Below are 112,266 nucleotides of genomic sequence, written 5' to 3' on the forward strand. Positions count from 1 at the left end.
CGTCGATGGTCGCTTACATGCGAAACAGCGGTCGCTCAGATATTGAACTATCACCGAGGTGGTCTGTGCCTGGATCCGGTCAAGGTGCAGTCCCTGGAGGAGAGCAATGACATGAGCGTGGAGGCTGGTCGCTTCGGGTTGCTGGAACGCCTTCGCTGCCGTGACGTCGAAGGGATCTCTATCGCCCTCGAACACGACGTGCGGTACACCGGACCGCCTGGCCTCGTCAGCATTCCGGCGGTGGACGTACCAGAAGCACTCGACGCCGTCGGCAACATATCGCTCCTGGCGGTGCCGGAACTCTTCAGCGTCCTGGCGTGACCACTGCACCTCCAGAGCTATTCGCCGGCCGTCGAGCTCTGCTAGGACATCGGCTGTCCAGGCTCCTCCTTCAGGGCTCCATTCGACGCTAACCTGCCAGCCGGCGTCTCTGGCGGCCTGGGCGGTGAGGGTCTTGGCTGCGCGATGCTCTGGAGTTTCAGCCCAGCATTCGACGAGACCACACAGATCTCCGGCCTTATGAGCGAAGTGCTTGAGGCCTCGCTTGGATTTGCGCGGTATCCCAGGTAGGCCACATTTCATGGTAAGCACCCGGTTCTTGTACTCGCCTTTCAGCTGATCCCAGTCCTCATCTGTGGATAAGTACGACTCGATTCGATGTCCATCAAAAAACGCCACCAGTGGCATTGGCTCCCCCTTATTACCTGCGCAAAGTGTTGCCTCACCCTAACCACGGGCACCGACGAAATGACGATTGCTTAGTGGGTAGCCCGGTTAGTTGTTGGTTATCCAAAGCGCGGAGCAGTAATCGAGCGTGGGCGCGGCGGAGCCTGTTGATGTGTGCTGTTTCAACCAAACTGTTGTGGGGACAGAACAGTCCTGGGACCAAGTACACGGCGGCGGTGTCTTCACTGAAGGGTGGGTGGAGGCGACAGCCAACGGTTGGGGTGCGCTTGTGTCCTGGGTCGCTGGGCCGGCTAACCCCTGTCGAAGGCCCGCTGCTGCGCATGACCGGCATACCGAGGTGCTCGTGATGACCAACGGTGCCAACGTCCGACAGCCGAGCATGCTCAGGGACGCCGACCTTGCGTCCATCGACGATGACATCGACGCCTACCTCGCCGTTGCGGGTGTTCCCCCGGTACCGCGGGGCTAAACCTGGTTCATTCGGCGACTCACAACGTGCACGTCACACGAAGCGCTCTGGGCCGCCATCAATCGCGGCGTAGCTGAAGCAGAGCCGGAATCGCGCGAACCGCTAGATCACCGGGCGGCGCTGAACAGCGTTCTGCAGGACCTGTTCTGCCGCTAAGCGCCGTCGAGCTTATTACCGTCGGTATGGCACCTCAGATGAGGGCCCCTCAGTCACGCTCCACGAGCCGTTGGGCCGAGGCGTCGTAGACGTAGTCGATGATCTCGCCGGACATGATCATCTTGATGGCCTGGTTGATAACCTTCAGCGGCACAACGAACCACTCCGACGGATCGTACTCGCGGCCCTTCGTGTCGATCTGGGTGATGTCGAGTCGCACCTCGGCAAAGACGCGGTGCAGGAGATGTTCCAGCGCGGAGGGCTTGAGGTTGTACGTGCGGTAGGTCTCGACGATGGTCACAGGAGCCATGAGGTAGGTCGGCGACTTCTCTGCGTTTGCGATTCGCTTCTCGACGCTGTTGCGGGAGAACCCGATCTTGTGCAGATCCTTGAGTCCGGCAAGCTGCGGGTGGGTGCTCAGGGACCGGAGCACGTAGATGTGCCCGCTCTCTTTGTCTGCGTCGTCGAGTTCGCCTACGTCGTGACCGGTGCGCGCGAGAGCCTGCCCCTCTTGCTCATGTAGACGGATCGAAAGAGACTGTCGGTACATGGACGACTCAGTGCCGTTCTCGAAGATCACCCGCAGTCGCTGCTTCTGCTCCTGCTTCCCGCCGATCGACTTGTAGGTCGTGTCTCCTACGTCGGCGATGAGCAGCATGATCCCGTTGAGCACGAAGAAGTTACCTTCCTCGATTGTTTGAACGCCCGGGAACGGGATTAGCCGGAAGAGACCAGCAGCCAACTCAGCATGCTTGGCCTTAAACAGTGGCTCGAACGCTTCGAATCCGGTTGCCTTCATGCGCTTCGCGACCGAGTCGGGTGTGTCGGGTGTCTTCCGCGGGGGTAGCGCTGAGAGATCCAGGAGTCCTGACTCGTCTCCTAGTAGGTCGAGTTCATCGCCGTCGAGTAGCTCATCGATCGTCGCCGGCGGTTCAGCTGTCCGGAGTAGCTTAAGCTCATCGAGGTGTTCCAACGCCGCGATCTTCTCGTCATTGGCGAGGATTCCGTCGAGTCGAGCCCCGAGCTTACGTTCAGCAATTTGCCGAGTCGTTGAACTAGGGACCCTGTCGTGTGTGCGACGAAACTCCACGATCTCGAGGAAGGCTCGCTCCAGCCGATCGGCAGCGGTCACCTTCTTCGACTTCTCCGGAAGATCCAGCAAACCACCGGAATCAGAGTCAATCAGCGATTGCATATCGGCCTGCGGATCCGGGAGGTCAGCTACATCCGCTTCGTCCTCAAAGGTGCTCATGACTCTTCAGCCATCTGGGTTGCTCGTTGCTCCGCGAGGTGTTGCTGCTTTTTCTTCTGAAGAAATAGCAGCGCTTCGGCGTAGCGTTTTTCGGTTGGGTCGTCCGACCGGGTGTCTGGCTTGCGTCCGTTGACCTTCGCCCAGTTCTGGATCTTCGGGAACAGCGCGAATGCTTCCTCGGCCGTGATCTCAACTCGAGTGGCGGTGATTGCATCAGAGATGATTTTGAGCACGGTTGGGGTCACCGACTTGGACATGACCTCGAACGCTCGTTGGAAAGGGTTTACGGAGTCGATGAGGTTGATGCTGATGTCATCGATGTTGACGAACTTCTCTGCCATCCTGATGAAGCGCTTGTCGCCGACGTCGCGAACCTGACTGTTCTTGATGACCGAGTCCACGACGACCTGTTGGCGCACCTCCTCGACCTGGGAGTCGTCGAGGTCTGGGTACCGTTCGCGGATGATCTTCGGTATCAGGACCTTGTTCGTGACCTCGGGGTCGACGCTTCCCGCTGCAGCTTTGGCGAACGTATCATCCTGCAGGATGGTGGCCTTCAGGTCGTTGAGGTCGGTTTCCACGATCTGCTTCACCCGAACAGTTGATGGCTCCTTGAAGCCTTTGATCTTGATCGTTCCAGGCTCAGTCGCATCATCATCGTTTCGCTTGGTCTTAAAGGTGAAGTTTTGGGCCAGCACTTGCTCCATGAGCAGCGACGCGGTGATTGCCTTCAGCATGTTGTTGACCGATACCTTCACTTCGCCCTGAGATGCATCGGGCTCGGCAATGAGGTTGGTGAACTGGGCGTGTTCCTTGCCCGGGCTGTCACGGGTGACTCGACCGATGATTTGAATCACCTCGGTGAGAGACGCCCGATAGCCCACAGTCAGGGCATGCTCGGCGAAGGGCCAGTCGAACCCTTCCTTCGCCATTCCCAGCGCGACGATGATGTCGACGCCGCCGGGGTCTTTGGAGGCGACCGTCGAGAGGTAGTGAAGGGTCTGAGCTCGCTTCACCTGGTCCGCATCGTCGACCAGGTCCGCAACCCGCAGGACCTTGTCTGTGTCGGTCCGTCGGATCAGGATGATGCCGGTGTCTTCGGTCCCGACGACTTCGCCGATCGAATCGATGATGAAGCCGACCTCTTCGATCTTGTCCTTCGTTGACTCGCCCGAGTTCACGTTCGGGATGTGGACGATCGTCTTCTTGTCGAGGTCCAGGACTTCGCCGATCGCGTCGGTGTAGCGCCCCTGGTAGAAGTGATGGCCGATGCCGAGTGATTTAAGGTGTTCGTACCCATTCAGCTGGTCGTAGTAGTTGAACGTGACCGGAGTGAACTTCGCTTCGTCCTCTGTGGAGAGCACAGGGACGGAGTCGCCGCGGAAGTAGGAGCCGGTCATCGCGACGATGTGCACATTGGAGCCATTCATCACATCACGCAGCAACGCCCCAAGCCGATTAGCTTCCGTGTCCGCTGAGACGTGGTGGAACTCATCGATCGCCAAAACAGTACCGTTGAACGACTCGGGCGCAATCTTCTCGAACGCGAACCGCAACGTGGCGTGTGTGCATACCAGAGTTGCATCCGTGCCCTCAAGGAACTCGATGAATGCGTCAACCTTGCCCTGCGACGAACCAGGGTTGCAGAGGTTGTGTTCGTCTTTGATTTCCCAGTCAGCGAAGAACCCGTGGGCAGTGAGCTTCGTGGGGGAGAACGACGCTCCGATCGATCGTTCCGGAACCGCGACGATGACCTTCTTGCGGCCCTGGTTGTACAGCTTGTCCAGCGCCACGAACATCAGCGCCCGCGATTTACCGGAAGCGGGCGGCGCCTTGACCAGCAGGTGCTGCGCGTCTCGCTTAGCGAAGACGCGTTGCTGCATCTCCCGCATCCCCATCGCGTCAGTGTTCACCGACGCGCTTGTCCGGGCATAGGTCAGGTCAACAACGTTGAGCGACCTGTTCATCTCTTCCTGCTCCCCTTCTCGGCTTCTGCTTCCGTCATCGCCTCATACATTGCAAAGAGGTCAGACAATCTTTGCTCATCCAACTCATAGCGACGCTTGGAGTAGATCGAATCGACCAACGCGTCTATGTCGGCATGAGCAGCGAGCAGGTCGGGTGGCATGACATCAGGGTCATATAGCTCGGCCAGATTTTTCTCGCAGTGGTACTGGCGCACGTCGAGCACCCGCAGCGCTGCAGCGGTGAGATCCTCCTTTGTGACATCAGTCAACGGTGGGACCGGAAAATTGTTGTAGACGATTGTGTTCGAGTAGCGGAAGTCCGTCTTCATCCGCCCGGCAACAGCCCCCGTCCATGCCATATGCATTCGCGACGTCAATAACGCGAAGAGCCAGGGCTCCGCATCGTAAACAGCAAACGCGGCATCCGAGATGACCGTGTCTGGGCCCAGATATTCGATCGGGATGTACACGCGACGCGCGGATGAGACACGCGGCATGATGATTGAGTCTGTCGGCTTATAACTGATCTGTACGAATCTATGTGGTTGGGCTGCATACGAGGCAGTACTGCCCGCCTTGCTATGACTTCGCTCAGTCGCAACACGGGCAAGGCGTGACTCGATTGCGGCGATTGATCGGGCGGCGGCGGCCGATCCATCTGGGATCCACAAGCAGTATCGTTCGCCGTCGTTGATCGCTTCCGATGAGCCCATGTAGCGCTTGATGAACTGCTGACTTCCCGGATCGTCAGCAATCATTTGTTCCCGTTCTTCTGGCGACAGGATAAGACCACCACCATCGCGCGGCATCGACCCAAAAGCCATGGTGGGAAGGGGGACACCAAGCGGCTTCTTGCGCCGCTCTATGACGACATCGGTCCCTTCAGCGAGGTAGCCATTAATGTTCTTCGCCGCGATTTGAATGTCATCCGTATACACATACTTAGGACGAGAGTTTCTATTACGCATTCCAATGACAGCAACAGTAACACCTGCATTGCGCTTAGCGTTGTTCTCCCATTTGAAGGAGGTGTATGCAAATCCGATCTCTATCCCTTTAGCGAATATTATAGGAAACATGAGACCGACATGCTCACCTTGAGCAACTGAGTTCGTCGTCACAAAAGCAAGTTCGGCGCGGGTGCCTTCAATGTAGTCAGCACCCTTGACAAACCAAAGGGCGATGTAGTCTAAATTCCTCGAGAACGGGCGCCGGCCGAAAACAAAGTTATAATCCGCCTTCTGCTCATTTGTTTGTGTCTTTGCACCCGCATAGGGTGGGTTTCCAATGAGGTAGATTTCTTTGTCGCCGTAATTCGGACAGACTGCCTGCCAGTCGACTCGGGCGGCATTGCCGTGCTGAATCTGACCTGTCTCTTTGAGTGGGATCAGCGGGATAGAGATGTTGAATTTTTCTTTGAACTCAGAGTTCATCTGATGCTTTGCGATCCATAACGAAAGGATTGCAACCTCGACGGCGAAGTCGTCAATCTCGATGCCGTAAAATTGCTCGATGTGGATCTTCGACTCGGCATACAGCGTCTGGTGCTTCGGATCGATGTCGAACAGGCGTTCTAAGATCGCGTGCTCCAGGCGGCGCAACTCCTTGTAGGCAATGACGAGGAAGTTGCCGGACCCGCAAGCAGGGTCGAAAACTCTAATTGCGCTAATGCGCTCCAACAACGCTGCAAGCCTCTTTGGCAAGTCGTAGGCAGCATCAAACTCCCCCTTCAACGCATCAAGGAAAAGCGGCTCGATTGTCTTGAGGATGTTCGGTACTGACGTGTAGTGCTGACCCAGATCGGAGCGCTTGCCCGGCGTAACGATCGCTTGAAACATCGACCCAAAAATGTCGGGGTTAATCTCTCTCCAAATTAGAGTGCCGGACTCGATGAGCAGGTCTCGAGCCCTTTTCGTGAACGTCGGGATCACCTGACCCGGTGCCCCAGTAAACAGGCGTCCGTTGACGTACGGGAAGCCGGACAGGTGGTTTGGTCTTTCGCTCGCGTGCTCAGTGTCGAGGGCATTGAAAACTGCAGTGAGGAACTCGGCGACGTCGGAGCCGTCCGGCTGGGTGTGGGAGCCGACGGCGTTGGTGAACTGACCCTCACCGAAGATACCCGTGTCTTCAGCAAAGAAGCAGAACAACAGCCGGGTGAAGAAAACGTTGAGTGCATGGCGCCCAGTCGGCGCGTCGAGCAGATGTGGGTTCGCCGCTAGCAGCTCATCGAAGAGCCTCCCCATCCGCTCGGCAGCTTTCACGTCTGCGTGAGCTTCGGCAACGTACTGTGCCTTCTCCATGCCTGCCCAGGGAAGGAAGAACGTGAAGTGCCTGTCTATGTCCCGGATCGGAACGATGAGGTTTTCGCCGGTCTTCGTATCGACCGCGGCCAATTCGGTGTAGTCAGTGACGATGACGAAGCGGGTGTTATAGCGCACCACGGCCGGCGCGGTCCGCAACTCCTCAATCACCGCGAGAGGGTCGCCAGCTGTCTCGTGGAAGTAGAGGACGTTCTTCTGAGCAACCTCACAAGACTTGTCATCGGCGATGTTCAAAGAACCGTTACGAAGGCGAGTGATGTTCCCTTGAGAACGGCCGTAAGCAAGCAGCAGCTCAAAGATGATCTCGCGATCGTATGACGCGCGCCCGCCTAGCGGGGTGACGCGCTCCTGAATAGCCTTGAGGTTGAGCTTCACCATGCCGTTCCTTCTTCTGTTTCATCCGTCGCACAAGTGGCTACCGCCGAGCTGCGGTTGCTGGCAGCCAGTTGCAATCGGGCATTGCCGTGCAACTGCTGCGCACATCGTCGTCGTAACTCAGAGACCGCGATTTCGTCAGCTGACGGTTCTGCTTCCGCATCTGGAACTCGACGCACTCTCGATCGTAACGGTCCGAATTCAGTACACCCTGTTCAGGCCGCCAGACACGGCGGTAGATGAGATCCTCAAGGAGGACCAGCTCGGCGAGAGACGAGTCCCCAGGGGCGATCTCAAGGAGCCTCGCCATCCCGCCCTCGCGCAACCGCTCTGAGACGAAAGGTATCCCCTACAGTAGAGCCTCGTTTCACGACGGCTTCACCTCTTCCTGGAACGCCTCGTCTCCACTGAAAGCGTCCCAGATAGCGGCCTTCAAAATTGTAATAACAAAGCACCCACACGTGCCCGCCATAGGCCCTCGGGGGCGCACGTGAGCGGGACACTTGAGGTCGAGGGCGCTACGCATCCTGCTCGCACGTACCGTGCATGACCTATCCTTGCAGCGAGATGAAAGTACCGGGCGGTGTACTAATCAAGAATTACCTTCTCACTCAAGTGCTCTCTCCGTTGGAGAGCCCGGGCAGCTAAGATTCGCAACTTCAAAGACTGCTGCCGTGGTTTGACGTTGAAGAGCATTGTCAGCGTGGATTCTCGCCATACCCCCACTAAGTAGTGGGGAACTATGGTGTACGAACCTTGAAGCGGTGCGGCCGGTTCTTTCATCACTGCTGTCATGGGCGGCGTGGTGACCTTGCTCGTGGTGCGTCTAACAAATGAACAGCATGAACGGGAGTCCCTAGAAACTCGCCCGATTGCAGCGACCGTTGACCTCGTAGGAGCGCTCGATGAGACGGTGCGAATGCCATCTGGGCTTAGCACGCGGAACCTGGAAGACAGCGTGAGCACCCTATAGGGGCTGCCGCTTTCGCTCAATGCAATGCATCTAGTACCCATCTACAGCAGCGCTGGTACGGTACAACCGAGAATCTTCGAGGCAACGACGTCGGCGCGAAAACGGGTCGCGACTGCACCGAAGATAACCACCGTTTGCGCAAGCTCAAGAGAAGGAACCACCAGTGACCTACGAAGTGTCCGTTCATGCGCAAGATCCGAGCGTTGGCAGAGTCAGTGTAGTTCTTGAGGCCCTCGCGGACGCCTCCGAACGAGCAAGCTATGAGTACGTCGACGTCGCCGTCGCATATGCTTCAGGTGAAGGTGTTCGTTTGCTGGACAACAGGTTGTCCGGCGAGGCCTGGAATGCGGCACGCAAACGGTTCCTCGTCAGCATTGATTTTGGCTTCACTCAACCCAAGGCGCTCGTCCGGCTTAGCGAACTCAATAATGCAGAAGTCCGAGTTCCGAATGGACAGGCGGTGCTGGCATCACCCACCTTGCAGCCTCCATCCGCATTCCACGCAAAGGCGTTCGCCTTTCGCGGAGAGGAGTGGCTCAATTTGAGCGGTTTGATCGTGGGATCAGCGAACCTCACCGTCAGCGCATTATCGACTGGGGCCGAAGTCGTTACTAAGCAGGTTTGGACTGATGCTCCATCGACTGCAGGATATTGGCACCTGAAGCGAGCGAAGCCAGTTTTGGACTGGTTCGAAGACACATGGAAAACCGCAGACCTATTATCAGACGTGCTCGATGATTATCGCTTACGTCATCGCAGCTTGCCTAAGCCCCGGCAATTACGAGAAGAGAAGACACGGGCAACTCGGCGCTACCTTGCCTCTACCGCCACACACGAGATTGACGGCGACCTTCCTGTGCAGCTCGCTGCCGCCAAAGCTTTGTGGGTAAACGCATCTTCGATCATTAGAAACCGTGGTCAGGGAAGCCCAGGAAGCCAACTGAACACACCCCGCGGAACGAGAGTCTTCTTCGGCCTCGACTCTAAAAAGTTTGCTAAGAATACTACATTGGGTGCCGTCTACATTCGAATCGAGGGTTATCCGTTCGTCGAACGTACTATTCGTTTTAGCGATAACAGCATGGACATAATAAATCTGCCAATCGCTGAACAGCACGGTTTAGAAACCTACCAGGGCACATTCCTCTTGTTTACGCGCGATCCGTGCGCAACGGACGGACGAGGACAGTTCACCCTAACAGTTACCGACGCGGCAGGAGTCGAAAGTCAAAAGGCATCCGCCACGAACAGCGTCTCGCTGTCCATGAACTCCGGTAGACAATACGGACTGCTCTTTTAGGCGACGACTACAGGTGTGCGACCCTAAGTTAGAACACCTAATTTTTCTATGTGCGGCACCTAAGTGATATGCGATAGAGTCAGTGGCTGAGGTTTACTGATCCATATCGATATTCTAGGAGTAGAAATTGGCGCAGCGTGTACAAGTCCAACTGGTAGACGATCTCAACGGTGAGGAAGCACAGGAGACGGTTCGCTTTGGCCTAGATGGTACTGAGTATGAGATTGATCTGATCGCAGACAATGCCTCCGAACTGCGCTTCACGCTCTCGCAGTACGTTGATGTGGCCCGTAAGGCGTCTGGTGGCCGTAGGGGTCAGGGTGGGCAGCGTGGGACCTCCACGAGTCGCGTGAAGCGCGACGAGGTGCAGAAGATTCGTCTGTGGGCGCAGGACAACGGCCGCAACCCGAACTCTCGCGGCCGGGTTTCGCAGTCGATCGTGGATGCCTACAACCAGGCCAATAAGTAGCTGAGTCTGTAAGGATGGATGTAGCTGGTTATGAGTCGAGCACTTCTATCGTGAGCACATGATCGAATTGAAGCACGTGCGAGACGTGAAGCGACTCCTTGAGCCCATTTTCGAGTCGATGCTCAGCCCCAGAGAGCTGCAATCGTTGACGTTTTCGCTGGAGAGGGTCGCCGACCGCGCGAATGGCAGAGAGCTTCCCGCCGACACCGTTATCAAGACGAACGACACTTGGGTCAGGGGGCAGATACTTGGCGAAGAGGGCGGATCTGGCAGTCTCCGTCTTGACGGTGGCGTAGACGCGCTCGTTCGTTCCGTGCAAAGCGAGCTTCAAGACTTAATCGCCGAAAGTCATTTCGGGTGGGGAGAACTTCGTAACCCCCGCGACCTGCCCTAGCCAGCAACGTTCTGGCCGCAAGCCGACTTCAAACAGTCATCAACCGTCTCAGACAATCGAGTTCACGGGTGGGGCCAGAGATAACCGTCCTGCCGGGGCCACATTGGCTTGACACACTCAATTTGCGTCGAACACATTCGCATCAAGTATGATAACGCGCTTAAACTAATCGAACCTCTCGTGATGCTTCCGCTGGATGGTCCTGCGAAGTTCCTGTGTAGACATCTCGATACCCTACTTGCCACTTCCTACGGTATTAAAGATGCCGGCGCGTATCAACGCCTCCTGTACACATGGGCACGGCACAAGCTCCCCACGCTCCGCTGCTTGTCCCGCACCCATGTGCACAGCAGGAACCAAGGGCTCGCCTGCACAAAACCACCACGTCACCGACACGGAGAAAGCTCACCTCAAGCGAGCGGTGGCCATGCACAGCCTCCATTCATGCGGGCTGGGACGAGAGCAGGAAAAACGATCAAGGGCTGATTGTCGGCACTACCTCGTACTGTCCGTGCGTGGGCCAGAACAAAATTTACGCGGCCAACCACAAAGAGTTCGTAGCAGAAGAACTGCTGGTTCTTTCACGCGCAGGATCGACCGCCGTGTGAGTTCACTCTCGTGTCTTCGATCCCATGGGATACAAGCCCGTGCCGGCTTGCTACCGCTCGTCCCTCAGCTTCATTGCTCCCTCATACTAAGGAGCTCACGGTACCGCCAAGAACTGTCATATGCGCTGTTATCGGCGACAACACGAGGAGGACCGGATGCCGCGATGCGGACGCATTTCCTGGCGGCGCGGAATGCAGCAGGGTTGAACCCCTCGACGCGGTAGTCGGTCCCGGACGAAGCACCTTCGCCTGCGAGATCAGGAGCCGACGGGTGCGCTTAGAGTGTCGGCCATCTCCCACCAGAGCCGGTTCACCTCGACGTACCGGTCGGCGGGGTCGAGCGGCTTCGCCCATGGCTTGTCGATGATGTAGTGGATGTTCTTTACCGACGCCGGATCCCAGACCGACGGGTGCTGGTGCGGCAGGGTCTTCAGCGCGTTGTAGACGTAGGGCAGCGGCTGCCAGCGGTCGCGGTAGTACTCGTTGAGGAAGTCCTGCTCGGCGAACGGGTAGTGCGAGAGGTCCTCGACGGCCGCCAGCCGGGCCACCATATCGGCGAGGACGGCCTCGTCGGGCGACAGCACGAGGAAGCCGCCGTTCAGGTAGTTGTCCGTTGCGTCCGGTTCGGTGACGTGGTCCCCGCCCCGGCAGTGCGTGTAGAAGCAGGTTTCTGGTGTCCAGCTCGGCGGATAGCTCGCGATTCGGTTGGGGTTGCACCGGCAGGCGTGGCAGGCGGCGATGGCGCCGTCGGCCAGGTCCAGCGAGAACAGCTCGTCCATGTTCCGGGTCACCAGCATGTCGGCGTCCAGGAAGACGACGCGCTCGAACTCCGTGAGGCCCCAGACAGCCAGCTTGGTCCACACCTCCGCGAACCGGGAGTTCGCGTAGCTGTCCGCCGATCCCCCGGCCGGACGCAACGGTGCCACGTCGCGCAGGAGGCACCCGTCGTCCTGCAGGAGGCGCCGGGCCTGCTCGTCGATCCCCTCGGTCACCATGACCACGAGAGGGCTGGTGCTGCCGGAGGCCGCGAGCGACGCCCGCAGCGTCCGGACCCCGATCAGGTAGTCGGGTTGAGTCAGCAAGGTCACCCAGGCATTCATCGGTGGTGCTCCTGTTCAGGAAATCGAAGGTGGCGGGGTCGGGTCAGTCGAGTAGAGCAACGGTGAATGCATTCGCGAACCTGTGCTCCGGGTCCAGCGCCTCGCGCACCTGGCGGAAGGCTTCCCACTGGGGGTAGAGCGCCGGCCAGTCGTAGAGGGACTCGTCGAAGTACTTGCCCCAGTGGGGCCTGCCACCCTCCTCGGCCAGGGCCCGTTCCACTGCCCGAAGGAAGCTGTTCCCCTCCTCGGACAGCGAACCGTCCGCCGCGTAGTAGACCACGAAGCCGAAGTAGCAGGTGTCCTGGCCATTGGACGGGCTCAGCCATCCCTCGGACGCGCCGGTACAGCGCAGGATCACCGGGTAGTGCATCCGCGGGCGCGTCTCCGCGTGCCAGTCCTTGATCTTCCTGATCACCGCTCCGGCCTGCGCGAGCGGGATGCCGATCTCCACGTTGATCTGGGGGGTCGCGATCCCCTTGCAGAACACCTGGTAAATGTCACCCGTGACGTCGGTGAAGTCCCGGAAGCGCGACACCGTGCGGAGCGACTTGCCGTTGTCGGCGACGCCCTTGCTGTCATCGCGGAGGTGCTGCAGCGTTGACTCCACGGTGCTGTTCATGGACGTATCGGTCGTCGCGTACTCCACGAGCTGGCTGCCGCCGGCCCGGTAGCGGGAGACCTCGTCGTCGGACGCCTCATTGGCGGTCCACACCTGGACCTGGTTCTCCTGGGGGAACCACCACGCCTTGACCAGGATGTTCTCTCGGTTCCAGGTCTCCAGGTCCGTTTCCAGGGTGCCGGCGTCGACGGCCTTCTTGACGCAGGTGTAGATCATCGACTCCCGTGCACGCAACGTCACGGCGGTGATCACGCCCAGTGAGCCGAGGCCGAGCTGAACGGCGGGGAAGTCCGGGTGGTCATGGTCGAACTCCGCGACCGTGCCGTCGGCCAAAACCATCCGGATGGCCAGCGCGGCGCCGGCGATCGAGCTCTGCTGCAGGCCCTGCCCGTGGGTTCCGGTGGACAGGGCGCCGGCCAACGTCTGCTCGGCGATCACCCCGGGTGAGGCGTCCAGCATCTGCCCTCGCGCGGTGAGGAACGCGTACACCTCGGCCAAGGAGGTCGAGCCACCGAAGGTCGCGGTGTCATCGGTGCTGGAGATCAAGCCGCTCAGCCTGCTCAGGTCCAGGAGCGTGCCGGCTCCGTCCGCGACCTCGATCATCCTGCCGGGCGACATCCGGCTCCCGATCATCCGGACCCGGCCGTCACTGGTGTACAGGAAGTCGCACAGTTCTGCCTCGGTGGCCGGCGCGACGACCGAGCCGGGCAGGCCCAGCCGGGAGTTCCTGGCCCAGTTGCGGAGCCGGGTGTCCTCGCCGGTGAGCTCCGGCTCCTGGTGAGGGTAGGTGAGCTGGGTGATGGTCATGACGCGTCTCCTGTAGAAGTTCGGTTTTGCCTTCGAAGCCGCACTGACGTGCACGGCTGATCACCGGCACGGGTGTCTTCCGCCGCCGTGAACGAATTTCTCAGTGCTGTAGAAGTCCTGCCGACACCGGAGCGCTGCCTCGTCTGGGGGATGTTTACACTGACGAAATGACTGTCGTATGTGTACCCGATTCGAATGCCCATGATCTCCTCGGCGCCCTTCCCGACGAGGTCGAGGTGATCGTCTGGAACGGCGAGGACGAGAAGCCCGAGCGCCTGGCGGAGACCGTCTTCTGGGTGCCGCAGGTCGAGGACTCCACCAACCTCGCCGAGAAGTTCGCCGCCATGCCGAAGCTCGAGGTCACCCAGTTGACGAGTGCCGGCGTCGAGGACATCCTCGAGCACGTCCCGGACGGGGTGACCCTGTGCAGCGCACGTGGCGTGCACGGCCCGGCTGTCGCCGAACTGGTCCTGGCCGTAGTCCTGGCCACGCTGCGTCGGCTGCCCCACTTCGGTGAGGCGCAGCGACAGGGCCGGTGGAACCCGATGGAGGCCGACGACCTGCGCGACAAGCGCGTCCTGATCATCGGCGCCGGTGACCTCGGAGAGCAGACCGCGCGCCGCCTGCGGAGCTTCGACGCCGTTCCCGTGCTCGTGGCGCACACGGCACGGGACGGCATCCACGCCACCTCGGAGCTGCCGGGCCTGCTGCCCGAGGCCGACGTGGTGGTGCTGACCGTTCCGCTCACGGCGTCCACGACAGGTCTCGTGGACGCCGAGTTCCTGTCCCGGATGCCCGACGGCGCCCTGCTGGTCAACGTGGCGCGCGGCAAGGTCGTCGACACCTCGGCACTGCTCGCAGAACTGACGTCTGGGCGGCTGCGCGCCGCCCTGGACGTGATGGAGCCGGAGCCCCTGCCTGCTGACCACCCGCTGTGGAACGCGCCGAACCTGATCATCACCCCGCACGCCGCCGGCTCGATTGCGCAGTCCGGCCCACGAGCCTTCGCGCTGGTCAACGCGCAGGTGCGCCGCTACGTGGCCGGCGAGGACCTCGTCAACGTCGTGAAGGCCGCCGGCTGAGTTCTCAGGCATAGGCCGTGAAGTGCGGGCCGAGGGTGTCGAGCCAGGCGACCGGATGCACGGCCACGGCGTCGGAGCCGGGCCGGGCCCACGCGGCCGCGACCGCCTCCTGCAGCGCCGTGCCGGTCCGGGCGAACGGATAGCGGTCGAGCACCCAGCGGCGGTTCGCCGCGCGGACCGACGCCAGGGCGTCGAGGTCCTGAATCAGGGACGCCACCTGGTCGCGGATCAGCAGCGGTCGCTGGTCCGGGACCCGCCATGCGCCGGGTGCCTCGAACAGCTCGTGCCCGCCGCCGCCGTCGTAGCCCACCACGAGGCAGCCCGAGGCCAGCGCCTCGGCGACCGGCAGACCGAAGCTCTCGGTGTGCCCGAGGGCGATGAAGACCGCCGAGCTCCCCAGGGTGGCGGCCACCTCCGCCCGCGGGGCCTGGATCAGTTCCACCAGCTCCACCCCCGCGAGCCGTGGCTCGTCGGCCAGCAGCCGCTTCAGCAGCGAGCCCTCCCGCGGCCGCTTCTTGGGGAACCAGCTCACCCGGAGCTGCTCGGCGGTGCCGGGGGCGAACAGCTCGCCGTCGATCGGGTTGGGCACCACGCTCACCTGCAGGCCGGGCAGCGCGGCGGACAGCACGTCGCGGCTCTCCGCGGACACCACCCAGATGGCGGGCGCCGGCGTCCACCCGGGGAAGTCGTCGCCGGGTGCGCCGGCGGCAAAGGTGTAGAAGTGGTTCTGGTTGAAGATGACCTTGCGAGCTCCGGGTGCCGGATCGCTGCCGTGGACGGTCGGTGTCTCCGGCAGCACCAGGAGGTCGTCGGCGCCGATCGGAGTGCTGGCGCCGAACACCATCGGCACGTCGTCGGCGATCCAGTCGGTGCGGTCGTCCGGGTCGGGCAGCCACAACCAGGCCTCGTGGCCGCGCTCACGCAGCAGCCGGACGTGCTGGGTCATCACGTGCACGCCGCCGCTGTGGTGGCGCGTGGCGAAACCCGCGTAGACGATCCGCCCCGGAGACCGTCCGTGAGTGCTCACCATGCCGGAGCCGTCAGGTACCAGGACGCGCCGCTCCCGGTGTTGTGGGCGGGGAACGAGTCCGGGCCGAGCCCGACGTCCGCCCGCCACTCGTCGCCCCACTTGGCGTCCAGTCCGTTGAGGATCTCCGCCCGGTTGCCCTCGGAGGACTGACCGGTCCGGTTCATCGTCTGCCGCCGAAGGTGCGAGACGTAGGCACCTTCCGTGACCACGCACCGCAGGCCGGCCGCCCGCACGCGGATCGCCAGGTCGATGTCCGCGCCGTAACCGTGCCGGGGGAAGGTGACCTCGTCCAGACCCCCCAGCTCGACGACGGGAAGCACCGCGAACGCGATCGCGGTGCCGTCACAGAAGTCGACGTCGCGCAGCACATCGCGCGGGACGTACTCCGCGGCGGTGCCCGGAACCGCGTGGGCCCGCTGGTGGAGCCAGAAATCGTCGTAGCAGGCCGCCGCGAGCGCGATGTCGTCCGCTGTCGAGAAGGGCGCGAGCAATCCGTCGAGGAACCCCGGCGAGAGGCGGATGTCGTTGTTCAGCACCACGCAGACCGCAAGTCCATCGCTCGACGCCGTCTGCAGGGCCCAGTTGGCGGCGCCGATCCACCGCAGGTTGCGCCCCGGGCGGTGGACCGAGATGTTCCCCTCGGGGAGGACGTAATCACCGGCGTTGTCGACCACCACGATGCGCAGGGCCGGGTCGAGGTCGCTCCCGTCGCGGCACAGGTCGCGCACGACCGCATCGGTCAGCTCCGGCGATCCGAACGCGGGGATGACCACCAGTGCCGACGAAGCGGTCCTCGAGGGAGTCACTGCTCGGCACGGGCGGCGCGGACCCCGCGGTCGCCGTTCAAGGTGATGACGAACATCGGTTCCCGTCAGGTCAGGTGGACGTGTGCCACGGCAGTGACACAAGGTCTTCTGCCACGCCCAGCGAAAGGATGGGTCCTCGCAACCGTTTCTTGTGTGACGTGCCCCACGCGGCCTGGGGTTGCTGCTCGGCCAACCGGACCGGTTCGCGCTATGGGCCGCAGGAACTCGAGCTCCCGGAATCCCAGCAGCGCGTAGTCGTCAGCGCATTCACTAAGGCGCTCGGCAACCCGGACGAGCCGACCGGCCTCGCTGGGCTCAACCCGCTCGCGGGAGAGAACCGCCTGTTCAGGAACGATGACGCTGACATCCTCGCCCCCGCCGTCGCCGCCGCCCGCGAGAACGTCATCAACGTCCACGGGCCCATCTCCCGCAGACGCGCTCATCCCCGCTGCGGTCAAGGGCAAGTGGAACATGGTCATCGCCTGCTACCACGATCAGGGCACGCACCCTTCGAGGCGGTTTACGGCGACGACGGCGTGAACATCACCGTCGGTCTGCCTGTCGTCCGCGTCTCGGTGGACCATGGCACGGCGTTCGACATCGCGGGGCAGGGTATTGCCCGGGAGACGAGCCTCGTGCTGTCAATGCGTCGAGCCGCTGCGCTGGCTCCGGGCTGGGACCACGTCTGGCGGACCGCGCAGAAGAAGTAGGGAGGCGAACGAGTAGCTGGGCGTGGCTGCGAAAAGGGAGGCCTCTATTCCTGATGATCGGCACCTAGGATCGAGATTATGACAAGCGATGAAGACCTCGACCCTCCCGTGCCCAGCTACCTCGAGGGCATCGAGCTCAAGCGCGTCCACGACGGGAAGGTCATCGAGGAGCACGACGACGACGCGGCATCAGCGGACGACCCAGGCGAGTAAATCATTGCTGCGTGGAGGTTTCTCTACCTGGCACCACCCGGATCACGTGGTGTTCGATATCGACATCCAGCGCGAACCGGCCGTGCCTGCCCCGGCCAGCAGCCCGGCGTCGCCTGCTGCCGACGCCCCGGACGCGGTGGCGGGTCGGGCCCGCCGGCTCGGCGCAGACCTGCTCAGCTTCGCTGACCGGATCTCGCAACCAGGTCATTGATTCAGGCGGGATACAACACCAGCCGTGCCTGCACCGAGCGATGAGGAGTAGTCTCAGCCCACCACTGCACGTCGAAATTTTGATGGAGGAGTTCCCCATGGCAGACAAATCGCCTAAGAAGAGCGGCGCTAAAACGGCCGCTGCAAAGTCTCTCAAGGAGAAGCGCGCCGACAAGAAGGCCAAGTCATCGCCGAAGAACACGAGCGCCTGAGCCAGTTCGCCGCGTCTTGAGGAGCCGGACCTACGGGCCCGGCTCCTCTCGTCGATCCGGCTGATGTACTTTCGCACCCTCCACCAGCTCACCCATGTGGTTCGAGGCGTACAACACCGTCGTCGCGTCATGTCCGGCGGACAAGTGTCCTACGAGGGGCGGCGATCGCCGCCCCTCGTCGACGTTGAGGTCGGGTCGCGGCCGGCACAACGAAGCACCGCGAACGCTCGGCGCGGGTTGGGTATTGGCTGCTCCCGGTCCGACCGGTATGCCGACCCGCCGCCGTCATCCCTAGAACACGATGACGCTACGGGCCCGCTCACCCCGACGCATCGCGTCGAAGGCCTCGTTGACCTCACCGAGGCCGATGCGGTGCGAGATGAGCCGGTCTACCGGCAATCGGCCCGCGAGATACAGCTCGGCCAGTCGCGGGAAGTCCCGCCCGGGCACGGTCGACCCGTAGTTCGAGCCGATGAGCGACTTGCCGCTCTCCGCGAGCGCCAGCGCGTCGATGGACACGGGACTGTTCTCCGGCGGCAACCCGACGATGACGGCCTTGCCACCCGGCGCGATAAGCGATGGCAGGGACTCGATCGTCTGGACGCGCCCGATGGCCTCGAAGGCGTAGGCCGCCCCTCCCCCTGTGAGCTCCCGAATCTCTTCCACAAGCCCCGCTGACGGCACGAGCGTGTGGGTAGCCCCGAAGTCCCTGGCCACTGCGAGCTTGTCCTCGCTGAGGTCGACGGCGATGATCGGATGCGCTCCCACCAGCCGCAGCGCCAGGATGATGGAGAGCCCCACGCCACCGGTCCCGACGACGACGGCGGACGTGCCCGCTTCCACGCCGGCGTCGTTCACCACGGCCCCGAAGCCCGTCGCGACGGAGCACCCGATGAGGCTCGCGACGTCGAACGGGACCTCCTTCGGAATGCGGATGGCACCAGCCTCGGGCACGACGGCGTACTCGCTCATGGATCCGACGGTCAGGTAGGGGAACACGCGGTCGCCGTCGAGCGTGAGCGGGGTGCTGCCGTCGGGCAGGAGGCACTCCTCCGACCGGCTGCCCGTGCACACGTAGGACTTCCCCGAGAGGCACGCGGTGCAGCGCCGGCACGGGTAGAACCAGGAGAGGATGACGTGGTCGCCGACCTCCACGTCGATGACGCCGTCGCCGATCGCCTCGACCGTGCCCGCGCCCTCATGCCCCATCACCGTGGGCGAGGGCAGCGTCCAGTCGCCGTCGAGCACGTGGCGGTCCGACCCGCACACGCCGGACGCACCCATACGGACGAGGACGGTTCCCGGCCCGGGATCGGCCACCTCAACGGTCGTCAGCTCGAGGCTTCGCGAACCGATCCGGTGGATGGCAGCCCGCGAGGGGCGGCTCATGCGCGCCGCTCGACCTTCTCGGCGGGACCGTAGCCGCCGACACCGCGACGGACGTAGAGCACGCGCGCGAGGACGTAGTAGACCACCGCGCCGACGATCGCCGAGGGGAAGGACGCCGTGATGTAGCCGAAGATCGGCTGCGCCGTGAGGGTGACCGGGTTGTAGATCACCAGGTAGAAGATGGCTCCGGCGGCGACGGCACCGAGCCCGGCCAGGTTGACGCCGCCGTGGAAGTGGTACGCGCTCTCGGTGCGGTGGCGATACAGGTCCTCGAGGGCGACCCGCTGACGGCGGAGCACGAAGTAGTCGGCGATGATCGCTCCGCACATCGGAGCCAGGAAGGCGCCGCTGAGGGTCACGAAGGTCATGAACCGCGTGTACATGAAGCCGGGGAAGAACGCGAGGATGGAGGGCAGGACGAAGAACGCCGCGCACAGCCACGCCCACCGGACCCGCGAGAGCAGGTTGCCGCTCGCCTGCCGGATAGCGAGCACCGTGGAGTAGACGATCGAGGACGTGCTGGTGATGTTCGCGAACGCGATGAACAGCAGGATGAAGGCGCCGAGGATCGGCCCGCCGAAGGGCAGCATCCAGACGGTCGGGTCCGAATCGCCCAACGTCAGGGCGGCGGCCATCCCGACGATCTGCGCGATCAGCGTGGCTCCGAGCAGCCCGCCGTAGGAGGGCCACAGCGCGGCCCTGGGTGTCTTGGTCAGCCGGGCGAGGGACCCCATGACCGGATACCAGGACACACCGACGCCGACATTGAACTCGACGGCGAGGGCGAAGTTGAGGCGGTCGTCCTCGAAGGGGGCGAGCGGTGCGGCGGTGAGCAGGGTGTTCCAGGACGTGTTGAGGACGAGGAAGACCATGAGGAAGACGGTCACCACGATCAGGCCCGGCGCGATGAACTTGTTGAACCGGCCGATGGTCACGGGCCCGCGGGAGAGGATCCACCAGGAGACGGCGATCGCGACGAGGGCGAAGAACGTCACCATGAGGCTTTCCGGGCCGAAGTCGGTGCCGACGGCGGAGTTCGAGACCTGCGTGACGGCCCTGCCCACCATGATGGCCAGCAGGGAGGACCAGCCCATCTCGGTGATCAGGATGACGGTGAAGACCAGGATGCCCACGCCGACCAGCCCGAACACCGGTCGGAGGATGGTGTACTGCTCGACGCCGTAGCGCTGGCTGGCGACGACGCTGGCCAGGATCATGAACCCGAGGCCGATCGCGTTGCCGATGACCATCGCGGCGACGCCCTGCTGGAATCCGACGAGCAGCGCCGTGGACCCGCCCACGAGGAACGCCCAGGTGGCGATGGCGAGGCTGATGTTGACGCCGGTGAAGTCGGATCCGTTCCAGATCCGTTCGCCACGGAGCAGGGGCAGCGAACCGAGCGCTCCGACGCTCTCGCCATCGGCCTTCGCGTCGGCCCTGTCACCGGCCTTCGCGCTGTTCCGACGCTTCCCCTCCGTGCTCATAGCACAAGCACCAGGAACCCGAGCAGGGTGATCCCCAGGGTCACAAGGGTGAACAGCGTGAGGTCCCGGGCCGAGAGCGGAGCCCGGGACGGATCGCCGTGCTCGTGAGCGGAAATCTCCTCCAGCCTCCGGTGCAGATCGGAGGCCGTTGTTGCGTCAGCTGAATCCATGGTGCGTTCTCCGATTCTCGAATTCCGCTCGGCTTGGATACATGGTTGTGTCTATCATGTGGGCTGTCGATGCATTGGCGCACATGGAAACTGCGCCGGAAATTGAGCGTTCACGACCGCGCTGATGGGAGTAGAAGTGCCCGGTTTGGCTGTATTGCAGGCCCTCGGCGTGGTCGACGACGTGGACGGGAACCTGCGCCGCCTCGACGCCTATGCCGCGCGCGTGGCGGACCACGGTGCGGAGATCCTCGTGACGCCCGAACTCTTCGCCATGGGCTATGCTCCTGCGCTGGTAGCCGGGTCCGACGGGCCCGGAATCCGAACCGAACTCTCGGACATCGCGCGACGGCACGGTATCGCGCTGGTCGGATCGACGGTCGACGACGCCGCGGACGGCCGGTACATCAGCGCCTCGCTGTTCGATCGGCAGGGAACGGAACTGACCCGATACCGGAAGGCGCACCTCTTCGGGGCGGAGGAACAGGCAGCCTTCTCCCCGGGGAACGACCTCCCGGAACTTGTTCCCCTCCTGGGCCTGACCGTCGCGCTCGCCATCTGCTACGACATCGAGTTCCCGGAATTCGCGCGGAGCGCGGCGCAGCGTGGCGCGGACGTACTCCTCATTCCGACGGCTGTACCTGCAACGGGCGACGTCGGGGGGCGGGCACCCGAGCACACCTACAACGCTGAGCGCATCTCGACGATCCTGGTGCCGGCCCGGGCCCTCGAGAACGGCGTCTACATCGCGTACGCGAACCACACGGCCCCGGACTTCACGGGGATGAGCACCATCACCAGCCCCTACGGGACGTTCCTCGGGCTGGCGGGTCACGGCGAGGAACTCCTGTTCGCCGACGTGGACCAGGCGGAGGTCGTGCGCGCCCGGGAGCTCAACACCTATCTGACCTGCCGTCGCCCGGGCCTTTTCGCCTAGCCTTCCAGCCCCGCTCCCCTTGCGGAATTCATGCGCGTCCCCTCAGTGCCCTCCTGCCTGGAGTCGCTCCTCCTATGCTTGGCGTGACCACTACAGCCCTCCGACCACACGGGAGCCCTTCATGACCTACGAACTCCGCACCTACACCGCCACCCCCGGCAAGATGGACGCGCTCATGGCACGGTTCCGCGACCACACCATCAACCTGTTCATCGAGCACAACATGAAGAGCCTCGGCTACTGGACGCCGGTCGGCAGCCCCGAGGTCCTCATCTACCTCCTCGAGCACGACGGCGACCCGAAGGCGAACTGGAAGGCCTTCGGTACCGATCAGCGCTGGATCGATACGAAGGCGGCGTCCGAGACGGAGGGCTCCCTGACGGCGAAGATCGAGGCCGTGCTGCTCGAGGCAACCGACCTCTATCCGCTCGCCGAGGCGAAGTAGCGCCCGCGCGATAGGGCACATAGTTGCGCAACGCAACTTATTCTTTCATCCGCGACTGTTGCTCCACAGGCTCCTGCCACGCCATACGGTCGGCAGACCAGCACCTACAGAGTCTCAGGAGTATTCAATGAAGAAGTCCTCGATCGCCCTAGCCACCGCAGCCGTAGCCGGCATGTCCATCCTGTCCGCATCACCCGCACTCGCCGTCGGACTCCCGTTCAACAACTGCACGGAGGCAGCCAACGTCGGCGTCTTCAACATCCCGATCGGTACCCCCGGTTACCAGCCGGGTCTCGACGCCGACAAGGACGGCTTCGGGTGCGACGCAGCGGGGACACCCGCGTACGACGCGAGCATCGTCGATCGCATCGTTGCCGAGAACATGCCGCCCGTCGCGCCCCAGCCCCCGGTCGCGCCCCAGCCCCCGCAGATGGGCCAGATGCCTGTTGGTGGCGCCGACACCGGTGTCGCGCAGACTCCTCAGGGAGACGACTCCGGTGCCCTCGCACTCGGTGGCGGCCTGGTCCTCGCGGTACTCGGCGGAGCGTACGTCGTGCGGCGTCGGGTAGCGACCACCAGCTGATCCCGATGAACAGCAGGAGGGCCCGGCATCTGGGATGCCGGGCCCTCCTGCTGTTCGACGGTGGTAGCGCTGCGGAGTCCTGTCGGAACCTCCGGCAGTTTTGATCAACCCGCGTTGGGCAGCGAGACCTCGACCGTGCCTGCCACGACGCGCGTGATGAAGGAGTGCTGCGGCGACGTCGCCGGCCCCTGCACCACCTCACCGGTCTTCAGCGAGAAGCCGCTCTGGTGCCAGGGGCACACAACGCACGGATTGCCGTCCTTGTAGGTGATCTCGCCTTCATTCAGCGGACCGGACAGGTGGCTGCAGGTATTCGATAGCACGGAGACCTCGCTGCCCTGCCGGAAGACGACGAGCGGCACCTCACCCAGCACCCTCTTCTCGAGCTTGCCGTCGGGCAGATCGGCGAGCGCACCGATCGAGTGCCAGCCCGCCGCCACCCGGTGCGGGACGTCCTCGTTGTGGTTCGCGCCGAGCGCCTGCCTGTAGGACATGTGGCCACCGAGGAAACCACCAGCGGAGACGACGACGAGTCCCGTATAGGAGAGCAGTTTGCCGGACTTGCCGCGCAGGCGCTGAATGAGCGACAGCGAGTACAGGACGACGGCGATGACGTTCGCGGAGGCGTGGACGATCCCGACGCGCAACTGCTGCTGCTGACCCTCGGACCAGTCGGTCCAGCCGGCCAGGGCCGTGGGGGCGGCACTCGCCACACCGGTGCCGATGAGGATCGCCGACGCCTTCTTCGAGCCGGGAATCGCGTCGAGGATCGCCGCGGAGAACCAGGTGCCCGTCGGGACGAGGATCATCAGGGGATGCAGCGGGTGTCCGATGGGTACGCCGTGCAGGATGTCCCGGAGGGCTCCAGGCCTGATGACGGCCTGGACGATATCACGGGCCTTGTTGGCGATCGGGTCGAGCGCGGCAGCATTCTCGAGCTTCTCGATGGTCTGCAGTGGACGCAAGGTCTTCATGGGTTCTCCCGAAGTCGCAGATGAGGCGGCAGGCGCCACCGGCTGTTGTCCGAAGCATACTGACGAATTCGTGCTGGTGGTCGGTCTCCTGCGCGGAACTCAGCCCTCTTGCTCTAGCTCCGCAGCGCCGTCCGATCCCGCAGCGCCGTCCGGTCCCGCCATGCGCCTGTCGACCACAGCGCCCACACGACCAGGACCGGCTGGAAGAAGAGACGGGTGAGGCGGGCGCCGTCGGTATCGAGTCCGAAGGCGCTGACGCCGTCGACGTACTGGGCGATGTTGCCCGGGAAGATCGCGACGAAGAACGCGGCGACCACCCAGCCCACCATCACGCGGTGCTGGCCGAGGAAGACCAGCGCTGCGCCGAGCACCAGCTCGACGACGCCGGAGGCCACCACAACGCCGTCGCTGTCCAGTGGCAGCCAGCCAGGAACCTGCGCGGCGAATTCGGCTCGCGCAACCGTCAGGTGGGCGGTGCCGGCGAAGAGGAGGAAGGCTCCGAGCACCACGCGCGCGACGCTGCGGGGCAGGGAGGTGCGCGCAGGAGACGTCATCCGGCGGAGCCTAGCACCGTGTCCGTGGTGTCCTGCCATGCACGAACAGGTGGCACGATCAGGTAGTCCCCCCGAAAACTCGGGTATTCGATCGGGGGGACAGAACTCCAGTGTTCTCCTACTGTTGCACCAGCTGACTGGACTGCGGTCAGCTGGTACGCGGCGCCACCGGGGCCGTCGTTCCAGGGGGAATGCACCATGCCACGATCGACCACTGCTGCCACCGCACCGTTCCGCGTCCATCTTTTTAGGCGCCAGGTTGCGTCATGCGGGGAAGTCTGGCGGTATCGGGCCGAACCCTTCGATAAAATCAGAATGCCGCCGTTCCAGCCTGTGCACCCGTAGCCCTACGAGGGTAGGACCCGCCCCGGGGAGTGATCCACCAGGCGTACGCCCGCTCGAGCATGCTGGACGGCGGAGCGCCGTATGAAGCCCACGAAGGAGACCGTTATCACCGCCCGCAACCGCACCAATGTCCGCCTCCGCACCACCCTCGCACTGCTCGCCGATCACCAGGAGTCCGGCACCGCCGTCGCACCCGGTGAACTGATGTCCCAGGCCGTGGCGGAAGTTCCCTTCGACGACAAGGAAGCCGAGCTCCTCGCCGGCGGTGTTCCCCGCGGGTACAAGGCCCTCACCACTGCGACGTCGAAACTCGTCAAGGCAGGCTGGCTCCTGAAGAGCCGCAACGGCTGGGCAGCCACGGAAGAGGGAGTGCGCGCCGTCCGCGCCTTCACCGATCCCGACCAGTTCGTCAACGCCATGATCAGCGGCGCACCCGTGCCCGACCAGCCGGTCGAGGCCCCCGCACACGCACCGCTGGCACCCGAGCAGCTCGGCGAGGAGGCCCAGGCCATCCCGGCGGAGGACCCGACTCCCCCGGATGTCACGCCGACCCTCGAGGTCACGTCCGAAACGGATGCGGCGTCGGACGAAACATCCGACGAGATGTCCTTCGGCACGACCGACGGACCATCCGAAGCTTCATCCGATGAGACGACTGATGTTGCCGCGAGCGCCGACGCGTGGCACGACCAGCCGCAGTCGGTCGCCCTGTCCGGCGACTTCGATCCGCTGTTCGGTGAGGCCGGGCACTGGTCCACCGACCTCCGCGAACTCCAGCTCTCCTACGACGCCGGTGACAACAGCTGGAAGCAGACCCTGCAGATGCCTGCGGGGACCTACCAGTTCAAGATCCTGGTCAACAACTCCTGGGACGAGAACTACGGCCGCTACGGCGTGCGCGACGGCGCCAACCACGAGCTGCAACTGCTCCTGGACACGGCCGTCACCGTCCGGTTCGACTTCGCAACGAAGGACATCACGACCTCCTAGGTCCCGATCCCCGGCCCCGCCCCCTGTCCTGACCGGCAGCCGGCGGGGCCGTCGTCGCTCCCTGCCACCTGCCGGCGTCGAATCGCGGGCTCGACGACGGTCGGTCCCACTATCAACTGCGACTGAGTGGGCATGTTCGAACATGCCCACTCAGTCGCACTCCAAAGTGGGCTGGTCCAGATCACCGGGCTTCGGCCGCACGCGGACCGCCGACAGGTGCGGCCATCAAAGCCGGCGCGACAGCTCCGGGGTCCACAGGCCCGCGAACGAGTCCTCGAACAAGGCCCGCCTCACAGGGCCGGCGAAGCCTGCGAGCGCAGGATCTGCAGCGCCATGAGGCAGGTCGCCTGCCCCTCGAGGGATGTGAGCGAGAGCTGCAGGAGCCCCTCCAGCTTCGCCAGCCGTTGGGCCAGCGTGTTGCGGTGGATGAAGAGGGATGCGGCGGTCCGGCCCGGCTGGGCATCGTTGCCGAGGAAGGCCTCCAGCGTCCGGACCAGGTCGATGGAGTGCACCTCGTCGTAGGCGATGACCGGCGCCAGCAGCTTGTGCGCGGCGACCCGGGCGCCCGACGACGCGGTAGAGGCGATCAGGGCGCGTATCCCCAGGTCGGGGGCCCGCTGGGGCTTCCGGACGGTGCCGACCATGGTGCCCGCCTGGTGGATGCCGAGCCGCAGCTCGTCGATGGTGTGGCAGGGTCCCTTGACCACGAGGGCCTGATCCGGAAGGTCCCGCACGCACGCCGTGAGGAACCGCTCCGCCGCGCGGTCCGGGCCGACGCCGTCGAGCGGCCCCTGGGCGAAGGCATAGAGGATTCCGGAGCGCAGCTGGACCCGGACATCCCCGAACCGGGCCTGCAGCAGCAGGCGGATGCGCCACGCGTTGGCGAGGTTCCTGCGGCCCGTGGTGGCGGCGAGCACGAGCGTGGGCCCGTGTACGTCAAGCCCCGTCGCCCGGAAGGATGCGGTGAATTCCTCGAGGGCCACCCCCGCCCAATCGGGGACCTGGTCCAGCAGCACCTCGAGTTCGCGTTCCTTGTGCGTGGTGGTGTGCAGGGCCGTCTGGAGCTGCACCGCGATGATGGATGCCGCTGGAGCGAGCAGGGTCGACGCCGGGTGGTCGGATACCGCGTTCCGCACGATCAGCTGGAACGAATCACCCGTTCCCATCGGCAAGGGGATGCTGCCGTGACCGGCTTCCACGGGTACGTCGGCGAGGTCTGATTCCGACCAGGTCGCTGCAGCCGGCGATCGTGCGATGACCGATCCTGCCGCGTCGACGATCGCGAGGTCGCCCTCGACCGCCTGGGAGGCGGCGTCGAGGATGACCTGCAGGTGGGACCCTGATGCGGCGAGCTGGGCGCACTCCTGGGCCAGCTCCCAGGAGCGGTTGACCGCCGTATAGCGCTCCACCTGCAGGACGTTGGTCACGTGCCTGTGGACCTGCAGGAACGGCACCGACCGCGGTATCTCGAGCAGCGGCACGTCGAGGGCCGAGGCAGCCTGCACCAGTCCGGGCGGGATGAGCCGGTGCGCCGTCCCGGTTCCGAAGGCGATGGCGGCCACCCGCACCCGGACGAGCCGCTCGACGTACGCGGTCCACGTCCTCTGGTCCTCGATGTTCAGCCCGATCCCGTTGGTCAGGAGCAGGACGTTGTCGCTGAGGAAGGGGGTCGGATCGATGGTCTCGGCAGGCGCGCACCAGCTGATGTCCCAGCCGAGCCGGTCGGCCGACGACGGCGTGTGGAGGCGCAGCTGCAGGGTGTCGGCTGCCAGCAGATCGGCGACGATCATGGGATTCTCCTATGTGCGGATGCCCTGTCGAGGCCAGGAAGCAAGGGCAGGGGCCCACTATATAGGTCACGGATCGCTCATTATTGTTGACGCATGACGCACGTCACAGAGCGGCGCGGGACGCCGACCATCAACTCGGACATGGGCGAGTCCCTCGGGCTCCACTCCTTCGGCAACGACCTCGCGCTCCTGGACACCGTGGATGCCATCAACGTGGCCTGCGGCTTCCACTCGGGCGACCCTGACACGATGGCCGACACCGTCGCTGCCGCCCACGAGAAGGGCGTGCTGATCGGCGCCCACCCCGGACTCCCCGACCTCGTGGGCTTCGGACGACGCGAGATGAAGCTGACGCCGCAGGAGGTCGAGCACCTGATCCTCTACCAGGTCGGAGCACTGACCGCCTTCCTGAAGTGGGCCGGAGCCGACCTCAATCACATCAAGCCCCATGGATCCCTGTACGGGATGCTGGCCCGTGATGCCGAGCTGATGAGGAGTGCGGCCAGGGTGGCGCTGCTGTTCGGCGTCCCCGTCTACGGCATCGCCGGTACGGCGCACCAGACCGTGTGCGAGGAGCTGGGCGTGCCCTTCGTCGCCGAACTCTACGTGGACCTCAACTACGGTCCGGCGGGGGAACTCCTCATCCAGCGCCGCCCCGAACCGACCGATCCGGCAGCAGCAGGACGGCGGGTGGCCCGTGCCCTGGCGGACGGACACGTCGAAGCCTCCGACGGAACGCTCCTCGCCATCCCGTTCGACAGCGTCTGCGTCCACTCGGACGCCCCCAACTCACCCGAGGTGGCGGCAGCAGTACGCTCCGCCCTCGGTGCACCCTGATCCACGCCCATCCTCCTCACCGCCCTCCCGAAAGGACCCCCGTGGCCGACATCGTCTCCCCACTGCCAGGCATCTTCTACCGCAAGCCCGGTCCGGACAAGGACCCGTACGCCAACGAGGGTGATCCCATCGAGGCCGGCCAGACCATCGGCGTCGTGGAGATCATGAAGCAGTTCTCCGAGATCCGCAGCGACGTCTCCGGCACGCTGGCGAGCTTCGCCGTCGAGGACTCCGGAACGGTGAATCCTGGCGACGTGATCGCCACGGTCACGGAGGGCTGACCATGGAACGGTTGCTGATCGCCAACCGCGGCGAGATCGCGGTGCGGATCATTCGCGCGGCACGGGAACTGGGAATGGAGACGGTCCTTGTCGCGAGTGAGCCCGACGCCGGATCCTACGCGGCCTCACTCGCCGACGAGGTACGCGTCGTGGGCCCGGCCCCGGCCGCGAAGAGCTATCTCGATGGGGCCGCGGTGCTCGCAGCCGCAGACGCGTCCGGATGCGACGCGCTCCATCCCGGCTACGGCTTCCTCTCGGAGAATGCCCGCTTCGCCCGCTCGGTCGTCGACGCGGGCATCACCTGGGTGGGCCCCTCCCCCGACGCCATCGAGCTGATGGGCAACAAGTCCAGGGCCCGGCAGGCTGCGCAGGATGCAGGCGTCCCCACGCTCCCGGGAAGCGACGGCGCGCTGGACCCGGAGGCCGACGCCCTTCCGCTGGCCCGAGCCATCGGGTACCCGTTGGTGGTCAAGGCTTCTGCAGGCGGTGGAGGGCGGGGCATCCGCCTGGTGACCGATGAGTCGGACCTCCTCCAGACCATCGACGTCGCCCGGGCGGAAGCCCAGGCCGCCTTCGGCGATCCCGCCGTCTACCTCGAGCAGTTCGTGCACCGCGCGCGGCACGTGGAGGTACAGATCCTCGGGGACGGCGAACGGGTGATCCACCTCGGCGACCGGGACTGCTCGCTCCAGCGCCGCCAGCAGAAGATCATTGAGGAAGCTCCCGCTCCGCAGCTGCCCGATGCGGTCCGGCAGACGATCTGGGCCTCCTCCATGGAGCTCGGGCGTCAGTGCAGCTACTCCGGACTCGGCACCATCGAGTTCCTCTACGACCCGGAGCGGGAACAGGCCGCGTTCATCGAGATGAATACCCGGCTCCAGGTGGAGCATCCCGTGACGGAGATGGTCACGGGCCTCGACCTGGTGCGCGAGCAACTGCTCGTGGCCGCCACCGGGAAGCTCCGGCTGCAGCAGGAGGACATCGGGTTCCGCGGCCATGCCTTCGAATTCCGCATCAACGCCGAGGACCCGTCGCAGGGCTTCATGCCCAGCCCCGGCACCCTGGCACGCCTCGACTGGCCCGGAGGCCCCGGCATCCGGGTCGATTCCGGCGTGGTCGCAGGATCCGCCGTCGCCCCGTTCTACGACTCGCTGCTCGCCAAGCTGGTGGTGTGGGACCAAAGCCGTCCGGAGGCTATCGAGCGCTCGGCACGTGCACTGGACGAGGTAAGGATCGAGGGTGTGAAGACCACCCTCGCGCTGCTCTCGACAGTCCTCCGCCGGCCGGAGGTGCGGGACGTGACGCACCACTCCAAGTTCATCGAATCCACCCCCGATCTCCTCGGAGCTGACGCATGAGCCAGTCGACCCATACACCAGCCCCCGCCCGCTATACCTGGGGCGGCGACGAATTCCTCTTCGTCGAGATCGCCGAGAGCATGAGCCTCACCGCCAACTTCACCGCGAACGCCATGGCCACCAGGCTCTCGGCGCAGGCCATCGACGGCGTCACCGACATCTGCCCCGCGAACGCATCCCTCCTGGTGCGCTTCGATCCCGATGTCGTTCCGCCGGATCAGCTGGAGGCCCTCGTGCGGAAAGCCGAGGAGGAGGTGGCCCGGCTGAGCGAGCAGACACTGGAAACCCGCATCATCGAGATCCCCGTCTGGTACGACGACCCCTACACCCGCGAGACCGGTGCCCGCTTCCGCAAGGGCCACCAGCGCCCGGAGGGGACCGACCTGGATTTCGCGGCCCAGGAGAACGGGCTGGCATCGCCCCAGGAGTTCATCCGCCGGCATCACGAATCCCCCTGGCTGGTGTCCATGGTCGGCTTCGTCGCAGGGCTGCCCTTCATGTTCCAGATCGTTCCGCAGGAGGAGCAGCTCGAGGTGCCGAAGTACCTGAGCCCGCGGACGGACACACCACCGCTGACCGTCGGGCACGGAGGATGCTTCGCCTGCATCTACTCCGTCCGGGGCGCCGGCGGGTACCAGATGTTCGGCATCGCCGCCGCGCCGATCTTCGATCCGGCCCAGAAACTCGCCGACTTCTCGGACTTCATGATCTTCTTCAAACCCGGGGACATCGTGAAGTTCAAGCCCATCGACGAGGACGAGTACAAGGCCATCCAGGCCGAGGTCGACGCCGGTACGTTCACCTATCGCCAGGCTCCGGTCACCTTCGATCTGCAGAAGGCCCTGGCCGACCCGACCGCCCACAACCGGGACATCATGGAGACGCTCAATGGCCTTTAGCATCCTCGAACCCGGCCTCGCCACCTCGGTCCAGGACCAGGGACGGCTCGGCTACTACAACGTAGGCATCCCGCAGGGCGGTGCGATGGACCAGCTCTCCGCCTCCATGGCGAACGCCCTCACCGGCAACGCGGCCACGGACGCGGTGCTGGAGTGCGCGTACCTCGGGCCGAAGTTCACGACCGACGCCGACGCCGTCATCGCCGTCACCGGCGCGCCCGTGGAGGTGCGTGTCAACGGCACGACGGCGGACCAGTGGACGCGGCTGTCCCTCGCGGCCGGGGACGAGGTGTCCTTCGGCATGCTGTCCGGCGGGACGCGCTACTACATCGCGGTCCAGGGCGGCATCGACGTGCCGCTCGTCCTGGGAAGCCGCAGCACCTATGCACTCGGCGCACTCGGGGGATTCCAGGGCCGGACGCTCAAGGCCGGCGACGTCGTCCCCGTGGGTCCAGCGCCGACGTCGGCCTCCCGCAGGCTGGACTCGATCCCGGACGAGCTGCGACCCGCCTATGCGCGGGAGGTGTCGGTGCGCATCATGCCGGGGTTGTACGACCATCGCCTCACGGCGGAGGGCATGGAGACGCTGGTGACCGCCTCGTGGAAACTGACCCCCGTGGCCGACCGGACCGGCCTGCGCTACTCCGGACCCGACATCGAGTGGAAGCCGCGCACGCAGCCCTTCGGCGCCGGGTCCGATCCGTCGAACATCGTGGACGCCGGGTACGCGATCGGGTCCATCCAGGTTCCCGGCGGCAAGGAGCCCATCGTGCTGCACCGCGACGCGGTCTCCGGCGGCGGGTACGCCATGGTCGCGACGGTCATCAGCGCGGACATGGACGTCGTCGCCCGCAGCGCACCGGGTACCGTGACCCATTTCGAGCCGGTGACCATGGACCAGGCGCTCACCGCACGCGCCGACGCGGCGAGAATCCGGCGGTCGGTATGGGAATGAGGTCGGCGCTCAGCCGGCGTGGGCAGTGCGGGCCGCCGTGACACCGACGCCCTCACTGCTCTCGCGCACGATCAACTCGGGCGGATGACGCACCGACTCCACGTCCTCGCCGTTCATCACGCGCCGGAGCATCGCGACCGCTGTGCGCCCGATCTCGACCATGGGCGAGCGCACCGACGTCAGGGGGATGGGGAGTTGCGCGGCCAGCGACGTGTCGTTGAAGCCGACGACGGCGACGTCCTGTCCGACCACGAGGCCGGCTGCCCGGAAGGCACCCATGGCTCCGATGGCCGCGAAGTCGTTGACGGCGAACACGGCGGTCGGGACGCCGCCTATGCCGCGAACGAGTTCCTCGCCTGCCTGCCGACCACCCTCGGTGTCGAAGCGCGACGGCAGGATGCGGTGCGCCGGAACCTCTCCCCCAAGCGCACGCCAGCGCTCGATGAAGCCTGCCGTCCGGTCCACTCCCGTGCTCGCGTAGAGCTCACCCGCGATGATGGCGACGGACCGGTGTCCCGCGGCCCACAGGTGGTCGGCCACCAGGCGCCCCCCGGCCGTGTCATCGCACGTGGAGGAGGGGAATCCGGAGTAGCGGCGGTTCATGAGGACGAAGGGCACATGGCGGGCCGTCAGGTCGTCGACGAGGCTGCTGCCCGCGTGCACGTCCCCGAGGATCAGGCCGTCGACCCGGCGGGCGAGCATGATCTCGGCCTTGCGCCGCTGCTCGTCGAGGTCATCGTGGGAGTTCATCACGAAGGTGGAGTGGTTGCTCTCCGCGGCAGCCTCCTCCACACCCTCGTACATGGTAGCCAAAACGATGTCGGAGAGCCTGGGCACGATGACGCCGATGGCCCGCGTACGGCGTGTCCGGAGACTCGTCGCGTGGGGATCAGGAGAGTAGCCGCGGAATTCCGCCAGTTCGCGCACACGGCGTGCGGTCTCCTTCGACGCGGCTCCCCGTGCCACGTCCGTGTCGGAATGCAGCACCCGGGAGACGGTGGAGACATGGATTCCCAACTCCGCGGCGAGGTCCTTCAGCGTGACTGCCGGGCGCCTTTTGCCAGGTGCTTTCATGCTGTCCCCTCCCCCTGTCCGCAGCGAAATTGTTTCAGCCGCATGAAATCTCGCAGGATCCATTGACGAGACCCAAGTCACATCCTATGGTTTTTCTCACGCAACCCAAACGATTGGGTTGCGTAAGGCACTCTCTTGGTTCGCCTTGCAGAAACCCGGTTACCTTCCCTTCGCGGGATGGGGTCCCCACGGCAACCCAAACGATTGGGTAGGAGGCAACGCGCATGGGGACGACGACAACCGGACAGGTCACACTGCTCGCCACCGGCGGCACGATCGCCTCCCGCACGGACTCCACGGCGGGTGCCACCGTAGCCGCCGACGCGGGAAGTGCCGTGCTCGCATCGGCAGGGCTGAGCGACATCGCCGTGGAGGTCGTGGACCTGATGCAGAAGGGCTCGTACCTGCTCACCTTCGACGACATGCTGACCGTACGCCGGGCCATCCAGGCGGCCCTTGCATCGACAACCACGCTCGGCGTCGTCGTCACGCACGGGACGGACACGATGGAGGAGACGGCCTACCTCGTGGATCTCCTCCACGACGACCCACGACCGGTCGTGTTCACCGGAGCGCAGAACGCAGCCGACAGCACCGACCCGGACGGCCCCTCGAACCTTCGTGCCGCGATCGCGCTCGCGGTGTCACCCGATGCCAGGGGCAGGGGTGCGCTCATCGTGTTCGACGGAGAGGTGCATACCGTCCCCGGCACCAGGAAGACCCAGACGACCAGGTTGCGCGCGTTCGGTAATCCTGATCGTGGAGCGGTCGGATCGGTGTCGACCGCCGGCGTCACAGCACTGGAGCCGGCCCCCGCACGCCTGGCCCCGCTCGGGACGCCTCCGAGCGGAGCATCCACCCGCGTGGACATCGTCGCCTGCTACCCCGGTGCTGATGCAGCCCTCTTCTCGGCGGCGCTGGCCGCCGGAGCCCGGGGCATCGTCCTCGAAGCCACCGGGCTGGGCAACGCGAACGCCGAACTGTGCGAGGCAGTACGCGGGGCGGTGCGCGACGGCGTCGTCGTCATCACGAGCACCCGCGTCCACGCTGGACCCGTGCGTGGCGTGTACGGAGCGGGCGGCGGCAGGACGCTCGAGGACGCCGGCGCGATCCCGTCCGGACTGCTCCGCCCGTCCCAGGCGCGGACCCTGCTCCACGCGCTGCTCGCCCTCGAACTCCCACCGGAAGACATAGCCCACCACGTGCTGCGACGTGGTCGCCTCACCGGTGACCCGTCCGGGCCACCATGACCTGCCCCGAACCCTCCCCACCCCACTATGGAAAGGCTGACCCATGACGAAGGACATCCAGATCGCCTTCGGCGTCGACGTCGACGCAGTTGCCGGAATGCTCGGCTCGTACGGCGGAGAGGATTCCCCGTGTGACATCTCCCGAGGGCTTTTCAGCGGGGACGTGGGAGGTCCACGGATCCTGCGCCTGTTCGAGAAGTACTCACTGCCGTCGACCTGGTTCGTCCCGGGGCACTCGCTCGAGACCTTCCCCGATCTCACGAGGATGATCGTCGACGCCGGTCATGAGATCGGCGTCCATGGCTATTCCCACGAGAACCCGATCGCCATGACCCGCGAGCAGGAGACGGCGATCCTCGACAGGTCGATCGAGCTCATCGAGAAGGTGTCCGGCCGCCGGCCCACGGGCTATGTGGCCCCGTGGTGGGAGTTCTCGCCCATCACCAACGAGATCCTCCTCGAGCGAGGCATCAAGTACGACCACTCACTCATGCACAACGACTTCGAGCCCTACTACGTGAGGGTCGGGGACAGCTGGACGAAGATCGACTACACCAAGCCCGCCGAGGCCTGGATGAAGCCCCTCGTACGCGGCCAGGAGACGGATCTCGTGGAGATCCCCGCGAACTGGTACCTCGACGACCTGCCTCCCATGATGTTCATCAAGGCCTCCCCGAACTCGCACGGTTTCGTCAATCCGCGGGACATCGAGCAGATGTGGCGGGACCAGTTCGACTGGGTCTACGCCGAGATGGACTCCGCCGTCTTCACCATGACCATCCACCCGGACGTCTCGGGCAGACCACAGGTACTGCTCATGCTCGAGCGCCTGATCCAGCACTTCAACTCACACGAAGGTGTCACCTGGCACACCTTCGACCAGATCGCCGACTCGTTCCTGGCGCGTAGTCCCCGAAAGGAAACCAACTGATGTCCATCAAAGAGGCGGGTGTCGACCTGTCGACACCGACGAGTAACGAGCAACGCAACTTCCCGGTGTTCTCGAAGAAGAAGACCAGCACGGCGACCGTCCTCGCCCTGCTCGCCTGGACCGTGGCGGTCTTCGACTACGGACTGTTCGGCACCCTGCTGCCGGCCATGCAGGAGGAATTCGGCTGGACCGCCCCGGAGGCCTACGCGGTCAACACCTGGATCGCCGTCGGTACCGCAATCGTCTGCTTCGGTATCGGACCGGTGATCGACCGCCTCGGCCGCAAGAAGGGGATGATGCTCACCGTCGGCGGCACCGCCGTCGTCTCGGGCGTCACCGCCTTCATTCCCGCCGGGCTCGGCGTCATCAGCAACTCGCTTCTCGTCTTCGTGCGGTCCTTCGGCGGGCTGGGCTTCTCCGAGCAGGCCGTCAACGCGACCTACATGAACGAGGTCTACCAGGTCACGGAGGACGAACGGAAGCGCAAGCGCCCGGGCTTCCACTACTCCTTCATCCAGGGCGGCTGGCCGCTGGGCTTCCTCCTGGCGAGCGCCCTCGCCCTCGTGTTCCTGCCGCTCCTCGGCTGGCGCGCCCTGTACCTCATGGCCACCATCCCGGCCATCATCATCGTGCTGCTCATCAGCAAGAAGCTGAAGGAGACCCCGCAGTTCGAGCTGCACCAGCGCCTCACCCAACTGGAGAAGGGCGGCAAGAGCGACGAAGCCCACGCGCTCGCAGCCGCCTACGGCGTCGAGCACTCCTCGACGTCGCCGCTCAAGCGCATCTGGGAAGGCGAGTTCCGCCGCAACACGATCGTCTTCTCCCTCGCCTGGATCCTCAACTTCTTCGGCATCGCGATCTTCAGCGTCCTCGGCACCTCGGTCCTCGCGAACGCCAAGGGCGTCCAGCTGTCCGATGCGTTCTGGATGCTGATCGTCATCAACCTCCTCGCCTACTTCGGCTACGTCTTCCACGGGTGGATCGGCGACAAGGTGGGACGCAAGAGGACCATTATCGTCGGGTGGATCATCTCGGGCCTGTCCTTCGCCGTGATGCTGAGCCCCCTCGTCTCGAGCCCGTTCCTGATCATCCTCACCTACGGCACCGGCCTGTTCTTCCTGGTCGGCCCGTACGCGGCCATCCAGTACTTCATGGCCGAGTGCTACCCGGTGAGCTGCCGGGCCACGGGCCTCGCCTTCATCGGAGCCATGAGCCAGCCGGGCACCATCATCGGCGGCGCGCTGTTCACGATCATCGCCGCTGCCGCTGGTACCGGTGCAGCCGCACTGTGGGTGGGCGCCCTGGGCACCCTGCTCTCGGGAGTCCTGATGATCGCCGCACGCCCCGTCGCGGCGGTGGCTCTCGAGGAACCCCATGCCGCAGTCTGAGGTCGCGATCGTGACAGGAGCGGCCAGCGGAATCGGCCGCGCGCTCGCCGTCCACTATGCCGGCAGGAACGTGAAGACCGTCATCGGGACCTTCCCCGGCGACCCGCACGATCCGGAGGAGACTCTGTCCGGCGTGCGGGCCGCGGGAGGCGAGGCAGTCATCCAGGAAGTCGACGTCCGCTCCTCGTCCTCCGTCGATGCCTTCGCGCAGCGCGCACTGGATGAGTACGGCCGGCTCGACTACGCGATCGCCAATGCGGGAATCCTCCGCAACGCGCCGCTGAACGAGCTGACGGACGACCTCTGGACGGCAATGCTCGACGTCGACCTGACGGGAGTCCTGCGCACGCTCCGCTCCGCCTCGCAACGGATGGACGGTCCCGGCGCTCTGGTAGCCGTCTCCTCGATAGCCGGCGGCGTCTACGGCTGGGAGGAGCACGCGCACTATGCGGCGGCGAAGTCCGGTGTCCTCGGACTCGTCCGCAGCGTTGCCTCCGAACTCGGGCCGCGACAGATCCGGGCCAACGCGGTAATTCCCGGCCTCATCGAGACACCGCAGTCGCTGGACCCCGTCAACTCGCTGGGGCCCGAGGGGCTCGAGCGGGCGGGGAAGGACATCCCGTGGGGGCGAGTGGGCCGGCCGGAGGAGGTCGCCGACGTGATCGGGTTCCTGACCTCGGATGCCTCCCGGTACGTCACGGGGCAGTCCCTCATCGTGGACGGCGGCCTGACCATCAAGATGCGCGCATGACTCCGGGCGGCGCGCGCGGCGTCGGTGGCCCTCGCACCGTCGTCGTCACGGGGGGCGCCAGCGGAATCGGTGCGGCCATCGCCGAGGGGTTCTCCGCCCAGGGTGACACCGTGGTGGTGCTGGACCGGACGCCCGGGTCCGGCATCATCGAGGTCGACGTCGCCAGCGAGGAAAGCGTCCGGGCCGCCTTCGCAGCGGTCCGGGAGCGCACCGGAACCATCGACGTCCTGGTCAACAGCGCCGGCCTGCTCACGGAATCGCGGCTCGAGGACATGTCCCTCGCGCTGTGGAGCGAGACCATCGCCGTCGACCTCACGGGAATCTTCCTCTGCTGCAGGGAGGTGATCGGCCCGATGCGGGACCAGCGCTGGGGGCGGATCATCAACATCTCCTCCCAGCTGGGCATCAAGGGCGGCGTGGGCCTCGCCCACTACACCGCCGCGAAGGCCGGTGTGATCGGGATGACCAAGGCGCTTGCGCTCGAAGTCTCGGCCGACAACGTGCTGGCCAACTGCATCGCACCCGGTCCCATCGAGACGCCGCTCGTCGACGGCATCTCCGAGGACTGGAAGGTCGCGAAGCGTGCGGAGTTGCCGCTGCGTCGTTTCGGCGTGCCCGCGGAGGTTGCGCCCACGGCGCTCCTCCTGGCGAGCGATCCCGGGGGCAACCTGTTCGTGGGGCAGACCCTCGGGCCCAACTCGGGCGATGTGATGCAGTGACGGGCGCCTCCGGGAACGGACGGCGCTGATGTGCGGCGCATGCGGCCGGACCGTCGTCGCAGATCCGACGCTCGGTCCCGTGCGCCGCACCCGGGACCTCCTCGTCGTGGCGCAGATCGTCAATGCCGTCACGAGCGGGTTGCCCGGCGCTCCGACCGCCCGTGTCAGCGGAGACGGATTCGTCCTCGCAGGGCGTACGGGCAGGAGTACCCCGTGCGACACGATCGAGGACCTCTGGCGCGTGCTGCACGACGTCGTTGCTCCCGGGGCGTTATCGGATCTTGCCCGGCGGATCGCCCGTGGGCTGCCGGCCGCAACTCCGCTCGCTGATCGAGTGCTGCGCGCAGGACTTTCGGCCCGCGCCCGTTGACGGTCACCGGGGGTCCCGAACCCTGCGACCCCCGGGTCCTGCCGGATCACCGGCCCCTACGACCCCTCGGTTCCTGCCCGGCCCCGGCCCCTGCGATCCCTCGGGTCCTGCCCGGCCCCGGCCCCTGCGACCCCTCGGGTCCTGCCCGGCTCCTCGGGTCCTGCCCGATGCCCGGCCCCGACAACTGCCTCGCCCGGCTGCGATGCCTACGGGTCGGGGCGCCGTCGCTCCCTGGTTTCGGGGCCGCAGGCTGCTTGCCTGCGGGTCGGGGCGCCGTCGTTCCCTCGTTTTAGGGTCCGAAGTGCGTGTCGCGGCGGGACGCGCTGGGCCTCGAGCCCCGAGCCCGCAAGAACCGGGAACGACGGCGGGATCCGGGGCATGTGTCGGAGGCATGTGTCCGAGGCATGTGTCGGTTGTCGCCCGCTGTGCCCACATACTTACCGGACAGGGCCCATGTCCACAGGACGTGCGGGAGGATAGGCCCGACTAATCGACATGGGAAGTATTGGGCAATGGGTTCGATGGATCGCGAGTGGTACCACGAGGACCGGGATGCGCGGACGAATGCCGTCCGCCGGTCCTCGTCGGGCAGGGTCCCACAGTGGTCGGTGGATGACGCCCTCCGCCAGTCGTCCGCTCCCCCGCCTTCGCGTGTCACGCGCGGGCACAAGAGGAGGAGACGGCCCGGCGCCCGGTTTCGGCTGCGGCTCGGGACCGCCGCGGTGCTCGCGCTCGTCGCCTTCCTCTACCTGACGCCGACGCTGTTCGACCGCTACGTGCTACCCGTTGCGCTGCCGTACCTGCCCGGAGCCGACGTACCGCCACGCGGCGTCGAGGCCGGCGACGTCCCGCTCGGTACGCCCCCACCCGCTCCCGCGTCGGCCTCCTTCCTGTTGATGGAGCCACCTGTCGAGTCGCAGGAATTCGTGGCGTACGATCCCTGCCGGCCGGTGCACTACGTGGTTCGCCCGGAGTACGCGCCCGCTGGATCCGAGGGACTCGTCCAGGCGGCTGTCGCCGAAGTCTCGGCGGCGACCGGGCTCCAGTTCGTCGACGACGGCACAACGACGGAGGCGCCCAGCGAGGATCGCGACCTGTACCAGCCGGAGTTGTACGGAAAGAGGTGGGCCCCGGTGCTCATCACGTGGACCACTCCCTCCGAAATTCCCGGTCTGGCGGGTGACGTCGCCGGGCTCGGAGGCAGCAGCTACGCCCGGACGCCGGGACAGCCCCTCGTGCTCACGGGCGGGCAGGTGCAACTCGACGCGCCTGACGCCGTCAACACCCTGCTGTACCCGGATGGTCAGGCATATCTGAAGGCGATCATCATGCACGAACTGGCGCACGTCGTCGGGCTCGACCACGTCGAGGACCCCGACCAGCTCATGTACCCGGCCGGGAGCGCGGTCTCGTTCGGGGAGGGTGACCGCGCCGGGCTCGCCCTGCTCGGTACCGGTCCCTGCGTACCCGAGCTCTGAGTTCTTGACCTGTGGCGGGATGCGTCCCTAGCGTGAGGCTATGGCCTCCTCCGACATCAGGTTCTACTTCGACCCCGTCTGCCCCTTCGCCTGGATGACCAGCCGGTGGGTGCGCATGGTCGCCGGGCAGCGCGACTACACCGTGGAATGGCGCTTCATCTCACTGCGCCTGCTCAACAGCCACATCGACTACAAAGCGCACTTCCCCGTCGGGTACGAAGCGGGCCACACCGCGGGCCTGCGCCTGCTTCGCGTCGCCGCGCGCACCCGGAACGAGCACGGGCCCGACACCGTCGCCCGCCTCTATGAGCAGCTCGGCACGCACATCTTCGACCTGCGCGAGGACGACTCCGACGGAGGCCACCGCGGCACGGTGGAGTTCCTCGCACCGATCCTCACGGAGATCGGGCTGCCCGCAGAGTTGGCCGGGGCCCTGGAGGATGCCTCGCTCGACACCGTCATACAGGCGGAGACCGACGAGGCGCTGTCCCTGACGGGCAAGGACGTCGGTACGCCGATCATCCACTTCGATCCGCCGGAGGGTGTGGCGTTCTTCGGCCCCGTGATCAGCCGCCTGCCCGAGGCCGAAGATGCCGGCGAGCTGTGGGACCACGTGGTGGGACTTGCCCGCTTTCCCGGGTTCGCCGAACTCAAGCGCAGCCTGCGGGAACGCCCGCAGCTGCGCAGCTTCGGGGTCGACGTCGGAGAAGCCGGACGTCAGGAGGACTGGCACGGCGGTAGCCGACGCACCAAGAAATAGGCAGTGGGGAAGGAATGCGACAACCGTCTTCGGCGTGGCAGGGTCCTCATGTCAGCATCGAGGGATGCCCTTACGCGGCCATGCGCATGGTGCCCCGAGGCTGCCTGTCAAGGTTGCGTCAATTCATACGGAAACCCGATCCCACCGAACCTCCTCGACCCCGTAAATTGATGCAATGAGCAATGATGCCGCCTCGACAGTCCTCCGTCCGTTCGATCCCGACGGGGGCAACGACCAGCCTGCCGAAGCACTCGAGGCAATGATCGCGAAGATCGAGGGCGAAGTTGCCGATCTCCAGTTCACCCGCTTCACCAACGACGACGCCGTGGCCCTCGGGCAGCTCCTCGTACAGCTGGGGGTGGGGCGCAACCTTCCCATCGCGATCGGCATCAGCAAGCCGAACCACATCCTCTTCCGGGCCGCGCTCGACGGCGCCACCCCCGACAATGACTTCTGGCTCGAGGCGAAGTCCCGCGTCGCAGCCCGCTACCTGTCGCCGTCGCTCCTCATCGGCCTTCAGGCCCGGCGCAACGGCGGACGCTACGAGGACAACCCCATGGCCGACCCGTCGACGCACGCGGCGCACGGCGGCTCCTTCCCGCTCTACATCAGGGGGGTAGGACCGGTTGCCACCGTCACGGTGTCCGGACTGCCGCAGCTCGAGGACCACCGGCTTGTCGTCGAGGCGCTCCGCACGTTCCACGCCGCGGAAGGCCTGTAGGACTGACGGCGGCGCCGCGACAGGTCCGTGGGGACGGCGCCGAGGCAGGCCCGGGGCGCCGCCGCATAGGCGATGTCCCTGGGGTGCGGAAGTTGTGCGAGGGCCCGGGGGCGGAGCCGCGTCGGCCGGCTCCCGGAGCAGTGGCGTCGTTCGAGGATGCGAAAGAGGCGGCGCCCCGGTGGGGACGCCGCCTCCTGCACTGCCGAACGGACCTACAGGGAGGCTTCGACGGCCTCCGCGATCGGGGTCTCACCGCTGTTGAACCGGATGGTCCTGTCCACGGTGCCGAGATTTCCAAGGACGACGGCGGCCACGTGGGCCACGTCCTCACGGGACACGGAATCCTGCTGCGGCTTGTCCGAGACCTCGATCTTCCCCGTACCGGGGTCCGTGGTCAGGGCGCCGGGACCCAGGATGGTCCAGGCGAGCTGCGAGTTCCGCAGGTGCTCGTCCGCCGCAGTCTTGGCCTCGGCGTAGTGGAAGAAGCCGTTCTCCTCGGGTACCCCGTGGTCCTTGCCGGCGCCGAGGTAGGACACCATGAGGTACCGGCCCACCGACGCCTGTTCGGCTGCGTCTATGGACCGGATTGCGGCATCGCGATCGACGGCGTAGGTCGCCTCGGGGCTGCTGCCGCCCGCACCGGCAGACCACACCACGGCGTCGTGACCGCGGAACACGTCGGCCATCCGGTCGACGGACAGGTCCGCGACGTCGGCTACGACCGGGGTGGCGCCCGCCTGCTCGACGTCGGCGGCGTGGTCCTGGTTACGGAAGATCGAGCTGACCTGATGGCCCTGGCTCGTGAGGATCTTCGTGAGGTGCAGCGCTACTTTTCCGTGCCCACCGATGATGGCTACGCGTGACATGGGGAACTCCTGACAGATATCGGATGACGTACTTCCGACGCTAGTCCCCGCCCCACGCACTGGCCACCGATGGTCGGGTGTTCTGCCGGTAGCGCATCCCTATTCCCGCCCTACTCGGGAAAGACTCGGGAAGGACTCAGGGCGCCTCGATGGGCAGCAGCAGGTCCTTGACCAGGGGGTCCGTCTCCAGGAACTCCTGGACGGCCGGGTCCGCGAACGCCTCCGTGAGCTTCCTGATGTTGTCGGTGTCGAGGTAATCGGTGCCGACAGTCAGCTGGGAGGCGAACTCGTCCGGTGCGGCCGGGGCGAAGATCTGCTTCTCGAGCGGCACCTTGGCGGCGACGTAGTACTCGGTGTAGCCGACGGCGGCGTCGAGGTCCGGCAGGGCACGGGACTGGGCGCCGAAATCCAGGAGCGTGAAGGTCAGGTTCTTCGGATTCGTCGCGATGTCATCCTGCGTCGCCTCCCACTTGTTGATGCCCTCCTTGAGGGTGATCAACCCGGCGCGTTCCAGGAGCCAGAGGCCCTGCGCCTCGTTGGCGGGGTCCGAGTAGAGCGAGACGGTCCCGCCGTCGGGGATCTGGTCCACGCTGGTGTACTTGTCGGACCAGATGCCGAAGCCCCAGCGGAAGACGGGCGTCACAGCGGTCTCGCGGAAGTCCGGGTTGGCCTCGAGCACCTGCCCGAGCCAGAGTTCGTGCTGGTAGACGGTCGCGGCCACCTCGCCCTCGCTGACGGCGCGGTTGATGGTGTTGCTGTCACTGAGTCCCTTGAACTCGATGTCGATCCCGTGCTTCGGGGCGACCTCGCGGTCGATGAATTCGATGAGCGCCTGCTCTGCGTGGTTCCCCTCGGCGGTGGCGACGAGGAGGGTGGCCCCATCCGTCTCGGCGGCGGACTCGGCGGGGTTGAGGAGCGGTACGGCGATGAAGGCACCGGCAGCGAGTACGACGACGGCGCCTCCCGCGATCCAGGGTGCCTTGCTCCGCTTCCGGAGGGTGAACCCGTGGTCGGACGCGGGGGTCCCGGGTGTAGGAGTGGTGGCAGGTGTGCTGTTCTCGGACATGGTGAAGCCTTTCTGGGCGCGCTGGAGGTAGCGCTGACGGGACGGAATGGAAGGGTGGGTGAAGAGAGGGTCAGGCGTGCTGCAGGCGTTTCTGCGGCGTCATGAAACGGACCAGGCGGTCGCCGGCGATCTGCACGACCGCCACGGTGACCACGAGGATCACGATGGTCGCGAGCATGACGGTGTTGTCGAAGCGCTGGTACCCGTAGGTGACGGCGACGTAGCCGATACCGCCGGCGCCGATGGTGCCCGCGATGGCCGAGTACTCGATCATCGCGATCACCTGGATGGTGAGGCCGCCGATCACCGCCGGGATGGCCTCGCTGAACTGCGCGGACCGCATGATCTGGAGGTTCGACCCGCCTGCCGCCCGTGCCACCTGCACGATGGAGGGAGGCACGGATCGCAGCGCGTTCTCGACGATCCTCGTGAAGAACGCGATGCCCGCGAGGGACATCGGCACGACGGCCGCTGCGATGCCGATGTTCGTGCCGGTGATGAACCGGGTGAACGGGACGATGGCCGCCATGAGGATGAGGAACGGCAGGGAGCGGCCGATGCTGATGATCCAGCTCAGCACCGCGTGCAGGGCCGGGCGTTCGTAGAGGCCCCCTGGGGCGACGTTGTGGAGGAGGACTCCGAGCGGCGTGCCCACCACGAGGACCACGACCATGACGATCCCGACCATGGTGACGGTCTCGCCGTAGGCGGGCAGCAGCAGGGCGGGAAGGTCGGCGAGGGGTACGTCGGCCCGGGGCAGGATGACGGCGCTCATGCCACGTCCTCTAGTGTCCCGGTGAGGACGCGGCCCGCGCCGGCCAGGAAGCCGCCGGACACGGCGTCGGCCGATCCGAGGGACGCGCGCGGACCGAGGGGCGGGCCGTCGTCGGGCGTTCCGCTCAGTCCGCAACGGGCCAGTGCAGCTGCGACGCGAGCGTCGTCGTCCGTCCCGATGCCGAGGGTCGCGCTGCCGGTGTTGACGCCGTGCACCGTCTCGACGGAGGCGCCGAGCAGGTGCACGGCCGTGCCGAGGTCCGCCGTGACACGCTGGATCCAGTCGCCCGGCACCACGGTGGAGTCATAGGTGACGAACCAGGTGCGCGTCCCGGCTTCGGGGCCGGCATGACCGCGGCGGGGCTGCAGCGAGCGCCCCAGCTGGGACTCGTGCGAGGTCAGGAGCTCCACGAGGGTGCCCTGCTCCACGATCCGGCCGTGGTCGAGGCGGGCCACGGTGTCGGCGACCTGCCGGACGGTGTCCATCTCGTGGGTGATGAAGACGACGGTGAGGTCGAGGTCGTCCCGCAACTGCCGGATGAGGCCGACGACGGACCGTGTGGTGTCCGGATCGAGTCCGGACGTCGCCTCGTCCGCCAGCAGGATGGAGGGCCGCAGTGCCAGCGCCCGTGCTATGCCGACGCGCTGCGCCTGCCCGCCGGAGAGCTGGAACGGATAATGCCCTGCCTTGTCCGCCAGGCCCACGCGGTCCAGCAGTTCGGCCACCCGCGCCCTGGCTTCGTTCGGCGTGACCCCCAGGTATTCGAGGGGCAATGCGATGTTCTCGGCGGCGGTCCGGCGGCTCAGGAGGCTCGAGGACTGGAAGACGGTGCCGATGCGCCGCCGCGCCTCGCGGAGCCGTTTCTCCGGCAGGCCCGAGAGCTCCTCGCCGTTCACGACGACGGACCCGGACGTGGGCCGTTCGAGCAGGTTGATGCACTGGGCGAGGGTGCTCTTGCCCGCGCCGCTCGGGCCGACGACCGCGGCAATGCGGCCCGTCGGTACCTCGAAGTCGAGGCGGTCGAGCACGGTGACGGCGGTGTCTCCGCGGCCGTACGTCTTGGTGAGTTGTCTCAGGGTGATCATGGGGTTCCTTGCACGTATCAGGGGTGACAGGGGCGCGTCAGGGGCGGACGGTCTGGAGGCGGTAGCGCGCGCCGCGGTGCTCCTCGGGCAGGCGGTCGCCCTTGCCGAAGAGCTTCTGGCGCAGCGTCCCCTCGGCGTACTCCGTGGGATAGGCTCCGCGCTTCTGCAGCTCCGGGATGACGTGGGTGATGACATCCTCGAAGGAGCCGGGTGTGATGGCGTACGCCAGGTTGAACCCGTCCACGTCGGTTTCCTCGACCCAGGACTGCAGCTCGTCGGCCACCTGCGCGCCGGAGCCCACGATCCGCGGCCCCAGGCCGCCGATGCCCGCCCACTCCGCGATGTCACGCACGGTCCAGGGGGCGCCGTCGTCGTTGACCTTCTGGAAGTTGGCGACGGCCGACTGGATGGCGTTGGACTTCACGTTGCCGATGGGCTCGTCGGGGTCGTAGGCGCTCAGGTCGATGCCGAGCCACCCGGAGAGCAGCACGAGGGCGCCCTCGTAGCTGACGTACTGCTGGTAGTCGGCGTGCTTTGCCTGCGCCTTCTCCTCGGTCTCGTCGGTGATGACGGTCAGCATCGTGTAGATGCGGACGGAGTACCGGTCGCGGCCCTCGGCCTCGACGGCGTCGCGGATCTTCGTGACGGCGTCCTTCAGGATGGGCTTGGTGGGCGCGCCGACGAAGACCGCTTCGGCGTTGCCCGCGGCGAAGGCGATGCCCCGCGGCGAGGCTCCCGCCTGGTAGATGACGGGCGTCCGCTGGGGTGAGGGTTCGCTGAGGTGGATGCCGGGAACGGTGAAGAAGGTGCCCTGGTGGTTGATGTCGTGCACCTTGGCGGGGTCGGTGAAGATTCCGGTCTCGCGGTCGCGGACGACGGCGTCGTCCTCCCAGGAACCCTCGAGCAGCTTGTAGAGCACCTCGAGGTACTCGTCCGCGTGGTTGTAGCGCTCGTCGTGTTCCAGCTGGTCCTCGTTACCCATGTTCCGCGCTGCGGAGGGGAGGTACCCGGTGACGACGTTCCAGCCGACCCTGCCGTTGGTCAGGTGGTCGAGCGTGGAGAGGCGGCGGGCAAAGGGGTAGGGGTGTTCGTAGGCGGTGCCGGCGGTGACGCCGAAGCCGAGGTGCTCGGTGACCAGGGCCATCGCGGAGACCAGCAGGAAGGGATCGTTGACCGGCGTCTGGGTGCCCTGCCGCAGGGTCGCCTCGTTGGATCCGCCGTAGACGTCGTAGGTGCCGAGGACGTCGGCGATGAAGATGCCGTCGAACAGGCCCTTCTCGAGCGTCCGGGCGAGGTCGGCCCAGTAGCGCAGGTCCTTGTAACGCCAGGACTGGTCCTCCGGGTGGCGCCAGAGGCCGGGCGACTGGTGGCCTACGCAGTTCATGTCGAACGCGTTGAAGCGGATGTGGCGGGGTGCAGCGGGCATGGGGATCCTCATGTCAGGGCACTGCCGTAGGGAAGCGCCATACTTGTCCGCACGGTGCATGCCGGACCGAATCCTCACCTGGGGCACCCCGCTACAGCGAGAGGGTTGCCGTCCAACAAACCAGGGTTTTGCGTTGGAACTCTTGATTCTGGTGACGAGCCTAGGTCGGCGGTGACAGCGGCGTCCAGAGCCGATCGTCACGCGGCGTCATGAATGACCGGCTACCGGAGGTAGGACGCCCCGTTGACGTCGATCACGGTGCCGCTTACCCAGAGCGGCGCCTCGGTGGCCAGCCAGGCCACGGATTCGGCTACGTCCCCGGGCGTCGCCACCCGCCCGAAGGGGCTCTGCGCCCGCACCGCATCCCCGCCCGGGCCGTCGAGCACGCTCCTGCCCATGTCGGTCTCCACGAAACCCGGAGCCACCGCGGCCGTGAGGATGCCGTGGGGCGCGAGGGCGACGGCGAGCGACTGCGTCATCGCGTGGAGGCCGGCTTTGCTCGCACCGTACGCCGGCGTTATCGGCTCGCCTCGGTAGGCACCGCGCGATCCGACGCTGATCAGGCGTCCACCCGACGGACCCGAGGGACGCTCGAGGAGGTGGCGCGCCACCAGCCAGGACAGGTTTGCAGGGCCCAGCAGGTTGACGTCGATGGTCCGGCGCCAGGCCTGCTGCCAGTCGCCGAAGGAGGTGGTGTCGATGGGATGAGCCTCGAAGATCCCTGCGTTGTTGACGAGGACGTCGACGCCGCCGAGGCCTGCGACGGCGTCGTCGACAATCTGCCGGCACGCGTCGGGATCACCTGCATCGCCCACCACGACCACGTGGCCCGAGCCGGGCAATCCGCTCCGGACAGCCTCCGCTGCCGCCACGTCCCGCCCCGCGTGCACCGCGACCCGATGTCCACGGGAGGCCACTTCGTGGGCGATCGACGCGCCGATGCCTCGACTCGCCCCGGTCACCAGGATGTTCGATGTCATGGATCAGACGCTACAACGTGCACGGGCCGGACGCCCGAGGCGTGCAGCCATGGACACCCGGCCCGAACCCGCTGTGAGCCTTGCTACGCTGAAAGGCCATGCCCGAAAACTCCGCCGAAGGAGCCCGATGGACCCGTTCGACGCCCGTATCGACAGCGGGATGCTGATTCTGCGCTGGCGGCGTGGGGTCGAGATCACCCACTCACGCGCTGTGGCTGCAGCCCGGGCGCTCGCGGAATTCCACGGTCCAACAGCCCTGCCGCTCCTTGTCCACATGCACGGAATCAGCGGCGTGACACCCGAGGCGCGCATAGGGATGATGGGCTACCGCGGCTTCTCGCGGGTCGCGCTGGTCGGCGAGGACGTCATCGACGAGGTGATGTCCGGCTTCTCGCACCGCTCCCCCACGACCACGCGCTACTTCACCTCGGAGCCCGACGCCGTGGCGTGGCTCATGGACAGCAGCGCAGCCCCGGTGCAGGCACCCGGGCTCGACTGACCTGCTCCTGGTTCGACCAGGGCAACACCTGCGCAACCCCGCCGGCGTCGTTGACCGCCCTGTGCGGCGAATGCCAGAGTGACTGCATGAGCACCGATCATCCCGGAGTCGAGGTCAGCACCGACGAGGCGAAGAGCCGTTACGTCGCCACGCTCGACGGCGATCCCGTCGGCTTCGCCGCATACGAGCGGTCCGGCGACACGATCGTCTTCACGCACACCGTCGTCGACGAGGAACTCGAGGGCCAGGGCGTCGGAAGCACGCTCATCCGGCACGCCCTCGACGACTCCCGTCTCCGGCGCCTCACCGTCGTGCCGGAGTGCGAATTCGTGGTGGCGTTCATCGAGGACCACCCCGAGTACCGGGACCTAATCGCTTAGGCCCACCCGACTAGCCGCTCGCGGTAGCTAGAACTGGATGCCGCGGCTGAGCCCGCCGTCGATCAGCAGATTGGCGCCGGTGGTTCGGCTGGAGCGCGGGCTCGCCAGGAAGACGACGGCGTCCGCCACCTCCTGCGGCGTGCCCATGCGGCCCGTCGGGTTCAGGCCCATCGCGGTCGCGAAGAACTCGGGGTTGCCGGCCTCGATGCCCTGCCACACTCCGCCCTCGTGGTACGTGTTGCCGGGCGAGACGGTGTTGGCGCGGATGCCCTGTGCGGCGAGCTGGAAGGCGAGGCCGGCCATGTAGGCGATCAGGGCGGATTTCACTGTCCCGTAGGGGCCGGAGGCGAAGTCCACCTCGCGGCCGGAAACGCTCGAGATGGCGGTGATCGACGGCGTCGAGCTCTTCCCGAGATAGGGCAGCGAAGCCTTCACGAGACGCACCGTACCGAGGAGGTCCACCCGCAGGCTCTCCTCCCAGTTCGCCTCGGTGTCCTCGATCGCCAGTGCGCTGACATTGCTCACCACAGCATCGATGCCACCGAAGTCCGCCGCCACGGTGTCGACCCAGGCCGGCACCGCCAGGCTGTCGCCGACGTCGAGCACGTAACCGCTGACACGACCCGCCAACGACGCAAGGGCCTCCTCCGTCGCCGCCACCTCCCCGGCGTCGCGGGCACAGAACGCAACGTTCACGCCCTCCTGCGCGAAGGATTGCACGATCGCGCGGCCGATGCCCTTGGTCCCGCCGGTGACGAGGGCGGTGGTGCCGGTCAGATGCAGATCCATGGTTGTCCTTCAGTCGGGTTGCGGTGTTTCGCTGGAACAGGGACGCCGGTCAGCGCAGCCCGGCGCCCTGCCGTCGCAGGTGCGCATGGAGCCCGCCGTAGGCATCAGCGGCTGGGAAGAGTGCCTTCGGGGCCTTCACCACCACGCTGTAGTTGACGTCCACGGCGTTGGCGATCGGCGCGAGCGCCGTCTGGGTCAGGAGCTGGTAGGCGTCCAGCTGGTGCAGCCCGAAGAGGTCGCCGAACCACCGCACCATCTCCACCTGCCCGATGCGCCATGAATCCTCCATCGGTCGCGATGACCCGACGGCGCCCCAGTGGTAGTCCGTCTCGAAGCGTGGCCAAGCGGGAGCACCACCCTTGACGAGTTCCACGATGATCGTCGAGTGCATGGCGCCCTCGACGGCGGTGCCGCAGGCCTCGCCCTCGCCCTGGCGGTAGTGCCCGTCCCCGATGGAGAACAGGGCCCCCTCGACGTTCACGCCGAGGTAGACCGTGGTGCCGGCCTTCACGTCCGGGGCGTCCATGTTGCCGCCGAACCGCTCGGGCACCAGGCTCGAGCGCACCTCGCCGCCGGGGGGCGCGACACCGACGGTCCCGAGCATCGGTTCGAGCGGCAGCGCGACCTCGAAATCACCCAGACGTGACTGGAAGCCGACCGTCCGCCGCTCCGTGTCCACGTGGTAGATCCACGTGATGTCGGCCAACGGTTCCTGCAGGGTGGCCGTTCGGTCGGTGCTCGTGAGGCCGCCAAAGAACGGGATGGTAGCCGAGGCGCCGTAGGACCGGGCCGGCGTGAGGTCTACGATGTGGAGCGCCAGCGTATCCCCTGGTTCCGCGCCCTCGACATAGAAGGGACCGGTCTGCGGGTTGACGAAATTCAGGTCCACCTTCTCCCCCGACACGTCGTCCACCGAGGTGAGGGCGTTGTTGAAAGCATCCTCGGACCAGAGCCTGAGCGCAGTGCCGGGCTGGACCGTCAGAACCGGGGCACTACCGCCGAAGGTGTACACCAGCTGGTCCCGGCGCGGATGGTACTCGATGATCTCCATGACCGGATGCTACGGGTAGGCTCCGGTCGCGACAAGGGTCGTAGCAGGCCGCTTCTGCTACCCACCCGGCCCGGGCCGCGCATCGTCGCCCGGCGGAACGGGTGGCCTGCCCAGGTAGCGTCGGTTCTGGACCGGGAAGTCGGTGGTGACTGCATCGACACCGAGATCCACGACGGCCTGCACGTCCTCGGGCGAGTTCACCGTGTAGACGCTCACGGCAAGCCCTGCCCCATGCACCCTCGCGACATCCCGGGCGGTGAGGCGCCGGTAGTTCGTGCCGATCGAGCGGGCGTAGGTGGCCAGGTCCGCCAGCACCCCGGCACCCGGCACCGCTCCGATGAGCTGCTGTAGCGGAACCTCGGGGGCCAATGCGGAGAACGCGCGGTTCGAGGCCGCGTCGAAGCCGATCACCTGTACCTTGCCGTCGGACACCAGCGCCCGCCAGGCAGGATGGTTGAGCAACCTGTCCGCCACGACATCCTCGATGCCGGGTGAGTTCCGTGGCGTCTTGATCTCGATGTAGACGCCTGTTGCGCCGGCCTCGGCACCAACGGCGTCGTCGAGGTGCGGGATGCGCTCGCCCTTGAACCGCTCGTCGAAGGAGGAACCGGCGTCGAGCTGCTGGAGCTCGGCCCAGGTGAAGGTCGTGATGGGATCGGACGCGCGTCCGGGAAAGATGTTCTCCACGTCGGTGGTGCGGGCGGGTGTGTCGTCGTGGAAGAGGAAGGGGACGCCGTCGGCGCTGAGCTGGACATCGACCTCAATGAAGTCAGCCCCCGATGAGCGACCCTCGATGAAGGCAGCGACAGTGTTCTCGGGCGCTGTTCCCCCGGCGCCCCGGTGACCGACAAGGACCGGTCCGTTCACCGACCGCTTCGCTGCGCGGCGACCACCCCTGGCGCCGATGGGCCTGGCCTGCGCAGGCCCTGCAAGGCGCGAGAACCCGACGGCCATCGCGGAGCGGATGGAGCGGGCAGTACGGGACAGCATGGGTGGATCCCTTCGGTCACGGCGGTGACAGGAAGCGCCGAGCGCACTCCCACTGGTTCGACAGCGTCGGACAGACCTGCGGTCGTCCCGGGTGCGGGCACCTGTGGAAGTGTCACACGGAGTCCTGCAGGCAGGAGCTGAGGCGCCTGATGCCGTCACGGATGCGGGTCTTGGCGGTGGGCACCGGAACGCCCAAGTGGTCGGCTACCTGCACGTAGGTCATGCCGGCGTAGTAGGCGAGCTCGATCGCCTCACGCTGCACAGGGGTAAGTGCCTTCAGACAGGACCTGACGGAATCGGTTTCAGCTCGTTGAAGAACGGTGTCAGCTACCTGGTCGTAGTCGACGTCACGATTCTTGATTCCCCACCGCAGGTCCCTGGCACGGTGCGCCTGCTCGGCACGGACTTTATCCACCGCGCGGCGGTGCGCGAGAGTCATCATCCACGACATGCCCGAGCCCTGGACAGGATCGAAGCGGGCTGCGTCACCGACCCATAGGGCAAGGAACACATCCTGCGTGGTCTCGGCGCTCAGCTCCACATCCACGAGGACCTTGCGCACCAGCCCGTACACGCGGTGCGCGGTGCGTTCATACAGGTCGTCGAACGCCCGCACGTCGCCGTCGGCGACACGCATCAGCAGGGTCCCCACGTCACAGACCTGCGCACCGGCACCGGCACGCGGTCCCGCTGCGTCAGGCGCAGCGCGCGCACCTGTCGAAGACGCGCGTGTAGGCGGGGCGAGGATGGGCAGCTGAGCAGTGAGCATATGACTGAGACCTTCTGGGAACCACTGCGTTCAACCAGGTGTTCACGACGCGGTGCGCCGCGATCCACCTGATGCGAAGCAACCTTAGTACATTCCGGCAAGCCACGACCGGTTCTTTCTCATGGGCCACAGACTCCGAGTCCTCGTCAGGGTCGGCACCTCAAGCGGTCCGGCCGTCGACATCACCCGAGCCGGACACGTGGACCCCGACGCGCTCGTCCTGCCCCAGACTGCCTGGTCCGCTGTTCACCTCCTTCACATCTTCATCCCATAACCTGCAGCCACCGCCACGTCGGGCGCCACATCCTGAGGAGACATCATGAACAGCAGACTCACTCCCGCAGAACAGTTTCCCGCCGACCTCCTTGTCCTGGACGACACCGAGATCCAGGTCCTCCACAGCCGCATCCAACGACAGCTCGACCACGAATACGCCTGTGCGTTGGAGGCCGACCCCGAAACCGAATTCCGCCGTGCCGAACTCATGGAGGAATTCGACCGTCGCGATGCCCGACCCTCCACCCGGCGCCCTGCCCTCCACCTCATGGCGGAACTCTGACCGTCCACGACGAGCACTCTCCTGGAGCTGGGCCATGATGCCTGCCCCTGATGCAGCCGCCTACGGTGGATGCAACCGCCCACCTCGTCAGGCGCACTCTCTTCGCCGCGTAACCGGCGGATGCGGTGGGAGTGCGGGGTTGGCCTGATGCAGGTTCAGGGCTCCTTGTCGACGCCAGGTTCCGGACAGTGGGTTACATGCCCCACAGGCCTGCCGAACTCTAGGGTTAATAGGGTGAAAGCGGCACTCCCCGGGTTCTGGTGCAGGGGTTGCGCACAGGGACTGACGGAGGTTCGAAACATGTTGGACGACTATGTGCAGCAGTGGAGCGCGATCCAGTCGGTGCGGGCAGCCGACATGGCCTTCGACGACGTCTTCATGACCTACTTCAGCCTTACCGGGGAAGCAGACGAACTCGACGTCGAAGGATACCTCGCAGGCCTGGTGGTACTCCCGACGGTGGAACGCAACCTGATAGCCCACGCCATCAACGAGCTGCTGGACCACACCGGATCCACGGCGGACGGCGCGCACTACAGCGATGAGGACACAACCTGCGCCTCCGGGTACCGGGACTATCTCCGTACCCTCACCCTTTCTCCTGACGGGTACGACTTCAGGGCCCCGCCCGTCGGGGACCATAGCACCAGCACGCCCGCAGGGACCGGACCTGATACCTCTTTTGATTCCGCACGAGGGGACGAGGAGAACGCCGACCTGGATGAGGCCGAGTTCCGCCGATGCGAAGCTCTCCACGAAACGGGCCTTCTTGAGACGGGCGCCGAAGAACGCTTCGACCGGATCACCCGGCAGGCCCGCGAGCACTTCGGTGTCAGCTCGGCGTCGATCGCCCTCATTACCAGGGACCGGCAGGTCATCAAGTCCGTCGTCGGGCCGATCGGTCAGGACCTGCCACGGGAGGTCGCCCTGTGCGCGCGGACCATCGAGAAGAACCGCACCCTGGTCATCCCCGATGCGAGCGCAGACCCCGGTTGGCGGGATCATCCGCTGGTTGCAGCGGGGCCTAGAATCCGCTTCTACGCCGGCCATCCCCTCTGCACTGCGGGCGGATGGCGCATCGGCACACTGTGCCTCATCGATGACCGGCCGCGAATCTTCACGGAGGACGACGAGCGCATGCTCAGGCGTTTCACTGCGCAGGTGCAACTCGAACTGTGGGTCTGAGGACCCGGGTCGAAGGACTCAGGGCGCCGAGCGAACGCTACGAAAAGCAACATCGATGAACACCGGGCCCGGGTTAGGGTCAGACGCCGACGTCCACCCCGAAGGGAGCACGCGGCAGGGGTGGTATCTCGTCGATGAGCTCGTTCACGGCGACCGCGATGAGGTCGCATTCAAGCGGGGGCAGGACGATCAGCCCGTTCAGGTAGGCGTCCAGCTCGTACTCGTCGACGGATCCGGTCACTCCGAAGTAGCGGACCCAGATGCTCTGTACGTCGAGATCGGCAGCACGGATCGCAAGGCAGGTCATCTGCCGCTGCCGGTCCAGGCCCGAGGTGTCCATCAGCGCGTCTCGCTGGTGTCGGTGCCGTTCCTTCGCTGCGCAATGAAGGCTGCGGTCTCCCTCATGGGCGCCCGTGCTGCACCCGAGAGCCGCGTGATCCGTGTCAGGGCTTCGTCGCGGTCCAGGTCGTGGCGTTCCATCAGAACTCCTCGGGCTATGCCGATGATGTCCCGGGACGCGAGGGAGTCCTTGACCTCATCGCTGATACGTTGCGGGGTGTCGCTGGCCTGCACATGCCCCAGTAGGGCCGCCGCCGACTTTGCCAGCTTCGTCAGGAGGCGCTGATCATCGACGTCGAAGGCATCGAGCGAGCCCGAATACACTTTCATGGCCCCGATACTGTCGCTTCCTCGGATCAGGGGAACACTGAGGCAGGAACGAACTCCCGCCTCGGTCGCAGCGCTTGCCCAGTCCTTCCACCGGGTGTCGGTGGCGGTATCGGCGATGATGACCGGCTGGCCTTGCGCCCAGGCGGTGAGGCAGGGCCCTTCGCCCAGGCTGTACTGCAGAGTGTCTGCTTGAAGGACTTTCGCGTCGGTCGCACCGACGCTGGTCCGATTGCCGTCCTGGATGAGGCTGACGCCGGCACCCTCGGCTCCGCCGATGACATCCCGTGCGACGTCCGCCAGGGCGTCGACGGCATCCTGGGCAGTGCCGTCCGAAAGAAGATACCGCTTCGTCCTGCCGATGATCACACCGATCTCATCGACCTGGGGTGTGGCGTTCATGCCGAACCTCATCTGGTTCCTGCGGAGGTATCACCCCGCGACGGATGGCTGTCTGCTCAACCCAGGACAACCGTGAAGTGGTCACCCCGATACGCACACTGTAGCCGCAGCCGACGTGGACCGCGCAGGGCTCGAAAGGGAACATCGTGCCCCCACGGAGAGGTTCAGCATGCATCCCCTCGGGCCATCAACGTCATGACCAGCGGTGGGCGTGTTCCTCAGGCTCGACCACGCAGGATCAGGTTCCAGTAAACCTTGGGAAGCACCACGCGCTCAGCGATGAAGGTCAGTCTCCGCTCGCGGGCCAGGTTGTTCCAGCCCGGCACGGTCGGCATCGGTGCATACTTGTCGTCGAACTCGGAGAACACCACGGTGTTCCGGCTGACGACGAAGGGGCAGGCCGAGTAGTGGTTGTATTTCGACGTGGGCTTCTTGCCCTTCAGCACGGCCTTCAGGTTCTTCGCGAGGACCTTCGTCTGCATGCGCAGCGCGGCCCCGGACTTCGAGTTCAGGGTGGAGGCGGCATCACCGAGAGACCAGATGGTGGGGAAGCGTGTGTGCCTCAGGATCACGGGATCCACCTCCACGAATCCGCCGCGGTTACCGGGTGCAGGGAGGTCCGTGCTCTTCAGCCAATTGGGGGCGGACTGCGGCGGAACGGCATGGAGGACGTCGTAGCCGAGGGTCTCCGACGTACCGGCGATCGTGTTCGTGAGGTCGACGGTCCGGGCGTCGGGATCGACGGACGTGAGCTCGGTGCTGTAGCGCACCTCGATCCCGTACTCCGCGATCTTTCGGTTGAGCTCGTCGTCGATCAGGTCCATGCCGAAGATGGTCGGCGTCGAGACGGCCAGGACCACCCGGATGTCGTCCAGTACGCCCTGGCGCCGCCAATGGTCGCACGCAAGGTACATGGGCTTCTGCGCCGCCCCGTCACATGAGGCCGGACCAGGCGGCTGGGTGAACACCACGGTGCCGTGCGTCAGGTCCTTGAGGAGCTTCCAGGCCTTCGGTGCCAGCTCGTACTCGTAGTTCGAGGCGCCGAACGGGCCCTCCATCGCCTCCTTGAGGCCAGGGATGGAGGACCAGTCGTTCTGGATGCCGGGGCAGACCACCAGGTGGTCGTAGGTGACGGCGGACCCGGACTCGAGCAGCACCGTGTTGGCACCGGTACTGACGTCCGTGGCCTTGTCCTGGATCCAGGTGACCCCCCGCGGCATCACCGAGGACTGCAGGCGCACGGCCTCGAACGCGTCCGCCGTCCCGCCGGCGATATGGGAGAAGAGCGGTTGATAGAAGTGGCGACTGCGCGGCTCGATCACCGCGATGTCCTTCAGCCGATACCGGCGCAGGCGCGCGGCGAGCGATACGCCCGCATTGCCGCCACCGATGATGAGCACCTGGTGGTGGCGTTTCTCCCCTGGGCCGGGGATGACGGGGACGGTTCGGCCTGCGGGTGCGGACTTCGTGCTGGATCCGATGACAGCTACCTCTTCTGTGTCGCCCTGCATGGCCTGTCCATCCGACAGTACCGCCCGTCACCGACGGGCGACAGGGTGCGTCGCGTCACCCCCGGGCGTACCTCGTGACGAATGCCCGCAGGATCGCCTCGGGCTGGTCCACCATCGTGGCCCGGGCCCGCTCCATGTACTCGTCGGCCTGCTCGGGCGGGAAGTACCCGGCATGCCGGTAGGTGCTGATCCGACCCACGAGCGCATCGACGTCGAGCTCGGGGTGGAACTGGGTGGCGTACACGTTCTTCCCGACGCGGAACATCTGTACGGGGCACGTGGCCGACGACGCCAGCAGCACCGCCGATGCCGGTAGCGTCGCACACGCCTCCTTGTGCCCAACATAGGCGGCGAACGAAGCCGGCAGCCCGGCCAGCAGCGGGTCGGCCGCGCCGTCGTCGGTCAGCGTGACCTCGACGGCGCTGATCGGCTCGGCGTACGTGGTGTCGATGACCGCGCCCTGGTGCCTCCCGAGGGTGCCGACACCGTAGCAGGCACCGAGGAACGGGTAATCCTCGGGCACCACCCGGTCCAGCAGCAGGCCGAGCTCGCGCTCGACGCGCACCTGCACCTCGGTCTTCGACTCCTCCGGATCCGAGGAGTTGAAGGGGCTACCGCCGAGGAGGATTCCCGAATAGTCCGCGAGGTCCAGCGTGGGCAGGGGCTCCGCCTCGAGCCGGATACGCCGGAGCTCACCCTCGGCGAGGCCGCAGTAGCGCAGGAAGCTCTGGTACTCGGCGTCGGCAGCGTAGTCCTCGGCGCGGGTGGCCAGCAGCAGGAACGGTTTCACCCTCCGATGCTACTGGGCAGCGCGTCCGGGCATGCGAGCCGGACCGACCACGAGAACAGGCCACCGGGTTGCCCCGATGGCCTGGTCACTGGAGGTAGGACCTAGCGATTGCCGCCCGCGTGCTCGAACAGGTCGACGTTCAACTCCGACAGCTCCTGCGCCACCCGATCGACGTCGGACTTCAGGATGGCGACCGGACCTGCGCTGTGCCGCCCGTGGGAGGGAAGGACGGCGACGACGTCGGAGTGTGCACGAGCCCGCTCGCCGGCAGCAGGCCGCATGTCCGCATGTCCCTGTGCTCCGACGACGGCGGGCGTGGTGCCCGTGGCCGCCGGCGACATCGACGCGGCGGGACCGGCCGGTACGGCCTGGACGAAATCGACCGTGCGGCGGAGCGGGGTCTCCTTCATGAACAGGACGCAGACCAGGCCGACGACCGCGATGACAGCCGTGATCAGGAAGATCATGGCCGTGCTGTCGCCGTAGGCGGCGCGCACGATGTCGGCGATCGGAGCAGGAAGGTCGACGAGGTCGAGCGAACCTCCCGCTGCACCGCCGGTGGTGGGGATTCCAGCTGCGGCAAGTCCCTCGGTGGTCCTGTCCTCCACCTGCGTACCGAGGATGGCGCCCAGGACGGCGACGCCGGCGGCACCACCCAGCGAGCGGAAGAACGCCACGGACGCACTGGCCGAGCCGATGTCCCGGACCGCCACGGTGTTCTGCACCGCGAGGACGAGGTTCTGCAGCATCAGGCCGAGGCCCAGGCCGAAGATGAAGGTGTAGATGCCGACCAGCCACAGTTCGGTCAGGTGATCGATGGTTCCGGCGAACCCGAGACCCGCGATGAGGAACAGCGCACCCGCGACAAGGTACCTCTTCCACTTGCCGTACTTCGTCACGAGCTGACCGGCGCCGATGGATCCGATCAGGTTGCCGGCGATCATGGGGAGGGTCAGCAGGCCGGCCTCGGTCGGCGTCGCACCGCGGGCGACCTGGTAGTACTGGCCGAGGTAGCTCGAGCTGGCGAACAGTGCGATGCCGACGGCGATCGAGGCGATGATGGCCAGCGCCGTGGTGCGCTCGGAGATGATCGCGAGCGGGATGATGGGCTCGGCGACCTTCGACTCGACGACCAGGAGGAGTGCCAGCAGGATCACGCTGCCCCCGACCATGAGGGCGCTCTCGCGGGAGAACCACTCGTAGTAGCCCTCCTTGCCGGCGAAGGAGATCCAGATGAGCAGGAGGCTCACGCCCGAGGTCACGAGGATGGATCCTAGCCAGTCGATCCGCGCCTTGCGACGCGTGTCGGGAAGCTTCAGGGTGACCTGGAGCAGGATCAGGGCGATGATCGCGAGCGGCACGCAGACGAAGAACGTCCAGCGCCAGCCGAGGGGCGAGTCGACGATGAACCCGCCGAGGAGCGGTCCGCCGGCGGTGGCGACGGCCATGACGCCGCCCATGTAGCCCGAGTACCGGCCGCGCTCACGCGGAGCGATGATGGTCCCGATGATGGCCTGTGCCAGAGCGGTGAGACCGCCCATCGCGACGCCCTGGATGACGCGTGCCGTGAGCAGCAGGGGGATGGTCTCCGCGAATCCCGCGAGGACGGAGCCCGCCACGAAGATGACGATGCTGACCTGCACCAGCACCTTCTTGTCGAACAGGTCGGAGAACTTTCCCCAGATCGGGGTGGTTGCGGCGTTCGCGAGCAGCGCCGCGGTGATGACCCAGGCGAAATCCGTCTGCGAACCATTGAGGTCGCTCATGATCGTCGGGAGGGCGTTCGCCACGATGGTGCTGCTCAGGATCGCCGTGAACAGGGCGGCGAGCAGGCCCGTGAGTGCCTGCAGGATCTGCCTGTGGCCCATGGGTTCGGCGGTCCGGGGCTGGTGGGAGGTGCCGGTCGGTTGCGGCAGGGCAACCTCCGCGGCCTTCTCCCGGGTGGAATGGGTAGCCGTCATCGTTCTTCCTTGGTGATCTTGGACGAGGGGTCCGGAGTGTGACGGCCGTCGTTGCCCGTGCTGTGGGTGGTGCGTGGGGTTCTGAGGGCGTCCGTACGCCCTCCCCCTGGCTGCTGCGAGGCGGAGCGGAAGGCTGCGGTCAGATGCTGGACGGACGACGACGCCGCTTCGGCCTCATCCTCGGTCCACTCGGAGAGGATGTTCCGCAGTGTCTCGGCCCGCCGCTCGTAGGTCTCGGCGAGATATGCCTGCCCCTCCGCGGAGAGCGAGAGCTGGCAGGCGCGGCCGTCGAGCGGGTCCGGCGAGCGGACCACGAAGCCGTAGTGCTCGAGATCGGCGAGTTGGCGGCTCAGGGCCGACGGTCCGATCCCGAGCCTGGCGGCCAGTGCGGACGCTCGCAGCGGTTCGCCCTCCCCGATGAAGAAGAGGACACCCGTGTGCGCGGGACCGAGATCCGAGTACTTCATGCCGGCTGCGGTGATGCCCCGCAGGGCACGCTGCAGATCGAAGATGTTGTGCACCAGCTCTGCAGCTGTGTGCTGGTTGACCGACATGACATACTCCCGAACTCGTTTACTTCGTTGCTCTAAGTAACTGTACTCGCGCCGTTTCGTTAGGTCAACTAAGTAAGCTGCCCTGCAGGCCCTCTAGCGAGCGCGTCAAGCAACCGACGACGACGCACGGAGTGGTTGCGGTCGCGCCCGGCGCCCTGTTAGGCCTGTTGTACAAGGGCAGTTGGATCACCTGTCGAAGAGTGCCCACCCGGGCCGCGAAAGAGGACGTTCGCCATGACGCGCAAGGAACCCCGCGTAGAGGAAGTCGACGAGAAGGACCTCAAGGTCGAGAAGCGGCCGAAGGAGTGGGCAGCAGGCCTGCCTGGCGTCTATTACTCGATGAAGCCCGCCATCGAGCACATGGGTATAGAGCGGACACTCAAGACCGTCCTCAAGATGAACCACAAGGACGGCTTCGACTGTCCGAGCTGTGCCTGGCCGGATCCCGACAAGCGCAAGACCTTCGAGTTCTGCGAGAACGGTGCGAAGGCCGTCACCTGGGAGGCGGCCCCCGTCATCATCTCCAACGACTTCTGGGCCGAGCACTCGATCAGCGACCTCCGCGAGCGCTCCGAGTACTGGCTCGGCATGCAGGGGCGCATCGTCGAACCCGTCTACAAGCCGGCCGGCGAGGACCACTACCGGCCCGTGAGCTGGGATGAGGCCTTCGAGATCGTCGGGAAGAAGCTGAAGAGCCTCGATTCACCGGACGAGGCAGCCTTCTACACCAGTGGCCGCACCTCGAACGAGGCTGCCTTCCTGTACCAGCTGTTCGCGCGCGGCTTCGGCACCAACAACCTGCCCGACTGCTCCAACATGTGCCACGAGTCCTCCGGCTGGGGCATGGGACAGACCATCGGTATCGGCAAGGCGACCGTCACGTTCGACGACTACGCTCACGCAGACCTGATCATCGTCATGGGCCAGAATCCGGGCACGAACCATCCGCGCATGCTGACCGAGCTGGAGGGCTGCAAGCGGAACGGAGGGCAGATCGTCGCGGTCAATCCCCTCCCCGAAGCCGCCCTGAAGCGCTACAAGAACCCGCAGCTGGTGCGGGGCGTCATCGGCAAGGGCACCGAGATCGCGGACCAGTTCCTCCAGATCCGGCTCGGCGGGGACATGGCGCTCCTGCAGGCCGTGTCCAAGCGCGTCTTCGAGGCCGAGACCAGGAATCCCGGCACCGTGCTGGACCACGCCTTCCTCGAGGAGCACTGTGAGGGCCTGGACGAGCTGCGCGAGTACCTGCTGAAACTGGACGAGGCCACCGTCCTCGAAGCCACGGGACTGCGTACCGAGGAGATCGACGAGCTCGCCGCCCGCTACCTCGCCGCCGACAAGGTCATCATCACCTGGGCGATGGGCATCACCCAGCAGAAGAAGGGCGTCGCGACGATCAAGGAGATGATCAACCTCCTGCTCCTGCGCGGCAACATCGGCAAGCCCGGTGCCGGTGCCTCCCCCATCCGCGGCCACAGCAACGTGCAGGGTGACCGCACCATGGGCATCTGGGAGCAGATGCCGCCCAGGTTCATGGACGCCCTCGGCAAGGAGTTCGGCTTCGAGCCGCCGCGCGAGCACGGCGCCGACGCCGTCGAGTCCATCCGGCGCATGCGGGACGGCAAGGTCAAGGTGCTCATCGCCCTCGGCGGGAACCTCGTCTCCGCCATCTCGGACACGCAGGTCGCGGAGAAGGCGTTCCAGAACACCGACATGACCGTGCAGATCTCGATCAAGCTCAACCGCTCCCACCTCATCACCGGTGACGAGGCGCTGATCCTGCCCTGCAAGGGCCGCACCGAGATCGACCGCCAAGAGACGGGCGTCCAGTTCGTCTCGGTCGAGGACACCGTGTGCGCGGTGCATCCCTCCTGGGGCAGCGTCGAGCCCGTCTCCGAGAACCTGCTCTCCGAGCCGGCGATCATCAGCCGCCTCGCCCGCGCCTCGATCGACGGGAAGATCAACGCGGACTGGGAGGGCTTCGAGAAGGACTACGACCTCATCCGCGAACACATCGCGCACGTGGTCGAGGGCTGCGAGGACTACAACCGGAAGATCCGGCAGAAGGGCGGCTTCATCCTGCCCAATGGCCCGAGGGATTCGCGCACCTTCAACACGCCGACGGGCAAGGCTGTGCTCACCGTCAACGACCTCGAATACCTCGAGCGCCCCGAGGGCACGCTGATCCTGCAGTCACTACGCGCCCACGACCAGTGGAACACCACCATCTACAGCAACAACGACCGATACCGCGGCATCAAGAAGGGCCGGCACGTGGTGTTCATCAACCCCGAGGACATCACGGAGCTGGGCCTGAAGGACGGCCAGAACGTGGACATCCACGGCGTGTACGACGACGGCGTGCAGCGGGTGCTCCGCGCCTACCGGGTGGTGTCCTACCCCACGGCGCGCGGCTGCGCGGCCTCCTACTACCCGGAGGCAAACGTGCTCGTGCCACTGGAGCATGTGGCACAGGGCAGCAACACGCCGACCTCGAAGCAGGTCATCGTGCGGTTCGAGCCGAGCACGCATACGGCGCCCTCCGAGCACCACGCCGTCGCCACGGCGCCGACGCCCGATTCCGAGGCGGACGGGTTTCCTGGTGCCGGCACGCCGGTGAAGGCTGCGGAGGCAGCGAACGCCTGACGCGCGGCCCCGCCAGGACCCGGCGTCGCACGTCCGCCTCGTCGGGCTCATGAGGCGGGCAGATCAGTCATCGGGCGGGAGCGGCCCTGGTCGGGTCCGCTCCCGCCGATAGACTGCACCGGTCACAGCGACCACGAGGGGCGGGCTCATGCATCGGCACCGGGATCGGCAGCAGGAGCAGGACGGTAGCCGTCAGCCCGGGCAGGACGGGAGCCAGCAGCGCCGCGTGATCCGCGTGCTCGTCGTCGCCCAGATCCTCGGCGGCGTCGGCGCCGGCGCCACGCTGTCCCTCGGCGCCCTGCTCGCGGCCGAGACGTCCGGCTCGAGCGCATGGTCCGGAATGGCGGCGACCATGGCGACGCTCGGCGCCGCCGCCGCAGCCGTTCCCCTCGCTACGCTTGCCCAGCGCCGGGGACGCCGCATCTCGCTCGCTACGGGCTCCCTCATCTCGTGCTGCGGCGCGCTGCTCGCCATCACTGCGGCCTCGCTCTCCCTCTTCCCACTCCTGCTCGTGGCACTCGTCCTCCTCGGAGCAGGGGCCGCGACAGGACTCCAGGCCCGCTTCGCGGCGACCGATCTCGCTACCCAGTCGACGCGCGGGCGCAGCCTCGCCGTCGTGGTCTGGTCCACGACCATCGGAGCCGTCCTCGGCCCGAACCTCTTCGAACCGGGGCAGGTCGTGGCGGGGGTCCTCGGCATACCGCCCCTGAGCGGGGGTTTCGTCTTCACCGCAGCGGCGCAGGTCGCCGCCGCGATCGTCTACTCCCTGGGGCTACGCCCCGACCCGTTGCTGACCGCCCTGCGCCATCAGGCCGCGGACCGCCCGGCGGAAGATGCAGCGCCGGGGAAACAGCGCGGCCTGGCCATCCTCGCCCGCAATCCTGGCGCACGCTTCGCCGTCGTGACCATCGCCGTCAGTCATGCAGCAATGGTCTCCGTGATGGCCATGACGCCGGTGCACCTGCATGACCACGGGGCGGGGCTGTCCGTGATCGGACTGACCATCAGCCTGCATGTGGCCGGGATGTACGCCCTGTCCCCCGTGTTCGGCTGGATCGCGGATCGCGCCGGCACCACGCAGGGCATCCTCTGCGGCCAGGTGCTCCTGCTCGTCGCGCTCCTGACGGCTTGGCGGGGCTCGGAATCCGAGGCAGCGGTGACGGCGAGCCTGATCCTGCTGGGCCTCGGCTGGTCGGCCTGCATCGTCTCGGCTTCAGCGCTACTCGCTGGCGCCGTCGACGTCAGCGAGCGCGCACCCGTCCAGGGATCATCGGACCTCGTGATGAACCTCGCCGGAGCCCTGGGCGGCGCACTCGCCGGTCCGGCCCTGGTTCTGCTGGGCTACTCGGGCCTGGGCGCCATCGCAGCGGTACCCGTCGCCGTCGTGCTGGCCTGGACGCTCACGCGCCTTTCTGCCGCACGGACCCGGACCACGATCGGAGCCCGGACATCCGGTGTTATTGCGCCGAGCCCGTCCAGCCCTTCTCCTCCTGCGTCTCCTCGTCCTTCCGAATGATGGTCAGCACGGTCTTCGCTGCCTTCTCGACCGCCGCACTCGTCTCCTCCCGACCATCCGTGGTGACCGTTCCAGCCGCATAGCCCACCATGAACGCGCTGATGGCTCCGGCGTGAGGGGATAGATGATGGGAGGACCGCTCGGCCAGTTCGACGATCCTGGGATGATCCACCTCGAGGTCCAGCACCTGAAGGGCCTGGGCCAGGGTGCGGCTCCACTCGCTGAGGGTGCGCTCTTCGTCGTCGGGCGTTGCCATGGTATCTCCTCGGGTCGGATACGGTCGGGGCGGGGCAGGTGCACGTTGCAGCCGCCGGCTGACGCCGGCACCGCTCCCCCCAAGCTTTAGCACCCGACCGGCAACCCTTCAACGAGGAGCTCCCACAGGACGGATTCGGCCTTTACTTGACTTAGCAATGTTCCGGGATGTAATTCCCGAACGGCCTGGTGACACAACTCACCTCGCGCGCAACGTCGGCGCTGGTGATGCCTGCCATCGCTCCCCCTTCCAGCCGGTGCGTCCTGCCGCTCGGTCCTGCCTGTCAGTGTAGGTGGGAAGCCTCAGTCACCCGTCCCGCCGGCACGGACGACACTGGGCGTCGTGCCGCACCACCGCCGCACGCACCGGGTGAGGGCCGATTGCTCGGACAGCCCCACCAGCCCGGCGACCTGCTGCAGCGGCAGGTCCGTCCGGGTCAGCAGCCGCAACGCCGCATCGCGCCGGGCGTCGTCGAGCAGGGACTCGAAGGAGGTGCCTTCGGCGGCGAGCCGACGCTGCAGGGTGCGGGCATGCATCCCGAGGAGCCTCGCTGCGGAGTCGATGCGCGGCGGTGACGTGCCCAGCATGCGGTCGATGGCGGTCCGGACCTGCGGGGCGACGACCCGCCCCGGCTCCGGGAAGTGGCTGTGGAGGTAATCGAGGGCGATCTCCCGGAGCGTCTCGTCCACCCCGGCCAGAGGGCGGTCGAGCAGGCTCCGGGGCACGCGCAGCAGCGAGGCGGACTGGCCGAACCGGACCTCGGCGCCGAAGAATTCGGTGTAGCGGGAAGCGGGCGCCTTCGGGAGGTGGGACAGATGGACCGAGTGAAGAGCGTAGGGCCCGTCCACCAGGAAGCGGATCATGCGGTGCGCGAACGCGAGGATCGCGTCGGTGGCCTGGCGGGGCGGCGGTCCCTCCGAGGACCCGTAGCAGAGGCCGACGTCGCCGGCGCGCCCTTCCGGATCGGCGACGATGGTGAAGCGCAGCACGGGGCTGTGGAGGAAGAGGAATTGGGAGGCGCATTCGAGGGCCGCGCCGACCGTCGGCGAATTCTGCACGGCGACCGCGAGCGGGCCGAGGATGCCGATGTCCTGGTACTCGGAGATCCGCAGGCCGAGGTCCGGGCAGGGCAGCGCCCGTGCCGCCCCCTCGAGGAGCTTCGCCATGGCGACGTCGGACACGAGCACGTCGTCGCCGTCGAGCGCGTCCAGCGGCACCCGGAACTGCGCGGCCAGGGCCTCGGCGTCGCCCCCCAACTGTTCGACGACGTCGCGGAAGCCGCGTATCCCGGCCGACCTGATGACAGAGCTCATGTCGTACCAGGGTAAATAGCTGTCGCTCCACGTCAAGTGCCAGGAAGACCACCGCCGAATAATAGAGGGATGAACTCCCCTCAAGGCGCCACGGAACACCTCGACATCGTCATTGTCGGAGCCGGCCTCTCCGGCATCGGCGCCGCCTACCGCGTATCCACGGAACTCCCCGGCAAGAGCTTCGCCGTCCTCGAGTCCCGGAGCGCGATCGGCGGCACCTGGGACCTGTTCCGCTACCCGGGCGTCCGCTCGGACAGCGACATGTTCACCCTCGGCTACCCGTTCCGCCCGTGGACCGAGGCGAAGGCCATCGCCGACGGTTCGTCGATCCTCGACTACATCCGCGCCACCGCGGATGATCCCCGCATCCGCGAGCGCATCCGCTTCCACACCAAGCTGGTCAGCGCAGCCTGGTCATCCGAGGACGCGCGCTGGACCCTGGACCTGGACGTTACGGACGACGACGGCGCCACCGCGCGACGCCGGCTCACCTGCGGATTCCTCTACCTGTGCAGCGGCTACTACGACTACGACCGCGGGTATGAGCCGTCCTTCCCGGGTATCGACTCCTTCACCGGCGAGATCGTCCGCCCGCAGTTCTGGCCTGAGGACCTCGACTACAAGGGCAAGCGCGTGGTGGTGATCGGCAGCGGTGCCACCGCCGTAACACTCGTGCCGTCGATGGCGAGGGATGCAGGCCACGTGACCATGCTGCAGCGCTCCCCCACCTACGTCACCGCCGTGCCGAGCCGCGACAAATTCTCCGATGCAGCGCGCCGCCACCTGCCCGCCGGCGTCGCACACCATGTCGCCCGGGCCAAGAACGTGCTGTTCACCCAGGCGTTCTACCAGCTGTGCCGTCGGCGCCCGGAGGTCGCGAAGAAACTGATCCGCACACAGACCGCCCGGATCCTCGGCGACGAGGACCTCGTCCGCGAGCATTTCACTCCCGCCTACAACCCGTGGGACCAGCGACTCTGCGTCGCGCCCAGCGCTGACCTGTTCAAGGCCATGAAGTCAGGACAAGCCTCCGTGGTCACGGACACCATCGACACCTTCACCCCGACCAGCATCCGGCTGGCCTCCGGGCGGGAACTCGAGGCCGACGTCGTCGTCACGGCCACGGGCCTGTCGATGCTGCCCCTGGGCGGTGCTGCCTTCACCGTGGACGGGAAAGCCGTCGACCTCGGCGACTCGTGGGTGTACCGGGGCCTGATGATCAGCGGCGTGCCCAACCTCGCGCTCTGCGTCGGCTACACCAACGCGTCCTGGACGCTCCGCGCGGACCTCAGCTCGCGGTACGTCTGCCGCCTCATCAAGTATATGGACCGCCACGGCCATGCCTACGGCGCGCCCGCTGTGGACAGCGACATGAAGGCCCGGCCCATCCTCGACCTGACGTCGGGCTACGTGCAGCGCGCCGTCTCGGCGTTCCCCAAGCAGGGCGACCGCCAGCCCTGGATCATGCGCCAGAACTACCTGCTCGATGCCCCCACCGCGCTGCGAGGGAACCTCGCGAGGAACATGGTGTTCGACCACCCCGCACCACCCACCGACACCCCCGTCCCCGACCTCCAGGAGATCCACGCGTGAGTATCCGCCCCTTCCAGTTCACCGATGCCACCGCCGTCGTCACGGGAGCCGCGGCCGGCATGGGCGAGCACCTCGCTCGCGGTCTCGCGGAGCGCGGGAGCAGCCTGTTGCTCGTCGATCGCGACGCCGCACGGCTCGAGGTCGTCGCCTCCTCCATCCGCTCCACCTATCCCGGCAGCAACGTGCGGACCTTCGTCGCCGATCTGTCGGAGCGGGACGCCGTGGAGCGGCTGGCGGCGGACCTGCTCGCCGCGACGGACGTCGTCGACCTGCTCATCAACAACGCCGGGGTGGCCCTTGCCGGCAGGTTCGACCAGATCAGCATGGACGATTTCGATTGGGTCATGGCCATCAACTTCCACGCACCCGTCCTGCTGACGCACCATCTGCTCCCGCGGATCGGTCCGGGCGGGCACATCGTCAACGTCTCGAGCCTGTTCGGCCTCGTGGGACCCAAGGGCCAGACCGCCTACTCGTCCAGCAAATTCGCGATCCGCGGGTTCACCGAGGCACTCCGCAACGAACTGCTGCCCCGCGGCATCGGCATCACTTCCGTGCACCCCGGCGGTATCAGGACCAACATCGCCCTCAACGCCCGCATCGGCGGGAACCTGAGCACGCTCGACGTGAAGAAGGCGAAGGACGACTTCAACAAGCTCCTCACCTTTCCCGCCGACAAGGCGGCCGAACTCATGCTCGAGGCCGTGAAGACGCGCAGGCCGCGGCTGCTCATCGGCCTCAGCGCGAAGGTACCCGACGTCGTCGCCCGCGTTGCACCGATGTCCTTCGGGACCCTCGAGCGGCAGGCCACGAAGGTTGCCCGCCTCGTCGGGAAGATCCGCCGATGAGCGGGGTGAAGCGGCACGGGGCAGGGGACGTGGCCGAGCACGACGACGGCGTCCTGGACGTTCTCGGCGTGCGCGTGCGCTACCGTGACGACGGCCTCCGGACGCAGCCTCCGGTCCTCCTGCTGCATGGGATCGGCCGGAGCCTCGAGGACTGGCAGGGGCTGTACGGCCGGTTGGCGCCTGATCACAGGGTGATCAGCGTGGACCTGCCGGGCTTCGGGTTGTCGGAGCGGACGGAGGGGCGCTACTCGCTGGAGTCCATGGCACGGTTCGTCATCGCGGCACTGGACATCCTCGGGGAGCACCGGCCCCTGCACGTGGTGGGCAACTCCCTCGGCGGAGCGATCGCCATGAAGATCAGCGCTCTCGAGCCGCAGCGCGTCCGGAGCCTCCTGCTCGTGAACAGCGCTGGCTTCGGCAAGGAGGTCACGATCGCCCTGCGGCTCCTGGCCGTCCGGCCGATCGGCAAGAGGCTCATGAAGGACAAGTCGCGGAAGGCCGCGTACCGCACCGAGCGTGCACTCTTCTACGACAAGCGATTCGTCACCGAGGAACGCCTCGACCACGCGCAGCGCGTGGGCGGGAACCCCGTGTACGACGACGTCCTGCTCGCCGTCGCGCGGCACCTCGGCACGTTCCGCGGAGTACGCCGGCGTTGGCGGAACGAGCTGCTGCGCGTCGTGGCGGCGCAACGGAAGCCCACTCTCGTGGTGTGGGGCGATGAGGACCGCGTGCTGCCGGCGTCGCACCTCGACCATGCGCGGACCGTCTTTCCGCATGCGGAGTTCCACCTGTTCGAGAAGTGCGGGCACATGCCGCAGATCGAGCGCGAAGAGGAGTTCGACGCGATGGTCCGGACGTTCATCAAGGGCGTCGAGGCGGGTCCTCCGTAAGGCGACCTGGCCCTTTCCCGGCGGCGCAACACATGGTGAGATGAGCCATGATGCGTGTCATCTTCTACACCGCCTCGACCATCAACGGCTTCATCGCGGATGAGCAGAACTCGCTCGACTGGCTGTTCGCCGTCGAGCCGCCGGCGCCGGAGCACTACGAGCGCTTCCTCACCTCGGTCGGAGTACTCGTGGAGGGCTCGACGACGTACGAGTGGGTCCTCGCCTTCGAGGGCCTGCTGAAGGACCCGGGCAAGTGGACGGCGCTGTACGGCGAGCGCCCGACGTTCGTCTTCACCTCGCGTGACCTCCCCGTCCCGGAAGCCGCCGACGTGCGGCTGGTATCGGGCGACGTCCGTGATGCCTTCGGTCGGATCAGCGAGGCAGCAGGCGGCAAGGACATCTGGATCGTCGGCGGAGGCGACCTCGCCGGGCAGTTCCTGGCAGCAGGCCTGCTCGACGAGCTGCAGATCGCCGTCGCGCCCGTGGCCCTCACGGCAGGGGCACCGCTGCTGCCGCTGCGCGTCGAATCGGATCGGCTGACGCTCCGCGCGGTCGAGCAGCAGGGGCAGTTCGCCGTCCTGACCTACGACGTCGGGCATGGGGCCGGTTGAACCTCAACGACGTCGTTCCGAGCCAGGCGTCGTACCGGGCTAGTCGTACCGGGCTAGGAGACGGGGTCGGGGTCCTGTTTCTTCGACCGATAGCCGGAGATCGCGGCGCGCACGTCGCCCTCTTCGTGCTCGCCCTTCTTCCCGAACGGCAGCGCTTTCATCAGCGGGTGCACGATCGCCATGACGACGAGGCCCCAGGCGAGTCCGAGGATGGCCGAGCACAGGGTGTTGACGAGCCAGGCGAGGAAGCCGCCCGCGACGGGGATTCCGACGAAGGGGTGCTCGAGGACATGGACCAGGTCATACGGCGCGTGCCACCCGAGGTCGTAAACCCCCTGCAGCATGATGTGACCGCCGACCCACAGCATGGCGATGGTCCCGACGAAGGTTATCGCCGTCAGCACGGCGGGCATCCCCTTCACAAGGAGCTCACCGAGACGCTTGGAGCCCGCGGAGTCCTTGGTGGTGAGGTGCAGGCCGATGTCGTCCATCTTGACGATGAGTGCCACGGCACCGTAGACGATCACCGTGATCGCGAACGCGACGACGATCAGGATGAGCGCCCGGGCCCACAGGGACTCGTCGGCTACCTCTGTCATCGAAATGACCATGATCTCGCAGGACAGGATGAAGTCGGTGGTGATGGCGCCCTTGGTGACCTTGGCTTCCGCCTCCGGGCCCCGTTCGACCGCCGGTGCCGTCTCGGCTTCGTGATGGCCGCGGAGCTTGTGCCAGACCTTCTCCGCCCCCTCGTAGCAGAGATAGGTGCCGCCCAGCATGAGGATGAACGGGATGATCCCCGGGATGAAAGCGCTGATGAGCAGCAGCGCCGGCAGGATGATGACGAGCTTGTTCCGCAGTGAGCCCCAGAAGATCCTCTTGATCATCGGCAGCTCGCGGGACGGATCCGCCCCGGACACGTACTGGGGGGTGACAGCGGCGTCGTCGATGACCACGCCGGCCGCCTTGACCCCCGCTTTTGCTGCCCCGGCAGCAACGTCGTCCACGGAGGCGGCCGCTATGCGGGCCAGAGCTGCGACGTCATCCAGGAGCGCGACGAGACCACCGCTCATAGCTCGCACCCGCACTGCTCGAGGGTGGACTGCTGGACGGGGATGCCACTGGGCAGGCGCGTGATCGGCATGCACAGAGTCTACTGGGGCAGGCAGCCGTGCACGTCGAACGGTAGCCGGATGAAGTCTCCGGGTATCGCCCTCGCCCTACCCTTCGCAGGCCCGGATGTGGCCCGCGTAGGGTGGAAGCTCGACGAAAGGACCCTTCATGAAGAAAATCCTCATGGTACTGACCAGCGTTTCCGAGATCGGCGACACCGGAGAAAAGACCGGTTACAACGTGGCCGAAGCCGCCCATCCCTGGAAGATCTTCAAGGATTCGGGGCACTTCGTCGACTTCGCGTCCATCCAGGGCGGCCAGCCCCCGCGCGACGAGGTGGACTCGGCAGATCCCATCCAGGTCGCCTTCACGAAGGACGAAACCACCCGCGCCGGTCTCTACAACACCGCGCGCGTCGACGTCATCGATCCCGCCCAGTACGACGCCGTCTACCTCGTGGGCGGCCACGGCACCATGTGGGACTTCCCGGACAGCGAAGGCCTGCAGAAACTGGTGGCCAGCGTCTACGACGCCGGCGGCCTGGTGGGCGCGGTCTGCCACGGACCCGCCGGCCTGGTGAACGTGGAGTTGGGGAACGGGTTCCGCCTCGTCGAGGGCCGGAGAATGGCCGCCTTCACCAACGAGGAGGAAGTCGCTGCTGGCAAGGACAAGGTCATCCCGTTCTTCCTGGCGGACCGGCTCCAGGAACAGGGTGCTACCCATGTCTTCGCTGACGTCTTCGAGGAGAAGGTCGTCGTCGACGACCGGCTGGTGACCGGCCAGAACCCCGCGTCGGCCGCCGGCGTTGCCAAGGAGATGGAGAAGCTCTTCGCCGTGACCATCCATCAGGAGAAAGCCGAGGAACAGCACGAGACGGAGGCCCTTCGCGCGGAGAGGGACGCCGAGAAAGCTGACGCGGCAAGCACCGAACATTGATGCCGGGACCACGGGCCATTGCCCGTGGTCGGTTCACCGGGCCTTGCGGCGGGTGAGGACCAGATGGATTACCCCGGAAGGAGAAGGGGTCGCTTCGAGGTCGAAACGTTGCTCGAGGCCTTCGAGGCCCTCCCAGAGCCGTTCGCCTCGGCCGAGGACGATCGGCACGAGGACGAGGTGCAGGTGGTCGATCAGATCGGCCTCGAGGAATTGTCGGACCGTCCTGACTCCGCCACCGATCCGGATGTCGAGGTCACCGGCCAGGGTGCGTGCCTGGTCGAGCGCCGCGACGGGGTCGGCGTCGACGAAGTGGAAGGTCGTTCCGCCCTCCATCTCGAGTACCGGTCGAGAATAGTGAGTCAGGACGATGACGGGGGTGTGGAAGACAGGGTTGTCGCCCTACCACCCCTTCCATTCCTCGTCCTTCCAGGGACCGCGTTGGGGGCCGAACTTGTTGCGCCCCATGATTTCAGCGCCGATTCCAGGACCCGTTCTGCTTGCGAACGCATCGTCGACGCCGAAGGACGGCTCGGACTCCCCGGGCATGCCCATCTCGCGGAAGGTGCGCGTTCCGATAGCCCATTCCACGAGCCGTGACCCTGCATGACCGAACGGAGCGTCGAGTTGCTGGCCCTCGCCGGCGCCAAAGCCGTCGAGGGAGATTGAAAAGTTGTGCACCCGTACGAGGGACATGCCATCTCCTGAAGTGCTTGTCGCGTGGAGGTCATTTCCAGGTGATCGAACCCGGTGACTCAGGACGGACGATAGGAGAAGCTTGCCGCTATGTATACGGGAAGCGCGCTGCTCGTCACCGGGACGGGTACTCGGCTGTTCTTGAGGAAAGCCCGAGTCTTCCTGCATCCCGGCTTCATGTTCAGGCACGAGACTGGATATCAGGGTGGAGACCAGGACAGAGCCTGTCCGGGCACCCTCCACCGGTTCATACAGCATGGAAGGAACCGAGGTGCAGCCCATCATCGACATGGCGGCTCTTTCCAGGCTCGCGGCCGAGACCGGCTCATCGAGGGCAGCGACATCCTTCGTCTCCCGGTTCACCGATCTGCTCGATGAACGCATCCTCGTCATCGAACGCTCCTTCAAGAGCCCCGACCAGGATCAGTGGTACGAAGCCGTAGAAGGATTGCAGGCGGCCGCGGCAACAGCAGGCGCGGGCCGGATCCAGGCGACGACGGCCTTGCTCCTCACGCCGGACCAGCTCGACGCCGGAACTGCGCTGGGCCTCATCGGGCAACTGCGCTCCGACGCCAGGGTCTTCACGATGGCCCACTCGGCGCTGTGCGAGGAGCAGGCCTTCGCAGACCGCCTGGCGACCCGCCGCCCGGCCTGACAGCGCCTTCCCCGAGCAGGTATCAACGCCCGTTCGGGACGTAGGCCTCGCGCCACCGCGTGAGCTCGGCGAAGAACTCGGACCTGGCCGGCTCGGGCGAGAGGGTGAGGTCGTGGATGCCTCCCCTGATGCGGACCAGGGTGACGAGCCGCCCGAGGAGCGGGGCGCGTCCCGCGATGTGGGCGACGTCGAGCACCACGTCCGTCGACGAGATCCTTCCCGGTTCCTTCACCGGGTCGGAGGTGGCATCGGAGCACGCCACCATGACCGGGCAGTCGATGGCGAGCCCTCGGCTCAGTTCGGCGTGACCACGACGGACACCGGCCAGCCATCCCGCGACGACCGGGAAGCCGCCGTGCGGTTTCCACGCGAGGTCGTAGGTCCATTCCCCACCGGTTTCGCGGTGCAGGTGATGCCCGTAGGCGGATCCGAGCTTGCCGACGACGACGCGGGGCCTGAGGGCACCGAGCCGATGGACCGCAGCAGTACCGAGCGTCCGCTGGAACAGGCTGGCGTTGAGGTCGAACCAGGGGCTGTTGAGGACGAGTGCGTCGACGATTCCGCGCCCGCGACGCCGGTGCGCCCACAGGGAGGTGACGAGCCCACCGGTCGAGTGGCCCATGACCACGAGGACCCCGTGGCCCTCCTCTTCGCGGATGATGCGGGCGGCTTCGTCGAGTTCCTCGTCGTATTCCCCCAGGGAGGTGATGTAGTTCGGGGTCTGGTGCGCGAGTAGGGAGCGGCCGTACTTGCGAAGGTCCAGGGCGTAGAAGTCGAAGCCTGCCTCGAGCCACGCATCGGCCAGGTTGGTTTGGAAGAAGTAATCGACGAACCCGTGGACGTACAGCACGGCCCTTTGCGAGCCTCCTGGAACACGGCGACGAACCAGGGTCGCTACGGCCTCGCCCTCGTCATCACTCTGGAGCGGAAGCGTCCGGGCCTCGTATCCGGAGCCCAGAATATCCTCGCGGTATGCGTCCTGCCGCTCTGCCTTCGTCGTCACTGGTGGTCCTCCCTGACCTGATTCCGCTGGTCGGGCTCCTACGCACTCCATCGCCCGCACGCAGCCCCGCCGCGTCGGTCGACCGTAAGGTCCCCGTCATCAGTGTGTCATCGGTCACCGCTATGCTGTCGCCACCGCATCACTACAGGAGCTGATTCCACGTGTCACAACGTTCCACCACGGCACACCGCCGCACTTTCGCGGCCGTCGCCGTCGGGTGCGCCGCAGCACTCGCGCTCGCACCCGCAGCCACCGCCGCACCCGGCGGAAGCACCACATCCAAGGAGCCGACGGTCTCGATCACCGTCATGGGTACCAGCGACCTCCACGGTTACATCGAGAACTGGGACTACTTCACCAACGCGGAGTACGACGACGCAGCGCACAACGACGTCGGACTCGCGAAGATCTCCACCCTCGTCAACCAGGTCCGAGCGGACCGTGGCGAGGAGTCGACACTGCTGATCGACAACGGTGACACCATCCAGGGCACATCGCTCACCGACTACTACGCCAACGTAGAGCCCGTGGACGAGACCGGCGAGACCCACCCCATGGCAGCCGCCATGAACGCCCTAGGCTACGACGCAACCACACTCGGCAACCACGAGTTCAACTACGGGATCCCCCTCCTGCGCACGTACGAGGAGCAGCTCGGCTTCCCTCTGCTCGGTGCGAACGTCAAGGACGCGGCCACGGGAGAGGACGCGTTCACGCCATACGTCATCAGAACGGTGAAGCTCAAGGGCGAGAAGCCCATCAGGGTCGGCATCCTCGGACTCACCACCCCCGGTAGCGCCATCTGGGACAAGAACAACGTCGAGGGGGACCTCGAATTCCTCGACATGGTGGAGCAGGCGCGGAAGTACGTTCCCGAGATGAAGTCCGCCGGCGCGGACGTCGTCGTCGTCAGTTCGCACGCCGGCCCCTCCGGCACCTCCTCGTACGGAGGCGGGCTGCCCGTCGAGAACGCCTCCACCCTGATAGCCGAGCAGGTTCCCGGGATCGACGCGATCCTCGCGGGTCACGAGCACCAGGAGATCCCGGAGCGCTTCGTCACCAATCAGCAGACCGGCGAGCAGGTGCTTCTCACCGAGCCGAAGAACTGGGGTATGCGCCTGTCCGTCATGGACTTCGAGCTGACCAGGGTTCGCGGCCAGTGGGACGTCACCTCGGCGAACTCGGAACTACTCAACACCAACACGGTGCCGGCTGATCCGAAGATCTCCGCGATTGCAGCCGAGCAGCACCGGACTACCGTCGACTACGTGAACACGGCGATCGGAACCGCCACCCAGACCATGTCCGCCGCCGAATCCCGCATCCGCGACACGGCTGTCATGGACTTCGTGAACAGCGTCCAGGCGGGCGCCGTGGACCGGGCCCTCGAAGGAACGCCGAACGCGGACCTTCCCGTCCTGTCCATCGTGGCTCCCTTCAACCGCGCTGCGGTCATCCCCCAGGGGCCTGTGACCATCCGTGACATGGCCGGACTGTACGTCTTCCCGAATACGCTCTTCGGTGTCGAGCTGACCGGCGCCCAGGTCAAGGACTACCTCGAATACTCGGCAAAGTACTTCAACCAGACCGCCCCTGGCGCTCCGGTCGATCCGGCGACGCTGACCAACGCCGCCGGGACCCCCGACTACAACTACGACATGATGTCCGGTGTCTCCTACGACATCGACATCAGCAAACCCGCTGGTCAGCGCATTGTGAACCTGAGCTACGCGGGCGCGCCGGTCGATCCGACCCAGCGCTTCGCCGTGGCCACCAACAACTACCGGCAGTCGGGCGGCGGCAACTTCCCGCACATCGCCACGGCTCCGGTCCTCGTGAACCAGACCACGGAGATCCGCCAGCTGCTCATCGACTACCTGATCGCAGAAGGCACTATCGACCCGGCCACCTTCTTCGAGGAGAACTGGAAGCTCACCCGCAACGGGGAACGCGTCTTCAACTAGACCAAGACAGACCGGCCTGCAACGGCGGGACCAGGCAGCAGGGCGCGGACCTCCGGAACGCGCCCTGCTGCGGGTTCGACCTAGATTGGAAGCATGACCATCAACATCTCGACGGCGACGGTACGGGATGCAGCTGCGCTGGCTGACTGCGCCGCCGTCACCTTCCCCCTGGCCTGCCCTCCGGGTTCCCCTCCCGAAGACATCCAGCGGCACATCGATACCCACCTCTCACCCGAGCGCTTCGCCGCGACCATCGCCCTGCCGGGTCACACGGTCCTCTGCCTCCGCGAGGAGCACAGGATTGCGGGCTGGAGCATGGTGGTCCTGGATCAGCCCTCGGACACCGACGTGCTTGCGGCGCTCTCCATCGCACCGATCGTCGAACTGAGCAAGTTCTACGTGCGCCCCGACCACCACGGTCGCGGGTCGGCCGGAGCACTGATGGCGGCAACGCTGGACCTCGCCGGGCAATCGGGCCGGCCCGGCGTCTGGCTCGGCGTGAACCAGGAGAACGCGCGCGCCATCCGCTTCTACACGAAGAACGGCTTCCGCGTCGTCGGCACCAAGCGATTCCAGCTCGGGGACCGGTTCGAGGACGACTTCATCATGGAGCAGGCGCTCCCTGCGAGATCGACGAGCACCGCCTGACGCGAATGATGCCAGCCAAGCCGACGACGCCCGACGACGTCGTGCCTGCTGGACCCGACGTCGGGAGCTGGAACTTCGGCAGTGTCAGCTGTTCTCGGGCGCAACCAGGCTGTCCTCGTCGACTTCGAGAGCGGGGGCGTCCTTGAACTCCTCGAGCGGGTCCTTTGTCGTATCGTCGTCGGACCGGGCGCCAGCCTGATCCTGGGACACCGGGGGCTCGTGGTGCGGCCTGATGTCCTGCGGGTCCTTTTCGGAATCGTTCGGCATGATGCCCTACCTCACATGACGTGATGAAGCTGCGAAAATTTTCCGCAGTACCCACCTTAAGGGCCCACCCGCCGTCGGTCGGCGAATGGGCCCTTAAGGGGATATCTGCACGTCCGGTGGACTAAGCCGGTCTCGTCACGCTATTACCCGGCGAGAATCGGCCCCAAAGCACCAAAGAGCTGGTTGATGCCCAGCACGATGAACAGCAGCGCGATGATCGCCAGCACAATGTTGCCGAGCAGCTTGTTGGCGTACTTCTTCGGGATTCGCTTGCCGTTGAGCAGTCCCAGCAGGGTGATCGCCAGGAAGGGCATGAAGAGTGATCCCAGGACACCGTAGGCCAGGATGAGTCCGATGGGCTGGCCCAACGCGAAGAGGATCATCGGTGGGAAGGTCAGCCAGAGCACGTAGAACTTGAAGTACTTGCCGCCCACCCGGGTGTCCGGATGGCCGGATTCCTTCCCCCGCATGTTGCCCCAGAAATCGGCGAACATGAGGGAGACACCGTTCCAGACCCCGATGATCGAGGAGAACGAGGCGGCCCAGAAACCGACGAGGAAACCGATCCCGACGACGTCGCCGTATTCGTCGCGCAGCACGGTCGAGAGGTCGAGCAGCCCTTCGTCGCCAGCGCTCAAGCTGACTCCCGCGGACCGAACCACTTCGGCCCCGACAATGAGCATGGAGATCACGAAGATGCCGGTCATCACGTACGCCATCGTGTTGTCGATCCTCATGACCTTCATCCACTTGGGCGTGTACCAGCCCTTCTCCCGGAGCCAGTAGCCATACGCCGCCAGCGTGATGGTTCCGCCGACACCACCCGCAAGTGCCAGCGTGTAAAGGATGCCGCCCTCGGGAATCAGGGGGACCAGACCGGCAAGCATATCGGGGATGTTGGGGGTGGCAATGATCGCAAGGCCCACGACGGTGACGAACATGATCCCGACAAGCGCCGCGGTGATCTTCTCGAACGTGTCATACCGTCCGAACCACACCATCACGAACCCGAGCAGGCCCATGAGGATCGCCCAGGCCCAGAGCGGGAGGACGGGGAACAGGGCGGCTAGGGGCAGCGCCGCGGACGACATCGCCGTCGCCCCGTAGACGAATCCCCAGATCATGACATAGGGGGCGAAGTACCACGTGGTCCAACGGCCCAGGGAGCGCCAGCCTTCGAAAATGGTGTATCCCGTGGCCAGGGTGAATCGGCCGGCCCCCTCCACCAGCACGATCTTCAGGACGACTCCGAGGATCACGGCCCAGAGCAGCCCGTAACCGTAGCGGGAACCGGCCACCAGGGTGGCGACCATGTCCGCGGCCCCCACACCCGTCGCCGCAACCACGAGGCCGGGGCCGACGATCCTCCATTTGGCGGGTTTGCCGCCGTCGTCATCCACGCGGTCGGCGTGGTCGAGCTTTCCTGGTGGCATGTTGCTTCCGCCGGACATTCGACTCCTCTTCGTTGAGCATTTCCTGGCCCGGACTGCATCGAGTCCCGCGAACCTCGGTCATTCTTCCACGAAGGTCCTTCGCACCAGCGGTGCGAAGCGCACGGGTGGTGCGAACGGTGGACTTCGGACGTGCCTCCAAACGACTCGACCGTCCGATGCGCCTGGTCCCGGATGCTGCGGGTCGTACGGCGTCGGGCGGTGTCAGCGGCGGTGGACGACCACCCTTGCCTGCGGGTATCCACGGCACCAGCTAGATAGATATCGGCGTGGGCTGCTGGAGCTCAGCTGGAACTGCTGCTGGTCCGCCGACTGCAGGCGTTGGCGGACCACGGCCTGAGCAAGAAGAAGGGAGCGCGCCTGATGTTCGACGCACTCCCCTTGTGTCCGGCAGACGCCCGGCGGCTGGACCAGCCGCCGGGCGGGCAGAACATCAGTCTTTCTTGAAGACGTCCTTGATCTTCTCGCCGGCCTGCTTGAGGTCGCTCTTCGTCTGATCGCCCCGGCCTTCAGCCCTCAGATTCTCGTCGCCGGTCGCGTTGCCAGCGGCTTCCTTACCCTGGCCGCCGAGCTTCTGCGCGGCGTTGCTGATCTTGTCATCGAGTCCCATGATGCTCTCCTAACGATTGACTTCAGTGGTCATGCGATCAGCACGTCAGAGCTGATACGCCAAGTCTAGGCACCCCCGCCACAAGAGTGTTGGTGATGACTGCTGCTGCAGACCTCACAGAAATTGCGGTGATGAACTCGACCGAAGCGGGCGTGTCCCCTGCTGTCATCGAGCAGTCCGAACCAGCCGCCTGCGGCAGCACCATCAGGCCCTTCACTTCTGACTGCCCTACCGAATGAACAGGTCAGGACCCGATGTACTTTGCCGCCTCGTCGAGCATCTCGCAGACGCGGTCGGCATATGCCCGCCTGCTGAAGCTCGCCAACGGACGCATCCATCACGACCTTCCAGCCTTCCGGTCCTCCGGTCTCGGCCGTGGTAATCCCCTAGGGCATCTCCAGGAGCATCGAGCACCCTTGACAGCCAGACCCGGCCTGAGGAACATCGAGGGAACCGGTACGACTGGCTGTCTCGGGAGGCCACCTGCGGTCCGGCTTCTCGAAGGGTTATCGAATGAAGTCACCACTCCCTCGTCCCAGATTCTTCCCGAGTGTCACCACGACCGTCGCAGCCCTTCTGGTGCTCTCCGTCGTTGCGGGTTGCACCCCCACTCCGAAGCCGCCCAACGATTCCGAGCCCGCTGCGGGTGCTGTTCAGATCGCCGCTGTCGGTGACATGAACGGCCCCAAGACCTCCAAGCGCAGTAGCCCATCCGGTCGCAACGGTGCCGCAATCACCCAGCTCGTGCAGGACGACGAGATCGACGCGTTCCTCGGACTCGGCGACTTCCAATACGACACCGCGTACTGCGCCGACTACGTCAAATACTGGACAAAACTATGGGGCGGCACCATGCCCAAGCTGTACTGGGTGTCCGCTCCCAACCACGACTGGGAACCTGACCGCAACGAAGACCTCGACAACTTCATGAATGGCCAATGCCCGGGATCCACGGCGAAGGCTGCGATCAACGACCAGCGCGGATTCATCGGCAACGGCAAGCCCTACTCGAAGGACTTCGGAAACTGGCACTTCGCGTTCCTCTCATCCGCACACTGGCGATACGACCCCCAGGCAGCCCAGGCCTCGACGAAGTGGCTGGACAAGGACCTCGCCGCCGCCCAGGCGGCAGGTAAGCACCTGGCTGTCGTCTACCACGAGCCGTACTTCACCTCGAACACGGACAGCCACGAACGGGCCGCGGACCACAAGCCGTGGATCGACGTCATGTGGAAACACCGCGTCCGCCTGACCTTGTCAGCATCACAACACAACTACGAACGCTCATGCCCGATCAGCAACACCGACAAGTGCGTCAAAGACGGCATGACAGCGTTCCAGGTCTCCACCGGAGGCATCGGTCTGCGCTCCTTCACCAGCAAACCCTCCTACATCAAGAAGCGATTCAGTGACACCCACGGGTTCCTCCGGATGACACTGCACGACGACGGGTCATTCGACTGGAAATTCGTTCCGACATCCGGGACGAGCACGGACGCAGGCACGCGGTCCGCACCCCGATGAGGTGGCAGTTTTTTTGGCACCTCATCGTTTTCCCTGTAACCCTGGAAACCAAGAAGCAGACAGACGGGTGAAAAGCAGCTCTTGACTACTCACGGCGAGGGAGGCCATTGCGGCGAGGAAGTGCACCGGCTCCGGCCTCACCGCCACGAGAGCGGACGAAACAGGTAGTGCCTACTCGTGTGGAAGCCGGAAGAAGCGATCACTGTTGAGAGTGTTGCCAGGGTGGCAGACGGGGCAGGGAAAAGGAGCGTGATGGCGCAGAACCGAACGATCCCGACGGATCTCGGGTACAACTCCGGCGTCCAGGCTTCCGCGATGAAGTCTGCCCAGAAGCACTCGGAGGTACGTCGTGATTCCTGTCCTTGATACATGCGCCTTCGAAATACTCGCCGACGACCTTGGCTCGTTCGTAGCGTCCGAGTTCCTGACCTCTTTCAACGCCCTGCTGGCCGATCGAATCCGACGGATAGAACGGGCCCTCGAGACGCAGGACGAAGAGGAAGTCATCACGGCCTTGCTGAGTCTGCAAGCCAGTGCTGCGATGGCAGGCGCAGCTCAATTGCAGGCATCAGCAGCGCGCGCACTGGCGCAGCGGCCGGTGGGATCGACGCCGCCCGGACCGCTTGTGCGGAAACTCCAGGGACAGGCCGACATGTTCAGGGATGCCTTTGCCACCTTCCACCACAGCGGCTACACATCATTAACGAACGAGCCGCCGAGCGGCAAGCTCGCCTGACCGGAGTGCAGGGAGCGTGACGGCGCTACTGACTGGGCCGGCTGGTCTGGCTTCTCCACAGCACACCGGAAGAAGCTGCAGGTCCTTCATTTGGAGGATAGCCTGCTACGTTCCTGAGTGCGACGGGGCCGGGGTGCGCTCCGGGAGTGGCCCGGCGTATCGGCCTACATGTCGTTCCGGCGCCGGAGCAGAAGCACATATCCGATGACGGCGAGGGTCCCCGCAAAGGCTTCTGCCACTGCGGTCAGAGCTTTCTGCGGATACCAGACGGGTTCATACATGGATGGAATCGGTCCGATGGCCGGGACCTGCACATAACGGTACAGAACCACTGCGGCCAGGGCGGATAGTGCGACGATCGCTGCGATCGCGAAGGCGGCTCGGCTACCCCGGATCAGGACATACGCTGCGGCGAGGATGGAGACGACTGCCTGGATCCGGAAGAGGGCGCCTCCGCCGATTCCAGCGGGTGCAGCCTGCTGAAACCCTGATGCAAGCTGAAGGTGAATGACCGCACTGACAATCAAGCCAACTCCGATCAGGACCCGCAGGACGATCATCAGCAGGTGATTGCGCCCCTGTCCCTCGGCGACGGAACCCTGCCCCCGTACGGGTCCAGTTCTCCTCTTGTTGTGAGCAGCTCCTGATGTGCTCATCCGATGACCAGGGTTCCGGACATCGCGGGGTGGTACGTGCAGATGACCGCATACTCGCCGGCTTCGTCGGGTGCGGTGAAGGTTACCGTTTCGCCACCGGAAACATCGACGTCGAACCCGCCCTCGGTCTTGGCCGTGAGGGTATGCGGGGCATCGTCCTCATTCACAATCGTCACCACCGCGCCGGGTGCAATGGTTTGCGGCATGACGTACTCGAACTCGGTGATCGTGATCACCGCTTCCTCCGCCGGCGCAGCTTCCGCCGAAGCAGGCGCTGAACCTGGGGTTCCGGCACCGGCGGTGACCGCCGCTGATTCCGGCGCCGTGGCATCGCTTGCCGCACTTGTCGCCCCCGACGTACCTGGCTCGGCGTCGGAGCTGCACGCGGTGCTGCCGGTAAGGACAACGGCGAACAACAAAACTGACGTTCGGTAACGTACTTTCATTGCGACTTCCCCAGAATGCATTCACGAGTTGGTGAGTGACGGGCGGTCGCTGATGACGCCAAGTGAGCACCGCCGAAGATGAGCGACGGACCTACTGGATCATGGTCCCGTCAGGAGCTACCACGTACCAGACGTCTCCGACGGCTTGTCCGTTGATGTCGCCGGCTGCCAGGTCCTTGTTGAAGTAGTAGATCGGCATTCCGTTGATGGTCATCTGCAAATCACCCTCCGGCGTTTCAATGACGCCGGTTTCACCGGTGACGCCCTCCACCTCCGGGGTTTCGGACCCACTGATGACCGGTGGCCAAGCGACCAGGCAATCATCGGTGCAGGCACTGACCCCGGAATCGGCAACGTCCTTGGTGAAGTAGTAGACCGACATGCCGTTTGCGTCGACCACGATCTCGCCCAGCTCACTTGTCGCCACGCCCAGCGTGGTGGGGCCAACCGCCGCGGGCGCGCTGGCCTCTGCGGTTGCCTCGTCACTCGCAGTCTCTGTTGGCTCGGCTGCCTCGGTCGTTTCGGCTGCCTCGGTCGTTTCGGCTGCTTCGGTTGTTTCCGCCGGCGCCTCTGTAACCTCAGCCGCTGTTGTCTCCGGTGCTTCCGCCGTGGACCCGGAGCATCCGCTCAGTGCCAGCATGATGAGTGCGACGCCGGCTAACGAACTGGAAAGTTTCTTGTCCATGACTTCAATCCTCCTGATAAGCCCGGCAGGGCCGGGCCGGCGGGACGGACCTCTTGCCATCCCCACTCGGGACAAGACTGCGGCTTTGCTCTTGGACAAACCTTGGGAGAACTTCTCCCGGAGAACAAAACTCCGTTTTCCCAGCGCCACACCTGCCAAATTCGGCGCACACGAGAAGTTGTCGCGCACCCCAGCTGCGGTGACAGGTTCTGGTGTGACGGTTAATGCCGGTCCCGCGTCATGAGGTACCGGGCCGGTGGAGCGAACTGCCAAATGTCGATCAATTACCGTCGCCGCTCGGCGCCCCTAATCGAAGGGCTGAATGGGCCGGTCAAGATGCGGTGATCGCGTAGCCGTGAAGCCTGCGCTCACTCTGCTGCAAGGAAACGTTTTGAACCGCGGGAACGGAGCGACCCGCCACAAGGATCAGTATCGATCTGAAGGAGCAGCGTTCGGGAGTATCCGCGATAGTCGACGTCGACGGTCGGACATTGGGAAAACCTTGCGTTCCGATCCTGGTCAGACCTGCACCAAAGATTCTCCAAGTCCGCCCGTTTAAGCTCGCGAAATCAGCCACAGCAGCACTATGAGACGCACCACCGCAAACAAGGACATCTGCTCCGCAGCCGCGGAGCAGATGATCTATCCCACATCGAAGTCCTCTCACACCTCTTGAAATCGCGTACACATCAGCTTCAACTCGCACGACAGCGCCCAGCACAACGCATCACACCAGGAATATCAACCGCGTCCAGTACAGAGGAAACCGGTCCGATGGCTCGACCGTCGCCTATGCCTGACGGCATACGGGTGCACGTTCGGTGCGCGGAGGTTCGGTTGATTCGTGTCTTCGCGTCTATCAAGGCGAGGCATACCGTGAACCCCTATGAACAGCAATGGCTGACGGCCCAGGCGGCGTCAGAAGCAACATTGCTCGTCGACGACGTGTGGGTGCGTTATGTCGTGTTGGGCGGTGCTGCTGACGCTGTTGCTGTCGCCGCTTATCTCCACGGAATTGTGCTCCTGGATGTCCTGCACCGCGATCTTGTGTCCTACGCCGTCAATGAGCTGCTTCAGACACAGCCGGCAACCAGGCAGTTTCCTGTGTTTCCGGACAGCGGGTCGTCGCCGGCAGTACGCCGTCGTGCCCCCTATGCCGACGAGTCAGGACCGGCGAGGAACTCCGGCGGCAGGACGACACACACCGCAACGACGCTCCACCCCTCGATAACCCACGGCTCGTGGCCCAGGCTGGCCGCACGGCTGGAGACGATGTTCAATCCCTACGATGCCGAACACCGCCGGTCAGCATCGCTGATGAGCACTGGCTTGGTGCAGTCGGGAAAAGAGGAACGCTTCGATCTCCTCACGCAGCGAGCGCGGAGGACGTTCGACGCAAGTTCGGCGACGATCACCTTCCTCGAGGCGGGCATTCCGGTCGTCAAATCCGCCGCGGGGCTCGTCCTCGATGACCTGGCGCGGCGAAGCACCTTCTGCTCCCATACCATCACGGAGGACCGCATCCTCATCATCCAGGACACCCTCACGCACAAGTGCTTCGTGAGTGACTCTCTTGTCGTAGGTGAACCACACATCCGGTTCTATGCCGGGAGCCCTCTTACGGGCCCCGGGGGGTGGCGCATCGGCGCCCTCTGCATCTTCGACACGAGACCCCGAAGATTCAGCAGGCAGGACGAACGACAACTACGAATCCTCGCCGCTCTCGTCCAGACCGAAGTATTCGATCATTACTAGGACACTCGGGTCGATCGAATGACAGCGGAACCGACGATCGATAGCCCCGTCCTACCCCCGGTCTCCTCCTAGGCGGTGCTGTGCGCAGGAGCCTGAGGCAACTCCGTCTTGGAGATCGCCCTATTCGGAAGAAACGTGCGCCTGGACCGGTCATCAAATTCTTTCCGTGCTGAAATCCCAGTGCGGTCACGGCCATTACCCGAGACCGGCTGGGGAGCGTGCGAGCCTATAGGCGTGCATGTGGAGGGCAAGCTTTCGTTCCGTTTCCCGGCGCCGTTCGCCCTGCCGTTCGAGAAGTGTTCGACTATCGACAGTCGCGGTTTGTTCACGCTCCGTATGGACACGCAGCTGCGGCGTGGGTAAAAGCGCCGGTGCGCTGCTCGATGGTTTACGGGGCTGCTCTGAACTCATGGTCAATCCTCTGATCAACGAGACCGTGAAGTTGTCCGTCCCGCCCTGATCATCCAACAGAACACCCAACTCGCATAGGTCATCGGGCCCCACTCCGCAAAAACGTTCAGGGCAGGGGTGAGCCGCTGTCACGGTTGGATTGAAGGGTGACGTCGAATTTCAGCGTGATGATCGTGTCGCTGCAGGAGTGCGGTTGATTAGCCGGATCAAGGAACAATCACGGATTACTCGCTAGTAAATGAAGCGGGTCCTACCATAGAGGAGTGGGTGTGCTGGGGTCACATAGGGGAAGCCCTATCCCGTTACCGGGCCGACTGGAACGCAGTATTGTGTTCCAGTTTTGATGACGAGCCCGAGCAGTTCATCTGCAAGGGCAACCACAGGGGGTAGCGATGACTGGAACGTTCGAGCTTTTCCATGACGAAGGCATTTCCTTCGGGTTCAGATTGAAGGCTTCCAACGGGACGGTCGTGGCCGTATCCGGGAAGTTCGTGGATAAAGCGTCCGCAGTCGAGGGGATCAGCGTCGTCCGTGAGTGCGCCGGAACCGGTCTGATAACAGATTTATGCCCACCAGTATCCTTAGACCCGATTGTGAAGAAACCGGATTCCTCGCCGGCTGCTGCGGCCGTGTGAACAAATCACCCGACCTGAGGTAGCCGCCAAGGTGCTTCCCGTCACCTGAGCAGTCATTCCGCTCATTGTTCAGGAAACCTTGACCTCATTCCTGCTCTGCAGGGTATTCCTGCTATGCAGGGTCGACGGTCAGTTCCCCCATGCGGCCCCAACCCTCTGCGACGATTCGCTCGCTGATGATCTCCGGCGTCTCGACGAGCGCCTGCGGCATGTCCTGCATTGCCTGGGAGAAGTGGTCGCTGTTGACATGTGCCTCTGCGGCGTCGTCCTGGAAAGCTTCGATGAGCACGAATCGGTTCGGATCCTCAACGCTGCGGGACCAGTCGAACCACAGGTTGCCCGGCTCCTGACGCGTGGCCTCCGTGAAGTCCCGCGTGAGGTCGATCCAGCGGTCGCTCCACTCGGGCTTCACAGCGAACTTGACGACGATGAAGATCATGGGATGGTGCCTTCCGGTGGAGGTGCTGCGCTTCGGTATGTCCCAACCTATGTGCTTCCGACGTCCGACGCAGGGCCGAACCGCACCTGTGGAGAGCTGTTGTCCTATCGAGAGGCTGAGGTAGAGCATCGTCATGAGCCACGAGTGACACGGTGGCGGGGACCGGACCGACGGGACGGCGCACGAGCGCGATCCCCGGGTAAGAGCGGCTCCTCGTCCACGCGGCGTCCTCCCGAAATTTCACGCCACCGGCCTCTTGTGCCACCCAGATCGACGCGTCCCGCGTGGAATTGGATACGGTGTTCTCGGACACCTTCACTGATTCTCACCCTGGGGAGCGGATGAACGCAGCAAACTGAACCGCTTCGGCAGACGCGCGAGGTGCAGGAACACACGCGCGCAGCCGACTGAGCGGACCATACGGGTCTGGCGAAGCACTCGCGGCACACGAACGACGACGGGAGGGCGCGCATGGACTGGCAGATCGTGATTCAGGCCGTCATCGCAGTGTTGCTCGCCTACGCCCTGTTCCTGCTGGGCCTCGCCCTGTACGCCCGGCGTCACCCGGACGTCATCTCCCTCACGGACGCCCTCCGCTTCGGACCCGACCTCCTCAGGCTGATCCGGCGCCTCGCAGCGGACCGCGCACTACCCCGACTGAACCGCATCATGCTCGGCGGACTCGTGATCTACCTGATCCTGCCGATCGATCTCGTCCCGGACTTCCTGCCCGTCATCGGGTACGCGGACGACGTCGTCATGATCGCCGTCGTGCTCCGGGCGGTGGTGAGGCGCACAGGCCCCGACGCGCTGCAGCGCCACTGGCCCGGCTCCGACGGCGGCCTTCGTGCCGTGCGCGCACTGGCCGGACTTGGGGGGCCTGATCATGATCCTGATGATGTGTGACGCAATATGGCGTAACGCAAACGGGGTCGGTGCTTTCCACCGGGCGTAATCTCCTGCGCATGCACCACACTCCGGGTTCGATCCCCACCCTTGACCTCAGTACCGCACGTTCCGCCGATGGCTCCTTCACCCCGGAGTTCATCGAGGAGCTGCGCGACGCCGCCCACACCGTCGGTTTCTTCCACATCGTCAACTACGGTGCCGCCCCCACGCAGGTCGATGACCTCTTCTCCGTGACGAGCCGCTTCTTCGACCTCCCCCTCGAGGAACGCCTGGCGATCCACAACCGCACCTCCCCCCATTTCCGCGGCTACGCAGGACTCGGCACCGAGATCACGCGCGGTCGCCCCGACGCACGCGAACAGATCGATTTCTCCCCCGAGCGGGAGCCCGTTGCCGACTACCCCGACGACGAGCCGTACTGGCTGCTCCAGGGCCCGAACCTGTGGCCGCGCGAGGCACTGCCCGAGCTGGAGACCCAGGCCATGGCCTGGGCCGCACTGATGTCCGAAGTGGGCGCGGAACTTCTCTCGGCCATCGCCGTCGCCCTCCACCTTCCCGAGGACTACTTCGCCGAGCCCTTCGAGGGGACACCCGCCTGGATGGCCAAGCTCGTCCACTACGTCGGCGGCGTGGTGGAGGGAGCGGGGTCCCAGGGCGTCGGAGCCCATGCCGACTACGGCTTCGTGACACTCCTGCTCCAGGACGAGGTCGGTGGCCTCGAGGTCCTCCCCCACAGCGCGAGCGAGTGGGTTCCGGTCACGCCGATCCCCGGCGCGCTCGTGGTCAATCTCGGCGAGATGCTCGAGGTGGCCACCGAGGGCTACCTCGCGGCCACTATCCACCGTGTCACGTCTCCGGCACCGGGTGTGGATCGCTATGCCATCCCATTCTTCTGGTCGCCGAGGCTCGATGCCGTGATCGAACCGGTCCCACTGACGGAGGAATTGCGGGCGGCGGCGCGCGGCATCTCCGACGACCCGGACAACCCCATGCTGTCCTCCTACGGGTCGAACGTCCTGAAGGGCCGGGTCCGCGCGCACCCGGACGTCACCGAGCTCCACCACCCCGAGCTCGCCGCGAAGTAGGCGGCAAGCAGCGAACGGCAGACGACGGCGGCACCTGCGCGGGTGCCGCCGTCGTCATCTCCCCGAGGCCCTGCTGCCCTATGCGTCCGCCGTGAGCGACGCCAGTTCTATCGCGGCCACCCGGTCCTGGATGGCCCGGATACGTGCGATATCGAGCTTCGCCGCGCGGTCGAAGGTATAGATGCCGTTCTTCTCCTGGAACACGTCCGTGAGCTGTGTATAGCAGTACCCGAACATGTCCGGGTTGTCGATGAGCACCGAGCACAGGCCCTCGAAGCGCACGTACAGGTCCTCCTCGCCGGCGACACGCTGGCCGTAGCCCCAGGACTCGGACTCGTCGTCGCCGGAGACGGCGTGGGCCGCCTCCTCCTCGTTCCACCAGATGCCCCCGAATTCGGAGACGAAGAAGGGCTGGCCCCTGTACGCGACGGAATAGTCCTTGCCGTTGTGGTTGCGGTTCAGGAAGGGCTCGTTCCGCGCGAGGCCGCCCTGCTCGAGGGCGAACGTCGCCGGATCCTGCTCATAGGAGTGGGAGTCGTAGATGTCGGTGTCGAGGACGCGGTGCGCGTAGCCACTGCGTGATGAAGCTCGCCGTCGGCGCCTGGTTGTGTCCGACCGCCCCGGCACCCGAGACGCCCCAGTCCCCGAACTCCCCCCCACACCAGGTACCCGAGCCGGTCCGCGTGGTACAGGAAGCGCTCCTCGAAGACCTTCTCGTGGAGTACGCGCAGACCATGGCGAGCGCCATCCTCGCGGCGCTGCCCCTCCTGATCGTCTTCATGCTGTTCCAGCGGCAGATCGTGAAGGGCTTCGCGACGTCGGGACTCGGCGGCCAGTAGCCCTCGACCACCCCGAGGATCCTCCGTTTGTAAAGGGGCCGGTCCGGGCATCGCCGCTGCTATTGCGTGCGACGGTGCCGGGACAGGATGGGACCGAGGGCGCTACCCGCGGCAGCACCATCGGGATCCACCACGCGGGACAGCCGTTCGATGCGACGAAGCGCTCCGAGTTCCACCTGATGCGGATCCGATGAGGGATCCGTTCCGATCACACAGTGAAGGATTCAGACTGATGAACAAGAAGAGCCTCCTCGCAGTACCCATGATCGCCCTGGGCGCCGTCGCCCTGTCGGGTGCCCCCGCCATGGCCGCCGACGGCACCTACTCCTCGACCCTCGGACAGCTCAACGGCACCACGGGCACCGGCACCGTCACACTGGACGTCGTCGGTGACCAGGGAACCATCAACCTGCAGGTCTCAGGGCTCGCCCAGACCTTCATGGACGCCCCGTACCCGCACGTCCAGCACATTCATGGTGGATCAGCCGGCGTCTGCCCGACCCCGGCGAATGACACCAACGCCGACGGCATCATCAGCGTCACCGAGAGCGCCCCCGCCTACGGAGGCATCGTCGCCACGATCACCACTTCGGGCCCGACAACTCCTGCCGAAGCCCTGAACCTGCAGCTCGGCGGTCAGGGTGGCACCTACACCATCCAGCGCACCTTCACCGTCGACGCCCCCACCATGGCTGCGCTCGACAACGGCACCGCGGTCGTCAACGTCCACGGACTGGATCCGGCGACGACGCCGGCAACGGCGGAGGCATTCAACGCGCCGAGCGACCTGACTCCGGACCTGCCCCTCGGGGCCACGTCGCCTGCGCTGTGCGGCACGCTCGTGAAGACCCAGATGGGAGCGATGCCATCCGGCGGAGCCGACACCGGTGTAGCCACCGAGTCTTCCTCGAACCCGGCCGGCTTGATCGCCCTCGGCGGCGGCCTGGTGCTCGCTGCAGCCGGCGGTACCTACGCCGTGCGACGCAGCACCGCCAAGGCGTAACCGCCCCGCAGCCCGCATGTCACCAGCAGCCGCCGTAGGCACTCCGAGCAGTGTCCACGGCGGCTGCTGTGCGCGGAAGGGTTCCGGTGACAGGGACCGCATGCCGCACGCGATCGATCAACACCGTCCTACGTTCAGGGGCTTTCCGAGGGCGTCAGCGAGAGTCCTTCCCGCGCCGGCTCGTCGACCCAGCGGATCCGGATGGGCCCTCGGACGTCGGACTCCACACGGTCGCCGTGCTGCGTGACATCGACGAGTCCCTCTGCGGCGAGCTCGAAGGCGATGCGCCGGGCCGAGGGCATGAGCTCCCGCCAGGTGTCACCACCGATACTCCGGGCAGCATCGGACGGGCAGAGCGTCTTGCTGCTCCCCCGCTGCTCGGCGATCCGCAGGATCTCTGCACGAAGGTCAGCATCGGACACCTGCTCAGGCATCGCCGGGACGCTTGCGGATGGCGCTGTCAGGCCGCTTCGGGTGCAGCGCGTCGAGTTCCTCCAACGCAGCCGTCCAGCGCGCCGTCCGCTCGGCCTGCGACTGCTCCCACCAGGGGGTTCCCCGCTCACCGAGCCCCTCCTTCGCGAGCTGCACGGTGCGCCGGGCGCGCGGCAGCGCTGCGCCGTCGTCGCCCTTGGCACTGGTACGCACTCCCGAGCGGCCACGGCCGAGGTGGGACATCAGACGCGCCCGGATGTCGTCGGGCAGCGACGGATCGGTCCTGCGCCAGCGACGTCCGCTGTGGAGGAAGAATCGTTCGTCATCCGTGGTGCCTGCAAGATCCTTCATGTCCCCCCTCAACTCGCTGACCCGGGAGGCCCGACGAGCAGCAGCACGGAGAAGACCACGGAGATGCCGACGATCGCGACCAGCAGGGCCACGAGCGGACTCCGCAGCACCCACGCCTGCAACGTCTCGACGGAGTTCCTCGGTGCCTCGGCACCCGGAGCGAGGCGCCAACTGCCCGTCAGCCGGCCACGGCGCTCGATCCAGCGCTCGAAGGGGACGGTCGCGAACGGGACGATCGCGGAAGCGAGTCCGAGCAGGCCCGTTGCGATCGACCAGCGCTGGTTGATCCAGATGAAGAGGGTGGCGACCACGAAGCACAGGAACACGAAGCCGTGCACCGCGCCCGCAGGCGGCACGAGCGCCTCGGTGGTGCGGGTGACGTACTTGAAGAACATGCCCAGCAGCAGAAAGGCCCAGGTCACCGCCTCCGCGACGGCGACGGTGCGGAAGAGCGTGCGGGGGTTCATGGAGTGCTCCTGGTCGGTGGTCGGTCATGCCAATTCTTCCATCCCTGCCGAAGGGCCGCTGCCGCCGGCCCGGGACATGCTGCGTATCCTTACTGTCGTTGCGTCCGCCTGCGTCCTCGACAACGACGTCGTTCCCGCCGTCGGGCTCCACATGCCCCGCTCCTGAGACCTCCGTCACACGAGCGTCGGTGGTGCATGGTGCACTTGTTCCTCCCGACGAAAGGCTGTCAGCCCATGTTCCTGCTCGATGACACCGGCAGCCCCGCAGCCCGCCCGGACCTGGTGTTCTCCGCGACGGACCTCGTCACCGCGTCGGAGTGCGGCTACCGGTTGCTCCGCGTCCTCGACGAGAAGCTGGGGCGGACACCCCGTGCCTCCTTCGCCGCGGACGAGATGCTGCAGCGGGCCGCCCACCTCGGCGACGTGCACGAGCACAGGGTGCTGAACGAACTGATCGCCCAGCACGGCCGGTGGTCACCCGACAATGCAACGGGCGTGTACGACGTCGAACCCGCGGCGTCCATGGCACGCACCACCCTGGAGGCCAAGCACGAGGAGTCCGTCCGCGCGCTGCGCTCCGGGGCGTCGGTGGTGTTCCAGGCGGCCTTCTTCGACGGCAGGTTCCACGGCCGCTCCGACTTCCTCGTCCGGCAGGAGGACGGCGCCTATGCCGTATGGGATACCAAGCTCGCGCGTCACGCGAAGGTGGGCGCCCTGCTGCAGCTCGCGGCCTACGGCGATCAGTTGCAGGCAGCAGGAATCCCGACATCGCCCAAGGTGACCCTCGTGCTCGGGGACCGCACGAGGAGCACGCACAGCCTCACGGACCTCCTCCCGGTGTTCCGGGAGCGCCGCACGCGTTTTCTCGACCTCGTGGACGACCACCGGAACCAGCCCGACCCGGTGGTATGGGGAGATCCTGCTGTTCCGGCCTGCGGGCGGTGCGACTACTGTGCCGAGCGGGTCGAGGCCACCCGGGACCTCCTGCTCGTCGCATCGATGACGGGGAATCGCAGGGCGAGGCTCCACGGCGAGGGCATCACGACGATCGGTCAGCTCGCCGCCATGCCGCGGCGGCCCGAGGATACGGCGCTCACCCGGCTGCAGGACCAGGCGCGCCTGCAGGTCGGCCTCGGCGAGGTCGACGGCGGGGTGACCTACGAGGACGCCGAGGGCACGGAGCACACGCTGTCCTACCGGGTGCTCCCGCAGAACACCCTGTCCGCCCTGCCCGAACCGAGTCCCGGTGACATCTTCTTCGACTTCGAGGGTGACCCGCTCTGGCAGGATCCGGTCGACGGGAGCTGGGGCCTCGAGTACCTGTTCGGCGTTGTCGAGGAACCGGTCGGTGGCTCAGGCGCTTCCAGTGAACCGCACTTCCGTCCGTTCTGGGCCCACAGCAGGGCTGAGGAACGCACGGCGTTCACCCGCTTCCTCGACTACGTGGCGGATCGACGGAGGCACTACCCCGACCTGCACATGTACCACTACGCGGCATACGAGAAGACCGCACTGCGGCGCCTGTCCCTCGTGCACGTCATCGGCGAGGACGCCGTGGACACGCTGCTGCGCGACGGCGTGCTCGTCGACCTGTATGACACCGTGCGGCACAGTCTGCGTATCTCGGAGCGCTCCTACAGCCTCAAGAAACTCGAACCCCTGTACATGGGAAGCACTCTCCGCACGGGCGATGTCACGGACGCCGGCGCCTCGGTGGTCGCATATGCCGCCTACTGCGCGGCGCGCGACGACGGCGACGACCGCGCTGCCGCGGAGATCCTCGCCGGCATCAGCGACTACAACCGGTACGACTGCCTCTCCACCCTCAGGTTGCGGAACTGGCTGCTCGCCCTGGGATCCCGGCCGTCCGCCTCCCCCTCGTCCGTGGTGCTGCACGCCGGCACCGGCAGCACGGACGTCGGTGAGGCGGCTCCCGTCGAGCTGCCCGTCGAGGAAGCGCGCCTCCAGGCGTACCTCGCCGACCTGCCGCCGGATGTCGCCGCCCAACCCGACCAGCGGGCCATCGCCCTCGTCGCCGCCGCCGTCGGCTATCACCGGCGTGAGCGGAAGCAGTTCTGGTGGTCGCACTTCGACCGGCTGGCGGCGCCCGCCTCCGAGTGGGAGCAGTCCCGTGACGTCATGGCCTTCCGATCGGTCGAGGTGCTCCTGGACTGGTCGAAGCCGAACCCACGGTCGAACCCGGTGCGGACCCTGGAGGTCACAGCCCGGCTGGAGGCCGGTGCCGACTTCCGGGACGGCGGCTCCCACGTCGCCATCTACGACGCCCCCGTTCCCGATGGCGCCGACACCACGGACAGCGGCGGCACGGGACGCGGCGGCTGGTTCGGGGTGGAACTGACCGAACTGTCCGAGGACGGGAACGGCCTCACCACAGCCGTCATCAAGGAGAAGTTGCGGCGCGGGGCGGAGGAACGCCCCGCGCTGCCGGTAGCCCTCGCCCCCGATCAACCCATCATGACGACGTCCCTTCAGGCCTCGCTCATCGAGCTCGCCGGCCAGGTGGGCCGCATGCTGCCCGAGGTACCCCCGGGTCCGGCGCTGGATCTCCTTCGGCGCACACCCCCACGCCTGGACGACGGCGGCTCCCTGCCCCCGGTGACCGCGGGCGGCGAAGGGTACGCCGAGGCCATCACGGCCGCCCTGCACCGGCTGGCGAACTCCTACCTGGCGGTACAGGGACCACCGGGCACCGGCAAGACGCACGTCGGTGCGGAGGTGATCGCACGGCTGGTGGATCGCGGCTGGAAGGTGGGCATCGTCGCGCAGTCGCACGCGGTCGTCGACAATCTGCTGTGCCGTGCCATGGAAGCCGGTGTGCCCGACTCCCTCGTAGCGAAGAAACCGAGGGACGGGGAGCAGGACCTACCGTGGACGCAGCGGTCGGACACCGATGTCGCACGCCTCGTGGACGCACAGGGCGGCTGCCTCATCGGCGGCACGGCCTGGACGATGACCGGCAGGAATGTGCCCGCAGGGTCGCTCGACCTGCTGGTCATCGACGAGGCAGGACAGTTCTCGCTGGCCAACACCATGGCGGTCGCACGTGCCGCCCGCAGGCTCCTCCTCCTCGGTGATCCGCAGCAGCTGCCGCAGGTCAGTCAAGGCACGCATCCCGAACCGGTGGACGAGTCGGCGCTGGGCTGGCTCTCGGCCGGTCATGCGACGCTGCCTCCCGAGTTCGGCTACTTCCTCGCGGACACGTGGCGCATGCACCCTGAGCTGTGCGGCGCGGTGTCGGCCTTCGCCTATGACGGACGCCTGACCACCGCTCCCGCTGCGAGGGCGAGGCGGTTGAACGGCGCAGATCCCGGCATCGAGTGCGTTCTGGTCGACCATGTGGACAACGCGACCTCATCCCGCCAGGAAGCGGTCGAGGTCGTCGAGCAGGTGAAGCGGCACCTCGGCCTCCCCTGGACAGAGGAGAGTGGAGCGGAGGAACGTCCGCTCCACCAGTCCGACATCCTCGTGGTGGCGGCCTACAACGCCCAGGTGCAGCTCGTTCAGAAGGAGCTGGCCGCAGCCGGTTACGGACAGGTCCGGGTGGGGACGGTGGACAGGTTCCAGGGCCAGCAGGCCGTGGTGGTGATCGTCAGCATGGCGGCATCCTCGGCGGCGGAAGCACCGAGGGGGATCGGGTTCCTGCTGAACCGGAACCGCATCAACGTGGCCGTCTCGCGCGGCCAGTGGCGTGCCGTCATCATCCGCTCGCCACGGCTCACGCACCACATGCCGTCGACGCCGTCGGCGCTCGAGGAGCTCGGCGCGTTCATCGGTCTCTGCGGAACCAAGGCCTGAGGACACCAGGGACACGGCGCCTTAACGACGAAGCAGGCCGGACCGAAGTCCGACCTGCCTCTCTCGAAAAGATCTAGCGGAGAATCCGAGCCTTAGAGGGGCTGGATGTTCGACGCCTGAGGACCCTTGGGGCCCTGCTCGGTGTCGAAGCTGACCTTCTGGTTCTCATCAAGCGAGCGGTAGCCGCTTGCGTTGATGGCGGAGAAGTGTGCGAACACGTCTGCGCTTCCGTCGTCGGGAGCAATGAATCCAAAGCCCTTTTCAGCGTTGAACCACTTCACGGTACCTGTTGCCATTTTTGTTTATCCTTCTGAAATTCAGACGCGCTCCGACTTTCGGAACGCCCCAGTCGCGGCGTGCTTTCCGCTTTTTCAGAGACGCGGTCTGTCCCGCGAGGGCTAAACCGCGCGAAATACAAATGCGCAACACTACAACTGGGTCCTACTTAACCAAACGTTGGTGGGTAATGGCAAGCAGGAGGCGAAAGTTCCTTGTTTTCGTAACTTTCGGGTAGCCCTAGACAGCGACCGGATGCATGGCTCCGGCCAGCAGTTCGAAGGAGCGGAGCCAGGTCTCCGTGGTGCCGGCCTGGGTCGCGACGATGAGTTCGTCAGCCTCGACCTGCGCTGCAAATCGCTCGAGGTAGTCCCGGACGACATCGGGCGTGCCGACAGCACTGAAGCGTGCCATCTCGCTCATCTGCTGGCCCCCCGGCGAGGCGAGGATGGCCTCGGATTCCTCCCGGCTGAAGGTCTGCCCGCGGCCGAGCAGCAGTGTGACGCGGCGCAGCATGGCCTCGTGGAACTCGTGGTGGGCATCGCTCGCGCTGTCGGCGGCGATGACGTTCACGCCGGCGATGAAGTGCGGCTTGTCCGCCTGGGCCGATGGCTGGAACTCCCGGCGGTAGATGCCGGCGGCCTCCTGCAGTGCCTGGGGTGCGAAGTGGGACGCGAACGCGAAAGGAAGACCCAGGGCGGCGGCGAGCCGTGCACCGAAGAGCGAGGAACCGAGGATGTACAGGGGGACGTTGGTGCCACGGCCGGGGGTGGCCTGCACGCCGGGTACGCGCGTCTCACCCGTCAGGTATCCCTGGAGTTCGAGGACGTCCTGCGGGAAACTGTCAGCCGCCATGGGATCACGGCGAAGCGCACGGGCGGTGTTCTGGTCGCTGCCGGGTGCACGTCCGAGGCCGAGGTCGATGCGGCCCGGGTACAGGCTCTCCAGTGTGCCGAACTGCTCGGCGATCGTCAGAGGCGAGTGGTTGGGCAGCATGACGCCGCCGGAACCGAGACGGATCCTCGAGGTGTGGGCGGCGATGTGCGCGATGAGCACGCTTGTCGCGGAGGACGCGATGCTGCCCATGTTGTGGTGCTCGGCGTACCAGATGCGGCGGTAGCCCCAGGTCTCCGCGTGCTGCGCGAGCACTACGCTCGAGGCGAAGGTCTCCGCGGGCGTGGACCCTTCGGCGACCTGTGCGAGATCCAGGATGGACAGGGGAACGGTCATGGGGGTGCCTCTCGATTCTTGCTGTTGGCGGCGGTTCGAACCGCGGACCTGTGGAGGGAACGGTTGCCTTGGCGCATCTATTTCCGTCTACACGTCGAAACATGGCCTCCGTGGCGCATCCCACACCGACGCGCGGAGTGCTCTGACAGACTTGTTGCATGCCGAACAGCGATCTGCCCCCGACCGAAGCCGCCCTTCGCGAGCGCCAGGACCTCCTCGTCCGCGAACTCGCCGTCGAGAACAATTCCGCCCGCCTGCAGTCGCTGAGTGACGAGCTCGAGGCCATCCAGCGGCTCCTCGAGCAGGCGCGCGACTCCTGACACGCTCGACCTGATCAGGCGACGTTCCCCGGCGTCTCGATGACGAGGACGCCCTCGGCACCGTCCGGTGACGAGTAGCTGTGCGTGGTGTCTCCGCTCCACGAATGCGATGCGCCGGCGGCCAGCAGCTGTTCCGAGCCCTGCTCCCCCACCCGCGCGCTCCCCCGCACCACGCGGAGGTGCTCTGTCGTCCCGAGCCCGTGTGGCGGCGACACCCGTGTCCCTCCGGCTGCGACGGTGAGCCAGAAGACCTCGGTGGTGCCGCCGTCGTCGTGCGTCCGCACCGACAGCAGCCGGGCGTCGACGACGCCGTCGGAGACACTGCGCCCCGCCTCGTCCCCCACGAGCCCCGTGAGCGGCACCCCCAACGGTCCCGCGAGCGCGTAGAGCGTCCCGAGGGTGGGGTTCCGCGTCCCGGCCTCGAGTTCCGAGAGCGTACCTTTCCCGATCCCCGCCTCGGAGGCGAGAGAGCTCAGCGACAAGCGCTTCTCGTGGCGCAGGGAGGTGATACGCCGCGCGACTGCGTTCCTCAGCGACACATTCCGGTCAGGGTTGTCCTCGGGCATGCCGGCATCCTACGCTTACCGTTCCATATACAGAACATTCCGCCGACTAACCGGGCGGGCGCAGCAGCGCTGCAGGACAGGAGACCGCGGTGCACACCCCGACCGTCCGGACCGGCGTGAACGAGCCCGTGCTCGCGGGCATCGTCACCGCCCTCGTCGGGTTCACGTCCTCGTTCGCCGTCGTCCTGGCGGGGCTTCGCGCAACCGGAGCGACGCCGGAGCAGGCAGCCTCGGGGCTGCTGGCACTTACCGCCGTGATCGGGCTCGGCATCGTCCTGCTCGCACTCCGGTACCGCATCCCCGTCACCCTCTCCTGGTCCACGCCAGGTGCCGCACTGCTCGCCGGAGCGGCCATACCGGCAGGCGGCTGGCCCGCCGCGGTGGGAGCGTTCATGGTGACGGGCGTCCTGATCGCCCTCACCGGCGCCATCCCGTGGCTCGGCAGGCTCGTGGCACGGATCCCGCAGCATCTCGCGCAGGCGATGCTGGCAGGGGTCCTGCTGCCGCTCTGCCTCGCACCGTTCCAGTCGATCGGCACCATCCCGCTGCTGGTGCTGCCAGTCATCCTCGTATGGCTCGTGTCCTCGGCGATCGCGCCGAAGTGGGCTGTACCGCTCGCACTCGTCGCGGTCCTCGTGGTGATCGGCCTGCAGCTCACCCTCGACGGGACAATGATCGAGGCGTCGTCCCTGGCGCCGTCCCTCGCTCTCACCCTCCCGGTGCTCGATCCCGCCGCCGTCATCGGCATCGCCCTGCCGCTGTACGTCGTGACGATGGCCTCCCAGAACCTACCCGGCGTGGCCGTCCTCTCATCCTTCGGCTACCGGGCACCGTGGCGGTCGGCCCTGGCCGTGACCGGGGTCGGAACCGCCGCCGTCGCTCCCTTCGGCGGCCACGCCGTCAATCTCGCAGCCCTGTCCGCGGCCCTGTCCGCCGGTGAGGGCGCCGGCGCGGACCGGGACCGCCGGTGGATTGCCGCCCTCACCGCGGGCATCACCTACCTGGTGCTCGCGGGGGTGTCGGGGGCGCTCGTCGTCGTCGTGGGCGCCGCGCCGGCCGGCCTGGTGGAAGCGGTGGCCGGCCTCGCACTGATCGGCACCATGGCGACGGCGGTGACCTCATCGTTCAGCGAGGCGACGGGCCGGATGAGCGGTGCCGTGACGTTCCTCCTCGCGGCGTCGGGACTGTCGGTCCTCGGCATCGGCGGGGCGTTCTGGGCGTTGGTCGGCGGGCTCGTGGTCCGGGCAGCCCTGGAACGGAATGCCCTCCCCGCCCGCAATCGCTAGACGGGCGTGTTCGGGGCCTGCGCCTCGTCGCCCTGCTCGCGCGCCCTGCGCTGCCGGGCGCGGTCGAGCGCGTTGATGACCGGAGCTGCCGTGATGCCGTGGATGACGATCGACATAACGATGACGAGGCCCCCGATACGCCACAGAGCCGATTCGTCCGCCGCGAACTCGCCCTTGGACAGCGCGTAGCTGAGGTAGTAGATGGAACCGATGCCGCGGACGCCGAAGAACGCCAGCACACCCCGCTCCCATGGCCCGGTCTTCCCTCGGGCGAGGCTGACCCAGGCGGTGAGCGGCCGGACCAGGAGGATGAACGCAACGGCGACCACCACTTCCAGCGGACGCAGTCCCTCGAACAGGCCGCGTGCAACGGCGCCGCCCAGCAGGACGAGCACGACGACGGTCAGGAGTCGCTCGAGCTGCTCGATGTAGCTGTGCAGCACGCCGTGATAGCCATGGGTCTGCTCTCCGGCACGGATCGTGACCGCGCAGACGAAGACCGCGATGAAGCCGTATCCCTCGATCGCCTCGGTGACCCCGTACGTCAGGAATGTGGCCGCGAGCGCCACGAATCCCTCCGAGTAGTTGGCGAGGCGCACGCTCTTGATCGGTGAGCTGAAGAAGATGCGGGCCAGCAGCTTGCCCATGCCGAATCCGACAGCGCAGCCGATGATCATTCGCCAGAGCACGTCGAGCAGGATCCACTCGGGGAACCAGGCGGAGGGGGACATCCCGACCGTGCTGATGAGGATGGCCAGATAGACGAAGGGGAAGGCCAGTCCGTCGTTGAGCCCCGCCTCCGACGTGAGCCCGAAGCGCACCTCGTCCTCGGCCTCGAGGTCCTCCTCGGACTCCGACGGCTCGCCCACCTGTACCTCGGAGGCCAGCACGGGATCGGTCGGCGCGAGGGACGCGGCAATCAGGAGTGCGGACGCGAGCCCGAGTCCGAGCATCCACATCCCCATGAGCATCACCGCGAGGATGCACAGCGGCATCGCGATTCCGAGGAGGCGCCAGGTGGTCGACCACCGGCGCCGGCCCACCTTCCGGTCGAGGGCGAGGCCGGCGCCCATCAGCGAGATGATGACGCACACCTCGCTGAGGTGGATGGTGACGTCGCTGTAGGCGACGGGGTCCGGGTCGGGCAGGTCCTTGGCGAAGCTGAAGACCAGGATGCCGGCGGCGAGGAACACCATGGGCATGGAGACCGGGGCGCGCATCAGCAGCCGGGGCAGCAGCGCGGCGGCGAACACGGCAAGGCCTGCCGCCGCATAGATGATGCTTGCTGCCTCGAACACGTGCGCCTTCTTTCGCTCCACCACTCCGCTGATGATCAGTCCCCTTGCTAACAGTAGGGCAGGGACCGGACGGGCATCGCCGGTCGGCGATGGGCTGACAGCCGATAGCGAAAGTGCATCGACGCTGGCCGCTGAGCGTCACCACACCGTGAGAGCATGGAATTATGCCCATTTCCAGCCACCCCATGGTCGATGTCACAGACATCATCCGAATCGTGGGAGGTGCTGCATTCCAGCGTGGGCAGACCTACGCGAAGGACGGCGCCGTCAGCTCCCTCGCCTGGGACTCCGACTCGAAGCTCCTGACCGGCAAGGTCCGCGGCAGCGCACCGAACGACTATCGGACCAAACTCCGTCTCGGCGTGAAGGGCGACGGCCGCTTCCGCCCCCTCGAAAATTTCTGCAGCTGCCCCGTGGGTGCGGACTGCAAGCATGTTGCCGCCACCGCGCTGCAGAGCAACACGGAGAACCTCCTCGCGCAGCACGAACGCGACCTCGGAGCGCGCTCGGCTCCCCGCCCGTCGGCCCCGGAAGGCTGGCAGGCGTCCCTCACCGACCTCCTCGAGGCCGACGACGAGCCCTCCACGGGGAGCGCCGCCCCCCTGACACCCCTCGGCCTGCAGTTCGAACTGCGAACCCCGGAGGTGGCGGTGCAGCGGTGGGGATCCGCCGCGGAACGCCAGGGGCAGCGCACCCTCAACACGCGCCTTGGTGTCCGGCCGGTCAGCCAGAACGGCAAGGGCAAGTGGATCAAGAACAACCTGTCCTGGGGCAGCATCAGCTACCAGACGTACGGGTTGAAGCTCGACGCCGACCAGCACCGCTGGTTCTCACAATTCCCCGCCCTGCACCGCGGCACGGGAGTGAACTACTTCGGCAACAACGACTCCTGGCTGTACCTCGACGACTTCAGCAACCCTTTGCTCTGGCAACTGCTGGACGAGGCGCAACGCCTGGGCATCGCCTTCGTGGGCTCGAAGAAGTCCGTCACCATCGAACTGGCCGCCCGCGCCACGCTCAAGCTGGACGCCACCCGGACAGAGGAAGGCTCCCTCCAGCTCTGCCCTGCGCTCGACGTCGACGGCCGGCCGCATCCGTCGGACACCGCCCACGTCATCAGCACCCACGGCGTCTATACGGTCGCCCCGGATGACACCATCACGCTCGCCCCGACGTCGCGTAAGTTGACGCCGAAGGACATCGAGCTCCTGCAGCGCGGCCGGCCCGTCCTCGTGCCCGAGGAGGAGACCTCCCTGTTCCTGCAGGACTACTACCCGAAGCTGCGGCAGTCCATCCAGGTGGACAGCAGCGACGGCAGCGTGGAGCTACCCGAGATCGAGCCGCCCGTGCTCGTGCTGACGACCGCGTACGGCGCGGACGGCTCCGTGTCCCTCGAGTGGAATTTCGACTACCCGCTCGGCGACACCGTGCAGCGCCGGCCCTTCCGCAGGGGTGGCCCCGGCAGCGAGGACGGCTACCGCGACGCGGACGCCGAGGATGCGATCGCCTCCGCAGCGCGCCACGTGCTCGGCCCGTTCGCGCTCAAGACCCTGAAGCTCGAGGACATGCAGGCGGTCGAGTTCGCGGAGGACGTGCTGCCTCGGCTCCTGGAGCTCGACGGCGTGCGGATCGACGTCGTCGGCGAGAAGCCCGATTACCGTGAATTGACGGAGACGCCCACGCTGCGCATCAGCACCGTAGAGACGGACAACCGCGACTGGTTCGACCTCGGCGTCATGGTCACCGTGAGCGGCCGCAGCATCCCCTTCGACTCGATCTTCCGCGCCCTCGCGCAGGGCCGGAAGAAGCTCAAACTCGTCGACAACACCTATCTCTCCCTCGAGCAGCCAGTCTTCGACCAGTTGCGGGACCTCATCGAGGAAGCGCGGGCCCTGAGCGAGTGGGACCCCGAATCCAGCCTCCAGATCAGCCGCTACCAGGCGGGGCTGTGGGCCGACTTCGAGGACCTCGCGGAGGAGACGGAGCAGGCACAGTCCTGGCGCGACGCCGTGAGCGGGCTGCTCGAACTCAAGGACGTCGCCCCCACCCCGCCACCCGCGGGGATCGTTGCGGAGATGCGGCCGTACCAGGCCGAGGGGTTCAGCTGGCTCGCGTTCCTGTGGCGGCACCAGCTCGGCGGTGTGCTGGCCGATGACATGGGACTCGGAAAGACCCTGCAGGCCTTGGCCCTGATGGTGTACGCGAAGGAGAGCACCGGACTGGCGTCCCCGTTCCTCGTCGTCGCCCCCACGTCCGTCGTGCCGAACTGGTCGAACGAGACCCACCGGTTCGCTCCGGGCCTCAAGGTCGTCTCCATCTCCGACACCCAGGGCGCCTCGGGCCTGTCGATCCTCGATCAGGTGGCCGACGCCGACGTCGTCATCACGTCCTACACCCTCTTCCGGCTCGACTTCCCGGCGTACCAGGCCCTCTCGTGGTCCGGCCTCGTCCTCGATGAGGCGCAGTTCGTCAAGAACCGTGCATCCAAGGTCCACCAGGCGGCCAAGGACTTCGATGCGCCGTTCAAGCTGGCGATCACCGGAACGCCGATGGAGAACAACCTGATGGAGCTGTGGTCGCTCTTCAACATCGTTGCGCCGGGCCTTTTCCCCTCGCCGAGGAAGTTCACGGAGGACTACCGGACGCCGATCGAGAAGATCGGCGACAACCGTCCGCTGGTACGCCTCCGCAAGCGCATCCGCCCACTCATGATGCGACGCACCAAGGAAGCTGTGGCCTCGGACCTCCCGCCGAAGCAGGAGCAAATCCTGGAGGTGGAGCTGCACCCCGAGCACCGTCATATCTACGAGACATACCTGCAGCGCGAGCGGCAGAAGCTCCTCGGGCTGATCGAGGACATGAACCGCAACCGGATGATCGTGTTCCGGTCGCTGACGCTGCTCCGCATGCTCAGCCTCGATGCGTCCCTGGTTGATCCGGAGCACAACGGCGTACCGTCCGCGAAGCTCGAGGTGCTGTTCGAGAACCTCGACGACATCATCGCCGAGGGCCACCGCGCCCTCGTCTTCAGCCAGTTCACGTCCTACCTCAAGAAGGCAGCCGAGCAGCTCGACGCGCGCGGCATCGAGTACGCATACCTGGACGGCTCCACGCGCAGCCGCGGCGAGGTCATCGACTCCTTCAAGGACGGCAAGGCGCCCGTCTTCCTCATCAGCCTCAAGGCCGGCGGCTTCGGCCTCAACCTGACCGAGGCGGACTACTGCTTCCTGCTGGACCCCTGGTGGAATCCGGCGTCCGAGGCGCAGGCCGTGGACCGCACGCACCGCATCGGGCAGACGAAGAACGTCATGGTCTACCGCATGGTGTCCAAGGGCACCATCGAGGAGAAGGTCATGAAGCTCAAGGAGCAGAAGGCGAAACTGTTCACCTCGGTGATGGACGACGACGCCGTCTTCAGTTCCGCCCTCACGGCGGAGGACATCCGGGGCCTTCTGGAGGCTTAGGGCACCGGTCAGCTGCCGGCCGGGCTAGGCGCCGTCGTCCTGGTTCCGCAGTGCAGGGTCGAGCAGTTCCGCGAAAGCGCGCGGCCGCGAGGCCACCCACCAGTGGCCGCCGGGGACACTCGTCACGGTCAGGTCCTCCACCCAGTCCTCCAGCCCGTCGACGAGGTGGGGCGAGAGGAACGGATCCTTCAGCGGCACGATCACGTGGACGGGGATCGTGATGCGACGACGCCGCGGAGGCCCGGCCGCGGTGAACATGTTCGCGCGGTAGAGGGCCAGGCCGCGGATCGGATCCGATCCCACGTTGCGTCGAGCAGCGAACTCGTAGCGGCGCGTCATGATGTGCTTCCAGAAGATCTCGGGCAGCACGGGAAGCTGGAAGGCGCCGACGTACCAGCTGCGCAGCACCTGCCCCACTCCCTGGTGCACCGATCCCGGCCTGGTGAAGCGGCTCCGCAGCCAGCGGGCGAAGTGACGGAGGTCCGGCCCCGAGATGCTGGTGTAATCGAGGATCAGTCCGTCGGCGCGCTCGTCCTGGATGACCGCCCAGCCCTGGATCGATCCCCAGTCGTGGCCGATCAGGCGCACCCCGCCAGGAGCATCGATGGCCGCGAGGACGGCGAAGGCGTCGTCGACGAGTTCCGCGAGGCTGAAGCCGGCGCCGTCGAGGGTCCGTGACCTGCCCGCGTTGCGGGTGTCGAAGGCGACGAGGTGGTGTGTCGCAGCGAGTTCCCGGAGGACCGGGTGGAACACCCTGTGGTCATCGGGGTAGCCGTGCAGGAGGACCATCGTCGGGGCGCCAGGGCTGGGGTCCAGCCCGTACTCGAAGACGGCGAGCTCAGCTCCGGCCGTGCGGATGGTCCGGTGTCTCTCCCGCAGAACGTCCATGCCGTCCACCCTAGGCGCTGGACCCGACGGACGGGCGCTCGATCACCGGCCGTGCACAGGAGGCGCAGGGCGGATGCGGCCGTCCTCGAGCCAGATGGTCCGGTGTGCCACTGCCTCCGCGAAGGTCGCGTCGTGGGTGGCCATCACCACCGCACCACCGCCCCGTGCATGCAGGGCCAGCAGGGCTGCGAGTTTCGTCCGCGCGGGCTCGTCGAGGCCTGCGGTCGGTTCATCGAGTGCCCAGACAACCGGCCCCGTGGCGACGATGGACGCGAGCGCCACGAGCCGCCGCTGCACGAAGCCCAGCTCGTACGGGTGGGCTTCTCCCGCCGGTCCGAGCCCCACGGCCTCCAGCGCGTCGGAGGCACGCCGGAGGGATTCTACCCGGGGCCGTCCTCCTGCCCTGGGGCCGTAGGACACCTCGCGGAGCACGGTCCGCTCGAACAACTGCTGGTCCGTGTCCTGGAACAGGTAACCGACGGCGGTGGCGAGGGTGCCCGTCGGTTGGTTCAGGATCGGGACCCCGCCGACCACCACGGTTCCGCTGTCCGCCCTGTGCAGCCCGTTGAGGTGCTGAAGGAGCGTGGACTTGCCCGATCCGTTGGCGCCCCGCACGGCCAGGATCTCGCCCGCGCGGACGGACAGGCTGACGCCGCTCAGCCCCGGCGGGGCGGGCGCGTCCCCGGGAGCTCCCGCTGTCCGCCTGTCCACGGGGTGGCGGAAACAGACGTCGGTCATCGCGATCCGTTCGGGACCCGGGGAAGGGAATCCTGTCGGCCCTTGAGCGGCGCCGGGGAATCCGGCATCGCTCCCGGATGCGCCGAGCACCGCGCCGGTATCGGGCCCGGGAGGATCACCAGCAACGCCGATGCCGTACCGCCGGAGTCCTGCACCGCGCGCCTCGACGAGGAGTCCGTCGAAAACCGGATGCCCGTGGTGGAGCGCGAGGACACGGGCCATGTCGGGGGCGCTCCGCGGAAGCATCGGTTCGCAGACCACGACCCCCGTCCCGCCCTCCCGCAGGGCGTCGAGTGCCGCAGCCACATCCGCCGTCGCACCCTCATCGAGGCCCTGGAACGGCTCATCGAGAACGAGGATCCGGGGGCGCTGCACGACGGCCGCCGCGATGATCGTGCGCTGCAGCTGCCCTCCGGAAAGCCGACGCGGATCGCGGTCCAGCAGTGACGTCAGCTTCAGTGCCGCTGCAACATCGTCGACGGCCGCACGCAGGCGCTCGGGTGCCATGCCCCGGTTGGACGGGCCGAAGGCGATCTCCTCGCCGACGGTCGCCGACATCATGGACAGCTGGGCCCACGCACCCTGCGCGACGAACGCCACAGCGGCGCTCCAGGCCGCGGGGTCGATGCGCGGATCGGTCGGCAGACCACGAAAGCGGACAGCCTGCCCGTCGAGTGTTATCAAGCCACGGAAGGTGGACCCGGCGTCGGCCCCGACCAACCCAGCGAGAAGCCGCGCCAGGGTCGTCTTGCCGGATCCCGAGGCCCCCGCGATGACGACGTACTCCCCCGGCTGCACCGCGAGCGCGACGCCCGTCAGGAGCGGGACGCCGTCGTCGTACACGAACGATTCGCTCTCCAGCCTAATCACGGAAGCACTCCGGCCCCGAGCCAGAGGAGGGAGAAGGCCCCGACGGCGACGGCCATCCCGCGGCGCGCCCAGCGCTGACGTGGAGTGTCGGTATCGGGAAGGTAGCTCGTGCGGGGAACGGAGGATGAGAAGCCGCGGGCCTGGAGCATGTGGTTCCGCTCCGACGCGTCGACGAGGAGGCCGATGACCAGAGGCGTCGTGACGGTCAGGAGCGCACGGAAGCGCGAGATCGGTCCACGCCCGACGACGAGCCCGCGAGCCTGCTGGGCACGGGTGATCTGGCGCGCCCGCAGCGCCACATGGGGGAGGATCCCGACGGCGGATCCCAGAATGAAGACGAGCTTCCTGTTCCATCGACGGTGGGTCATGGTGGCAAGGAGGTCGGGGATGTCGAGCGTCATGGCGACCGTCAGCAGCACGCCGGTGAACACGCCCATGCGCAGGCCCATGACCGCCGCGAAGGACAACCCCTCCTGCGTGACGCGGGCCACGCCGAAGTCCAGGAGGATCACGCGACCCTCGGGGTAGAAGAGCCCGTGGAGCAGGAGCGATGAGAGCAGCAGCGGCCCTGCTACCAGGAGGATCGCGAGGCTGATCTGCCGAATCCTGCCGGACAGGAGCACAGCGGGAAGCACGACGAGCACCAGGACGGCGAAGGAGAACTCCCACCGGTTGACGACGAGGACGAGCACCACGAGCAGAGCCGCGGCGAGCAGTTCGGTCAGGGGGTTGTAGATCCTGCGGCGCAGCATGGCTCAGGCGGCGGGGGTGCCGATTCCGGACGTCGGCTGCGGGGCGCGACGACCACTCCGGTTGCCGAGGACGCGGTAGGTCCGCGCGAAGGGGAACTGGCGTACGGCACGCTGGGGCAGCGCGTAGACGATCAGCGCCACGATGACGAAGACGACGATCTTGTCCAGTGAATCCGAGAGCAGTCCCTGCTTGGTGGCGGCGACCAGCAGCTTGTCCCCCATGGACCGGAAGACGGCGATGATGGCATTGGTGCCGAACGTCCCGGCCGCGCCGAACATGAAGACCGCCACCGGTGCCGCGACGAGTCCCCCGATCGCCCCGACCACCAGCCCGGCGACCGGTGCGAGGTACACGCGGCGGAACGCCCCGTGTTTCGCCGCGAGGCCGGCGAGCAGTCCGATCAGTGCGGCACCGGCCGCGAACGGCAGCGCGAACGGGTTGAAGAGCCCCCAGATCGCGTTGCTGAGCGCACCGGTGGCCGCGCCCGCTGCAGGGCCGGCGAGGACGGCGACGAGGACCGTGCCGATGGCGTCGAGGTAGATCTGCATTCCGAGTGATCCGGCGATCTGTCCGATGGCGATGTTGAGCGCGATGCCGAGCGGCATGACCACCAGGGAGCTGGTGGTCAGCATCGGCAGGATTCCGCCGACGAGCAGAGCTCCGCCGCCCAGGAAGCCGAAGAGCGAGACGAGCGACGCCGTGCTGCCGACCCCGCCTGCGATCTCGGTCGGCTGGACGGTCACGAGGAACAGGTACGTGGCGAGGATGAGTGCTCCGCCGAGGACGAGGAGCATGCGACGGGGGCGCTCGGAGCTGTGTCCGGGGGCAAGGGTCAGGGGTGAACTCACGATATTCCTTGGGCGCGACGGGAGAGGTGAACTGCACCTCATGTCACCTCGGCGCCGCCCGCGCAGCAGTGCGGGGCAGCTCCAGTGTACCGGGGTATCCCTCCGGTCGGGCTGACTGGGCCGGGTAGGACCGGTCACGTCCGGGCGTGCGCAGGGCGGACGAGCCCCGGCTCAGCCGTGTATCCTCGCGAGGTGCGAGAGCCGCCTGACCATCAGCTCGAAGACGGCGTTCGGCTCGTTGCCCGAGACGATCCGCGCGTTCGGCGCCCGCTTCCATATCCCGGCGAAGTCCGCGACGGTCTGCCCGACGGTCAGCGTTGACTCCGTCTCGACGTCGACCGTGGCGAGGCGTTCCTCGAAGCCCGCCTCGCCGGTAGCCACCATCGCCGCAAACAGGTCGTGCAGGTGTGCGATGTACCCCTGGTCGTAGAGCCGATGGAACTCCATGTAGAAGCGCAGTGCATCCGACAGGCAGGCGACGACGGCGTTGTCACTGCTGCTGCGCGTCCCTGCGGGTCCGTCCGGGTCGAGCAGCTCCCGCCCTGCTCCGGCTGCGCGCGCGACCGCGTCGACGTGCGCCGGCGTGCACTCGATCCGCTCCGTCGTCTCGAGCGCGCACACCACCGGCAGCTTCCCTTGCGGCAGGCCCTCGTACGCGGCGAAGACTTCCTTCGCGGCGTGCGGGTCGACGTGGATGTTCCACTCGGCGACGGGCGTCGTGTTGCCGGGGTAGTTGAAGGCGCCACCCATGATGACGAGGCCCTTCAGGAGCATGGGCAGATCAGGCTCCGCCCGGATGGCCAGGGCGAGGTTGGTGAGCGGCCCCGTCACCAGGCCGGTGACCTGACCCGGATGGCAGCGGACCGCTTCGAGCCAGACGTCGACGGCATGCCGCCCGGAGATGTGCCCTCGGGGCGGCGGCAGGACGGCATAGCCGATGCCCTGGTCGCCGTGCGTCTCCTCCGTCGTGACGAGCGGGATCTCGAGGGGTACCTCGCTGCCGACGGCCACCTCGACGCCGGCGTGCCCGCACAGCTCGAGCAGCGCGAGGTTGTTGGTGGCTACCTGCCGGGCGCCCACGTTGCCCGCGGTGCAGGTGATGGCCTCGATGGAGACGCCCGGCGTCGCGAGCAGGTACAGAAGGGCGACGGCGTCGTCGATCCCCGTGTCGACGTCGAGGAGGAGCCGCCGGCGGGAGTCGGCCACGGTCAGTCCGCCGCGGTGGTGCGGAGCAGCTGCAGGCGGAGGGTGCGCGCCGTCTCCATGTGGTTCCGGGCGATAGCCCTCGCATCATCGCTGCGCTGCTCGGTGATGGCGCTGATGAGGGCCTCGTGCTCGAGCAGCACTTCCTGCCACCGGTTCCCCACCGAAAGGGTGGAGCGGGGCGTGTGGATGAGGTGGGTCGAGAGCCGCTCCAGGAGATCCATGAGGATCGGATTACGCGCGGAGGCCCAGAGCGAGGTGTGGAATTCGAGGTTGTTGGTCACCTTCGTCGTGTCATCGGGGTCGACGACGCCTCGATCGCGTTCCAGCAGGGCCTCGAGCCGCATGAGGTCCGCAGCCCCCCTGTTCAGGGCCGCCTGGCCGGCGGCTTCCTCCTCGAGCATGACGCGCAGGTCGTAGATCTGGATGACCTCCTGCGGGTCGATCTGCGGGACCTGCAGGCCACGCGCGGCCCGCTCGAGCAGCCGCTCATGCTGGAGCCTGCTAAGTGCTTCCCGAACAGGAGTCCGGGACACCCCGAAGCGCTCCGAGATGACAACTTCCCGCAGCGCCGTCCCCGGTGGGTGCAGGCCGGCGAGGATCTCGCTGCGCAGGACGCGGAAGATGGTGTCGCCGTCCACGCGCGCCGACACTTCGACGGACTCGGCCATGTCGCCCCCTCGGTTCGTCGTGGATCGGGTGACAGGGCGGTAGGCCCTGCGGACGGTCCGGGCCGGGAGCGGAAACCCCCGGCCCGGAACCTCGTGGACGCTAGCTGGCGAGCTGGCGCAGCACGTACTGCAGGATGCCGCCGTTGCGGTAGTAGTCCGCTTCACCCGGCGTATCGATGCGGAGCACCGCGTCGAATTCGATGGCGCTGCCACCGTCGGCCGGAGTCGCGGTGACCCTGACCGTGCGGGGCGTGCGTCCCTCGTTGAGCTCGGTCACACCGCCGACGGCGAACGTCTCCGTGCCCGTGAGGCCGAGGCTCTCCACGTTCTGCCCTTCGGGGTACTGGAGCGGCAGGACGCCCATGCCGATGAGGTTCGAGCGGTGGATGCGCTCGTAGCTCTCGGCGATGACTGCCTTGACGCCCAGCAGCGCGGTGCCCTTGGCCGCCCAGTCACGCGACGATCCGGAGCCGTATTCCTTCCCGGCGAGGACCACCAGCGGGATACCCGCTTCGCGGTAGTTCTCCGCGGCGTCGTACACGGCTGCCTGCGGCGCATCCGCCTGGGAGAAGTCCCTCGTGAACCCGCCCTCGACGCCGTCGAGCAGCTGGTTCTTGATGCGGATGTTCGCGAACGTGCCGCGGATCATGACCTCGTGGTTTCCGCGGCGCGAGCCGTAGGAGTTGAAGTCCTTGCGCTGCACGCCCTTCTCGGTCAGGTAGCGGCCGGCAGGGGTGTCCGACTTGAAGGACCCGGCGGGCGAGATGTGGTCGGTGGTGACCGAGTCGCCGAGCTTCAGCAGGACGCGTGCACCGTCGATGTCCTCGACCGGGCTCGCCTCGCGCTGCATGCCGTCGAAATACGGTGGCTTCCGCACATACGTGGACTCAGGATCCCAGGCGAAGGTATCGCCGTCGGGCGTGGGCAGCGACTTCCAGCGGTCGTCGCCCTCGAAGATCGTCGCGTAGCTCGAGGTGAACATCTCGACGTCGATCGAGTCGTCGATGACCTTCTGGACCTCGACCGGGTTCGGCCAGATGTCCTTCAGGAAGACGTCGGTTCCCGACTCGTCCTGGCCGAGGGGCTCGTTGTCGAAGTCGAAGTCCATGGTGCCGGCCAGGGCGTAGGCGACCACCAGCGGCGGTGAGGCCAGGTAGTTCATCTTCACGTCCGGGTTGATACGGCCCTCGAAGTTCCGGTTGCCGGACAGGACGGCGGTGACCGCGAGGTCGTTGTCCTGGATGGCCTGCGAGATCTCGTCCTCGAGCGGGCCGGAGTTACCGATGCACGTAGCGCAGCCGTAGCCGACCGTGAAGAAACCGAGCTTCTCCAGGTACGGGATCAGTCCGGACTTCTCGTAGTAGTCGGTGACGACCTTCGAGCCCGGGGCCACGGACGTCTTGACCCATGGCTTGGACACGAGGCCCTTCTCGACGGCGTTCCGGGCGAGCACGGCGGCGGCGAGCATGACCGACGGGTTGGAGGTGTTGGTGCACGAGGTGATCGACGCGATGCTCACGGCACCGTGATCGAGCTCGAACTCGCGTCCGTCCTTCATGGTGACGCTGACTTTCCTGGACGGGCGGGAACCACCGGTTCCGGCCCCGACGGTCTCACGGGGTTCGGAATTCTCGTCCGTGACCGAGGAGGTCGTGCCGGGGGTGAAGCTCGGGGAGTCCGAGGCCGGGAAGCTCTCCTGCGAGGACTCGTCGACGGTGCCGCCGGGCGCGAAGTGCAGCTCGGGATCGTTCGAGTAGTTGCGCAGGTCCTCGCGGAACTGGCTCTTCGACGCGGTGAGCTCCACGCGGTCCTGGGGGCGCTTCGGTCCGGCGATCGAGGGGACGACCGTGGAGAGGTTCAGTTCGAGGTACTCGGAGAAGCGGATCTCGCGGGACGGATCGTGCCAGAGTCCCTGCTCCTTGGCGTAGGCCTCGACGAGGGCGACATTCTCCGCCGGGCGGCCGGTGAGGCGCAGGTAGTCGAGCGTGACGTCGTCGATCGGGAACATCGCGGCGGTGGATCCGAACTCGGGGCTCATGTTGCCGATGGTGGCGCGGTTGGCGAGCGGCACGGAGGCGACGCCCTCCCCGTAGAACTCCACGAACTTGCCGACCACACCGTGCTTGCGCAGGATCTGCGTGATGGTGAGGACGACGTCCGTAGCGGTGGCGCCGGCAGGGATCTCACCGGTCAGTTTGAAGCCCACGACGCGCGGGATGAGCATGGAGACAGGCTGGCCGAGCATTGCTGCCTCCGCCTCGATGCCGCCGACGCCCCAGCCGAGCACGCCGAGGCCGTTGACCATCGTGGTGTGCGAGTCGGTGCCGACGCAGGTGTCGGGGTAGGCGCGGAGCACTCCGTCGACCTCGCGGGTCATGACGGTGCGGGCCAGGTACTCGAGGTTGACCTGGTGCACGATGCCCATGCCCGGCGGGACGACCTTGAAATCGTCGAACGCGGTCTGGCCCCAGCGGAGGAACTGGTAACGCTCGCCATTGCGCTGGTATTCGATCTCCATGTTGCGCTCGAGGGCGCCGGCATTACCGAAGGCGTCGATCTGCACGGAGTGGTCGATCACCATCTCTGCGGGCGCCAGCGGGTTGACGCGCTTGGGGTCGCCTCCGAGGTCGACGACGGCCTCACGCATCGTTGCGAGGTCGACGACGCAGGGGACGCCCGTGAAGTCCTGCATGATGACGCGCGCAGGGGTGAACTGGATCTCGGTGCTCGGTTCCGCTGCTGCATCCCACTGCGCGAGAGCGCGTACGTGATCCGCGGTGATGTTCGCACCGTCTTCGGTGCGGAGCAGGTTCTCCAGCAGGACCTTGAGGCTGAACGGGAGGTTCTCGGCACCCTCGACCGCACCTAGCCTGAAAATTTCGTATTCAGCGCCGGCGACATCGAGTACGCCCTTCGCGCCGAATGAGTCCGCGGTCGACATGACGTTGGCTCCCTTCAGAGAGATTGTGGAATATCCCCAGTCTATTCCACGATCTGCGCCAGTGTATACAGTCGTACACCGAAGCCACGCACCTCCTTCCGACGGTTCCCGGAACCACCCTCAGGCGTCGTGCCGCACCGCATCCTCACGGCCGGCGGGGGCCTGCAGGCCGAGAAAGGGTTCGTCCTCCTCGGGCAATTCATCACGACTGTGAT

General features: G+C 66.2%; 110 protein-coding genes, 3 pseudogenes and 1 riboswitch (2 of these 114 only partly in view). Of the genes and pseudogenes, 53 read left to right on the forward strand and 60 right to left on the reverse strand.

Features of this window, described 5'->3' with window-relative positions; all coding sequences use genetic code 11:
- On the reverse strand, positions 1-687 hold the beginning of the coding sequence (locus RCH21_RS13005; protein ID WP_326964740.1) for a competence protein CoiA. It extends 828 nt beyond the left edge of the window; the window shows 687 of its 1,515 coding nt (coding positions 1-687); its start codon is at positions 685-687; its stop codon lies beyond the left edge, outside the window.
- Positions 688-922: 235 nt separating this feature from the next.
- Here RCH21_RS13005 and RCH21_RS13010 point away from each other — a divergent pair, with 235 nt between their 5' ends.
- Positions 923-1,156: a DUF5956 family protein gene (locus tag RCH21_RS13010; RefSeq protein ID WP_326964855.1), complete on the forward strand. Its 234-nt coding sequence runs from the start codon at positions 923-925 to the stop codon at positions 1,154-1,156.
- Positions 1,157-1,361: 205 nt separating this feature from the next.
- On the opposite strand, the gene RCH21_RS13015 is transcribed toward RCH21_RS13010, so the two are convergent.
- The 3 genes from RCH21_RS13015 to RCH21_RS13025 are packed head-to-tail and all read right to left on the reverse strand — an operon-like array spanning position 1,362 to position 7,230.
- Entirely contained in the window at positions 1,362-2,564 is a 1,203-nt protein-coding gene (locus tag RCH21_RS13015) for a GIY-YIG nuclease family protein (RefSeq protein WP_326964741.1), read from the reverse strand.
- Positions 2,561-4,531: a DEAD/DEAH box helicase gene (locus RCH21_RS13020; RefSeq protein ID WP_326964742.1), complete on the reverse strand. Its 1,971-nt coding sequence runs from the start codon at positions 4,529-4,531 to the stop codon at positions 2,561-2,563. The genes RCH21_RS13015 and RCH21_RS13020 overlap by 4 nt, the downstream gene beginning before the upstream one ends.
- On the reverse strand, positions 4,528-7,230 hold the full coding sequence (locus RCH21_RS13025) for a DNA methyltransferase (protein WP_326964743.1): 2,703 nt from the start codon (positions 7,228-7,230) through the stop codon (positions 4,528-4,530). Before RCH21_RS13025 ends, RCH21_RS13020 begins: the two co-directional genes overlap by 4 nt.
- A gap of 1,133 nt (positions 7,231-8,363) precedes the next feature.
- Here RCH21_RS13025 and RCH21_RS13030 point away from each other — a divergent pair.
- From RCH21_RS13030 to RCH21_RS13040, 3 genes are all read left to right on the forward strand, one after another.
- A complete protein-coding gene (locus RCH21_RS13030; RefSeq protein ID WP_326964744.1) occupies positions 8,364-9,500 on the forward strand; it encodes a hypothetical protein in 1,137 nt (378 codons plus the stop codon).
- A gap of 127 nt (positions 9,501-9,627) precedes the next feature.
- Positions 9,628-9,969 (forward strand): histone-like nucleoid-structuring protein Lsr2, encoded by a 342-nt coding sequence (locus RCH21_RS13035; protein WP_326964745.1) that lies wholly within the window; start codon positions 9,628-9,630, stop codon positions 9,967-9,969.
- Positions 9,970-10,027: 58 nt separating this feature from the next.
- A complete protein-coding gene (locus RCH21_RS13040; protein ID WP_326964746.1) occupies positions 10,028-10,363 on the forward strand; it encodes a hypothetical protein in 336 nt (111 codons plus the stop codon).
- Positions 10,364-11,228: 865 nt separating this feature from the next.
- On the opposite strand, the gene RCH21_RS13045 is transcribed toward RCH21_RS13040, so the two are convergent.
- Positions 11,229-12,059, reverse strand: coding sequence for a glycosyltransferase family 8 protein (locus tag RCH21_RS13045; RefSeq protein ID WP_326964747.1), 831 nt, complete (start codon positions 12,057-12,059; stop codon positions 11,229-11,231).
- Between the two features lie 55 nt (positions 12,060-12,114).
- Positions 12,115-13,497: a D-arabinono-1,4-lactone oxidase gene (locus RCH21_RS13050; RefSeq protein ID WP_326964748.1), complete on the reverse strand. Its 1,383-nt coding sequence runs from the start codon at positions 13,495-13,497 to the stop codon at positions 12,115-12,117.
- A 167-nt stretch (positions 13,498-13,664) separates the two neighbouring features.
- On the opposite strand from RCH21_RS13050, the gene RCH21_RS13055 reads away from it, so the two are divergent.
- Positions 13,665-14,579, forward strand: coding sequence for a 2-hydroxyacid dehydrogenase (locus RCH21_RS13055; protein WP_326964749.1), 915 nt, complete (start codon positions 13,665-13,667; stop codon positions 14,577-14,579).
- Between the two features lie 4 nt (positions 14,580-14,583).
- Here RCH21_RS13055 and RCH21_RS13060 read toward each other — a convergent pair whose 3' ends face one another.
- A complete protein-coding gene (locus RCH21_RS13060) occupies positions 14,584-15,609 on the reverse strand; it encodes a glycosyltransferase (protein WP_326964750.1) in 1,026 nt (341 codons plus the stop codon).
- Positions 15,603-16,415: a glycosyltransferase gene (locus RCH21_RS13065; RefSeq protein ID WP_326964751.1), complete on the reverse strand. Its 813-nt coding sequence runs from the start codon at positions 16,413-16,415 to the stop codon at positions 15,603-15,605. The genes RCH21_RS13060 and RCH21_RS13065 overlap by 7 nt, the downstream gene beginning before the upstream one ends.
- Before the next feature lie 158 nt (positions 16,416-16,573).
- Here RCH21_RS13065 and RCH21_RS13070 point away from each other — a divergent pair, with 158 nt between their 5' ends.
- From RCH21_RS13070 to RCH21_RS13080, 3 genes are all read left to right on the forward strand, one after another.
- Positions 16,574-17,125: a 4-hydroxythreonine-4-phosphate dehydrogenase PdxA gene (locus RCH21_RS13070; RefSeq protein WP_326964752.1), complete on the forward strand. Its 552-nt coding sequence runs from the start codon at positions 16,574-16,576 to the stop codon at positions 17,123-17,125.
- 78 nt (positions 17,126-17,203) lie between these two features.
- Complete coding sequence (locus tag RCH21_RS13075; protein WP_326964753.1) at positions 17,204-17,338, forward strand: hypothetical protein; 135 nt, start codon at positions 17,204-17,206, stop codon at positions 17,336-17,338.
- Between the two features lie 49 nt (positions 17,339-17,387).
- Positions 17,388-17,549, forward strand: coding sequence for a hypothetical protein (locus tag RCH21_RS13080; RefSeq protein WP_326964754.1), 162 nt, complete (start codon positions 17,388-17,390; stop codon positions 17,547-17,549).
- 502 nt (positions 17,550-18,051) lie between these two features.
- Here the strand turns inward: RCH21_RS13080 and RCH21_RS13085 are convergent.
- The 3 genes from RCH21_RS13085 to RCH21_RS13095 are packed head-to-tail and all read right to left on the reverse strand — an operon-like array spanning position 18,052 to position 20,803.
- A complete protein-coding gene (locus tag RCH21_RS13085) occupies positions 18,052-19,149 on the reverse strand; it encodes an alcohol dehydrogenase catalytic domain-containing protein (protein WP_326964755.1) in 1,098 nt (365 codons plus the stop codon).
- The gene (locus tag RCH21_RS13090; RefSeq protein ID WP_326964756.1) at positions 19,146-20,633 is read right to left on the reverse strand and encodes a purine-cytosine permease family protein; all 1,488 of its coding nucleotides are present in this window, start codon (positions 20,631-20,633) and stop codon (positions 19,146-19,148) included. The genes RCH21_RS13085 and RCH21_RS13090 overlap by 4 nt, the downstream gene beginning before the upstream one ends.
- Positions 20,630-20,803, reverse strand: a complete 174-nt coding sequence (locus RCH21_RS13095; RefSeq protein ID WP_326964757.1) for a hypothetical protein — start codon at positions 20,801-20,803, stop codon at positions 20,630-20,632. Before RCH21_RS13095 ends, RCH21_RS13090 begins: the two co-directional genes overlap by 4 nt.
- Positions 20,804-20,948: 145 nt before the next feature.
- Here RCH21_RS13095 and RCH21_RS13100 point away from each other — a divergent pair, with 145 nt between their 5' ends.
- From RCH21_RS13100 to RCH21_RS13110, 3 genes are all read left to right on the forward strand, one after another.
- Positions 20,949-21,737: a nitrilase-related carbon-nitrogen hydrolase gene (locus RCH21_RS13100; protein ID WP_326964758.1), complete on the forward strand. Its 789-nt coding sequence runs from the start codon at positions 20,949-20,951 to the stop codon at positions 21,735-21,737.
- A gap of 121 nt (positions 21,738-21,858) precedes the next feature.
- A complete protein-coding gene (locus tag RCH21_RS13105) occupies positions 21,859-22,182 on the forward strand; it encodes an NIPSNAP family protein (RefSeq protein WP_326964759.1) in 324 nt (107 codons plus the stop codon).
- A gap of 127 nt (positions 22,183-22,309) precedes the next feature.
- A complete protein-coding gene (locus tag RCH21_RS13110) occupies positions 22,310-22,765 on the forward strand; it encodes an excalibur calcium-binding domain-containing protein (protein ID WP_326964760.1) in 456 nt (151 codons plus the stop codon).
- 104 nt (positions 22,766-22,869) lie between these two features.
- Here RCH21_RS13110 and RCH21_RS13115 read toward each other — a convergent pair whose 3' ends face one another.
- Entirely contained in the window at positions 22,870-23,739 is an 870-nt protein-coding gene (locus RCH21_RS13115; protein ID WP_326964761.1) for a Rieske 2Fe-2S domain-containing protein, read from the reverse strand.
- 113 nt (positions 23,740-23,852) lie between these two features.
- A complete protein-coding gene (locus tag RCH21_RS13120) occupies positions 23,853-24,293 on the reverse strand; it encodes a DoxX family protein (RefSeq protein WP_326964762.1) in 441 nt (146 codons plus the stop codon).
- 426 nt (positions 24,294-24,719) lie between these two features.
- On the opposite strand from RCH21_RS13120, the gene RCH21_RS13125 reads away from it, so the two are divergent.
- Positions 24,720-25,628: a pullulanase X25 domain-containing protein gene (locus tag RCH21_RS13125; RefSeq protein ID WP_326964763.1), complete on the forward strand. Its 909-nt coding sequence runs from the start codon at positions 24,720-24,722 to the stop codon at positions 25,626-25,628.
- A 290-nt stretch (positions 25,629-25,918) separates the two neighbouring features.
- On the opposite strand, the gene RCH21_RS13130 is transcribed toward RCH21_RS13125, so the two are convergent.
- Complete coding sequence (locus RCH21_RS13130; RefSeq protein ID WP_326964764.1) at positions 25,919-27,418, reverse strand: PucR family transcriptional regulator; 1,500 nt, start codon at positions 27,416-27,418, stop codon at positions 25,919-25,921.
- A gap of 93 nt (positions 27,419-27,511) precedes the next feature.
- Here RCH21_RS13130 and pxpA point away from each other — a divergent pair, with 93 nt between their 5' ends.
- Genes pxpA through RCH21_RS13155 form a run of 5 tightly spaced genes read left to right on the forward strand, consistent with a single transcriptional unit; the run spans position 27,512 to position 31,748 of the window.
- Positions 27,512-28,255: a 5-oxoprolinase subunit PxpA gene (gene pxpA / locus RCH21_RS13135; RefSeq protein WP_326964765.1), complete on the forward strand. Its 744-nt coding sequence runs from the start codon at positions 27,512-27,514 to the stop codon at positions 28,253-28,255.
- 41 nt (positions 28,256-28,296) lie between these two features.
- Positions 28,297-28,536, forward strand: a complete 240-nt coding sequence (locus tag RCH21_RS13140; RefSeq protein WP_326964766.1) for an acetyl-CoA carboxylase — start codon at positions 28,297-28,299, stop codon at positions 28,534-28,536.
- A 2-nt stretch (positions 28,537-28,538) separates the two neighbouring features.
- A complete protein-coding gene (locus RCH21_RS13145; RefSeq protein ID WP_326964767.1) occupies positions 28,539-29,894 on the forward strand; it encodes an acetyl-CoA carboxylase biotin carboxylase subunit in 1,356 nt (451 codons plus the stop codon).
- Complete coding sequence (locus RCH21_RS13150) at positions 29,891-30,793, forward strand: 5-oxoprolinase subunit B family protein (RefSeq protein WP_326964768.1); 903 nt, start codon at positions 29,891-29,893, stop codon at positions 30,791-30,793. The genes RCH21_RS13145 and RCH21_RS13150 overlap by 4 nt, the downstream gene beginning before the upstream one ends.
- Complete coding sequence (locus RCH21_RS13155) at positions 30,783-31,748, forward strand: biotin-dependent carboxyltransferase family protein (protein ID WP_326964769.1); 966 nt, start codon at positions 30,783-30,785, stop codon at positions 31,746-31,748. The genes RCH21_RS13150 and RCH21_RS13155 overlap by 11 nt, the downstream gene beginning before the upstream one ends.
- 9 nt (positions 31,749-31,757) lie before the next feature.
- Here the strand turns inward: RCH21_RS13155 and RCH21_RS13160 are convergent, their stop codons facing one another.
- Entirely contained in the window at positions 31,758-32,822 is a 1,065-nt protein-coding gene (locus RCH21_RS13160) for a LacI family DNA-binding transcriptional regulator (protein ID WP_326964770.1), read from the reverse strand.
- Between the two features lie 224 nt (positions 32,823-33,046).
- On the opposite strand from RCH21_RS13160, the gene RCH21_RS13165 reads away from it, so the two are divergent.
- The 9 genes from RCH21_RS13165 (at position 33,047) to RCH21_RS13205 (ending at position 41,190) form a co-directional block, all read left to right on the forward strand.
- A complete protein-coding gene (locus RCH21_RS13165) occupies positions 33,047-34,072 on the forward strand; it encodes an asparaginase (protein WP_326964771.1) in 1,026 nt (341 codons plus the stop codon).
- A gap of 43 nt (positions 34,073-34,115) precedes the next feature.
- Positions 34,116-35,003, forward strand: a complete 888-nt coding sequence (locus tag RCH21_RS13170) for a polysaccharide deacetylase family protein (RefSeq protein WP_120149677.1) — start codon at positions 34,116-34,118, stop codon at positions 35,001-35,003.
- Complete coding sequence (locus RCH21_RS13175; RefSeq protein ID WP_120149678.1) at positions 35,003-36,391, forward strand: MFS transporter; 1,389 nt, start codon at positions 35,003-35,005, stop codon at positions 36,389-36,391. The genes RCH21_RS13170 and RCH21_RS13175 overlap by 1 nt, the downstream gene beginning before the upstream one ends.
- Positions 36,378-37,142: an SDR family NAD(P)-dependent oxidoreductase gene (locus RCH21_RS13180; protein ID WP_326964772.1), complete on the forward strand. Its 765-nt coding sequence runs from the start codon at positions 36,378-36,380 to the stop codon at positions 37,140-37,142. The genes RCH21_RS13175 and RCH21_RS13180 overlap by 14 nt, the downstream gene beginning before the upstream one ends.
- A complete protein-coding gene (locus RCH21_RS13185; RefSeq protein ID WP_326964773.1) occupies positions 37,139-37,861 on the forward strand; it encodes an SDR family NAD(P)-dependent oxidoreductase in 723 nt (240 codons plus the stop codon). Before RCH21_RS13180 ends, RCH21_RS13185 begins: the two co-directional genes overlap by 4 nt.
- 28 nt (positions 37,862-37,889) lie before the next feature.
- A complete protein-coding gene (locus tag RCH21_RS13190) occupies positions 37,890-38,231 on the forward strand; it encodes a hypothetical protein (RefSeq protein ID WP_326964774.1) in 342 nt (113 codons plus the stop codon).
- Positions 38,232-38,743: 512 nt separating this feature from the next.
- Positions 38,744-39,709 (forward strand): matrixin family metalloprotease, encoded by a 966-nt coding sequence (locus RCH21_RS13195; RefSeq protein ID WP_326964775.1) that lies wholly within the window; start codon positions 38,744-38,746, stop codon positions 39,707-39,709.
- 40 nt (positions 39,710-39,749) lie between these two features.
- Positions 39,750-40,469 carry a mycothiol-dependent nitroreductase Rv2466c family protein gene (locus RCH21_RS13200; protein ID WP_326964776.1) on the forward strand — a complete coding sequence of 240 codons (720 nt, stop codon included), beginning with the start codon at positions 39,750-39,752 and terminating at the stop codon, positions 40,467-40,469.
- A gap of 175 nt (positions 40,470-40,644) precedes the next feature.
- The gene (locus RCH21_RS13205; protein ID WP_326964777.1) at positions 40,645-41,190 is read left to right on the forward strand and encodes a heme-degrading domain-containing protein; all 546 of its coding nucleotides are present in this window, start codon (positions 40,645-40,647) and stop codon (positions 41,188-41,190) included.
- A 212-nt stretch (positions 41,191-41,402) separates the two neighbouring features.
- Here the strand turns inward: RCH21_RS13205 and RCH21_RS13210 are convergent, their stop codons facing one another.
- The 6 genes from RCH21_RS13210 to RCH21_RS13235 form a co-directional block, all read right to left on the reverse strand.
- On the reverse strand, positions 41,403-42,056 hold the full coding sequence (locus RCH21_RS13210) for an SDR family oxidoreductase (protein WP_326964778.1): 654 nt from the start codon (positions 42,054-42,056) through the stop codon (positions 41,403-41,405).
- 136 nt (positions 42,057-42,192) lie between these two features.
- Positions 42,193-43,122 (reverse strand): MetQ/NlpA family ABC transporter substrate-binding protein, encoded by a 930-nt coding sequence (locus RCH21_RS13215; protein WP_326964779.1) that lies wholly within the window; start codon positions 43,120-43,122, stop codon positions 42,193-42,195.
- Positions 43,123-43,192: 70 nt separating this feature from the next.
- On the reverse strand, positions 43,193-43,897 hold the full coding sequence (locus RCH21_RS13220) for a methionine ABC transporter permease (protein WP_326964780.1): 705 nt from the start codon (positions 43,895-43,897) through the stop codon (positions 43,193-43,195).
- Entirely contained in the window at positions 43,894-44,982 is a 1,089-nt protein-coding gene (locus RCH21_RS13225; protein WP_326964781.1) for a methionine ABC transporter ATP-binding protein, read from the reverse strand. The genes RCH21_RS13220 and RCH21_RS13225 overlap by 4 nt, the downstream gene beginning before the upstream one ends.
- Before the next feature lie 37 nt (positions 44,983-45,019).
- Complete coding sequence (locus RCH21_RS13230) at positions 45,020-46,408, reverse strand: LLM class flavin-dependent oxidoreductase (protein WP_326964782.1); 1,389 nt, start codon at positions 46,406-46,408, stop codon at positions 45,020-45,022.
- Positions 46,409-46,442: 34 nt separating this feature from the next.
- Positions 46,443-46,556: riboswitch (SAM riboswitch) on the reverse strand.
- Between the two features lie 73 nt (positions 46,557-46,629).
- On the reverse strand, positions 46,630-47,388 hold the full coding sequence (locus tag RCH21_RS13235) for an SDR family NAD(P)-dependent oxidoreductase (RefSeq protein ID WP_326964783.1): 759 nt from the start codon (positions 47,386-47,388) through the stop codon (positions 46,630-46,632).
- A 127-nt stretch (positions 47,389-47,515) separates the two neighbouring features.
- Here RCH21_RS13235 and RCH21_RS13240 point away from each other — a divergent pair, with 127 nt between their 5' ends.
- Positions 47,516-47,887, forward strand: a complete 372-nt coding sequence (locus RCH21_RS13240) for an STAS/SEC14 domain-containing protein (protein WP_326964784.1) — start codon at positions 47,516-47,518, stop codon at positions 47,885-47,887.
- An 86-nt stretch (positions 47,888-47,973) separates the two neighbouring features.
- Complete coding sequence (locus RCH21_RS13245; protein ID WP_326964785.1) at positions 47,974-48,267, forward strand: GNAT family N-acetyltransferase; 294 nt, start codon at positions 47,974-47,976, stop codon at positions 48,265-48,267.
- A 27-nt stretch (positions 48,268-48,294) separates the two neighbouring features.
- Here RCH21_RS13245 and RCH21_RS13250 read toward each other — a convergent pair whose 3' ends face one another.
- From RCH21_RS13250 to sigK, 4 genes are all read right to left on the reverse strand, one after another.
- Positions 48,295-49,056 carry an SDR family NAD(P)-dependent oxidoreductase gene (locus RCH21_RS13250; protein ID WP_326964786.1) on the reverse strand — a complete coding sequence of 254 codons (762 nt, stop codon included), beginning with the start codon at positions 49,054-49,056 and terminating at the stop codon, positions 48,295-48,297.
- Between the two features lie 49 nt (positions 49,057-49,105).
- Positions 49,106-50,107: an acetamidase/formamidase family protein gene (locus RCH21_RS13255; protein ID WP_326964787.1), complete on the reverse strand. Its 1,002-nt coding sequence runs from the start codon at positions 50,105-50,107 to the stop codon at positions 49,106-49,108.
- A gap of 57 nt (positions 50,108-50,164) precedes the next feature.
- Complete coding sequence (locus RCH21_RS13260; RefSeq protein ID WP_326964788.1) at positions 50,165-51,097, reverse strand: glycerophosphodiester phosphodiesterase; 933 nt, start codon at positions 51,095-51,097, stop codon at positions 50,165-50,167.
- A 112-nt stretch (positions 51,098-51,209) separates the two neighbouring features.
- On the reverse strand, positions 51,210-51,866 hold the full coding sequence (sigK, locus tag RCH21_RS13265; RefSeq protein WP_326964789.1) for an ECF RNA polymerase sigma factor SigK: 657 nt from the start codon (positions 51,864-51,866) through the stop codon (positions 51,210-51,212).
- A 319-nt stretch (positions 51,867-52,185) separates the two neighbouring features.
- Here sigK and RCH21_RS13270 point away from each other — a divergent pair, with 319 nt between their 5' ends.
- On the forward strand, positions 52,186-52,425 hold the full coding sequence (locus RCH21_RS13270) for a hypothetical protein (RefSeq protein WP_326964790.1): 240 nt from the start codon (positions 52,186-52,188) through the stop codon (positions 52,423-52,425).
- Between the two features lie 300 nt (positions 52,426-52,725).
- The gene (locus tag RCH21_RS13275; protein WP_326964791.1) at positions 52,726-53,610 is read left to right on the forward strand and encodes a GAF domain-containing protein; all 885 of its coding nucleotides are present in this window, start codon (positions 52,726-52,728) and stop codon (positions 53,608-53,610) included.
- Between the two features lie 79 nt (positions 53,611-53,689).
- Here the strand turns inward: RCH21_RS13275 and RCH21_RS13280 are convergent, their stop codons facing one another.
- The 6 genes from RCH21_RS13280 to RCH21_RS13305 form a co-directional block, all read right to left on the reverse strand.
- The gene (locus RCH21_RS13280; protein WP_120149698.1) at positions 53,690-53,950 is read right to left on the reverse strand and encodes a hypothetical protein; all 261 of its coding nucleotides are present in this window, start codon (positions 53,948-53,950) and stop codon (positions 53,690-53,692) included.
- Positions 53,950-54,678 (reverse strand): GAF and ANTAR domain-containing protein, encoded by a 729-nt coding sequence (locus tag RCH21_RS13285; RefSeq protein WP_326964792.1) that lies wholly within the window; start codon positions 54,676-54,678, stop codon positions 53,950-53,952. Before RCH21_RS13285 ends, RCH21_RS13280 begins: the two co-directional genes overlap by 1 nt.
- A gap of 218 nt (positions 54,679-54,896) precedes the next feature.
- Positions 54,897-56,189 carry an NAD(P)/FAD-dependent oxidoreductase gene (locus RCH21_RS13290; RefSeq protein WP_326964793.1) on the reverse strand — a complete coding sequence of 431 codons (1,293 nt, stop codon included), beginning with the start codon at positions 56,187-56,189 and terminating at the stop codon, positions 54,897-54,899.
- 55 nt (positions 56,190-56,244) lie between these two features.
- Complete coding sequence (locus tag RCH21_RS13295) at positions 56,245-56,979, reverse strand: glutamine amidotransferase (RefSeq protein ID WP_326964794.1); 735 nt, start codon at positions 56,977-56,979, stop codon at positions 56,245-56,247.
- A gap of 101 nt (positions 56,980-57,080) precedes the next feature.
- Positions 57,081-58,940, reverse strand: coding sequence for an MDR family MFS transporter (locus tag RCH21_RS13300; RefSeq protein WP_442784710.1), 1,860 nt, complete (start codon positions 58,938-58,940; stop codon positions 57,081-57,083).
- On the reverse strand, positions 58,937-59,494 hold the full coding sequence (locus RCH21_RS13305; RefSeq protein ID WP_326964795.1) for a MarR family winged helix-turn-helix transcriptional regulator: 558 nt from the start codon (positions 59,492-59,494) through the stop codon (positions 58,937-58,939). Before RCH21_RS13305 ends, RCH21_RS13300 begins: the two co-directional genes overlap by 4 nt.
- A 234-nt stretch (positions 59,495-59,728) precedes the next feature.
- On the opposite strand from RCH21_RS13305, the gene RCH21_RS13310 reads away from it, so the two are divergent.
- Both RCH21_RS13310 and RCH21_RS13315 read left to right on the forward strand, forming a co-directional pair.
- On the forward strand, positions 59,729-62,140 hold the full coding sequence (locus RCH21_RS13310) for an FdhF/YdeP family oxidoreductase (protein ID WP_326964796.1): 2,412 nt from the start codon (positions 59,729-59,731) through the stop codon (positions 62,138-62,140).
- 148 nt (positions 62,141-62,288) lie between these two features.
- Positions 62,289-63,656, forward strand: a complete 1,368-nt coding sequence (locus tag RCH21_RS13315; protein ID WP_326964797.1) for an MFS transporter — start codon at positions 62,289-62,291, stop codon at positions 63,654-63,656.
- Here RCH21_RS13315 and RCH21_RS13320 read toward each other — a convergent pair.
- Positions 63,598-63,912 carry a DUF6457 domain-containing protein gene (locus RCH21_RS13320; protein WP_326964798.1) on the reverse strand — a complete coding sequence of 105 codons (315 nt, stop codon included), beginning with the start codon at positions 63,910-63,912 and terminating at the stop codon, positions 63,598-63,600. The two genes, RCH21_RS13315 and RCH21_RS13320, sit on opposite strands and share 59 nt — an antisense overlap.
- Positions 63,913-64,214: 302 nt before the next feature.
- On the reverse strand, positions 64,215-65,225 hold the full coding sequence (locus tag RCH21_RS13325) for an AraC family transcriptional regulator (RefSeq protein ID WP_326964799.1): 1,011 nt from the start codon (positions 65,223-65,225) through the stop codon (positions 64,215-64,217).
- Between the two features lie 69 nt (positions 65,226-65,294).
- Between RCH21_RS13325 and RCH21_RS13330 the strand changes: the two genes are divergently transcribed.
- Genes RCH21_RS13330 through RCH21_RS13345 form a run of 4 tightly spaced genes read left to right on the forward strand, consistent with a single transcriptional unit; the run spans position 65,295 to position 69,170 of the window.
- On the forward strand, positions 65,295-66,818 hold the full coding sequence (locus tag RCH21_RS13330; protein WP_326964800.1) for a flavin-containing monooxygenase: 1,524 nt from the start codon (positions 65,295-65,297) through the stop codon (positions 66,816-66,818).
- Complete coding sequence (locus RCH21_RS13335) at positions 66,815-67,666, forward strand: SDR family NAD(P)-dependent oxidoreductase (RefSeq protein ID WP_326964801.1); 852 nt, start codon at positions 66,815-66,817, stop codon at positions 67,664-67,666. The genes RCH21_RS13330 and RCH21_RS13335 overlap by 4 nt, the downstream gene beginning before the upstream one ends.
- Positions 67,663-68,559, forward strand: coding sequence for an alpha/beta fold hydrolase (locus RCH21_RS13340; protein ID WP_326964802.1), 897 nt, complete (start codon positions 67,663-67,665; stop codon positions 68,557-68,559). The genes RCH21_RS13335 and RCH21_RS13340 overlap by 4 nt, the downstream gene beginning before the upstream one ends.
- Before the next feature lie 47 nt (positions 68,560-68,606).
- The gene (locus tag RCH21_RS13345; protein WP_326964803.1) at positions 68,607-69,170 is read left to right on the forward strand and encodes a dihydrofolate reductase family protein; all 564 of its coding nucleotides are present in this window, start codon (positions 68,607-68,609) and stop codon (positions 69,168-69,170) included.
- A 53-nt stretch (positions 69,171-69,223) separates the two neighbouring features.
- Here RCH21_RS13345 and RCH21_RS13350 read toward each other — a convergent pair whose 3' ends face one another.
- Entirely contained in the window at positions 69,224-70,243 is a 1,020-nt protein-coding gene (locus RCH21_RS13350) for a DUF808 domain-containing protein (protein WP_120149711.1), read from the reverse strand.
- 208 nt (positions 70,244-70,451) lie between these two features.
- On the opposite strand from RCH21_RS13350, the gene RCH21_RS13355 reads away from it, so the two are divergent.
- Complete coding sequence (locus tag RCH21_RS13355) at positions 70,452-71,219, forward strand: type 1 glutamine amidotransferase domain-containing protein (protein WP_326964804.1); 768 nt, start codon at positions 70,452-70,454, stop codon at positions 71,217-71,219.
- Positions 71,220-71,252: 33 nt separating this feature from the next.
- Here RCH21_RS13355 and RCH21_RS13360 read toward each other — a convergent pair.
- Positions 71,253-71,912 (reverse strand): annotated as a pseudogene (locus tag RCH21_RS13360) (dihydrofolate reductase family protein).
- Between the two features lie 271 nt (positions 71,913-72,183).
- On the opposite strand from RCH21_RS13360, the gene RCH21_RS13365 reads away from it, so the two are divergent.
- Entirely contained in the window at positions 72,184-72,567 is a 384-nt protein-coding gene (locus tag RCH21_RS13365) for a hypothetical protein (protein WP_326964805.1), read from the forward strand.
- 22 nt (positions 72,568-72,589) lie between these two features.
- Here RCH21_RS13365 and RCH21_RS13370 read toward each other — a convergent pair whose 3' ends face one another.
- Entirely contained in the window at positions 72,590-73,570 is a 981-nt protein-coding gene (locus tag RCH21_RS13370) for an alpha/beta hydrolase (protein ID WP_326964806.1), read from the reverse strand.
- 161 nt (positions 73,571-73,731) lie between these two features.
- Here RCH21_RS13370 and RCH21_RS13375 point away from each other — a divergent pair, with 161 nt between their 5' ends.
- Together RCH21_RS13375 and RCH21_RS13380 are read left to right on the forward strand one after the other, a co-directional pair.
- The gene (locus tag RCH21_RS13375; RefSeq protein ID WP_326964807.1) at positions 73,732-75,534 is read left to right on the forward strand and encodes a bifunctional metallophosphatase/5'-nucleotidase; all 1,803 of its coding nucleotides are present in this window, start codon (positions 73,732-73,734) and stop codon (positions 75,532-75,534) included.
- A gap of 93 nt (positions 75,535-75,627) precedes the next feature.
- Positions 75,628-76,182, forward strand: a complete 555-nt coding sequence (locus RCH21_RS13380) for a GNAT family N-acetyltransferase (protein WP_326964808.1) — start codon at positions 75,628-75,630, stop codon at positions 76,180-76,182.
- A gap of 84 nt (positions 76,183-76,266) precedes the next feature.
- Here the strand turns inward: RCH21_RS13380 and RCH21_RS13385 are convergent, their stop codons facing one another.
- The 3 genes from RCH21_RS13385 to RCH21_RS13395 form a co-directional block, all read right to left on the reverse strand.
- Positions 76,267-76,449 carry a hypothetical protein gene (locus RCH21_RS13385; protein ID WP_326964809.1) on the reverse strand — a complete coding sequence of 61 codons (183 nt, stop codon included), beginning with the start codon at positions 76,447-76,449 and terminating at the stop codon, positions 76,267-76,269.
- Positions 76,450-76,592: 143 nt separating this feature from the next.
- Entirely contained in the window at positions 76,593-77,900 is a 1,308-nt protein-coding gene (locus tag RCH21_RS13390) for an Nramp family divalent metal transporter (RefSeq protein WP_442784711.1), read from the reverse strand.
- A 433-nt stretch (positions 77,901-78,333) separates the two neighbouring features.
- Entirely contained in the window at positions 78,334-78,510 is a 177-nt protein-coding gene (locus tag RCH21_RS13395; protein ID WP_120149719.1) for a CsbD family protein, read from the reverse strand.
- Between the two features lie 95 nt (positions 78,511-78,605).
- On the opposite strand from RCH21_RS13395, the gene RCH21_RS13400 reads away from it, so the two are divergent.
- The 3 genes from RCH21_RS13400 (at position 78,606) to RCH21_RS13410 (ending at position 80,770) form a co-directional block, all read left to right on the forward strand.
- A complete protein-coding gene (locus RCH21_RS13400; RefSeq protein ID WP_326964810.1) occupies positions 78,606-78,749 on the forward strand; it encodes a hypothetical protein in 144 nt (47 codons plus the stop codon).
- Positions 78,750-79,023: 274 nt separating this feature from the next.
- Entirely contained in the window at positions 79,024-80,034 is a 1,011-nt protein-coding gene (locus RCH21_RS13405) for a hypothetical protein (protein ID WP_326964811.1), read from the forward strand.
- Between the two features lie 349 nt (positions 80,035-80,383).
- Entirely contained in the window at positions 80,384-80,770 is a 387-nt protein-coding gene (locus tag RCH21_RS13410; protein WP_326964812.1) for a hypothetical protein, read from the forward strand.
- A 164-nt stretch (positions 80,771-80,934) separates the two neighbouring features.
- Here the strand turns inward: RCH21_RS13410 and RCH21_RS13415 are convergent, their stop codons facing one another.
- The 3 genes from RCH21_RS13415 to RCH21_RS13425 all read right to left on the reverse strand — a co-directional run bounded on the left by RCH21_RS13415 (position 80,935) and on the right by RCH21_RS13425 (position 82,557).
- Positions 80,935-81,426: a hypothetical protein gene (locus RCH21_RS13415; RefSeq protein ID WP_326964813.1), complete on the reverse strand. Its 492-nt coding sequence runs from the start codon at positions 81,424-81,426 to the stop codon at positions 80,935-80,937.
- On the reverse strand, positions 81,423-81,893 hold the full coding sequence (locus RCH21_RS13420; protein ID WP_326964814.1) for a cupredoxin domain-containing protein: 471 nt from the start codon (positions 81,891-81,893) through the stop codon (positions 81,423-81,425). Before RCH21_RS13420 ends, RCH21_RS13415 begins: the two co-directional genes overlap by 4 nt.
- Before the next feature lie 70 nt (positions 81,894-81,963).
- Positions 81,964-82,557 carry a COG4315 family predicted lipoprotein gene (locus tag RCH21_RS13425; protein WP_326964815.1) on the reverse strand — a complete coding sequence of 198 codons (594 nt, stop codon included), beginning with the start codon at positions 82,555-82,557 and terminating at the stop codon, positions 81,964-81,966.
- An 876-nt stretch (positions 82,558-83,433) separates the two neighbouring features.
- Here RCH21_RS13425 and RCH21_RS13430 point away from each other — a divergent pair.
- Positions 83,434-84,312: a GAF domain-containing protein gene (locus RCH21_RS13430; RefSeq protein WP_326964816.1), complete on the forward strand. Its 879-nt coding sequence runs from the start codon at positions 83,434-83,436 to the stop codon at positions 84,310-84,312.
- An 803-nt stretch (positions 84,313-85,115) separates the two neighbouring features.
- A complete protein-coding gene (locus tag RCH21_RS13435; protein ID WP_326964817.1) occupies positions 85,116-85,358 on the forward strand; it encodes a YegP family protein in 243 nt (80 codons plus the stop codon).
- A gap of 112 nt (positions 85,359-85,470) precedes the next feature.
- Here the strand turns inward: RCH21_RS13435 and RCH21_RS13440 are convergent, their stop codons facing one another.
- The gene (locus tag RCH21_RS13440; protein WP_326964818.1) at positions 85,471-85,797 is read right to left on the reverse strand and encodes a putative quinol monooxygenase; all 327 of its coding nucleotides are present in this window, start codon (positions 85,795-85,797) and stop codon (positions 85,471-85,473) included.
- A gap of 471 nt (positions 85,798-86,268) precedes the next feature.
- Here RCH21_RS13440 and RCH21_RS13445 point away from each other — a divergent pair, with 471 nt between their 5' ends.
- Together RCH21_RS13445 and RCH21_RS13450 are read left to right on the forward strand one after the other, a co-directional pair.
- Complete coding sequence (locus RCH21_RS13445) at positions 86,269-86,703, forward strand: YkvA family protein (protein WP_326964819.1); 435 nt, start codon at positions 86,269-86,271, stop codon at positions 86,701-86,703.
- 59 nt (positions 86,704-86,762) lie between these two features.
- A complete protein-coding gene (locus tag RCH21_RS13450) occupies positions 86,763-87,791 on the forward strand; it encodes an isopenicillin N synthase family dioxygenase (protein WP_326964820.1) in 1,029 nt (342 codons plus the stop codon).
- Between the two features lie 78 nt (positions 87,792-87,869).
- On the opposite strand, the pseudogene RCH21_RS13455 reads toward RCH21_RS13450, so the two are convergent.
- A pseudogene (locus RCH21_RS13455) lies at positions 87,870-88,513 on the reverse strand (beta-galactosidase); the annotation flags it as partial.
- On the opposite strand from RCH21_RS13455, the pseudogene RCH21_RS13460 reads away from it, so the two are divergent.
- A pseudogene (locus RCH21_RS13460) lies at positions 88,508-88,630 on the forward strand (carbohydrate ABC transporter permease); the annotation flags it as partial. The pseudogenes RCH21_RS13455 and RCH21_RS13460 sit on opposite strands and share 6 nt — an antisense overlap.
- Positions 88,631-88,689: 59 nt before the next feature.
- Here RCH21_RS13460 and RCH21_RS13465 read toward each other — a convergent pair.
- The gene (locus RCH21_RS13465; protein WP_326964821.1) at positions 88,690-88,842 is read right to left on the reverse strand and encodes a hypothetical protein; all 153 of its coding nucleotides are present in this window, start codon (positions 88,840-88,842) and stop codon (positions 88,690-88,692) included.
- 20 nt (positions 88,843-88,862) lie between these two features.
- Here RCH21_RS13465 and RCH21_RS13470 point away from each other — a divergent pair, with 20 nt between their 5' ends.
- Positions 88,863-89,633 (forward strand): hypothetical protein, encoded by a 771-nt coding sequence (locus tag RCH21_RS13470; protein WP_326964822.1) that lies wholly within the window; start codon positions 88,863-88,865, stop codon positions 89,631-89,633.
- Between the two features lie 134 nt (positions 89,634-89,767).
- Here the strand turns inward: RCH21_RS13470 and RCH21_RS13475 are convergent, their stop codons facing one another.
- Genes RCH21_RS13475 through RCH21_RS13485 form a run of 3 tightly spaced genes read right to left on the reverse strand, consistent with a single transcriptional unit; the run spans position 89,768 to position 90,883 of the window.
- Positions 89,768-90,067 (reverse strand): DUF3253 domain-containing protein, encoded by a 300-nt coding sequence (locus RCH21_RS13475; RefSeq protein WP_326964823.1) that lies wholly within the window; start codon positions 90,065-90,067, stop codon positions 89,768-89,770.
- Positions 90,060-90,416: a hypothetical protein gene (locus tag RCH21_RS13480; RefSeq protein ID WP_326964824.1), complete on the reverse strand. Its 357-nt coding sequence runs from the start codon at positions 90,414-90,416 to the stop codon at positions 90,060-90,062. The genes RCH21_RS13475 and RCH21_RS13480 overlap by 8 nt, the downstream gene beginning before the upstream one ends.
- An 8-nt stretch (positions 90,417-90,424) precedes the next feature.
- Complete coding sequence (locus tag RCH21_RS13485; RefSeq protein ID WP_326964825.1) at positions 90,425-90,883, reverse strand: DUF3817 domain-containing protein; 459 nt, start codon at positions 90,881-90,883, stop codon at positions 90,425-90,427.
- A gap of 234 nt (positions 90,884-91,117) precedes the next feature.
- Here RCH21_RS13485 and RCH21_RS13490 point away from each other — a divergent pair, with 234 nt between their 5' ends.
- Positions 91,118-94,699 (forward strand): TM0106 family RecB-like putative nuclease, encoded by a 3,582-nt coding sequence (locus tag RCH21_RS13490; RefSeq protein ID WP_326964826.1) that lies wholly within the window; start codon positions 91,118-91,120, stop codon positions 94,697-94,699.
- A gap of 92 nt (positions 94,700-94,791) precedes the next feature.
- Here the strand turns inward: RCH21_RS13490 and RCH21_RS13495 are convergent, their stop codons facing one another.
- Positions 94,792-94,995 (reverse strand): cold-shock protein, encoded by a 204-nt coding sequence (locus tag RCH21_RS13495; RefSeq protein WP_026533290.1) that lies wholly within the window; start codon positions 94,993-94,995, stop codon positions 94,792-94,794.
- Positions 94,996-95,215: 220 nt separating this feature from the next.
- A complete protein-coding gene (locus RCH21_RS13500; RefSeq protein WP_326964827.1) occupies positions 95,216-96,205 on the reverse strand; it encodes an LLM class flavin-dependent oxidoreductase in 990 nt (329 codons plus the stop codon).
- A gap of 158 nt (positions 96,206-96,363) precedes the next feature.
- On the opposite strand from RCH21_RS13500, the gene RCH21_RS13505 reads away from it, so the two are divergent.
- Positions 96,364-96,525 carry a hypothetical protein gene (locus RCH21_RS13505; RefSeq protein WP_326964828.1) on the forward strand — a complete coding sequence of 54 codons (162 nt, stop codon included), beginning with the start codon at positions 96,364-96,366 and terminating at the stop codon, positions 96,523-96,525.
- 14 nt (positions 96,526-96,539) lie between these two features.
- Here the strand turns inward: RCH21_RS13505 and RCH21_RS13510 are convergent, their stop codons facing one another.
- Positions 96,540-97,091 carry a helix-turn-helix domain-containing protein gene (locus tag RCH21_RS13510; RefSeq protein WP_326964829.1) on the reverse strand — a complete coding sequence of 184 codons (552 nt, stop codon included), beginning with the start codon at positions 97,089-97,091 and terminating at the stop codon, positions 96,540-96,542.
- 89 nt (positions 97,092-97,180) lie between these two features.
- Between RCH21_RS13510 and RCH21_RS13515 the strand changes: the two genes are divergently transcribed.
- Positions 97,181-98,377, forward strand: coding sequence for a benzoate/H(+) symporter BenE family transporter (locus tag RCH21_RS13515; protein WP_326964830.1), 1,197 nt, complete (start codon positions 97,181-97,183; stop codon positions 98,375-98,377).
- Here RCH21_RS13515 and RCH21_RS13520 read toward each other — a convergent pair.
- Positions 98,374-99,675: a cation:proton antiporter gene (locus tag RCH21_RS13520; RefSeq protein ID WP_326964831.1), complete on the reverse strand. Its 1,302-nt coding sequence runs from the start codon at positions 99,673-99,675 to the stop codon at positions 98,374-98,376. The genes RCH21_RS13515 and RCH21_RS13520 overlap by 4 nt on opposite strands.
- Positions 99,676-99,839: 164 nt before the next feature.
- On the opposite strand from RCH21_RS13520, the gene RCH21_RS13525 reads away from it, so the two are divergent.
- Positions 99,840-103,139, forward strand: a complete 3,300-nt coding sequence (locus RCH21_RS13525) for a DEAD/DEAH box helicase (RefSeq protein WP_326964832.1) — start codon at positions 99,840-99,842, stop codon at positions 103,137-103,139.
- A gap of 24 nt (positions 103,140-103,163) precedes the next feature.
- Here the strand turns inward: RCH21_RS13525 and RCH21_RS13530 are convergent, their stop codons facing one another.
- The 8 genes from RCH21_RS13530 to RCH21_RS13565 form a co-directional block, all read right to left on the reverse strand.
- Positions 103,164-104,027, reverse strand: a complete 864-nt coding sequence (locus RCH21_RS13530; RefSeq protein WP_326964833.1) for an alpha/beta fold hydrolase — start codon at positions 104,025-104,027, stop codon at positions 103,164-103,166.
- Positions 104,028-104,069: 42 nt separating this feature from the next.
- Positions 104,070-105,635: an ABC transporter ATP-binding protein gene (locus RCH21_RS13535; protein ID WP_326964834.1), complete on the reverse strand. Its 1,566-nt coding sequence runs from the start codon at positions 105,633-105,635 to the stop codon at positions 104,070-104,072.
- The gene (locus tag RCH21_RS13540; RefSeq protein ID WP_326964835.1) at positions 105,632-106,387 is read right to left on the reverse strand and encodes an energy-coupling factor transporter transmembrane component T; all 756 of its coding nucleotides are present in this window, start codon (positions 106,385-106,387) and stop codon (positions 105,632-105,634) included. The genes RCH21_RS13535 and RCH21_RS13540 overlap by 4 nt, the downstream gene beginning before the upstream one ends.
- Before the next feature lie 3 nt (positions 106,388-106,390).
- Positions 106,391-107,236 (reverse strand): ECF transporter S component, encoded by an 846-nt coding sequence (locus tag RCH21_RS13545; RefSeq protein ID WP_120149946.1) that lies wholly within the window; start codon positions 107,234-107,236, stop codon positions 106,391-106,393.
- A 171-nt stretch (positions 107,237-107,407) separates the two neighbouring features.
- The gene (locus RCH21_RS13550; protein ID WP_326964836.1) at positions 107,408-108,442 is read right to left on the reverse strand and encodes a nucleoside hydrolase; all 1,035 of its coding nucleotides are present in this window, start codon (positions 108,440-108,442) and stop codon (positions 107,408-107,410) included.
- Between the two features lie 2 nt (positions 108,443-108,444).
- Positions 108,445-109,110, reverse strand: a complete 666-nt coding sequence (locus tag RCH21_RS13555) for a GntR family transcriptional regulator (RefSeq protein WP_326964837.1) — start codon at positions 109,108-109,110, stop codon at positions 108,445-108,447.
- A 100-nt stretch (positions 109,111-109,210) separates the two neighbouring features.
- Positions 109,211-112,051 (reverse strand): aconitate hydratase, encoded by a 2,841-nt coding sequence (locus RCH21_RS13560; protein WP_326964838.1) that lies wholly within the window; start codon positions 112,049-112,051, stop codon positions 109,211-109,213.
- Between the two features lie 120 nt (positions 112,052-112,171).
- On the reverse strand, positions 112,172-112,266 hold the 3' portion of the coding sequence (locus RCH21_RS13565) for a YegP family protein (protein WP_326964839.1). Its footprint extends 169 nt past the window's final position; the window shows 95 of its 264 coding nt (coding positions 170-264); its start codon lies off the right edge, out of view; its stop codon occupies positions 112,172-112,174.

The organism is Arthrobacter sp. PL16, assembly GCF_035985055.1.
In the GTDB taxonomy this organism is placed as follows: domain Bacteria; phylum Actinomycetota; class Actinomycetes; order Actinomycetales; family Micrococcaceae; genus Arthrobacter_D; species Arthrobacter_D cheniae.

Bases quoted from the DNA above. Each gene is read 5' to 3' on its own strand.
- RCH21_RS13015 (WP_326964741.1), bottom strand. From the start codon at position 2,564: ATGAGCACCTTTGAGGACGAAGCGGATGTAGCTGACCTCCCGGATCCG.
- RCH21_RS13020 (WP_326964742.1), bottom strand. From the start codon at position 4,531: ATGAACAGGTCGCTCAACGTTGTTGACCTGACCTATGCCCGGACAAGC.
- RCH21_RS13025 (WP_326964743.1), bottom strand. From the start codon at position 7,230: ATGGTGAAGCTCAACCTCAAGGCTATTCAGGAGCGCGTCACCCCGCTA.
- RCH21_RS13040 (WP_326964746.1), top strand. From the start codon at position 10,028: ATGATCGAATTGAAGCACGTGCGAGACGTGAAGCGACTCCTTGAGCCC.
- RCH21_RS13050 (WP_326964748.1), bottom strand. From the start codon at position 13,497: ATGACCATCACCCAGCTCACCTACCCTCACCAGGAGCCGGAGCTCACC.
- RCH21_RS13055 (WP_326964749.1), top strand. From the start codon at position 13,665: ATGACTGTCGTATGTGTACCCGATTCGAATGCCCATGATCTCCTCGGC.
- RCH21_RS13060 (WP_326964750.1), bottom strand. From the start codon at position 15,609: ATGGTGAGCACTCACGGACGGTCTCCGGGGCGGATCGTCTACGCGGGT.
- RCH21_RS13075 (WP_326964753.1), top strand. From the start codon at position 17,204: ATGACAAGCGATGAAGACCTCGACCCTCCCGTGCCCAGCTACCTCGAG.
- RCH21_RS13085 (WP_326964755.1), bottom strand. From the start codon at position 19,149: ATGAGCCGCCCCTCGCGGGCTGCCATCCACCGGATCGGTTCGCGAAGC.
- RCH21_RS13090 (WP_326964756.1), bottom strand. From the start codon at position 20,633: ATGAGCACGGAGGGGAAGCGTCGGAACAGCGCGAAGGCCGGTGACAGG.
- RCH21_RS13095 (WP_326964757.1), bottom strand. From the start codon at position 20,803: ATGGATTCAGCTGACGCAACAACGGCCTCCGATCTGCACCGGAGGCTG.
- RCH21_RS13105 (WP_326964759.1), top strand. From the start codon at position 21,859: ATGACCTACGAACTCCGCACCTACACCGCCACCCCCGGCAAGATGGAC.
- RCH21_RS13110 (WP_326964760.1), top strand. From the start codon at position 22,310: ATGAAGAAGTCCTCGATCGCCCTAGCCACCGCAGCCGTAGCCGGCATG.
- RCH21_RS13115 (WP_326964761.1), bottom strand. From the start codon at position 23,739: ATGAAGACCTTGCGTCCACTGCAGACCATCGAGAAGCTCGAGAATGCT.
- RCH21_RS13120 (WP_326964762.1), bottom strand. From the start codon at position 24,293: ATGACGTCTCCTGCGCGCACCTCCCTGCCCCGCAGCGTCGCGCGCGTG.
- RCH21_RS13125 (WP_326964763.1), top strand. From the start codon at position 24,720: ATGAAGCCCACGAAGGAGACCGTTATCACCGCCCGCAACCGCACCAAT.
- RCH21_RS13130 (WP_326964764.1), bottom strand. From the start codon at position 27,418: ATGATCGTCGCCGATCTGCTGGCAGCCGACACCCTGCAGCTGCGCCTC.
- pxpA (WP_326964765.1), top strand. From the start codon at position 27,512: ATGACGCACGTCACAGAGCGGCGCGGGACGCCGACCATCAACTCGGAC.
- RCH21_RS13145 (WP_326964767.1), top strand. From the start codon at position 28,539: ATGGAACGGTTGCTGATCGCCAACCGCGGCGAGATCGCGGTGCGGATC.
- RCH21_RS13150 (WP_326964768.1), top strand. From the start codon at position 29,891: ATGAGCCAGTCGACCCATACACCAGCCCCCGCCCGCTATACCTGGGGC.
- RCH21_RS13155 (WP_326964769.1), top strand. From the start codon at position 30,783: ATGGCCTTTAGCATCCTCGAACCCGGCCTCGCCACCTCGGTCCAGGAC.
- RCH21_RS13160 (WP_326964770.1), bottom strand. From the start codon at position 32,822: ATGAAAGCACCTGGCAAAAGGCGCCCGGCAGTCACGCTGAAGGACCTC.
- RCH21_RS13165 (WP_326964771.1), top strand. From the start codon at position 33,047: ATGGGGACGACGACAACCGGACAGGTCACACTGCTCGCCACCGGCGGC.
- RCH21_RS13170 (WP_120149677.1), top strand. From the start codon at position 34,116: ATGACGAAGGACATCCAGATCGCCTTCGGCGTCGACGTCGACGCAGTT.
- RCH21_RS13175 (WP_120149678.1), top strand. From the start codon at position 35,003: ATGTCCATCAAAGAGGCGGGTGTCGACCTGTCGACACCGACGAGTAAC.
- RCH21_RS13180 (WP_326964772.1), top strand. From the start codon at position 36,378: ATGCCGCAGTCTGAGGTCGCGATCGTGACAGGAGCGGCCAGCGGAATC.
- RCH21_RS13185 (WP_326964773.1), top strand. From the start codon at position 37,139: ATGACTCCGGGCGGCGCGCGCGGCGTCGGTGGCCCTCGCACCGTCGTC.
- RCH21_RS13190 (WP_326964774.1), top strand. From the start codon at position 37,890: ATGTGCGGCGCATGCGGCCGGACCGTCGTCGCAGATCCGACGCTCGGT.
- RCH21_RS13195 (WP_326964775.1), top strand. From the start codon at position 38,744: ATGGGTTCGATGGATCGCGAGTGGTACCACGAGGACCGGGATGCGCGG.
- RCH21_RS13200 (WP_326964776.1), top strand. From the start codon at position 39,750: ATGGCCTCCTCCGACATCAGGTTCTACTTCGACCCCGTCTGCCCCTTC.
- RCH21_RS13205 (WP_326964777.1), top strand. From the start codon at position 40,645: ATGAGCAATGATGCCGCCTCGACAGTCCTCCGTCCGTTCGATCCCGAC.
- RCH21_RS13210 (WP_326964778.1), bottom strand. From the start codon at position 42,056: ATGTCACGCGTAGCCATCATCGGTGGGCACGGAAAAGTAGCGCTGCAC.
- RCH21_RS13215 (WP_326964779.1), bottom strand. From the start codon at position 43,122: ATGTCCGAGAACAGCACACCTGCCACCACTCCTACACCCGGGACCCCC.
- RCH21_RS13220 (WP_326964780.1), bottom strand. From the start codon at position 43,897: ATGAGCGCCGTCATCCTGCCCCGGGCCGACGTACCCCTCGCCGACCTT.
- RCH21_RS13225 (WP_326964781.1), bottom strand. From the start codon at position 44,982: ATGATCACCCTGAGACAACTCACCAAGACGTACGGCCGCGGAGACACC.
- RCH21_RS13230 (WP_326964782.1), bottom strand. From the start codon at position 46,408: ATGCCCGCTGCACCCCGCCACATCCGCTTCAACGCGTTCGACATGAAC.
- RCH21_RS13235 (WP_326964783.1), bottom strand. From the start codon at position 47,388: ATGACATCGAACATCCTGGTGACCGGGGCGAGTCGAGGCATCGGCGCG.
- RCH21_RS13240 (WP_326964784.1), top strand. From the start codon at position 47,516: ATGGACCCGTTCGACGCCCGTATCGACAGCGGGATGCTGATTCTGCGC.
- RCH21_RS13245 (WP_326964785.1), top strand. From the start codon at position 47,974: ATGAGCACCGATCATCCCGGAGTCGAGGTCAGCACCGACGAGGCGAAG.
- RCH21_RS13250 (WP_326964786.1), bottom strand. From the start codon at position 49,056: ATGGATCTGCATCTGACCGGCACCACCGCCCTCGTCACCGGCGGGACC.
- RCH21_RS13255 (WP_326964787.1), bottom strand. From the start codon at position 50,107: ATGGAGATCATCGAGTACCATCCGCGCCGGGACCAGCTGGTGTACACC.
- RCH21_RS13260 (WP_326964788.1), bottom strand. From the start codon at position 51,097: ATGCTGTCCCGTACTGCCCGCTCCATCCGCTCCGCGATGGCCGTCGGG.
- sigK (WP_326964789.1), bottom strand. From the start codon at position 51,866: ATGCTCACTGCTCAGCTGCCCATCCTCGCCCCGCCTACACGCGCGTCT.
- RCH21_RS13270 (WP_326964790.1), top strand. From the start codon at position 52,186: ATGAACAGCAGACTCACTCCCGCAGAACAGTTTCCCGCCGACCTCCTT.
- RCH21_RS13275 (WP_326964791.1), top strand. From the start codon at position 52,726: ATGTTGGACGACTATGTGCAGCAGTGGAGCGCGATCCAGTCGGTGCGG.
- RCH21_RS13280 (WP_120149698.1), bottom strand. From the start codon at position 53,950: ATGGACACCTCGGGCCTGGACCGGCAGCGGCAGATGACCTGCCTTGCG.
- RCH21_RS13285 (WP_326964792.1), bottom strand. From the start codon at position 54,678: ATGAACGCCACACCCCAGGTCGATGAGATCGGTGTGATCATCGGCAGG.
- RCH21_RS13290 (WP_326964793.1), bottom strand. From the start codon at position 56,189: ATGCAGGGCGACACAGAAGAGGTAGCTGTCATCGGATCCAGCACGAAG.
- RCH21_RS13300 (WP_442784710.1), bottom strand. From the start codon at position 58,940: ATGACGGCTACCCATTCCACCCGGGAGAAGGCCGCGGAGGTTGCCCTG.
- RCH21_RS13305 (WP_326964795.1), bottom strand. From the start codon at position 59,494: ATGTCGGTCAACCAGCACACAGCTGCAGAGCTGGTGCACAACATCTTC.
- RCH21_RS13310 (WP_326964796.1), top strand. From the start codon at position 59,729: ATGACGCGCAAGGAACCCCGCGTAGAGGAAGTCGACGAGAAGGACCTC.
- RCH21_RS13315 (WP_326964797.1), top strand. From the start codon at position 62,289: ATGCATCGGCACCGGGATCGGCAGCAGGAGCAGGACGGTAGCCGTCAG.
- RCH21_RS13320 (WP_326964798.1), bottom strand. From the start codon at position 63,912: ATGGCAACGCCCGACGACGAAGAGCGCACCCTCAGCGAGTGGAGCCGC.
- RCH21_RS13325 (WP_326964799.1), bottom strand. From the start codon at position 65,225: ATGAGCTCTGTCATCAGGTCGGCCGGGATACGCGGCTTCCGCGACGTC.
- RCH21_RS13330 (WP_326964800.1), top strand. From the start codon at position 65,295: ATGAACTCCCCTCAAGGCGCCACGGAACACCTCGACATCGTCATTGTC.
- RCH21_RS13340 (WP_326964802.1), top strand. From the start codon at position 67,663: ATGAGCGGGGTGAAGCGGCACGGGGCAGGGGACGTGGCCGAGCACGAC.
- RCH21_RS13345 (WP_326964803.1), top strand. From the start codon at position 68,607: ATGATGCGTGTCATCTTCTACACCGCCTCGACCATCAACGGCTTCATC.
- RCH21_RS13350 (WP_120149711.1), bottom strand. From the start codon at position 70,243: ATGAGCGGTGGTCTCGTCGCGCTCCTGGATGACGTCGCAGCTCTGGCC.
- RCH21_RS13355 (WP_326964804.1), top strand. From the start codon at position 70,452: ATGAAGAAAATCCTCATGGTACTGACCAGCGTTTCCGAGATCGGCGAC.
- RCH21_RS13380 (WP_326964808.1), top strand. From the start codon at position 75,628: ATGACCATCAACATCTCGACGGCGACGGTACGGGATGCAGCTGCGCTG.
- RCH21_RS13385 (WP_326964809.1), bottom strand. From the start codon at position 76,449: ATGCCGAACGATTCCGAAAAGGACCCGCAGGACATCAGGCCGCACCAC.
- RCH21_RS13390 (WP_442784711.1), bottom strand. From the start codon at position 77,900: ATGTCCGGCGGAAGCAACATGCCACCAGGAAAGCTCGACCACGCCGAC.
- RCH21_RS13395 (WP_120149719.1), bottom strand. From the start codon at position 78,510: ATGGGACTCGATGACAAGATCAGCAACGCCGCGCAGAAGCTCGGCGGC.
- RCH21_RS13400 (WP_326964810.1), top strand. From the start codon at position 78,606: ATGACTGCTGCTGCAGACCTCACAGAAATTGCGGTGATGAACTCGACC.
- RCH21_RS13405 (WP_326964811.1), top strand. From the start codon at position 79,024: ATGAAGTCACCACTCCCTCGTCCCAGATTCTTCCCGAGTGTCACCACG.
- RCH21_RS13415 (WP_326964813.1), bottom strand. From the start codon at position 81,426: ATGAGCACATCAGGAGCTGCTCACAACAAGAGGAGAACTGGACCCGTA.
- RCH21_RS13420 (WP_326964814.1), bottom strand. From the start codon at position 81,893: ATGCATTCTGGGGAAGTCGCAATGAAAGTACGTTACCGAACGTCAGTT.
- RCH21_RS13425 (WP_326964815.1), bottom strand. From the start codon at position 82,557: ATGGACAAGAAACTTTCCAGTTCGTTAGCCGGCGTCGCACTCATCATG.
- RCH21_RS13435 (WP_326964817.1), top strand. From the start codon at position 85,116: ATGACTGGAACGTTCGAGCTTTTCCATGACGAAGGCATTTCCTTCGGG.
- RCH21_RS13440 (WP_326964818.1), bottom strand. From the start codon at position 85,797: ATGATCTTCATCGTCGTCAAGTTCGCTGTGAAGCCCGAGTGGAGCGAC.
- RCH21_RS13445 (WP_326964819.1), top strand. From the start codon at position 86,269: ATGGACTGGCAGATCGTGATTCAGGCCGTCATCGCAGTGTTGCTCGCC.
- RCH21_RS13450 (WP_326964820.1), top strand. From the start codon at position 86,763: ATGCACCACACTCCGGGTTCGATCCCCACCCTTGACCTCAGTACCGCA.
- RCH21_RS13470 (WP_326964822.1), top strand. From the start codon at position 88,863: ATGAACAAGAAGAGCCTCCTCGCAGTACCCATGATCGCCCTGGGCGCC.
- RCH21_RS13475 (WP_326964823.1), bottom strand. From the start codon at position 90,067: ATGCCTGAGCAGGTGTCCGATGCTGACCTTCGTGCAGAGATCCTGCGG.
- RCH21_RS13480 (WP_326964824.1), bottom strand. From the start codon at position 90,416: ATGAAGGATCTTGCAGGCACCACGGATGACGAACGATTCTTCCTCCAC.
- RCH21_RS13485 (WP_326964825.1), bottom strand. From the start codon at position 90,883: ATGAACCCCCGCACGCTCTTCCGCACCGTCGCCGTCGCGGAGGCGGTG.
- RCH21_RS13490 (WP_326964826.1), top strand. From the start codon at position 91,118: ATGTTCCTGCTCGATGACACCGGCAGCCCCGCAGCCCGCCCGGACCTG.
- RCH21_RS13495 (WP_026533290.1), bottom strand. From the start codon at position 94,995: ATGGCAACAGGTACCGTGAAGTGGTTCAACGCTGAAAAGGGCTTTGGA.
- RCH21_RS13500 (WP_326964827.1), bottom strand. From the start codon at position 96,205: ATGACCGTTCCCCTGTCCATCCTGGATCTCGCACAGGTCGCCGAAGGG.
- RCH21_RS13505 (WP_326964828.1), top strand. From the start codon at position 96,364: ATGCCGAACAGCGATCTGCCCCCGACCGAAGCCGCCCTTCGCGAGCGC.
- RCH21_RS13510 (WP_326964829.1), bottom strand. From the start codon at position 97,091: ATGCCCGAGGACAACCCTGACCGGAATGTGTCGCTGAGGAACGCAGTC.
- RCH21_RS13525 (WP_326964832.1), top strand. From the start codon at position 99,840: ATGCCCATTTCCAGCCACCCCATGGTCGATGTCACAGACATCATCCGA.
- RCH21_RS13530 (WP_326964833.1), bottom strand. From the start codon at position 104,027: ATGGACGTTCTGCGGGAGAGACACCGGACCATCCGCACGGCCGGAGCT.
- RCH21_RS13540 (WP_326964835.1), bottom strand. From the start codon at position 106,387: ATGCTGCGCCGCAGGATCTACAACCCCCTGACCGAACTGCTCGCCGCG.
- RCH21_RS13555 (WP_326964837.1), bottom strand. From the start codon at position 109,110: ATGGCCGAGTCCGTCGAAGTGTCGGCGCGCGTGGACGGCGACACCATC.
- RCH21_RS13560 (WP_326964838.1), bottom strand. From the start codon at position 112,051: ATGTCGACCGCGGACTCATTCGGCGCGAAGGGCGTACTCGATGTCGCC.